96 protein-coding genes and 1 pseudogene (2 of these 97 cut by a window edge) are annotated in these 115,343 nt (G+C 40.0%); 82 read left to right on the forward strand and 15 right to left on the reverse strand.

The annotated features are described in order from the left end of the window. From megL to KHA88_RS12410, 16 genes and pseudogenes are all read left to right on the forward strand, one after another. Window positions 1-507 carry the 3' portion of a methionine gamma-lyase gene (megL, locus tag KHA88_RS12340; protein WP_213122092.1) on the forward strand. It extends 675 nt beyond the left edge of the window, so 507 of the gene's 1,182 nt are visible here — the last part of the coding sequence; its start codon lies beyond the left edge, outside the window; it ends in the stop codon at window positions 505-507. Between the two features lie 273 nt (window positions 508-780). Next, on the forward strand, window positions 781-930 hold the full coding sequence (locus tag KHA88_RS12345; protein WP_213122093.1) for a hypothetical protein: 150 nt from the start codon (window positions 781-783) through the stop codon (window positions 928-930). 35 nt (window positions 931-965) lie between these two features. Further along, a complete protein-coding gene (locus KHA88_RS12350; protein ID WP_213122094.1) occupies window positions 966-2,324 on the forward strand; it encodes an IS200/IS605 family accessory protein TnpB-related protein in 1,359 nt (452 codons plus the stop codon). Window positions 2,325-2,399: 75 nt separating this feature from the next. Further along, a pseudogene (locus tag KHA88_RS21455) lies at window positions 2,400-2,825 on the forward strand (ATP-binding protein). Next, window positions 2,826-3,155 carry a magnesium chelatase subunit ChlI family protein gene (locus tag KHA88_RS21460; protein ID WP_430413713.1) on the forward strand — a complete coding sequence of 110 codons (330 nt, stop codon included), beginning with the start codon at window positions 2,826-2,828 and terminating at the stop codon, window positions 3,153-3,155. It abuts the pseudogene before it with no gap. A 218-nt stretch (window positions 3,156-3,373) separates the two neighbouring features. Further along, window positions 3,374-4,471: a Gfo/Idh/MocA family protein gene (locus KHA88_RS12360; protein ID WP_213122095.1), complete on the forward strand. Its 1,098-nt coding sequence runs from the start codon at window positions 3,374-3,376 to the stop codon at window positions 4,469-4,471. Window positions 4,472-4,703: 232 nt separating this feature from the next. Continuing rightward, the gene (locus KHA88_RS12365; RefSeq protein WP_213122096.1) at window positions 4,704-5,846 is read left to right on the forward strand and encodes a GntR family transcriptional regulator; all 1,143 of its coding nucleotides are present in this window, start codon (window positions 4,704-4,706) and stop codon (window positions 5,844-5,846) included. A 183-nt stretch (window positions 5,847-6,029) separates the two neighbouring features. After that, the gene (locus tag KHA88_RS12370; RefSeq protein ID WP_213098310.1) at window positions 6,030-7,349 is read left to right on the forward strand and encodes an ABC transporter substrate-binding protein; all 1,320 of its coding nucleotides are present in this window, start codon (window positions 6,030-6,032) and stop codon (window positions 7,347-7,349) included. A gap of 54 nt (window positions 7,350-7,403) precedes the next feature. Next, entirely contained in the window at window positions 7,404-8,339 is a 936-nt protein-coding gene (locus KHA88_RS12375; RefSeq protein WP_346728977.1) for a carbohydrate ABC transporter permease, read from the forward strand. Window positions 8,340-8,354: 15 nt separating this feature from the next. Next, a complete protein-coding gene (locus tag KHA88_RS12380) occupies window positions 8,355-9,188 on the forward strand; it encodes a carbohydrate ABC transporter permease (RefSeq protein ID WP_213098309.1) in 834 nt (277 codons plus the stop codon). A 51-nt stretch (window positions 9,189-9,239) separates the two neighbouring features. Next, a complete protein-coding gene (locus KHA88_RS12385; RefSeq protein ID WP_213098308.1) occupies window positions 9,240-10,118 on the forward strand; it encodes a sugar phosphate isomerase/epimerase family protein in 879 nt (292 codons plus the stop codon). Window positions 10,119-10,171: 53 nt separating this feature from the next. Beyond that, window positions 10,172-11,257, forward strand: a complete 1,086-nt coding sequence (locus KHA88_RS12390) for a Gfo/Idh/MocA family protein (protein ID WP_213122097.1) — start codon at window positions 10,172-10,174, stop codon at window positions 11,255-11,257. A 365-nt stretch (window positions 11,258-11,622) separates the two neighbouring features. Beyond that, window positions 11,623-12,132 carry an AAA family ATPase gene (locus KHA88_RS12395; RefSeq protein ID WP_249308455.1) on the forward strand — a complete coding sequence of 170 codons (510 nt, stop codon included), beginning with the start codon at window positions 11,623-11,625 and terminating at the stop codon, window positions 12,130-12,132. Between the two features lie 67 nt (window positions 12,133-12,199). After that, the gene (locus tag KHA88_RS12400) at window positions 12,200-13,939 is read left to right on the forward strand and encodes a phospho-sugar mutase (RefSeq protein ID WP_213122098.1); all 1,740 of its coding nucleotides are present in this window, start codon (window positions 12,200-12,202) and stop codon (window positions 13,937-13,939) included. 106 nt (window positions 13,940-14,045) lie between these two features. Next, window positions 14,046-14,315 carry an excalibur calcium-binding domain-containing protein gene (locus tag KHA88_RS12405; protein ID WP_213107855.1) on the forward strand — a complete coding sequence of 90 codons (270 nt, stop codon included), beginning with the start codon at window positions 14,046-14,048 and terminating at the stop codon, window positions 14,313-14,315. Between the two features lie 160 nt (window positions 14,316-14,475). Next, window positions 14,476-15,678: a sn-glycerol-1-phosphate dehydrogenase gene (locus KHA88_RS12410; RefSeq protein WP_213122099.1), complete on the forward strand. Its 1,203-nt coding sequence runs from the start codon at window positions 14,476-14,478 to the stop codon at window positions 15,676-15,678. 45 nt (window positions 15,679-15,723) lie between these two features. Here KHA88_RS12410 and KHA88_RS12415 read toward each other — a convergent pair whose 3' ends face one another. Continuing rightward, a complete protein-coding gene (locus KHA88_RS12415) occupies window positions 15,724-16,836 on the reverse strand; it encodes a GntR family transcriptional regulator (RefSeq protein WP_213122100.1) in 1,113 nt (370 codons plus the stop codon). A gap of 177 nt (window positions 16,837-17,013) precedes the next feature. Here KHA88_RS12415 and KHA88_RS12420 point away from each other — a divergent pair, with 177 nt between their 5' ends. Continuing rightward, window positions 17,014-18,060 carry an aldose epimerase family protein gene (locus tag KHA88_RS12420; protein WP_213122310.1) on the forward strand — a complete coding sequence of 349 codons (1,047 nt, stop codon included), beginning with the start codon at window positions 17,014-17,016 and terminating at the stop codon, window positions 18,058-18,060. Window positions 18,061-18,253: 193 nt separating this feature from the next. On the opposite strand, the gene KHA88_RS12425 is transcribed toward KHA88_RS12420, so the two are convergent. Then, window positions 18,254-19,441 carry an ROK family protein gene (locus tag KHA88_RS12425; RefSeq protein ID WP_213122101.1) on the reverse strand — a complete coding sequence of 396 codons (1,188 nt, stop codon included), beginning with the start codon at window positions 19,439-19,441 and terminating at the stop codon, window positions 18,254-18,256. 397 nt (window positions 19,442-19,838) lie between these two features. Here KHA88_RS12425 and KHA88_RS12430 point away from each other — a divergent pair, with 397 nt between their 5' ends. From KHA88_RS12430 to KHA88_RS21465, 24 genes are all read left to right on the forward strand, one after another. Continuing rightward, the gene (locus tag KHA88_RS12430; protein ID WP_249313091.1) at window positions 19,839-21,146 is read left to right on the forward strand and encodes an ABC transporter substrate-binding protein; all 1,308 of its coding nucleotides are present in this window, start codon (window positions 19,839-19,841) and stop codon (window positions 21,144-21,146) included. Window positions 21,147-21,221: 75 nt separating this feature from the next. Next, a complete protein-coding gene (locus KHA88_RS12435; protein ID WP_213107858.1) occupies window positions 21,222-22,106 on the forward strand; it encodes a carbohydrate ABC transporter permease in 885 nt (294 codons plus the stop codon). Between the two features lie 14 nt (window positions 22,107-22,120). Then, window positions 22,121-22,996 (forward strand): carbohydrate ABC transporter permease, encoded by an 876-nt coding sequence (locus tag KHA88_RS12440; RefSeq protein ID WP_213098300.1) that lies wholly within the window; start codon window positions 22,121-22,123, stop codon window positions 22,994-22,996. A 36-nt stretch (window positions 22,997-23,032) separates the two neighbouring features. Continuing rightward, window positions 23,033-24,136 carry a Gfo/Idh/MocA family protein gene (locus KHA88_RS12445; protein ID WP_213122102.1) on the forward strand — a complete coding sequence of 368 codons (1,104 nt, stop codon included), beginning with the start codon at window positions 23,033-23,035 and terminating at the stop codon, window positions 24,134-24,136. 54 nt (window positions 24,137-24,190) lie between these two features. Further along, window positions 24,191-24,928 (forward strand): ThuA domain-containing protein, encoded by a 738-nt coding sequence (locus KHA88_RS12450; protein ID WP_213098298.1) that lies wholly within the window; start codon window positions 24,191-24,193, stop codon window positions 24,926-24,928. 405 nt (window positions 24,929-25,333) lie between these two features. Then, window positions 25,334-26,410, forward strand: coding sequence for a multiple monosaccharide ABC transporter substrate-binding protein (gene chvE, locus KHA88_RS12455; protein ID WP_213098297.1), 1,077 nt, complete (start codon window positions 25,334-25,336; stop codon window positions 26,408-26,410). Window positions 26,411-26,479: 69 nt separating this feature from the next. Continuing rightward, window positions 26,480-28,012 (forward strand): multiple monosaccharide ABC transporter ATP-binding protein, encoded by a 1,533-nt coding sequence (mmsA, locus tag KHA88_RS12460; protein ID WP_213122103.1) that lies wholly within the window; start codon window positions 26,480-26,482, stop codon window positions 28,010-28,012. Between the two features lie 2 nt (window positions 28,013-28,014). After that, window positions 28,015-29,178, forward strand: coding sequence for a multiple monosaccharide ABC transporter permease (mmsB, locus tag KHA88_RS12465; protein ID WP_213098295.1), 1,164 nt, complete (start codon window positions 28,015-28,017; stop codon window positions 29,176-29,178). Between the two features lie 105 nt (window positions 29,179-29,283). Then, the gene (locus tag KHA88_RS12470) at window positions 29,284-31,050 is read left to right on the forward strand and encodes a glycoside hydrolase family 2 protein (RefSeq protein WP_213122104.1); all 1,767 of its coding nucleotides are present in this window, start codon (window positions 29,284-29,286) and stop codon (window positions 31,048-31,050) included. A 290-nt stretch (window positions 31,051-31,340) separates the two neighbouring features. After that, window positions 31,341-33,050 (forward strand): ribulokinase, encoded by a 1,710-nt coding sequence (gene araB, locus KHA88_RS12475; protein ID WP_346729190.1) that lies wholly within the window; start codon window positions 31,341-31,343, stop codon window positions 33,048-33,050. Between the two features lie 27 nt (window positions 33,051-33,077). After that, window positions 33,078-33,773: an L-ribulose-5-phosphate 4-epimerase gene (gene araD / locus KHA88_RS12480; RefSeq protein ID WP_213098294.1), complete on the forward strand. Its 696-nt coding sequence runs from the start codon at window positions 33,078-33,080 to the stop codon at window positions 33,771-33,773. Window positions 33,774-33,829: 56 nt separating this feature from the next. Next, window positions 33,830-35,314, forward strand: a complete 1,485-nt coding sequence (araA, locus tag KHA88_RS12485; protein WP_213122106.1) for an L-arabinose isomerase — start codon at window positions 33,830-33,832, stop codon at window positions 35,312-35,314. A gap of 62 nt (window positions 35,315-35,376) precedes the next feature. After that, entirely contained in the window at window positions 35,377-36,864 is a 1,488-nt protein-coding gene (locus tag KHA88_RS12490) for an alpha-N-arabinofuranosidase (RefSeq protein ID WP_213122107.1), read from the forward strand. Window positions 36,865-36,877: 13 nt separating this feature from the next. Then, a complete protein-coding gene (locus KHA88_RS12495) occupies window positions 36,878-37,168 on the forward strand; it encodes a DUF6171 family protein (RefSeq protein ID WP_213122108.1) in 291 nt (96 codons plus the stop codon). A 22-nt stretch (window positions 37,169-37,190) separates the two neighbouring features. Then, window positions 37,191-38,696 carry an arabinosylfuranosidase ArfA gene (arfA, locus tag KHA88_RS12500; RefSeq protein ID WP_213122109.1) on the forward strand — a complete coding sequence of 502 codons (1,506 nt, stop codon included), beginning with the start codon at window positions 37,191-37,193 and terminating at the stop codon, window positions 38,694-38,696. Window positions 38,697-38,896: 200 nt separating this feature from the next. After that, entirely contained in the window at window positions 38,897-40,231 is a 1,335-nt protein-coding gene (locus KHA88_RS12505) for an ABC transporter substrate-binding protein (RefSeq protein ID WP_213122110.1), read from the forward strand. Between the two features lie 80 nt (window positions 40,232-40,311). Continuing rightward, on the forward strand, window positions 40,312-41,256 hold the full coding sequence (locus KHA88_RS12510) for a carbohydrate ABC transporter permease (RefSeq protein WP_213107866.1): 945 nt from the start codon (window positions 40,312-40,314) through the stop codon (window positions 41,254-41,256). An 8-nt stretch (window positions 41,257-41,264) separates the two neighbouring features. Beyond that, entirely contained in the window at window positions 41,265-42,101 is an 837-nt protein-coding gene (locus KHA88_RS12515; protein WP_430413714.1) for a carbohydrate ABC transporter permease, read from the forward strand. 21 nt (window positions 42,102-42,122) lie between these two features. Next, window positions 42,123-42,743 carry a YesL family protein gene (locus tag KHA88_RS12520; protein ID WP_213122112.1) on the forward strand — a complete coding sequence of 207 codons (621 nt, stop codon included), beginning with the start codon at window positions 42,123-42,125 and terminating at the stop codon, window positions 42,741-42,743. Window positions 42,744-42,786: 43 nt separating this feature from the next. After that, a complete protein-coding gene (locus KHA88_RS12525) occupies window positions 42,787-44,718 on the forward strand; it encodes a glycoside hydrolase family 127 protein (protein WP_213122113.1) in 1,932 nt (643 codons plus the stop codon). A 192-nt stretch (window positions 44,719-44,910) separates the two neighbouring features. Next, window positions 44,911-46,086, forward strand: coding sequence for an MFS transporter (locus KHA88_RS12530; protein WP_213122114.1), 1,176 nt, complete (start codon window positions 44,911-44,913; stop codon window positions 46,084-46,086). A gap of 39 nt (window positions 46,087-46,125) precedes the next feature. After that, window positions 46,126-47,634, forward strand: a complete 1,509-nt coding sequence (gene melA / locus KHA88_RS12535; RefSeq protein ID WP_213107869.1) for an alpha-glucosidase/alpha-galactosidase — start codon at window positions 46,126-46,128, stop codon at window positions 47,632-47,634. Between the two features lie 165 nt (window positions 47,635-47,799). Next, on the forward strand, window positions 47,800-48,780 hold the full coding sequence (locus KHA88_RS12540) for a glycoside hydrolase family 43 protein (protein ID WP_213098282.1): 981 nt from the start codon (window positions 47,800-47,802) through the stop codon (window positions 48,778-48,780). A gap of 221 nt (window positions 48,781-49,001) precedes the next feature. Continuing rightward, entirely contained in the window at window positions 49,002-49,238 is a 237-nt protein-coding gene (locus tag KHA88_RS21465) for a glycoside hydrolase N-terminal domain-containing protein (RefSeq protein ID WP_430413666.1), read from the forward strand. A 178-nt stretch (window positions 49,239-49,416) separates the two neighbouring features. Here the strand turns inward: KHA88_RS21465 and KHA88_RS12550 are convergent, their stop codons facing one another. Next, window positions 49,417-50,268 carry an AraC family transcriptional regulator gene (locus KHA88_RS12550; RefSeq protein ID WP_213098281.1) on the reverse strand — a complete coding sequence of 284 codons (852 nt, stop codon included), beginning with the start codon at window positions 50,266-50,268 and terminating at the stop codon, window positions 49,417-49,419. 153 nt (window positions 50,269-50,421) lie between these two features. Between KHA88_RS12550 and KHA88_RS12555 the strand changes: the two genes are divergently transcribed. The 16 genes from KHA88_RS12555 to KHA88_RS12630 all read left to right on the forward strand — a co-directional run bounded on the left by KHA88_RS12555 (window position 50,422) and on the right by KHA88_RS12630 (window position 73,945). Further along, entirely contained in the window at window positions 50,422-51,333 is a 912-nt protein-coding gene (locus KHA88_RS12555; RefSeq protein ID WP_213098280.1) for an aldo/keto reductase, read from the forward strand. Window positions 51,334-51,457: 124 nt separating this feature from the next. Further along, on the forward strand, window positions 51,458-52,477 hold the full coding sequence (locus tag KHA88_RS12560) for a zinc-binding alcohol dehydrogenase family protein (RefSeq protein ID WP_213122115.1): 1,020 nt from the start codon (window positions 51,458-51,460) through the stop codon (window positions 52,475-52,477). A 61-nt stretch (window positions 52,478-52,538) separates the two neighbouring features. Further along, on the forward strand, window positions 52,539-54,923 hold the full coding sequence (locus tag KHA88_RS12565) for a glycoside hydrolase family 95 protein (RefSeq protein WP_213122116.1): 2,385 nt from the start codon (window positions 52,539-52,541) through the stop codon (window positions 54,921-54,923). A gap of 193 nt (window positions 54,924-55,116) precedes the next feature. Then, window positions 55,117-57,426, forward strand: coding sequence for a helix-turn-helix domain-containing protein (locus KHA88_RS12570; protein ID WP_213122117.1), 2,310 nt, complete (start codon window positions 55,117-55,119; stop codon window positions 57,424-57,426). Between the two features lie 237 nt (window positions 57,427-57,663). Continuing rightward, window positions 57,664-58,629, forward strand: coding sequence for an ABC transporter permease (locus KHA88_RS12575; RefSeq protein ID WP_213098276.1), 966 nt, complete (start codon window positions 57,664-57,666; stop codon window positions 58,627-58,629). A gap of 33 nt (window positions 58,630-58,662) precedes the next feature. Further along, a complete protein-coding gene (locus KHA88_RS12580) occupies window positions 58,663-59,562 on the forward strand; it encodes a carbohydrate ABC transporter permease (RefSeq protein ID WP_213098275.1) in 900 nt (299 codons plus the stop codon). Window positions 59,563-59,653: 91 nt separating this feature from the next. Then, on the forward strand, window positions 59,654-61,288 hold the full coding sequence (locus KHA88_RS12585; RefSeq protein WP_213098274.1) for an ABC transporter substrate-binding protein: 1,635 nt from the start codon (window positions 59,654-59,656) through the stop codon (window positions 61,286-61,288). 65 nt (window positions 61,289-61,353) lie between these two features. Then, a complete protein-coding gene (locus KHA88_RS12590; RefSeq protein ID WP_213098906.1) occupies window positions 61,354-62,823 on the forward strand; it encodes an alpha-L-fucosidase in 1,470 nt (489 codons plus the stop codon). Window positions 62,824-63,050: 227 nt separating this feature from the next. Next, the gene (locus KHA88_RS12595; protein ID WP_213122118.1) at window positions 63,051-64,013 is read left to right on the forward strand and encodes an AAA family ATPase; all 963 of its coding nucleotides are present in this window, start codon (window positions 63,051-63,053) and stop codon (window positions 64,011-64,013) included. A 50-nt stretch (window positions 64,014-64,063) separates the two neighbouring features. Then, a complete protein-coding gene (locus tag KHA88_RS12600; RefSeq protein ID WP_213122119.1) occupies window positions 64,064-65,161 on the forward strand; it encodes a DUF58 domain-containing protein in 1,098 nt (365 codons plus the stop codon). Window positions 65,162-65,176: 15 nt separating this feature from the next. After that, a complete protein-coding gene (locus KHA88_RS12605) occupies window positions 65,177-66,490 on the forward strand; it encodes an MFS transporter (protein ID WP_213098271.1) in 1,314 nt (437 codons plus the stop codon). Window positions 66,491-66,789: 299 nt separating this feature from the next. Then, window positions 66,790-67,485 (forward strand): ABC transporter ATP-binding protein, encoded by a 696-nt coding sequence (locus KHA88_RS12610; protein WP_213098270.1) that lies wholly within the window; start codon window positions 66,790-66,792, stop codon window positions 67,483-67,485. Continuing rightward, window positions 67,454-68,497: an efflux RND transporter periplasmic adaptor subunit gene (locus KHA88_RS12615; RefSeq protein ID WP_213098269.1), complete on the forward strand. Its 1,044-nt coding sequence runs from the start codon at window positions 67,454-67,456 to the stop codon at window positions 68,495-68,497. Before KHA88_RS12610 ends, KHA88_RS12615 begins: the two co-directional genes overlap by 32 nt. A gap of 13 nt (window positions 68,498-68,510) precedes the next feature. Beyond that, complete coding sequence (locus tag KHA88_RS12620; protein WP_213122120.1) at window positions 68,511-71,390, forward strand: ABC transporter permease; 2,880 nt, start codon at window positions 68,511-68,513, stop codon at window positions 71,388-71,390. A 1-nt stretch (window position 71,391) separates the two neighbouring features. Beyond that, window positions 71,392-72,294: an ABC transporter ATP-binding protein gene (locus tag KHA88_RS12625; RefSeq protein WP_213098267.1), complete on the forward strand. Its 903-nt coding sequence runs from the start codon at window positions 71,392-71,394 to the stop codon at window positions 72,292-72,294. 1,036 nt (window positions 72,295-73,330) lie between these two features. Beyond that, window positions 73,331-73,945, forward strand: coding sequence for an SGNH/GDSL hydrolase family protein (locus KHA88_RS12630; RefSeq protein WP_213098266.1), 615 nt, complete (start codon window positions 73,331-73,333; stop codon window positions 73,943-73,945). Between the two features lie 28 nt (window positions 73,946-73,973). On the opposite strand, the gene KHA88_RS12635 is transcribed toward KHA88_RS12630, so the two are convergent. The 4 genes from KHA88_RS12635 to KHA88_RS12650 all read right to left on the reverse strand — a co-directional run bounded on the left by KHA88_RS12635 (window position 73,974) and on the right by KHA88_RS12650 (window position 78,211). Continuing rightward, the gene (locus KHA88_RS12635; protein WP_213122121.1) at window positions 73,974-74,909 is read right to left on the reverse strand and encodes an AraC family transcriptional regulator; all 936 of its coding nucleotides are present in this window, start codon (window positions 74,907-74,909) and stop codon (window positions 73,974-73,976) included. A gap of 153 nt (window positions 74,910-75,062) precedes the next feature. Continuing rightward, a complete protein-coding gene (locus tag KHA88_RS12640) occupies window positions 75,063-75,899 on the reverse strand; it encodes a carbohydrate ABC transporter permease (RefSeq protein ID WP_213107878.1) in 837 nt (278 codons plus the stop codon). Window positions 75,900-75,901: 2 nt separating this feature from the next. After that, complete coding sequence (locus KHA88_RS12645) at window positions 75,902-76,858, reverse strand: carbohydrate ABC transporter permease (protein WP_213122122.1); 957 nt, start codon at window positions 76,856-76,858, stop codon at window positions 75,902-75,904. A 24-nt stretch (window positions 76,859-76,882) separates the two neighbouring features. Continuing rightward, the gene (locus tag KHA88_RS12650; protein WP_213122123.1) at window positions 76,883-78,211 is read right to left on the reverse strand and encodes an ABC transporter substrate-binding protein; all 1,329 of its coding nucleotides are present in this window, start codon (window positions 78,209-78,211) and stop codon (window positions 76,883-76,885) included. A gap of 409 nt (window positions 78,212-78,620) precedes the next feature. Between KHA88_RS12650 and KHA88_RS12655 the strand changes: the two genes are divergently transcribed. The 3 genes from KHA88_RS12655 (at window position 78,621) to KHA88_RS12665 (ending at window position 81,580) form a co-directional block, all read left to right on the forward strand. Then, the gene (locus tag KHA88_RS12655) at window positions 78,621-79,784 is read left to right on the forward strand and encodes a YsnF/AvaK domain-containing protein (RefSeq protein ID WP_213122124.1); all 1,164 of its coding nucleotides are present in this window, start codon (window positions 78,621-78,623) and stop codon (window positions 79,782-79,784) included. 224 nt (window positions 79,785-80,008) lie between these two features. Next, the gene (locus tag KHA88_RS12660) at window positions 80,009-81,181 is read left to right on the forward strand and encodes an MFS transporter (RefSeq protein WP_213098260.1); all 1,173 of its coding nucleotides are present in this window, start codon (window positions 80,009-80,011) and stop codon (window positions 81,179-81,181) included. Between the two features lie 9 nt (window positions 81,182-81,190). Next, window positions 81,191-81,580: an SLAP domain-containing protein gene (locus tag KHA88_RS12665; protein WP_213122125.1), complete on the forward strand. Its 390-nt coding sequence runs from the start codon at window positions 81,191-81,193 to the stop codon at window positions 81,578-81,580. 737 nt (window positions 81,581-82,317) lie between these two features. Here KHA88_RS12665 and KHA88_RS12670 read toward each other — a convergent pair. Further along, complete coding sequence (locus KHA88_RS12670; RefSeq protein WP_213122126.1) at window positions 82,318-83,670, reverse strand: APC family permease; 1,353 nt, start codon at window positions 83,668-83,670, stop codon at window positions 82,318-82,320. A gap of 18 nt (window positions 83,671-83,688) precedes the next feature. Continuing rightward, window positions 83,689-84,597: an acetamidase/formamidase family protein gene (locus KHA88_RS12675; protein ID WP_213107884.1), complete on the reverse strand. Its 909-nt coding sequence runs from the start codon at window positions 84,595-84,597 to the stop codon at window positions 83,689-83,691. A 281-nt stretch (window positions 84,598-84,878) separates the two neighbouring features. Between KHA88_RS12675 and KHA88_RS12680 the strand changes: the two genes are divergently transcribed. Both KHA88_RS12680 and manA read left to right on the forward strand, forming a co-directional pair. Beyond that, window positions 84,879-85,280 (forward strand): VanZ family protein, encoded by a 402-nt coding sequence (locus KHA88_RS12680; protein ID WP_213107885.1) that lies wholly within the window; start codon window positions 84,879-84,881, stop codon window positions 85,278-85,280. Window positions 85,281-85,285: 5 nt separating this feature from the next. Continuing rightward, entirely contained in the window at window positions 85,286-86,233 is a 948-nt protein-coding gene (gene manA / locus KHA88_RS12685; RefSeq protein WP_213107886.1) for a mannose-6-phosphate isomerase, class I, read from the forward strand. Between the two features lie 96 nt (window positions 86,234-86,329). On the opposite strand, the gene KHA88_RS12690 is transcribed toward manA, so the two are convergent. Continuing rightward, a complete protein-coding gene (locus KHA88_RS12690) occupies window positions 86,330-87,511 on the reverse strand; it encodes a M14 family metallopeptidase (protein WP_213122127.1) in 1,182 nt (393 codons plus the stop codon). Between the two features lie 137 nt (window positions 87,512-87,648). Here KHA88_RS12690 and KHA88_RS12695 point away from each other — a divergent pair, with 137 nt between their 5' ends. Continuing rightward, window positions 87,649-87,945 carry a hypothetical protein gene (locus KHA88_RS12695; RefSeq protein ID WP_213122128.1) on the forward strand — a complete coding sequence of 99 codons (297 nt, stop codon included), beginning with the start codon at window positions 87,649-87,651 and terminating at the stop codon, window positions 87,943-87,945. A gap of 65 nt (window positions 87,946-88,010) precedes the next feature. Here KHA88_RS12695 and KHA88_RS12700 read toward each other — a convergent pair whose 3' ends face one another. Then, window positions 88,011-89,222, reverse strand: coding sequence for an ROK family transcriptional regulator (locus KHA88_RS12700; RefSeq protein WP_213122129.1), 1,212 nt, complete (start codon window positions 89,220-89,222; stop codon window positions 88,011-88,013). Window positions 89,223-89,366: 144 nt separating this feature from the next. On the opposite strand from KHA88_RS12700, the gene KHA88_RS12705 reads away from it, so the two are divergent. From KHA88_RS12705 to KHA88_RS12740, 8 genes are all read left to right on the forward strand, one after another. Continuing rightward, the gene (locus tag KHA88_RS12705; RefSeq protein WP_213122312.1) at window positions 89,367-90,530 is read left to right on the forward strand and encodes a galactokinase; all 1,164 of its coding nucleotides are present in this window, start codon (window positions 89,367-89,369) and stop codon (window positions 90,528-90,530) included. 87 nt (window positions 90,531-90,617) lie between these two features. Then, on the forward strand, window positions 90,618-91,607 hold the full coding sequence (galE, locus tag KHA88_RS12710; RefSeq protein WP_213122130.1) for a UDP-glucose 4-epimerase GalE: 990 nt from the start codon (window positions 90,618-90,620) through the stop codon (window positions 91,605-91,607). 14 nt (window positions 91,608-91,621) lie between these two features. After that, complete coding sequence (galT, locus tag KHA88_RS12715) at window positions 91,622-93,157, forward strand: UDP-glucose--hexose-1-phosphate uridylyltransferase (RefSeq protein ID WP_213122313.1); 1,536 nt, start codon at window positions 91,622-91,624, stop codon at window positions 93,155-93,157. Between the two features lie 160 nt (window positions 93,158-93,317). Beyond that, window positions 93,318-95,951, forward strand: coding sequence for an endo-beta-N-acetylglucosaminidase (locus KHA88_RS12720; protein ID WP_249313098.1), 2,634 nt, complete (start codon window positions 93,318-93,320; stop codon window positions 95,949-95,951). A 108-nt stretch (window positions 95,952-96,059) separates the two neighbouring features. Beyond that, the gene (locus KHA88_RS12725; protein ID WP_213122132.1) at window positions 96,060-96,938 is read left to right on the forward strand and encodes an ROK family protein; all 879 of its coding nucleotides are present in this window, start codon (window positions 96,060-96,062) and stop codon (window positions 96,936-96,938) included. A gap of 239 nt (window positions 96,939-97,177) precedes the next feature. Beyond that, on the forward strand, window positions 97,178-98,446 hold the full coding sequence (locus KHA88_RS12730; RefSeq protein ID WP_213122133.1) for an ABC transporter substrate-binding protein: 1,269 nt from the start codon (window positions 97,178-97,180) through the stop codon (window positions 98,444-98,446). Window positions 98,447-98,525: 79 nt separating this feature from the next. Next, window positions 98,526-99,473 (forward strand): carbohydrate ABC transporter permease, encoded by a 948-nt coding sequence (locus tag KHA88_RS12735; protein ID WP_213098245.1) that lies wholly within the window; start codon window positions 98,526-98,528, stop codon window positions 99,471-99,473. A 49-nt stretch (window positions 99,474-99,522) separates the two neighbouring features. Beyond that, entirely contained in the window at window positions 99,523-100,335 is an 813-nt protein-coding gene (locus KHA88_RS12740; RefSeq protein ID WP_213107895.1) for a carbohydrate ABC transporter permease, read from the forward strand. Window positions 100,336-100,373: 38 nt separating this feature from the next. Here KHA88_RS12740 and KHA88_RS12745 read toward each other — a convergent pair whose 3' ends face one another. Then, window positions 100,374-101,012: a YigZ family protein gene (locus KHA88_RS12745; RefSeq protein ID WP_213122134.1), complete on the reverse strand. Its 639-nt coding sequence runs from the start codon at window positions 101,010-101,012 to the stop codon at window positions 100,374-100,376. 323 nt (window positions 101,013-101,335) lie between these two features. On the opposite strand from KHA88_RS12745, the gene KHA88_RS12750 reads away from it, so the two are divergent. Further along, window positions 101,336-102,478, forward strand: coding sequence for a sensor histidine kinase (locus KHA88_RS12750; protein WP_213107897.1), 1,143 nt, complete (start codon window positions 101,336-101,338; stop codon window positions 102,476-102,478). A 40-nt stretch (window positions 102,479-102,518) separates the two neighbouring features. Beyond that, on the forward strand, window positions 102,519-103,199 hold the full coding sequence (locus KHA88_RS12755; protein WP_213098241.1) for a response regulator: 681 nt from the start codon (window positions 102,519-102,521) through the stop codon (window positions 103,197-103,199). Window positions 103,200-103,314: 115 nt separating this feature from the next. Here the strand turns inward: KHA88_RS12755 and KHA88_RS12760 are convergent. From KHA88_RS12760 to treP, 3 genes are all read right to left on the reverse strand, one after another. Next, a protein-coding gene (locus KHA88_RS12760; RefSeq protein ID WP_213121260.1) for an IS3 family transposase occupies window positions 103,315-104,669 on the reverse strand; the annotation gives its coding sequence in 2 pieces (ribosomal slippage) (window positions 103,315-104,216 and window positions 104,216-104,669; 1,356 coding nt in all). Between the two features lie 70 nt (window positions 104,670-104,739). Then, window positions 104,740-105,495, reverse strand: a complete 756-nt coding sequence (locus KHA88_RS12765; protein WP_213122135.1) for a basic secretory protein-like protein — start codon at window positions 105,493-105,495, stop codon at window positions 104,740-104,742. Between the two features lie 425 nt (window positions 105,496-105,920). Next, window positions 105,921-107,351 (reverse strand): PTS system trehalose-specific EIIBC component, encoded by a 1,431-nt coding sequence (gene treP / locus KHA88_RS12770; protein WP_213122136.1) that lies wholly within the window; start codon window positions 107,349-107,351, stop codon window positions 105,921-105,923. Window positions 107,352-107,630: 279 nt separating this feature from the next. Here treP and KHA88_RS12775 point away from each other — a divergent pair, with 279 nt between their 5' ends. From KHA88_RS12775 to KHA88_RS12815, 9 genes are all read left to right on the forward strand, one after another. Further along, complete coding sequence (locus tag KHA88_RS12775; RefSeq protein WP_213122137.1) at window positions 107,631-108,473, forward strand: DegV family protein; 843 nt, start codon at window positions 107,631-107,633, stop codon at window positions 108,471-108,473. Window positions 108,474-108,544: 71 nt separating this feature from the next. Continuing rightward, window positions 108,545-109,951 (forward strand): ATP-dependent helicase ComFA, encoded by a 1,407-nt coding sequence (locus tag KHA88_RS12780; RefSeq protein WP_213122138.1) that lies wholly within the window; start codon window positions 108,545-108,547, stop codon window positions 109,949-109,951. After that, window positions 109,948-110,658, forward strand: a complete 711-nt coding sequence (locus KHA88_RS12785; protein WP_213122139.1) for a ComFC family protein — start codon at window positions 109,948-109,950, stop codon at window positions 110,656-110,658. Before KHA88_RS12780 ends, KHA88_RS12785 begins: the two co-directional genes overlap by 4 nt. A 69-nt stretch (window positions 110,659-110,727) precedes the next feature. Continuing rightward, window positions 110,728-111,132 (forward strand): TIGR03826 family flagellar region protein, encoded by a 405-nt coding sequence (locus KHA88_RS12790; protein WP_213122140.1) that lies wholly within the window; start codon window positions 110,728-110,730, stop codon window positions 111,130-111,132. A gap of 112 nt (window positions 111,133-111,244) precedes the next feature. Beyond that, entirely contained in the window at window positions 111,245-111,502 is a 258-nt protein-coding gene (gene flgM, locus KHA88_RS12795; RefSeq protein WP_213098233.1) for a flagellar biosynthesis anti-sigma factor FlgM, read from the forward strand. A gap of 357 nt (window positions 111,503-111,859) precedes the next feature. After that, the gene (locus tag KHA88_RS12800) at window positions 111,860-114,535 is read left to right on the forward strand and encodes a hypothetical protein (RefSeq protein WP_213122141.1); all 2,676 of its coding nucleotides are present in this window, start codon (window positions 111,860-111,862) and stop codon (window positions 114,533-114,535) included. Continuing rightward, window positions 114,532-114,828, forward strand: a complete 297-nt coding sequence (locus tag KHA88_RS12805) for an EscU/YscU/HrcU family type III secretion system export apparatus switch protein (protein WP_213098231.1) — start codon at window positions 114,532-114,534, stop codon at window positions 114,826-114,828. Before KHA88_RS12800 ends, KHA88_RS12805 begins: the two co-directional genes overlap by 4 nt. A 48-nt stretch (window positions 114,829-114,876) precedes the next feature. Continuing rightward, a complete protein-coding gene (gene fliS / locus KHA88_RS12810) occupies window positions 114,877-115,305 on the forward strand; it encodes a flagellar export chaperone FliS (RefSeq protein ID WP_213122142.1) in 429 nt (142 codons plus the stop codon). Between the two features lie 15 nt (window positions 115,306-115,320). After that, a protein-coding gene (locus tag KHA88_RS12815; RefSeq protein WP_213107906.1) for a flagellin N-terminal helical domain-containing protein crosses the window boundary here: on the forward strand, window positions 115,321-115,343 show its 5' end (the start). Its footprint extends 796 nt past the window's final position; 23 of the gene's 819 nt are visible here — the first part of the coding sequence; its start codon is at window positions 115,321-115,323; its stop codon lies beyond the right edge, outside the window.

The raw sequence follows: 115,343 nt of genomic DNA on the forward strand, positions 1-115,343 counted from the left end.
AAGGAAGCACTTGCCGAATTGGCGATGACAACACTGAAAGATATCGGGGGAATTATCTCTCCATTTGATGCGTGGCTATTAATTCGCGGACTAAAGACACTTCCAATTAGACTGGATCGCCATTGCGACAATGCTGAAAAAATTGCAGAGAAATTGAAAGAACATCCTCGGGTGGGTAAAATTTATTACCCCGGCGACGAAGATTTTCCACAATACGACCTTGCGATGCGTCAAATGATGCGATCAGGCGGAATGATCAGTTTCGAAATTAATGGGACGAAAGCAGAAGCGCAAGCTTTTTTAAACAGATGCCGCTTGATTAAAATTGCTGTTAGTTTGGGAGATTCCGAGACACTCATCCAACACCCGGCAACAATGACCCATGCTATCGTGCCTGAAGAAGCCCGTCTGAAAATGGGCATCACAGACAATCTAGTCAGACTTTCCGTCGGCCTCGAAGCATGGGAAGACATCTGGGACGACTTAGAACAAGCACTCGCATACTAAAAACCTTATGGTCTGCATTCTCTAATCCTGAGAAACGCAGGCTTTTTTTGTCAAACTTCTCTTCGACACGTGCCTGTCACCGGCCGAATTTTGTCGAAAGTTATTTATTTAATTTTAGGAATTATTTGATTATCATAATTGGAATAGGTATAATAGTGTGGAACTGATGTTCTGTATATTCTTCTTTTTCCTCGTTTTTTCTTCTGAATTACGCATCCTAAGAATTATTTTCCTACTATATAGATATCAAGAAGAAAATGGGAGGTTGTTTTATTGACTGTGAAGGTTTCATCAGTTGGATTGAAAGGGTTGGAGGAGTACAAAATCCAAGTGGAAGTACAGTCTTTCAGTGGTCCGCATTCCATGGTCATTGTCGGTTTGCCGGATGCATCTGTAAAGGATTCTAGGGAACGTTTAGGGTAGCATAAATAAAATTGCTTTGGAAGGAGGGTTTGGTCATGAAAGTGGTAAAAGCGCTTAAATCCAAGATTACCAATCATAGTCGGATTTTCGATGCTACATTAGTCATTTACAATGAAGCATTATCATTTATGATCAATGTGATAGATAAAGAGTTTGGTCAGATCGAAGACATTTCAACGAAGACAATCGTCCCTGCCGTCGAGAGACTCATTCATACCACTAAATCCAACCCCCTTCCAAAATATCATGAATACAATAGGCGCTTTTACAAATTCCCATCCTATTTCCGACGGAGCGCAATCGCTTCTGCTTTTGGAAAAGTGAAAAGTTACCGTTCCAACTTTAGAAATTGGGAAGAGAAAAGGGACATGGCACTTACCGAAAAAAGGAGGTTTAGGAAAAAATCCCCAAAAATGCAGTTGGAGCACAAAGAGTTTCCTGTGTTTTATAAAGGGAATATGTTTAAAAAAGGATCTGATTCTTCAGCCCAAATTAAAGCATTTCACAAGAATGATTGGGTGTGGATATCAATCAAATTTAAAGAACAAGACCTTTATAAACGCAATGTGTGGGATTGGAAAGAGAGCAATCCTAAGTTGGTCAAAGTAGGTAAGAAATATTTCCTTCATTTCGGCTACGAAAGTGACGTCAGACTAAACAAAGTAAAAATAACAAAACAAAAAGTGTGTGCGGTCGATCTCGGTATCAATAATTCGGCGGTTTGTTCTGTCTTGGATGCAAAAGGCACTGTCTTGGCAAGAAAATTTATGAATCAGCCAAGGGAAAAAGACCGGTTGTATCGAATGACAAATAAACTCCGCAAAGTACAATCCATTTCAGGTTGGGTGTCTACTCCTAATTTTTGGAGACGTATCAATGGTATCCAAAAACATATCGTTCATCACACGTCTTCCGAAATTGTAAAATTCGCAAAAGAGAATGATTGCCACGTCATCGTGTTCGAATACCTAGATCATATGAAAATGCCAAAGGGATATTGGGGTGCAAAGAAACTCCGTTTTAAGCTCCATTACTGGCGGAAAAAAGGTATCCAGAACAAAGTGACGGAAATGGCCCATTATGTAGGTATGCGAATATCTAGAATTAATGCCCGTAATACGAGTGCTCTCGCATTCGACGGTTCTGGGAAGGTGGAAAGAAGTCCAAGAAAAGATCTTGCCGTATTTACAACGGGCAAAGCATATCATGCAGATTTATTAGCTTCCTATAATATCGGAGCCCGATATTTTATTCGAGGCATCCAAAAATCCATCTCTGAAAAGAAATGGTTGACCCTTCAGGCAAAAGTTCCTGATTTGTCAAAAAGAACAGGACAGACCTTGTCTTCATTAATTAGCCTTCGTTCAGCATTAGAGTCACCGAGTGTGGCTTAACCGCTGATTTTGTGCTGTATTTAAGATAAGGGAAGCACCTTCCAAATTTTTAATTTGGTGGGTGAGGTTCACGTTATGAGCTTATACCAATTAGCAGGAGAACAGCATTTCCTTGATCAAACACCTCCTTTTCGTAATCCTCATCATTCAGCTTCTTTCATTGCATTAATTGGAGGAGGTTCTCAACCGAAGCCAGGGGAAATATCGCTTGCCCATAAAGGGGTATTATTTTTAGATGAAATGGCGGAATTCTCTAAATAGACGCTTGAAATGTTAAGACAGCCGCTTGAAGACGGAAAAGTAACGATTAGCCGCGTTCATTCAAAAGTAACATAGCCCTCATGCTTTATTTTAATAGGTGCTATGAATCCTTGTCCTTGCGGGTATCTCGGCTCGGCCAACCATTATTGCACCTGTTCTAAAAAGCAAATTCAATATTATCGCAATCGAATTTCCGGTCCTGTTTATGATAGGGTTGATATCCTACTTTCTATGAAGTAAATCAGCTTAGACTTACCGGAAGGTCCCAGAGAAACTTCTGCAGAAATCCGGAAAAGGACAGCTCGGGCTCGGAATCGCCAATATTTAAGGTACCAAAAAGAAGTTAGTAACTGGAAAGTTTCTTTTGAGCAATTAATGGATGCAAGTCCGGTCAGTGAAAACCAACAAAAAATGCTAACTCGTGTTTCGGCTAATCAGCATTGGAGTAACCGAGTGCAAATAAAAATTCTCCGGCTTGCTAGGACGATTTCCGATTTAGCTGGTGATGATCATATACCGGACGAAGCAATATGGGAAGCAATGACATTGAAGCGTGTCAATCTTCAATAAAAATTCTTAACTGCAAGGGATCATTAAGGTGGGGCGCAAAAGAAGGTTGTGGATTCCTCATCTGTTCTCTTTTTTTCGGGCGGAATAATAAATATTTTTCGACAAAATTCGGGGAGTGACAGGCACCTCCCGAATTAACTTTTCACATAATTCAGTTGACTATTTGGATGAAAACGGTTAAATTTATATCGAAGTTGGATGAAAAAGGGGATGCTAAAATGTCAGAGACGTTAAGAGTTGCGATTGTTGGTTGTGGCGGTATTGCAAACGGTAAACATATGCCAAGTCTAGCAAAATTGAAACAAGTAGAAATGGTAGCATTTTGTGATATTGAAGTTGAAAAGGCTGAAAAAGCTGCTGCACAATATGGAACAGCAGAAGCGAGAGTATATGAAGATTACAAAGAACTATTAGAAGATGCTTCTATCGATGTAGTTCACGTTCTTACTCCAAACAGCTCACATGCTGAAATTTCAATCGCAGCATTAGAAGCGGACAAGCACGTAATGTGTGAAAAGCCAATGGCAAAAACATCTGAAGAAGCTCGCCAAATGGTTGAAGCAGCCAAACGTACAGGCAAAAAACTGACAATTGGCTATAACAATCGTTTCAGACCTGATAGCTTACACTTACATAAACTTGCTCAACGCGGTGATTTGGGTGAAGTTTATTTTGCAAAAGCACATGCCATTCGTCGTCGTGCAGTTCCAACTTGGGGAGTTTTCCTTGATGAGGAGAAGCAAGGTGGAGGCCCGCTAATCGATATCGGTACACATGCGCTAGATTTAACTTTATGGTTGATGGATAACTACAAACCTAAAGCAGTAATGGGATCAACTTATCATAAATTAGGACAGAAAAAGGATGCAGCGAATGCTTTCGGCCCTTGGGATCCGGAAAAATTCAAAGTTGAAGATTCGGCATTCGGCTTTATCACTATGGAAAACGGTGCTACGATTGTGCTTGAATCAAGCTGGGCACTGAATACATTGGAAGTGGATGAGGCAAAAGTATCACTGAGCGGAACTGAAGCTGGAGCTGATATGAAAGATGGCCTACGTATCAATGGTGAAGAATTTGGTAAGCTTTATACACAAAAAGTAGATTTAGGTGCTGGCGGAGTAGCTTTCTATGACGGCAATGCTGAAAGTGATGCTGACTTGGAAGCACGTCTATGGATCGAAAGTATCATTAATGATACAGAGCCGCTTGTAAAACCTGAGCAAGCATTTGTTGTTACACAAATCTTGGAAGCAATCTATGAATCTGCTAAAACAGGTAAAGCTGTATATTTAGAAGATAAAGTATTAGCATAAAACCCCAAACCTCCGATTCCTTTCGGAGGTTTTTGTGTGCCCGAAAATCATTCGACAAAATCCGAGGCGTGCCTGTCACTTGTCGAATGTTGATTCGACATATTTCGGGGCGTGACAGGCACGTCCCGAGGCACGCCCCGAAAAGGTGGGCTCCACACGCTCAATAAAAAAGGTTTGTAATTTTCTCAATAGTTGTTATAGTGAGTATAACAACTATTAAGGTGATGCTTATATGAATGTGCCATTGTATAAACAGATTTATGAGAGTGTGTTGGAGCAAATCAATCAAGGTGAGTTAAAGCAAGGGGGGAAAATTCCATCTGAAAAGGATCTTGCTGAGCAATTTAGTGTTAGTAGAATTACGTCAAAAAAAGCTTTGGATTTACTGGCTCAGGAAAATGTGATCAAACGAGTGCAGGGTAAAGGTTCATTTGTAAACGAATCTTATGAAGGCTTTGCGCATAGTATGGACCATATGGAGAATGAAGGCGAGGAAAAGCTGCCGCTCATTGGCTTAGTCATTTCTGGATTTACGGATGATTATGGAGCAGACTTAATCAAAGCGATTGAAGGACATGCAGCCCGGTATCAAGCACAGTTGCTGATCAAATTCACGTATGAGAAGAAAGAAAAAGAGAAGAGGGCGATAAAAGAGTTAGTGCAGGCCGGGGCAGATGGAATTATCATCCTTCCCATTCATGGGGAGCACTATAATCCGAAAATCCTCGAGTTAGTGCTAAATAATTTCCCTATTGTGCTCCTGGACCGTTATTTGCGCGGAATTCCAGCGAGTTATATATCGACTGATAATACTCGGGCGGCTAAAGAAGCAACGGAATATTTAATGTCACTCGGTCACCAGCATATTGCCTATATTACTCCATCCTATGATGGGACAACCGTTTTGGAAGATAGGATGAAAGGGTATCAACTTGCACACTCCCAACAATATATGCAATTGTATCCCCATAATTTTTTCGTAAATGCCACTGATCTTGCATATCAAATGAATCAAGGTGCCGGGGTAGATAAAGAGATTGAAGAGATGAAGCAATTTATTAGATTTAATCCCGAGGTAACGGCCTTTATTGTTTGTCAACACTCATTGGCGAAAATTCTTGCCTATGTCATTCAGTCAATGAAAAAGAGTGTTCCCGAAGACTATTCAATTATTTGTTTTGATTCACCGAGGACCTTCAATGGAAAACCAACTTTTACACATATTGCCCAAAGAGAAAAGGAAATGGGAGCAAAAGCGGTTAACCTTTTAATGGCCCAAATAAACGGTGCAAGTGAAGTCGTGACCGAGGTGCTCGATTTTGACCTCGTTGAGGGTTTATCTACGGCACCGCTAAGAAAAAGGGTGAAGAATTAACTGATTCTTCACCCCTTTTAAAAAAGCAATTGACATATTGATATAACATAATATATTATGTGAACTATATTGAAAATATAAACAGCTTAGAAAATTACATAAACTGAAAGCGTTTTACAGGGGGTGCGAGAGAGATTCATATTTTGCTAGAAAGATGTGCAATCAAAAAAAGGGGGTAGGAAAATGAATCGAAAAGTGAAAAGATTTGCCCAGTTATCGGTCATTTTGATTCTTACGTTTTCATTATTTCTGGCTGGATGCTCATCCAAGGAAAAGACTTCTGGCGGAAAGAATTCAGGTTCAGAAGGTGGACAAAAAGAATTTACATTATGGCACGGTAGTACAGGTATAGGATTAGAAGCATTGAAAGCTTTGGTGGAGAGCTTTGAAAAAGCACATCCGGATATTAAAGTAAAAATGGTTTATACAGAGGCTAATGAAGGGGCTGACCAAAAGCTTCTTACATCAATAGCCGGTGGTAACCCGCCTGATGTAGCAACATTTGATAGATTTAAAGTAGGTACGTACGCAGCCCAAGGGTCATTAACGGATTTAACGGAGATGGCTGAAGCAGATGGTATTACAGAAGATAGGTATTATCCATATGCATGGCAAGAAGCCAATTATGATGGGAAGTTATTTGCAATTCCATATTCGACGGATGCGCGATTACTTTACTATAATAAAGATCACTTTAAAGAAGTTGGATTAGATCCTGAAAATCCACCTAAAACGATCGCTGAATTAGAAGAAGCAGCTGAAAAGTTAACGATCAAGGAAGGAAAGCGCTTTAAAAGAATTGGTTTAATTCCATGGTATAGCCAAGGATGGCTTTATAGCTGGGGCTGGTCATTCGGTGGAGAATTCTACAACAAGGACACTGGGGAAATTACAGCAAACGATCCTAAGATTGTAGAAGCGTTACAGTGGATGACGGACTTTGGTAAAAAGTACAATGTTGAAGATATTTCCGGATTTGAAAGTGCCGCAGGAAGTGATGCTTTAGATCCATTTATCTCCGGACAGCTTAGTATGAAAGTTGATGGAAACTGGACAGTAACGGGCATTAACAAATATAAACCAGACTTAAACTTTGGTGTTACACCAATTCCAACACCAACGGGAACTGATTTCACTACATGGTCCGGCGGTCATGCATTAATCATTCCGAAGGGTGCTAAAAACGTAGAGACAGCATGGCAATTCTTGAAATACTTTGGTAGTCCAGAAGGTGCAATGGCTTACTATAGCAAGCTTGAAGGTGATTTCTCCGTTCAACCGGCTGTTAACGAAGAATTAGGTCGTAGCAACAATCCGATTCTAAAGCAGTTTGTTGATATCTTGCCAAACTCTAATCATAGACCAGTTATCACTGAAGGACAGCTATTGTGGAATGAATTAGCATCAGCTACTGAAAACTCAACTAGGGGTAAGGGTACACCTCAAGAAAACTTAGATAAAGTTACTGAAGCAGTGAACAAAGCGTTAAAAGAAAAGAAATAAATATAAGGGAGGGACTCGCTCTCTCCCTTTTATTCATGAAAGGAGTTGCGGAAATTGGCAAAGATTGAAAGTTCTACTCAAGTTGTCAGGCAAACCAGCAAGAAAAACTCATTTTTTGCAAAAGAAAATTGGACGGGTTGGCTATTTGCTTCTCCATGGATTATTGGCCTAATTATGTTCTTTGCCTTACCTTTATTTTCTTCCATTTACTTTAGTTTTACTACATATAGTATTTTACAGCCTGGTGAATTTATTGGGCTTCAAAACTATAAAGATCTGTTTCATGATGATTTATTTTGGAAGTCCATCTATAATACGATTTATTTTGCCGTCTTTTTTGTTCCATTAAGCATTATCTTTGGTGTTGCCTTAGCTATGATGCTCAATATGAAGGTGAAAGGCATGGCCGTCTATCGGACCATCTATTTCTTACCTACTCTTGTGCCTCATGTTGCAATGGCAGTCCTTTGGATGTGGTTGTTAAATCCAGGTTTTGGTTTGATTAACGGAACGTTGGACTTTTTCGGTATCCAAGGACCAAACTGGCTTGGTAGTGTAACTTGGTCTAAGCCATCACTTATCTTAATGTCACTTTGGGGAATTGGACAAGCCGTTATCATCTACCTTGCTGGGCTTGGAGATATACCGGAAGAATTTTACGAAGCTGCAGAAGTGGATGGTGCCAACTGGATACAAAGAACGTTCCATATCACATTACCACTACTTACACCCGTTATATTCTTTAACTTAGTCATGGGAACGATCGGGGCATTCCAACAATTTACCTTACCGTATACGATGACTAACGGCCAAGGTTCCCCTGCAGAATCTCTAACTTTCTACGTCATGTATTTATATGATAATGGATTTAAGTTTTTCAAAATGGGTTATGCTTCTGCAATGGCTTGGATTCTGTTCGTAATCATTATGGCTTTAACAGCAGTCATCTTTATGACATCAAAGCGTTGGGTTCATTATCAAGGGGAGTAGAAAGGAGTGTTTTGAATGCAACCAATTGTTAAAAAAAGAATTCAATTTACATTAGCTCATGTATGTCTCATTATTGCATCAATTTTCTTTATTATCCCATTTATTTGGTTGGTATCAACCTCTTTAAAAGAGATCACACAGATCTTTAAATTTCCTCCAGAATGGATACCTAATCCATTTCGCTGGCAGAATTACTTAGATGCAATGGAATATATTCCGTTTTTTACGTATTTAAATAACACAGTCATCATAACTCTTTTAAGTACATTGGGTGTGATTATTTCTTGTCCATTGGTTGCTTATAGTTTCGCAAAACTGAAATGGAAGGGACGTCATGTATTTTTCATCATTACCATTGCGGTTATGATGATTCCAGGTCAAGTAACGATGATTCCTTTATTCCTATTGTTTAATAAATTCGGTTGGGTAGGAACACCTCTGCCATTAATCGTACCCGCATTTTTTGGTGCACCTTTTTACATATTTTTATTGCGTCAATTCTTTATGGGGCTTCCTGATACATTAAGGGACTCTGCAAAAATTGATGGTGCATCAGAATTTAGAATTTATTTGCAAATCATGCTTCCATTAGCGAGACCCGCTATTTTAGCTGTCGGATTATTCCAATTTATGGGTAGCTGGACAGACTTCCTTGGTCCATTGCTTTACTTAACAGATGAAACTCAATACACCTTGTCGTTAGGTCTTCAGCAGTTCCAAAACCAGATGGGAACTGAGTGGGGCTTAATGATGGCTGTATCAACGATGATGACCTTGCCAATTATCATTATGTTCTTCTTTATGCAAAGAACATTTATTCAAGGGATTACGTTTAGTGGAATTAAATAATGTAGTAATGTGCTAGATTTTTATATAAAAAACTCGGAGGTTTTTCAAAATATGACTCATAAAATTGGAATGCGTATCCCACCAAAGCTGGGAGCTCTAGGAATGGAAAATCTGGCAGATTGGGCCAAAAGTGCCGGAATAGATGTCATTGATGTCCCATATTATAACGAAGAGGTCAAAGGAATATTGGAAGGTGCTGGCCTCGAAGTAGGATCCATTGATGGTGTAGGTGCTGTAGGTATGACCAACTTGCTGAGTGAGGATGAAGCTCAGCGCGGAGAGGCAGTTGATGCCCTGAAACAACAATTGAGCAGTATTTCCCAACTTGGAGGAAAAACAGTCTTTATCTGTCTTGCGCCAAAGGATGTAACTTTGTCCCGTGATAAGAGCTTTGGCATTTGGAAAGAAACGTTTCCGGACATTGTGAAGCATGCGGAAAAAGAAGGCGTTTACTTTGCACTGGAAGGTTGGCCAGGTCCGGCTCCACATTATCCAACGATTGGCTGTACGCCGGAAATGCTGCGTGCGATGTTTGAAGTCATTCCTTCCAATCATTTTGGTTTGAATTATGATCCGTCGCATCTTGTTCGTTTAGGGATTGATTATCTGCGCTTCTTAACGGAATTCGGTGAAAAAGTTAATTACTGCCACGGAAAAGATACGGAAATTTTAACGGATGATCTCTATGAAGTTGGGATTCTACCCGCTACATTCGGAACAAAGTATGGTTTTTCAGAAGGTTCATGGAGATATACAATTCCAGGTCACGGTGCAGTAGAATGGGAAAAAGTCGCTATACGTCTAGACGGAATCGGCTATCAAGGCCCAATCAGTATTGAACTTGAAGACCATCGCTATTGGGGAACGCTCGAAAAAGAACAACAAGGCATCATTAAAGCGAAAGAAAACCTAGAAAAAATCTTCAAATAAAATTCGACAAAATCCGGGTGGTGCCTGTCACCACCCGAATGGGGGAGGCAAATATGACAAGAACGATTAAGATTGGAATTATTGGGAGCGGTGGGATTGCCCAAGCTCATGCAAGGTCTTATCTGCAAATGCCGGATGTGGAGATTGCTGCAGTAGCGGATGTGGTGCCAGGTAGGGCAGAGCAATTTATTGAAAAGCTGGGATTGACTGGGGCGAAAGCTTTTAATAGTCATCTAGAGTTGTTGGATTTGGATTTAGACGGTGTAAGTGTTTGTACACCAAACGTTGCCCACCACCGGACAAGTGTGGATGCACTGAATGCCGGCAAACACGTTTTAGTCGAAAAGCCACTTGCAGTAACACTTGAACAAGGCGTAGAAATGGTACAAGCAGGAAAGAAAGCGGAGAAAATATTAACAGTCGGCTTCCAACCAAGATATGATCCGAATATGCAAGCTGTGAAAGACATTGTTCAATCAGGTCAATTAGGTAATGTTTATTATGTACAAACTGGCGGAGGCCGTAGAAGAGGAATGCCAGGTGGTACGTTTATTAATAAAGAACTTGCCGGAGCCGGAGCAATGGCCGATATTGGCTGCTATTCTCTTGATTTAGCTTTGAATGCACTCGGTTATCCGAAACCGCTTAGTGTATCGGCTTATACATCGAATCATTTTGGGACAAACCCTACATATCATCGTGAAGCAGAAAAATTCGAAGTGGAAGATTTCGGAGTTGCGCTCGTACGATTGGAAGGCGGAAAAGTCCTTAACTTTAAAATCTCATGGGCGATGCACATGGATTCCTTGGGACCAACACTCTTCCTTGGTACGGATGCTGGCTTAAAGTTGACTCCTGCTGGCAGCGGTCCATGGAGTGGTGTCTGGGACGGCGGTATTGGTTCCATCACGCTTTTCCATGATATTCAAGGTCACCATACGGAAAGCCCAATTGCTGTTCAAAAGCATGATCGAAACATCTTTTATGAAAAAGTTCGGGCATTTGTGGATGCCATTCAAGAAGGTGGGCCTGCGCCGATTCCGGGTGAGGAAATCCTCATCAACCAAGCCATCATTGATGGAATCCTGCGCTCTTCCGCACAAGGTCGAGAAGTGGACATCGTTATTCCGGAAGTATAAGGTGCCTGGCACTACCCGACTTTTGTCGAAAACCATAAGGAAATGATCCAGCCCCGCTGAGCTAAAAAGCTCCGCGGGGCTTTATTATTGAGGAAAGATAAATGATGAAAAATCGACATTTTTCGGGGCGTGACAGGCACGCCCCAAATCTACATTAATTGACAATTTTTCTATGAATTCTCCAAAGTTGTCGTATTTTCGTGTAGAACAATAGTTGAGGGAAGCCTGATATAACGGTATTATTATAAGCAGTTGCAGCTTTCATTTGAAGAGATAAAAATATGTTCCAACCGTTCAATTTTTTTGCCATGGTGGAAAGAATAAAGCTAAATTTGATGTAGGCAGTCCGGGGGTTGATAACTACAATGGGCGAACGCAATATTTTTATTATTTCCGGACCATGTGGTGTTGGAAAGTCGACCGTGGCCAAGGAAATTGCACGGCAAGTGCCAAAGAGTGCTCTCATTCATAGCGATGACTTTTTAAATATGTATGATGAAGCCTCTTCACCTCCATGGGAAGAACAGCTGGCAATCATGTGGAAAGGTACACTTGCCTTAACAAATACACTTCTTCAGCATGATTTTCATGTCGTCATCGATACCGTTGTTGAAGATGAACTTGATTGGTTTTGTAGGCATTTTGCCCAAATGGATGTGAAAATTAAATACGTAGTTTTGCGAGCAGATGAGGAAATATTGATTGAACGTATCAATAAACGTGGAGATACGTTTATGATCGATCGTTCATTATTTCTATTAAATCAACTCGAGAATGACACACCATTTAACAAACCTTATCTCTTGAATACTGTACATAAAAAACCAACAGATATTGCAAGTGACATCATTAACCTTTCAAAGTATGAGCTATGAAAATATTATTCGACAAAATTCGGGTGGTGACAGGCACCCCCCGAATGCGGAAAAGGGGTTTTAGGATATGTCTTGGAAGACGAAGATGGATCAGTGGCTTGGGTATGAATCTCTTGATCTTTCATTAAAGGAGCAGTTAGTTGCGATTCAAGAGAATGATAAGCTGCTCGAGGATAGTTTTTATAAGGAATTGGAATTTGGTACGGGTGGTATGCGCGGTGAGATTGGGCCGGGCACGAACCGGATGAATGTGTATACAGTAAGAAAAGCGGCTGAAGGGCTGGCAAGATACATAGTAGAACAAGGGAAAGAAACGATGGCTCGCGGCGTTGTCATTGCCTATGATTCTCGTCATATGTCTCCGGAATTCGCGCTCGAAGTAGCAAAAACAGTTGGGAAGCATGGGGTTCAGGCATATTTATTCGAAAGCTTGCGACCGACTCCAGTTCTTTCTTTTGCCGTTCGCTATTTGCATGCTTTTGCTGGCGTTGTGATTACGGCAAGCCATAATCCACCGGAATACAATGGTTTAAAAATGTACGGTGAAGATGGCGGGCAGCTTCCTCCAGGGCCAGCTGATGTCATTATCAGTTATGTTCAGGCGGCTGGAAGCGAGCTTGAGATTGAAGCTGGAAATGAAGATGAGCTTATTCGTGATGGCTTGCTTACATATATTGGCGAAAAGGTGGACCGCGCATACATTGAAGCAATGAAATCAATCCAATTGAATCATGAAGTAGCGGAGCAAGTTGGGAAGGACCTTAAAATTGTATTTACTCCGCTTCACGGAACAGCCAATCATCCTGTTCGCGACGGACTTCAAGCATTTGGATTTGAAAATGTGACGGTCGTAAAAGAGCAGGAGCTACCAGATCCAAATTTTTCAACAGTAAAATCACCCAATCCTGAAGAACATGCCGCATTTGAGCTTGCCATTCGCGATGGAAAAGAAATTGACGCCGATATTCTGATTGGAACCGATCCAGACGCTGATCGCCTTGGGGTTGCTGTGAAAAATCACGAAGGTGAGTATGTTGTTCTATCGGGAAATCAAACAGGTGCACTATTGCTGCATTATATTCTTGAACAGAAACAGAAAAACGGTACACTTCCTGAAAACGGGATTGCTATTAAAACAATCGTAACGTCGGAAATCGGTCGTACGATTGCAAATAGTTTTGGCATCGCTGCTCTCGATACACTGACAGGCTTTAAATTTATCGGTGAAAAAATCAAAGAGTATGAACAAACGGGTGAGCATACCTTTTTATTCGGTTATGAAGAGAGCTATGGCTATTTAATCGGCGATTTTGTGCGGGATAAAGATGCGGTCCAGACTGCCGTTTTTGCGGCAGAAGTGGCAGCTTATTATAAAACACAAGGGAAATCGCTCTACGACGGATTGCTCGAGCTCTTTGAAAAATACGGATATTATCAAGAATCATTGCAATCATTGACATTAAAAGGTAAAGATGGCGCGGAACAAATTGCGGGGATTTTAGAAGCATTCCGTGCGAATCCTCCAAAAGAAGTGGCGGGCATCAGCATTGCGACGTTGGAAGACTACGCAACGAGCGAGCACTTTGATATGCAATCCGGAGAAAAATCCGTGATTGATTTGCCAAAATCAAATGTATTAAAATTCATCTTGGCAGACGGATCATGGTTCTGCGTTCGACCTTCAGGTACGGAGCCAAAAGCTAAATTCTATTTCGCTGTAAAAGGTGAAACCATGGAGGATAGCTCGGCAAAAATAGCTAAACTTGAAAAAGAAGTCATGAAAATGGTTGATGAACTAGTAGGTTAATTAAAAAGGTCAGTTTCTTGATTGGAAACTGACCTTTTTTGTATTGTAAAAATTGGAAAATGGGCATATGATTATATTAAAAATGGAAAAGGAAAGGGGAAAATGTATGAAACGCATTTCTATTATTTTATTAGCTTTTGGATTAGTTCTTGGCTTTGCTACCTCTCAACCAACTGAAGCAGAAGCGAAAACGAAAATCGTCAAGTATAAAAACTGCACAGCCTTAAATAAAGATTATAAAGGTGGCGTCGCTAGTTCTGCTAAAGTGAAAAACAAAGGCGGAAAAACGAAATACAAGCCGTTTGTATCAAAGGCACTCTACGACGCTAATAAAAAATTGGATCGAGATAAAGATTCAATTGCATGTGAACGTTAAAAAATAGCACCTCAGGTAAATGAGGTGTTTTTTTTCTTAGAATTCAATCCTTCCATTTGACATGTACGTACACGAAAACTATATTGAATATACGGAAAAATTGCACAAAACAGAGAGGCGGATCATAAATGAGAAAATCCGAAGCTAGGAAATCCATCATATGAACGATAGATTAATAGAAATTGCCAATCTAGCATCTAAATGCCAATGCGGAAACAATCACAATTCAATTCCAATTGAGGAGATTGTCATCGAAAAAGGTGCGCTCGAACAATCGATAAATTTTTTACAGAAAAAAGGTTTTCAACATGCCGTGTTGGTTGTCGACGAGCATACGTTCAAAGCGGCTGGTGAAAAGCTTTCTAACTTACTTAAAAAAGCAGCAATCCACCACACGGTTTGCCTCGTTGACCCCGATGAAAATGGGGACGTTGCGGCTGATGAAAAGGTGATTGTGCAAGCCCTTCTCGGGATGCCGCGTGAAGCGGATGTCCTTCTCTCAGTTGGCGCGGGAACGCTTCATGATGTAACAAGATTTTGCAGCGAAAAAACGGAAAAGCCATTTATTTCAATTCCCACGGCTCCGTCTGTGGATGGTTTTACGTCGATGGGAGCACCGCTCATCATCAGAGGCTTCAAAAAAACATTCCAAACGCAGGCTCCAATTGCCGTTTTTGCTGATATTGATGTGTTGGTGAGTGCTCCTCCGGAAATGGTTGCGGCTGGTTTCGGGGATATGATTGCCAAATTCACTTCGCTTGCCGACTGGAAATTCGGGGCGCTCATGGCAGACGAACCGTATTGTGAGCTTGTGGAATCGATGACAAAGGAAGCTTTGGAAAAATGTATTGTGAATAAGGATAATATTGCCCGCCGAAATGAAACCGGAATTACGGCTTTAATTGAAGCTCTGATCGTCTCGGGGCTTGCCATGCTTGTGTTTGGCCAGTCTCACCCAGCGTCAGGAGGGGAGCATCACCTTTCACATTACTGGGAAATGGAATTTTTACGTGAAAGGCGTCCCCAAGTCCTTCACGGTGCAAAAGTTGGCGTTTCGACACCATTACTCGCTCAATTATATAAAGAAGAGATGCAGGCAATTTTATTAGACCCGTCCCAAGTAAAAGATGCTTTTATGAGAAAAAGAATTAAAGACAATCAACAGGAGATTAAGGCGATTTTGAACAAGATTCCTGAATCTGCCTATTTTGAAAAACTAATTGAAAAAACAGGTGGCGAATCAAGCACGACCGAGCTTGGGATCCATGATAGCCTCGTCACAGACAGTATGCTGGAAGCGCATAAACTACGAGACCGATTTACGATGCTAAGATTTTTGAATGAAGAATTGGAATATAATTAAAATAAAAGTCCAGGCGATTTCTAAATGCCTGGACTTGAATATTTTTTATTCCGTTATTGTTAAACCTTCCAACACTTTTGTAGAATTCCTAATCACTAGCTCAGGTTCATAAATAATCGATTCTTGCTTGGATGCCCCATTGTTTTCTACTGCGTCAACAATCCACTTCGCTGCATCCTCTCCCATTTTTGCTTTTGGATGAGTGACTGAAGTAATCTTCACTTCTGACACTTCGGCCAAATGTGAATCATCATAGCCAACAATAGAAATATCATCTGGAACCTTATAGCCATTTTCACGGAGAAAATTAATAGTGGTTAGAGCGACCTCATCGTTATAACAAATAATCCCTGATGGGACGGCTGGATTTTCTAAAATTTCTTTTAGCTTATCTGTCAGGCCATTATTTAAGTCTTCCGTCGTATATGAAATAATCGTATCGTTTAAAAAAGGAATATTGTTTTCCCTGAAAGCACGTATGAACCCCTTCATCCGAAGGACTCCTTGCATGTCGTCTGTTTTAAAGATACCAATGATTTTTTCATGTCCTTGGCTAAATAAATAGTCTGTAGCGATATATCCACCTTTTTCATCATCAAGCATGATGTAAGGAGGATTCAGTTGGGAGTAATATTGATTGATCATTAAATACGGAATATTTCTTCGTTCCAGTTCCAAATAGTAATGGATATTTGGATTATAGCCACTACTTTTTGTTGGCTCAATAATGAGACCATCGATATTCCGGCTGAGCATGGCTTCCAAGCATTGCTTTTCCTTATCCAAATCGTTATCCGTACAAGAGATGGTGAGCGAGTATCCATTTGCAGTCAAATAGGACTCCATTCCTCTAATAATCGATGGAAAAATATAGTCGGAAATATACGTTGTAATAATCCCAATATTTTTTCCCGCCATTTGTGGTGGCTTTGATGGTACATTTGGAGTTGAACAAAATGTACCTGCTCCCTGCTCTCTATAAAGCAATCCCTCATGGACAAGTTGCCCCACTGCTTGACGGATTGTATGCCTACTGACATTAAACATTTTTGTCAATTCGTTCTCAGAATAAATTTTTTCACCGGGCTTAACATCTCCGTTCGCAATCCATTCTTTTATTTTATCGATGACGATCATATACTTTGCCGGCTTACTCATAAGATCCCTGCTTTCAAGTTGTTCGTTTAAATATTAGTCGTTCGTACAATTTATTTTATTATACATGAAAACAACTCAAATTGTATGGTTTTAAGTGTAATTAAACGAATAAATCAAATTGACAGGGAAGAACGTGGATACTATGATGACAATATAGAGATGAGAGGCGGGATGAAGATGAAAGTAACAAAGAAATTATTTGGTCACTTGGAAAATGCACCTGTGCACGCGTTTACACTCGCAACCAAACAAGGCACAGAGGTGACATGTATCGATTATGGCTGCATCATTACAAAAATAATGACTCCTGACAAAGAAGGAAACTATGAAAATATCGTTCTTGGGTATGATCAGATTGAAGACTATGTAAATCATTCCCCGTATTTCGGCTGCGTAGTCGGGCGAGTTGCCGGCAGAATTGGTGGAGCAGCATTTGAATTAAATGAAAAAACGTATTCCGTAGCGAAAAATGAAAACGGTAACCATCTTCATGGTGGGCTAAAAGGTTTCGACAAGGTCATTTGGGACACTTCCATAAAGGAAACAGAAGACGAGGCAAGCGTGGAATTTTCATATATGAGTCCTGACGGTGAAGAAGGATATCCAGGAAATTTAACAATGAAAGTTACATACACACTGACAAATGATAATGAGTTTACGATTCATTATGAAGGAAAATCGGATGAAACTACATTATTAAATGCCACGAATCATTCTTATTTTAACTTAAGCGGAGATATTAAACGTGATGTCCTCGATCATACGCTCACATTAAAAAGCGACAAGTTCCTTGAGTTAAATGATGAACTTTTGCCTACAGGAGAATTGATCAATGTAGAAGGAACAACATTTGATTTTCGTGAAGGAAGAAAGATAAGAACTGGCGCTGAATCTAATGATCCGCAAAACCAACTCGCCGGCGGAGGATATGACCACCCATTTGTGTTGAATGCTAATCACAATCAGGAAATCGTCCTTGAGGATCAGGAGAGCGGACGGAAGATGACGATTGAAACGGATGAAGTGGCTGTCGTTGTTTATACTTCTAATCAGCTTTCAGGCGATGTCGAGATTTACGGAGCAAAGCCGCGCCCGCATCTTGCTGTTTGCCTTGAGACACAAGGGTTTCCAGATGCAGTGAATCATGAGGATTTTCCGTCGTGGGTGCTTGAGAAGGATGAGGCATTTTCTTCGGTGACGAAGTATCGGTTTGGTGTGATCTAAACTAGAAGGTAGTAAGGTGAACATAATCGTTATGTAATTGATAAAGATAAGTTATTTTATTCAAGATAATATTAGGGTAAGTTTATATTAAAAAATTTACCCTAATAAGTCTTGTATTAGGCTCTTAATCTCGCAACATTTATTTTTTACTAATAGCGCCTCCACCGTATATTTCCTGTTATACTCGATGGGATTAAATTACCGTTAGTTTTTTATTCGAAAAGAAATTGGAAATTGAAAAGTAGGAGGCACCAAGGGCACAGGAATAGTTTCCCAACTCAGAAAAATAAATTTGAGTGTTATTTTTATGATATGTGGACAGTCGCTCTTCTAACATATGCTCTATTGGGTTGGTGAGCCAATTTGCAAATTGAGCCATACGATTTCCAATAATAATCGTTTCCGGGTTAAAAGTATTAATAATATTCGTTAGTCCAATACCGATATATTCACCTATTGTATTTAAGATTTGTAGTACTTTTATATTTCCGTTCCGCGCCTCATTGATGATCGATTCGATATTTTTTCCATCCTCATCTGTTAACGCCTGATGTTTTTCAACTTCTGATAAAAGGACACTTTCAGAGGCGTATAATTCCCAGCATCCCCGATTGCCACATGAGCATTTTATCCCATTTGCTTCGATAGATAAATGCCCTATTTCTCCCGATATCCCCGAAGAACCAGTATAAAGTATATTATTAATTATAATACCCGCCCCAATCCCAATTCCTATACTAATATAAATGATATTGCCGATATTTTTGCCAGCACCATACAGTTGCTCTCCATAGGCCCCCGCGTTTGCTTCATTTTCAATTCTGGTCGGAATATTAAACGTATCTTCAATAATCTTTTTAACATTTATCTGTGTCCATTTAAGGTTTGGAGCAAAGAGGATATTGCCATTTTTATCTACAATTCCTGGTACCCCAATACCGATACCGACAATTCCATACGGACTATCGGGCGCCATATGTATTAAATTTTCTATGGTTGAAATGATGTTTTTAATGATATAGTCAAAATTTATTCCGTTTAGTGGTTTAGTAATTTCTTCAATAATATTTCCGCTTAGATCTGTTAATACGCCTAAAATATAATTTACACCTAAATCGATTCCGATAGAATAACCAGCGAGATTATTAAAATATATCATCACAGGTTTTCTACCGCCACTCGACTTTCCAACGCCAATTTCATAAACAAAATTGTCATTAATCAGTTCCAACGCTTGCGTCGATACTGTTGCTTTGTTTAACCCCGTAACTTTAGAAATCTGTGCACGAGACACAGGTCCTTTGTCTGCGATTAATTTTAAAATAATTGATTTATTCATTGTTTTTACTAGAGTCTGGTCACCAGTTTGCAAATTTTTCATATAATTCTCCTTAGAAACCAATTTTTTAAATATTATCATTAAATAGAAAATGTTCATAGTGACCGACTTTGTTTAATCATTTGTTGTAAGTTACCATTTTATTATATTTTTCACTTCGATTGTTATCCATCCTATCGGCTATTAATCCCATTTAACCAAGATATTAAATAGAATTTAAATTTTTAAAAATTCCATTTATTCATTGACAGCGCTTTCAAGTAAAAGTAAACTTAGTTTAATCGTTAAATTAAGATTTAGCAAATGTGCCATTCGCTAAAAAAAGAAAGTATGAAACAACTAAAGCTTGTGAAAGGTTGTGAGAATGATAAAGTTCTTCTAAACATTACTAGTGGATACACAGTTGCCAATTTCCAAAATATAAGGGGGAGAAATTAGGATGAAAAATAGAAAGCTTTTTCTTATGTTTATCATTAGTCTCATTGTTATTATTGGTTCCGCCTGCTCATCAGGAACAAGCGGCAGCGGTGGAAAAGCCAAAGGAGGTTCTGGCAAAGATTCTGGTAAAAAGGAAATTACTGTTTGGAGTTTTACTGACGAGGGTAAGTATGCGGTCGAAAAATATATGGAAAAAAATCCAGATGTGAAAGTGAATTTTCAATTTATCCCTGGTGATCAATATCAAACCAAATTACGCTCTGCATTGCAAACAGGAGTAAAACCTCCTGATGTGTTTGCACTAGAATACGGATTTGTACGGAAATTTATTGATCACCCTTCAATTGTTAATTTGTCAGAAGCTCCTTATGATGCCAATGAACTCATTGAGCAACAATATGAATATGTACAAGCGACAGAAAAAGATTCAGAGGGGTCAGTGAAAGCGCTTGGTTATCAAGGAACGCCTGGTGGCATTTATTATCGTCGTGATTTGGCGAAACAATATTTAGGAACAGACGACCCGGCGGAAGTGAGTGACTTAATTTCATCATGGGAGAAAATCTTTGAAATTGGTAAACGTGTATACGATGAAAGTGGTGGAAAAGTTCACGCATTATCTAACTGGAATGCAATCAATGCTGTGCAAGGTGGAAACGTAGAAACACCTTGGGTGGAAGATGGGAAATTAATCATTGATGAGGAAAGAATGAAAGTTTTAGATTTGGCTATGAAAGCAAAAGATACGAACTCTTTGGCTATGTTGGAAGATTGGAGTCCGGGAATGTTTGCAACAATGCAATCAGGTGAAGTTATGTTTTACCCGGGACCAACTTGGTATTTGCAACATGTTTTGAAAAGAAATGCACCGGAAACAAGTGGTCAATGGGGATTAGCACATGGCCCAGGTTCATTTAGTGGTGGTGGAACATTCTATTCTATTTATTCTAAGAGTGATAATAAAGAGCTTGCTTGGGATTTTCTTCAATTCTATACATTTGACCATGATTTCTTAACACAGCTTGCGAAAGAGCAAAGTTATTTTACAAGTAATCGGGAAGTTAACGAAGCACTCGAACATGAGTTGACGGATGAGTTCCTTGGCGGACAAAAGTACTTCGAGTTTTTCAATATCGAAGGTGAAAAGGTTAAAGCAATTATGCGTTCAGAGTTTGATGGGGATATTGGAACGATATTCGGTAACAATATGGAGTCTTTCGTTAAAGGCACCATAAAAACGAAAGAAGAATTTATTAAGAAATTTAAAGATGAAGTAAAACATGACTTCCCAGAAATAACAGTTGAGTAATCAATAGCCCGGTACTCAGCCGGGCTTTCCCTTTTCTATTTTTTGCTTTTTACATTTATTGGGAGGAGATATCGTATGTTTTCTAACGCAATTAAAAAAGATAATTACGGTTATTTGTTCATTGCACCATTTTTCATCATCTTTTTTATTTTTGGCTTTTATCCAATCCTCTACTCCTTATATTTAAGTTTTACGAATTGGAACGGACTGGATGCGCCGGCTTTTGTGGGATTCGAAAACTATTTGAGGGCATTCACAGACCCGGTCTTTTTTAAGTCACTATTTAATACTTTTTTTATTTGGATCATATCAGTTATCCCGCAACTAACTGTAAGCTTGGTGCTGGCAGTTATATTAACCGAAAGATATTTAAAAGGAAAAGACTTTTTCCGAGCTGTTTTCTTTTTTCCAAACATTGTAACAGCTGCTTCATTAGGATTGCTAGTTAGCTTAATGTTTGATTGGAAATCGGGAAGTGTTAATCAAATGCTGCTAAGTTTAGGAATACTTAATGATGCCATTGATTGGAAACATAATCCGCTATTTATGAGATTACTAGTTTCAGCAATCTTATTTTTCCAGTATTTTGGATATTCTATGCTCATTTATATTGCCGGTTTGCAAGGCATTTCCCATGAATATTCTGAAGCAGCACAAATAGATGGTGCCAGTAAAGTCCAAATATTTTTTAAAATCACCATCCCGCTTTTAAAGCCAATTATTTTATTCCAGGTGATTACATCATTAATCGGCGGTGTGCAAATTTTTGACCAGCCTTATATGTTAACTGAAGGATCTGGCGCGCCGAATGATTCAACACTTACAAGTGTTATGTATTTATACAGAACAGCCTTTGAACAAAATAAGTTCGGCTACGGTGCAACTTTAGCTTTTTGTTTATTTTTAGTCATTGGTATATTATCAATCATTTCTTTCGTCGTATCCTATCGTAAAAAGTAAAGGAGGCATGAATAATGGAGCTTTCCAATGTAAATGTTCAAACAAGAAAAAATACGAATACTACTAAAAAGAGAAAAAAGTGGGGTCTGTTTTTTCTTTATCTGCCACTAATCATCCTAGCATTATTTTGTTTTTTTCCTTTCTATTTAATGATTATCTATTCCACCCATACGAATGCCGAGTTAGCCGCTTCCTTTGTTTATTTACCTGGGGATGCCTTACTATCTAACTTTAAAAGTATGATAGAAAACGTCAATATTGGCAGAGGATTTTTAAATAGTATTATTATTTCTACCGGTTCGACGGTTTTAACCCTTTACTTTGGTGGATTAACAGCCTATGGTTTTTCGAAATATAAATTTCGTTTCAATAAACAACTATTTATCTTTATGCTTGCGACAATGATGGTACCTGGCCAATTAGCATTAATAGGTAGCTACAAATGGCTTGGTATGTTGAATTTATTAGATACACATGCAGCCATTATCTTGCCAGCTGCAGCTAATACATTTGCTGTTTTTTTCATTAAGCAATTTATTGATGGCAGTATACCGGACGAAATTATAGAATCTGCGCGGATTGATGGTGCGGGCGAATGGAAAATTTATAATCGAATCATAATGCCGATGATTGTCCCCGCTCTCGCAGCAATTGGTATCTTTACTTTCATTGGATCTTGGAATAACTTCATTAGTCCGCTCGTATTACTATTTTCAGAAGAAAAGTATCCTCTGCCAGTAGTGGTCGCGATGATTCAAGGTTATTACAGCACGGATTTCGGATTGCTTTATTTAGGTGTAGCTATTTCCGTATTACCAATTATCATTGTATTTTCCATATTTTCAAAAAAGATTATGGGAAGCGTTGCCATTGGTTCAGTAAAAGGTTAACTATAGCAAAATAATCATTATTGGGAGGAAAACAATATGAAGAGTGTCAAAGCGGGAATTATTGGTTGCGGCAATATAAGCAGCATTTATTGTCAAGCAGGTGAAAAATTTGAGATTCTTGACATCGTTGCATGTGCAGATTTAGACTACGATCGAGCAAAAGCGCGTGCTGAAGAATTTAATATTCCTAAAGCTTATACCGTGGATGAATTATTAGCAGATCCAGAAATTGAGGTTGTCATTAATTTAACTATCCCAAAAGCCCACGCAGAAATTTGTGTTAGGGCACTGGAAGCTGGAAAACACGTATATGTTGAAAAACCTTTAGCAATCTCGCTTGAAGATGGAAAAAGAATTCTTGATATTGCCAAAGATAAAAACCTCATGGTTGGCGGTGCACCAGACACATTTTTAGGTGGCGGCATCCAAACGTGTAGGAAGTTGATTGATGATGGGGAAATCGGAGAAGTTGTTGCGGCTACTGCGTTTATGATGTTCCCAGGTCACGAAATTTGGCATCCAGATCCCGAATTTTTCTATCAAGTGGGCGGTGGCCCAATGTTCGATATGGGCCCATACTACATAACCGCCTTAATCAATTTAATCGGGCCTATTCGCCGAGTAACCAGATCGGCAAGAATTACTTTTAAAGAAAGAACGATTACGAGCCAGCCTAAATACGGTCAAAAGATTACAGTAGAAGTTCCTACTCATATAGCTGGTGTACTTGATTTCGAAAATGGGGCGATTGGAACAATCATTACTAGTTTTGATGTGAAAGGTTCCAAACTCCCGAATATGGAAATCTACGGATCAACAGGTACAATTATGGTCCCAGATCCAAACACATTCGGTGGCCCTGTTTTAATAAGGAAGCATGGAAGCCAGGAATGGGAGGAAGTCCCATTGACACATGGCTATCAAGATAATAGCCGGGGTGTAGGCATTGCCGACATGGCATATGCCATCCGAAGTGGAAGAACTCATCGGGCTAACGGCGATTTGACGTTCCATGTTCTAGAGGTCATGCATGGAATCCACGAAGCTTCCGCTAGTGACACTCATTATCAGCTTTCTAGCTCATGTGAGCAACCAAAGCCATTACCAACAGGACTTGAGGAATACAGTCTAGATCTGTGAAAAAATGGTGATTATCAGAGGAACACCCATATGAAAAGGAGTGTATACATACGTATGAATAAAAAAGCATTGATTGTTTGGGGCGGCTGGGATGGTCATGAGCCGGAGCAGGTTGCAGAGATTTTTAATCGTATCCTTCTAGAGGAGAATTTTGACGTTGAGGTTTCAAATTCACTAGATTCATATGAAGATGTAGAAAAAATGAAAGCATTCGATTTAATTGTTCCACATTGGACGATGGGACAAATCAAAAATAACTATGCGATCAACATATCTGAAGCTGTCGTAAGTGGAGTAGGCTTAGCAGGTTGTCATGGTGGGATGTGTGATTCTTTCCGTAATAATGTTGACTGGCAATTTATGACGGGAGGTAATTGGGTTGCGCATCCTGGAAATGATGGAATTGAATATATGGTGAATATCATGCATTCTTCCAGTCCACTTTTAGAAGGGATGCCTGACTTTAAAGTTGTGAGTGAACAATATTACTTACATGTCGATCCGGCGGTCGAAGTGTTGGCCACCACTCGTTTCCCTATTTTTGATGGTCCGCATTCAACGAATAAAGCAGTAGATATGCCAGTTGTTTGGACGAAACGTTGGGGAGCAGGCCGCGTTTTTTATAATTCACTTGGCCATCATGCGGATATTGTTGCTATGCCGGAGGTTTCCGAGATTATGAGAAGAGGATTTCTGTGGGCGGCAGAAGGTAAAACACTTTATAAAGAATTAGGAGCAAATCTATCAACCGGAAATGTAAGAGCCTATACAGGTATGGGGGATAGTCAGTAAATTTTTAAAAATAAATAGGGCTTTCTTTGAGTTATTGTTATATTTAGGATTAAACCGTAGTAATGATATATTATTGCGGTTTTTTTTAATTGGGAAAATGTGTTTATCGGCCAATTTCCCCACAGTACGTACAACTAAAAACTTATTTATAGACAAATAGTGAAAATAAAATCAGGAAACCAATTGACACGTACGTACATGATGTTAATATTAAGAAAGAAGAGGTATTATTCTCTACACCAACAAAGTAAGTGTTTTGTGAAAGCGAATTCATTAGAGGAGATGCTGATGAATGAAGAGAGTGTTTAGATATTCATCGTGTCAATTGATTGAAAAGGGGGATAGAAGAGGGGGGTGTTTAAGCTTTATTTCGATAGTTTCATATGAATTCATGGAGGAGAAAATATGAGAAAAATCGCTTCAGTTTTAATGGTTGCCTTGATGTTATTTGTTTTAACCGCATGTGGTGGAAGTAAAACGGGTTCCAAGGGGGAAAACGGAAAAGTCGGTCTTTCTATGCCAACAAAATCTTCAGAGCGTTGGGTTCATGATGGGGAAAACATGGCAAAGGAATTTGAAGCTGCGGGCTATAAGGCTGATTTACAATATGCGGAAGATGTTGTAGAAAACCAAGTTTCACAGATTGAAAATATGATAACAAAAGGTGTAGATCTGCTTGTCATCGCACCGATTGACGGTGAGGCACTAACGAATGTATTAGAAATAGCAAATAAAGAAAAGATTCCAGTCATTGCTTATGACCGATTAATAAAAAAATCTGAACATGTCAGTTATTATGCAACCTTTGATAATTTCCAAGTTGGTGTTTTGCAAGGTTCATATATTGAAGAAAAGCTTGGCCTGAAAGATGCGGAAGGGCCATTCAACCTTGAACTTTTCGCTGGATCTCCTGATGATAATAACGCTTATTTCTTTTTCGATGGTGCCATGTCTATTTTACAACCGTATATTGATTCAGGAAAGTTAGTCGTTAAAAGTGGCCAGACAAAATTTGAACAAGCGGCCACACTTAGATGGGATGGGGCAACAGCGCAATCAAGAATGGACAACTTGTTAAGCGCTCATTATACAAGTGATAAAGTGGATGCAGTTCTCTCTCCATACGATGGTATCAGTATTGGTATACTTTCATCGCTCAAAGGTGTGGGATATGGATCGGGCAGTAACCCTATTCCAGTCGTTACTGGCCAGGATGCAGAACTTGCTTCGGTCAAATCAATTATCGCGGGTGAGCAGACTCAAACCGTATTTAAGGATACGAGAGAATTAGCTAAAAAAGCTGTGTCTATGGCTATTTCTGTCCTGAAAGATGAAGAGGCAGAGGTTAATGATACAGAAACTTATGATAATGGAAAGAAAGTAGTACCTTCATACTTATTAGAGCCTATTTCTGTTGATGTTGATAATTATAAGGAAATTTTAGTGGATGGTGGATATTACAAAGAGGATGAGCTGAAATAATAGAATACTAGGATTAGCGGCAGCTCACAGGCCGCCGCTAAATTCCTTAAATTGTGAGGTGTAACGTCCATGTCTGAAATTATTTTAGAAATGAAAAATATCACTAAGGAGTTTCCAGGAGTTAAGGCATTAGAAAATGTTAATTTTAAAGTTGAAAAAGGCGAAATTCACGCGCTATGTGGAGAAAATGGTGCTGGTAAGTCTACTTTAATGAAGGTTTTAAGTGGTGTTTATTCTAATGGCGAATACACTGGGGACATTATTTTTGAAAATAAAGTTTGCGAGTTCAAAACAATTAAAGATAGCGAAAATCTCGGTATCGTCATTATTCATCAGGAACTTGCCTTAATTCCTGAAATGACAATAGCTGAAAATATCTTTCTTGGCAACGAGCGGGCGAAAAAAGGAATTATCGACTGGCGTGAAACTGAAAGGAAGACAAGTGACTTACTAAATAAGGTGGGTTTAAAAGAATCCCCCAACACTAAAATAAAAAACATCGGAGTAGGGAAGCAGCAGCTTACGGAGATTGCGAAGGCTTTATCAAAAGATGTGAAATTATTGATTTTAGATGAACCTACAGCTGCCTTAAACGAGGGCGACAGCGAAAATCTTCTTCAATTACTTCTTGAATTAAAAAAACAGGGAATTTCTGCAATCATTATTTCCCATAAGTTAAATGAAGTTACAAAGGTTTCCGATTCTATCACGATTTTGCGGGATGGGAAAACGATTGAAACAATTGATGTTGTGAAAGAAAAAGTATCTGAAGAACGGATCATTAAAGGCATGGTTGGAAGAGATTTGGAAAACAGATACCCCGAACGAACACCCAAGATCGGAGACATCATCTTTCAAGTGAAGGACTGGAATGTGTATCATCCAACACAATCGGATTGGAAAATCATCGATAATATAAATATGAATATCCGAAAAGGTGAAATTGTTGGAATTGCAGGTTTAATGGGGGCAGGAAGAACTGAATTTGCGATGAGCGTTTTCGGACAATCATACGGAAAAAATATTAGTGGGAAAATTTATATTAATGGTAAGGAAGAAAAATTACATACGATTAATAGGGCCATTGAAATGGGAGTTGCTTACGTTACTGAAGATCGCAAAAACTATGGATTGGTTTTAATAGATGATATAAAGCGTAATATTACTTTATCAAACTTAAAAAAGATTTCCAAAAAATTTATCATTGATGAAGATGTGGAAGTCCGAGAAGCAGAAGAGTTTAGGCGGAAATTTAATATTAAAACTCCGAGTGTTGAACAAAAGACCGTGAATTTAAGTGGAGGTAATCAACAAAAGGTTGTTTTAAGTAAATGGATTTTTTCTGAACCCGAAATATTAATTTTGGATGAACCAACAAGGGGGATTGATGTTGGAGCCAAATATGAAATCTATACCATCATTAATGAATTGGCTCGTAACGGAAAAGGAGTTTTGATGATATCTTCAGAACTACCAGAGTTGTTAGGTATGTGCGATCGCATTTATACGATGAGTGAAGGAAGACTTACCGGAGAGCTAAATAAAGATGAAGCGACACAGGAAACAATTATGGCTTACATGACGAAAGGCCGGAGGGATTAAAGATGCAGACGATTAAAAACTTAGTAAAAGATAATATGCGGCAATACGGTATGTTCATCGCTTTGTTATTAATCATGCTATTATTTCAAATTTTAACAAGTGGTATCTTGTTAAAACCATTAAACTTAACCAACTTAATATTACAAAATAGTTATATATTAGTTCTGGCTATCGGAATGATTATCGTTATTATTACCGGTCATATTGATCTTTCAGTAGGTTCAATTGCCGCCTTTGTCGGAGCTGTATCGGCCATTATGATTGTGAATATGCATTTGCCGCCGTTTCTTGCCGTTATTTTATCCCTTATAATCGGGGCGCTAATCGGGGCATGGCAAGGTTTTTGGATTGCATATATGCGAATCCCTGCATTTATTGTTACGTTAGCAGGAATGTTACTATTCCGAGGGTTAACAATGGTTGTATTAAAAGGGCAATCGATCGCACCTTTTCCTACTTCATTTCAAAAAATTAGTTCTGGGTTCATTCCTGATATTTTTGGAACTGAATCGATTCATCTTACTACTATTATTATTGGAATCATTTTAAGTTTCCTTTTAACTTTCTTAGAGGTACGCAAAAGAAATCAGCAAACTAAAAATGGGCTAGAGGTAATAAATAATGGCCTATTCTTTGCAAAGCTTATAGCCATGGTAACTGTCATTCTTATTTTCTCCTACGTACTGGCATCTTATGAAGGAATACCAAATATATTAATTCTTTTACTAGCTCTCATCATTTTCTACACTTTTATTATGAAGAAAACAGTGATCGGTCGTCATATTTATGCAGTTGGTGGTAATGAAAAGGCGGCAACACTTTCTGGGGTGAAATCAAAACGTGTAACATTTTGGGTGTTTGTCAATATGGGCGTTTTGTCAGCATTATCGGGTCTAATATTTGCTGCACGATTAAATGCTGCGACACCTAAAGCAGGAAACTTGTTTGAGCTTGATGCAATCGCGGCTAGCTTTATCGGCGGTGCTTCCGCTTATGGAGGAATAGGAACAGTCCCAGGAGCCATTATCGGTGGTTTGGTTATGGGTGTTATGAACAATGGGATGTCATTATTAGGGCTTGGTATAGACTGGCAGCAAGCAATTAAAGGTCTTGTCCTTTTATTAGCTGTAGGATTCGATATTTATAACAAAAATAAATCTTCATAAAAGATCAGCTTTGAAATCATTGTAAACGCTTCAAATGAATAGGTATCGAGGAAGCTTAGTAATTTCATAGTATCCTATACAATTTAATTAAAAGGAGAGAGAGCGATGGAAAACATTCAATTAATTCCTAGGCCAGAATATCCGCGGCCGCAAATGGTAAGACCTGAATGGATGAATTTAAATGGAAATTGGGAGTTTGAGATTGATCATGGGAAAAGTGGGAAACAGAGAAATTGGTTCGATACAGGCTATCACTTTTCTGAAAATATCATTGTTCCATTTTGTCCGGAAAGTGAATTGTCGGGGATTGGCAATACCGATTTTATGGAGGCGGTATGGTATAAAAGGAATTTTTCGATACCTGAGAGGTGGAATAATAAAAGAGTCTTGATCCATTTTGGGGCTGTTGATTATGATACTGAAGTATGGGTCAATGGAAAGTCCGTTGGTAAGCACCGTGGCGGATATTCATCATTTTCCTTTGATATAACAGACTTTGTTTCTTCAGGGAATAATGTTGTAACTGTTTGCGCAGAGGACGATGTTAGATCCGGACTACAACCGAGAGGAAAACAGAGCGGGTTATATTATTCTCACGGCTGTGATTATACGAGGACAACCGGTATTTGGCAGACTGTCTGGTTAGAGTGTGTGCCGGAAACCTATATTTCAAACGTAAAATTTTATCCTGATCCTGACAATAGTTGTGTCCATATTGAAGCGGAATTAAAAGGGAATTATGATGATCAACTTTCAATAGAGGCTTTTGCAAAGTATCAAGGGAAGGACGTAGGGAGTAAACTAGCTGCTGTTTCTGGGCAAAAAGCTAGATTAACTGTAGAGCTTTCTGAAAGTCACTTATGGGAACCTGGCAATCCAGAGCTCTATGATTTGCAAATAAGTCTATTAAAAAATGAGAAAAAGCTTGATGTTATCGACAGTTATTTTGGACTGCGTCATATTAAATTGGATGGAATGGCCTTTAAAATAAATGATAAGTCTATTTTTCAAAGACTTGTTCTTGATCAAGGGTTTTATCCGGAAGGAATTTATACAGCTCCAACAGATGACGATCTTCGTAAAGATATTGAAATATCAATGGAGATGGGTTTTAACGGAGCGCGATTGCATGAAAAAGTTTTTGAACCTCGCTTTCTTTATTGGGCTGACAAGCTTGGTTATTTGGTATGGGGAGAACAGGCCAACTGGGGCCTTGATATTACAACAGCAACTGGATTGGAGCGCTTTTTGCCGGAATGGTTGGAAGTTGTGGAGCGAGACTTCAATCATCCTGCATTAATTGGTTGGTGTCCATTTAATGAAACATGGGATTTGGATGGAAGAAAACAAAATAACGAGGTATTAAGAATTGTTTATTCTGTAACAAAACAGGTAGATCCAACCCGCCCTGTCATTGATACAAGTGGTAATTTCCACGTTGAGACTGATATTTTCGATGTGCACGATTATGATCAAAACCCCGAAACCTTTGCTGCTAGATATGAGCCGATGAAAAATGGGGGAGAAGTTTTTACAACATTCCCAGATCGACAAAGGTATGAGGGTCAGCCGTATTTTGTCAGTGAATTTGGTGGGATATGGTGGAATCCCGATCAAAAAGATGAAAAAGGATGGGGATATGGGGACAGGCCTAAATCGGAGGAGGAGTTTTTAAGTCGATATGAAGGACTGGTCTCGACACTACTCGATAATCCTAACATGTTTGGATTTTGTTACACCCAGCTTTATGACATTGAGCAAGAAGTAAATGGACTGTATACGTACAACCGTAAACCGAAGTTCGATCCGGAAATTATTCGTAAAATTAACTCCCGAACGGCAGCAATAGAAAAGGCGCTTCAAAGAAGTTAAGGCCGAGTCAGGAGGTAGTCAACGTCAATTCGGTAAACAATCAAAATATAGGAAGTTGATAGTTATCCCGATTATCGAACGCCAGGAAGAACGAGATCCATTAGATTAATAGTTCAATGTATTAATTTTTTTGAAAGTTATCCATTGAAAAAAAGTTTATAAGTGATAAAATCAAATTAATGTTATGCGTACAAGTTAGTGGTTCTTATTATAAAGCCGTGATTGTACGTATGTAGTGTATAGCTTTGAAAGCGCTTAAAATGGTTCTTAATTTTATATTGAATAGGGTGATCAAATTGGCAAAATATTCAATTGGTGTAGACTACGGTACACTATCCGGACGTGCCGTACTTGTTGAGGTCGGCTCAGGAAAAGAAGTGGCGACAGCAGTAAAAGAATATACTCACGGTGTGATGGATGAGTTCTTACCAAATGGGACAACAAAGCTTGAAGACGATTGGGCATTGCAGCACCCTAATGATTATTTAGAAGTTTTGCAAACTACGATTCCAGCAATCTTAAAGGAATCTGGCGTGTCAGCTGATGACGTGATTGGCCTTGGAATTGATTTTACAGCTTGTACGGTCCTTCCCATTCAAGTAGATGGGACACCGCTGTGCATGACGGAAGAGTTTGCAGATCATCCTCATTCCTATGTGAAGCTATGGAAGCACCATGCAGCACAGGATGAAGCGAATCGCCTGAATGAAATCGCTGAACAACGCGGCGAAGAATTTCTCAAGCGCTACGGCGGCAAGATTTCTTCGGAATGGATGATTCCAAAGATATGGCAAATTTTAAATGAAGCCCCTGAGATTTATGAGGCGGCAGATAACATCGTAGAGGCAACTGACTGGGTGATTTCGCAGCTGACAGGCGAGATTAAGAGAAACAGTTGTACGGCAGGCTATAAAGCCATTTGGCACAAACAAGATGGCTACCCTGCGAAAGACTTTTTTAAGGCGCTTGATCCGCGACTTGAAAATGTCGTTGAAGAGAAACTATCAAACAAAATTTTCTCCATCGGTTCAAAAGCAGGAGAAATTACTGAAAAAGCAGCTAAGTTAACAGGCTTGAATCCGGGAACTGCAGTGGCGGTTGCTAATGTCGATGCACATGTTTCACTTCCGGCAGTTGGGATTACGGAACCTGGGAAATTGCTGATGATTATGGGAACATCCACATGTCATGTTTTGCTAGGTGAAGAGGAAAAGGTTGTACCAGGTATGTGTGGAGTTGTAGAAGACGGTGTTATTCCAGGATATATGGGTTATGAAGCGGGGCAATCCTGCGTGGGTGATCATTTTGAATGGTTTATCGAAAACTGTGTACCGGAAGGTTATTTTACAGAGGCAAAAGAAAGAGGCGTGAATATCCACGAGTTGTTGACTGAAAAGGCGAACAAGCTGCAAGTTGGTGAAAGCGGTCTCTTGGCACTTGACTGGTGGAATGGGAACAGGTCGACACTTGTCGATGCTGATTTGACGGGTGTGTTAATAGGTGCAACCTTGCTTACGAAGCCGGAAGAAATTTACCGAGCATTAATTGAAGCGACAGCATATGGAACAAGGATGATTGTTGAAGCATTCCGTGATAATGGCGTTCCTGTGGATGAAGTGTTTGCTTGCGGCGGTATCGCTGAAAAAAATACATTGATGATGCAAATCTATGCAGATGTTTTGAATACGGAAATTAAGATCTCAGCCTCGTCACAAACACCTGCTCTTGGGTCTGCGATGTTTGGCGCAGTTGCAGCTGGAACAGAGCGCGGGGGCTATGACAATATTACTGAAGCCGCAAAAGAAATGGGGCGTGTGAAAGAAGAGACATACCTCCCAGTTTCGGACAACGCAAAGGTATATGAACAACTATTTGCTGAATATGAAAAGCTTTACGATTATTTTGGCCGCGGCGAAAATAACGTCATGAAAACACTGAAAAACATCAAAAAAGCGCAAGGCTTAGCTACATTGGACGTCGAAGCAAAACCGGTTTTTTAACTACGTTAGCGGATAGGAGGAAAACGGATGCTTGAGATATTGAAACAGGAAGTATTGGAAGCAAACTTACAGCTTCCGAAACATAGTCTTGTCACTTTTACATGGGGAAATGTAAGCGGTATCGACCGTGAGCAGGGTCTCGTTGTCATTAAACCAAGTGGCGTAGCTTATGTGGAATTGAAATTGGAAGACCTAGTTGTAGTAGATTTGGATGGAAATGTGGTTGAAGGCGAGCTGCGTCCTTCATCTGATACGGCTACACATCTTGCGCTTTATAAAGCGTTCAGTGACATTGGTGGGATTGTTCATACGCATTCACCGTGGGCGACGAGTTGGGCGCAAGCTTACAGACCGATACCAGCGCTTGGGACAACACATGCCGACTATTATTACGGTGAGATTCCGATCACTCGGCCGTTGACACAGCGGGAAATTGAGTCAGCTTACGAACTTGAAACCGGCAATGTCATCATTGAAACTTTTCAAAAGCAAGATTTAGATCCGGTAGCAATGCCGGGCGTGCTCGTTGCAGGCCATGCCCCATTTTGCTGGGGAAAAAATGCGGAAGAAGCCGTTCATAATGCGGTCGTCTTGGAAGAAGTGGCAAAAATGGCATTCAACTCATTCCAGCTCAATCCACAAATCGGACCAATGGATCAGTTTCTACTAGACAAACACTACTTACGCAAGCATGGTCCAAGGGCGTATTATGGTCAGAAATAAATCGGGTGGTCACAGGCAGGCCCCGAAGATTGTCGAAAAAACAAGGAGGATTTTCTATGTTAAAAACAAAAGATTATGAATTTTGGTTTGTTACGGGCAGTCAATTGCTTTACGGGGAAGATGTTTTGCGCCAGGTGGAGGAGCATTCGAAAATTATGGCAGCAGGCATTGATAATGATGAGTCAGTGACTTATAAGGTAGTTTTTAAATCGGTTGTCAAAGAATCAGATGCGATCCGCAGATTGTTTTTGGAAGCGAATGCTGATGAAAACTGTGCCGGAATTATTACATGGATGCATACTTTTTCACCGGCAAAGATGTGGATTGCAGGCTTGAAGGCTTTAACAAAACCATTGCTCCACTTACATACTCAATTTAATCGCGATATCCCGTGGGACAGTATCGATATGGATTTCATGAACTTGAACCAGTCCGCACATGGAGACCGGGAATATGGTTTTATCGGCAGTAGAATGAATGTTACGCGTAAAGTGGTTGTTGGTCATTGGGAAAATGAGGAAGTGCTTGAGCGTATTGGTGGCTGGATGCGGACTGCCGTTGCTTTTAATGAAAGCCAAAACTTAAAAGTAGCACGCTTTGGCGACAATATGCGTCAAGTTGCGGTGACCGAAGGCGACAAGGTGGAAGCCCAAATCCAGCTTGGATGGACGGTTAATGGTTATGGCATCGGTGACCTTGTCCAACGGATGAATGACATTTCTGAGCAAGAAGTCAATCAGTTGATGGTGGAGTATGAAGAGAAATATGACATCGTCGAAGAAGGGCAAAGTGAAGGTGCTGTAAGAGATTCGATTCGTTACCAGGCAAGAATTGAGCTCGGTTTGAAAGCATTTTTGGAAGAAGGCGGATACACGGCGTTCACAACAACCTTCGAAGATTTGCACGGCATGCGCCAGCTTCCTGGTCTTGCTGTCCAGCGCTTAATGGAGCAAGGCTATGGCTTTGCAGGCGAAGGCGACTGGAAAACTGCGGCGCTCGTTCGATTAATGAAAATTATTGCGGACGGAAAGGACACTTCATTCATGGAAGATTATACGTACCACTTTGAGCCTGGCAATGAGCTTGTTCTAGGTTCACATATGTTGGAAGTGTGTCCTACCATTGCTGAGACAAAACCGAGAATTGAAGTTCATCCACTTGGAATTGGCGGCAAAGAAGATCCTGCACGGATCGTGTTTGATGGAGCGAGCGGTGCGGCGCTGAACGCATCCATTATCGACATTGGCCATCGTTTCCGATTGGTGATCAATGAAGTAGATGCAGTGAAAGTGGAAAAGGATATGCCGAAGCTTCCGGTTGCTCGCGTGCTCTGGAAATCGCAGCCGTCACTTGCCCAAGCTGCCGAAAACTGGATCATGGCTGGCGGCGCTCACCATTCATGCTTCTCATACAAAGTTACACCGGAACAGCTTAAAGACTTTGCTGAACTTGTCGGAATTGAATCCGTCTTAATCAACAACGACACAAACACACATGCATTCCAAAACGAACTGCGCTGGAACGAATTGCTATACCGATAATTCGACAAGTGACAGGCACGCCCCGAAGTTTGTCGAATGAAGAATAGAGAGGATTGAGTCTAATGAAAAACCATGTTGTCATTAATGCGGATATTGAAAAGGCTAAAATTAATAAGAATATTTATGGTCATTTTGCTGAGCATCTTGGGAGAGGGATTTACGAGGGAATTTGGGTCGGAGAGGATTCATCGATTCCAAATACCAATGGGATTCGTAATGATGTGCTTGCCGCGCTGAAAAACTTGAATATTCCCGTTTTACGCTGGCCAGGGGGCTGTTTTGCGGACGAATATCATTGGAAAGACGGTATTGGCCCACGTGAAAATCGGAAGAGGATGATTAACACCCATTGGGGTGGTGTTGTAGAGAACAACCATTTTGGGACGCATGAATTCATGATGCTTTGTGAAATGCTTGAGACAGAACCATATATTTGCGGCAATGTCGGGAGCGGCACCGTTCAAGAAATGTCTGAATGGGTTGAATATATGACGTTTGACGGCGAATCTCCTATGGCGAACTTGCGGAAAGAAAACGGCCGTGAAGAGCCTTGGAAATTGACCTATTTCGGCGTCGGTAATGAAAACTGGGGCTGCGGCGGGAATATGCGTCCTGAATATTATGCGGATTTATACCGCCGTTATCAAACGTATGTCCGCAATTACGGCGACAATCGAATTTACAAAATTGCCGGCGGGGCTAATGTCGATGACTACAATTGGACTGAAGTGCTGATGAAAAATGCCGCAAGAATGATGGATGGCCTAAGCCTTCACTATTACACAATCCCGGGCGAATTCTGGACAGGGAAAGGATCAGCAACAGATTTCCCTGAAAGCGAATGGTTCATCACATTAAAGAAAGCACTTCATATGGATACCCTGATTACGAAGCATAGCACGATTATGGACAAGTATGATCCCGAGAAAAGAATCGGCATGATCATTGACGAGTGGGGAACTTGGTTTGATCCGGAGCCGGGCACAAATCCAGGATTCCTTTATCAGCAAAATACGATCCGTGACGCGCTTGTTGCTGGACTTCATTTTAATGTTTTCCACGAGCATGCGGACCGTGTTCAAATGGCGAATATTGCGCAAACAATTAACGTATTGCAAGCGATGATTTTGACGGAAGGCGAAAAAATGATCTTAACGCCGACCTATCATGTGTTCGATATGTTTAAAGTGCATCACGATGCTACCTTGTTGGCAGTCGATGGCCAGTTTGGACAATATGAGCTTGATGGCGAGTCATTGCCGCAGACGAGTGTATCTGCTTCAAAGGATGCAAACGGAAATATTCATATCAGTCTTTGTAACCTTGATCATCAAAATGCGGCTGAAATGGAAGTAGATCTTCGCGGGATTAACCTCGAAGCAGCTAGTATTAGTGGAACGATTTTAACCGCAGGTGAAATGAATGCCCACAACACATTTGAACAGCCTGAAAATGTGAAGCCAGCTGAGTTCACAGAAGTAAAAGCAGATGGACAATCACTTTCTGTTACACTTCCGCCAATGTCAGTCGTTGTTTTAGCTGTTAAATGAGGGGCGAAGTTCGATGAATGGATTGTGTAAAGGATGTACTGGGAGTGTGATTGTTTCCGACGAAGTGCTGGAGGACATGCTGCTAGACGCAAAGCAGCGAGGCTTGAATCTCATTCAAGACCAAATTTATGAAGAGCGGCTACGCATTTGCAATAGCTGCCCTTCACTCCAATACGGAACAACCTGTATGCACAGTGGCAGTCTTGTACGCTACAGAGCGAAAATAGTTGAAAGCAACTGTCCATTTCCACATGGTGCGAAATGGTCGGGGGGTGACAGGCACGCCCCGAAGTATGTCGAATAATTAGCGAAAGGGATGAAGGTTAATGGGTAGTAAGAAGGCGAAGATGATTGTTGAGAAGGATTTTAAGGTTTCTGAGGTTGATAAGCGGATTTATGGGTCGTTTGTTGAACATTTGGGTAGGGCGGTTTATGGCGGGATTTATGAGCCTGGGCATCCGGAGGCTGATGAAAATGGATTTCGTAAAGATGTGATTGAGCTTGTGAAGGAGTTGAATGTTCCGCTCGTTCGTTATCCTGGCGGGAACTTTGTATCAGGCTACAACTGGGAGGATGGCGTCGGTCCAAAGGCAGATCGTCCACGCCGACTTGAACTTGCATGGAGAACAATCGAAACGAATGAACTTGGTACAAATGAATTCGTGGATTGGGCAAAGCTTGTTAATGCAGAAGTCAATATGGCTGTTAACTTGGGAACTAGAGGAATAGATGATGCCAGAAATTTGCTTGAATATTGTAACCATCCATCAGGTACATACTACAGCGATTTGCGCATTTCCCACGGCTATAAAGACCCTCATAAAATTAAAACGTGGTGTCTTGGAAATGAAATGGACGGTCCTTGGCAAATTGGCCATAAAACCGCACATGAATATGGAAGGTTGGCAAATGAAACAGCCAAGGTTATGAAGCTTGTTGATCCATCGATTGAGCTTGTGGCTTGCGGCAGTTCCAACCGTAGTATGCCGACGTTTGCTGACTGGGAAGCCACCGTTCTTGATCATACGTATGAAAACGTTGAGTTTATATCTCTTCATCAATACTACGGTAATCGTGCCAACGATGTAGCTAATTACCTTGCTCTTTCGCTTGAGATGGATGACTTTATCAAATCAGTCATTTCAATTGCAGATTATATCAAAGCAAAGAAACACAGCAAAAAAACCATCAACCTATCATTTGATGAGTGGAACGTTTGGTATCATTCCAATGATGCTGACCGTAAAATTGATCCATGGACTATTGCTCCTCCTCAACTTGAAGACATTTATAATTTCGAGGATGCGTTGCTTGTCGGCTCCATGCTTATCACGTTACTGAAACATGCTGATCGCGTAAAAATAGCTTGTATGGCTCAATTAGTAAATGTTATTGCTCCAATCATGACTGAAACCGGCGGTCCAGCTTGGAAACAAACAATTTTCTATCCTTATATGCATGCTTCTGTTTATGGGAGAGGCGTTGTGCTGAATCCAATCGTATCCAGCCCTAAGTATGACAGTAAAGATTTCACTGACGTGCCAGTGCTTGATACAACCGCTGTATATAATGAAGAAAAAGAAGAATTGACGATTTTCGCAGTCAACCGGGACTTGGAAGATAGCCTATTGCTAGAAAGCGATATTCGTAATTTCGAAGGTTACAAGGTTGTTGAGCATATCGTCCTTGAAAATAATGAATTGAAACAAGTAAATACGGCAAAAGAACAAGCAGTCGTGCCTCATTCTCGCGGAGATGCCACTAATGACAACGGGATTGTAACAGCGTCCCTTCCAAAACTTTCTTGGAATGTTATTCGTCTGAAAAAATAGAAATTCTGGGGTCAGAATCGCAAGTGACTGACCCCAATAATAGATATTCGCATTGAATACCCAGCGATAGTTTAGTAATTGTTTCAAATAATTATGAATAATAATTAGTGGTTGGATGATTTAAACAACTTTTGCACGTTTTTGTCTTAGCGCTGTCTTTTTGGTAATTAACTTTTTTTACAAAATTAGGGGGGAAAAGTATGAAAAAGAAAAGTATACTTGTATTATTTTTTGGACTACTGGCCATCGTGCTAGCAGCTTGTGGAGGCAAGGAGTCTAGTTCGGAAAAAGCAACAGACACAGTAGTTGTAGGAGACGATATTAAGGGTGCAACTGAATTGTCGTTTTGGACTTTTGCTGGATTGCATATGGAATTTTTTGAAGATGCTGCTGTCCGCTGGAATGAAACTAACCCTGATAGACCGATTAAATTGAAAGCGGAAACATATCCTTATGACCAAATGCATAATAACCTTCTGCTTGCTCTACAATCTGGAAAAGGGGCGCCTGACATCGTTGACATCGAAATAAGTCGTTTCCCTAACTACCTGCAAGGTGAACCTCAGTTATTACCTATGAATGAATTTGTTGATCCTGAAATCGATAATTTTGTTAGAGCGCGTTTAGATATTTATAGTAAAGATGGTCAATTTTACGGTATGCCAACTCATGTTGGGGCATCTGTCATGTACTATAACAAAGAAATTATGGATGAGGCTGGAGTAGATATCGATTCTATCAAAACATGGGAAGACTATGTGGAAGCTGGGAAACAAGTTGTAGCCAAGACGGGTAAAATGATGACTAATGTCCATACAGGAGATTACATGACTATGTGGGAGATGATTAGTCAACAAGGTTCAGATTGGTTTGATGAAAATGGAGAAGTAACAGTTGATAGTAAAGAGAATATTAAAACGCTCCAATTCCTTCACGACATGGTATATGTGAATAAAATTGCTGAACTAACTCCTGGCGGACAACCCCATGCTGAAGAATACTATGCATATATGAATGATGGTGAGGCTGCTTCTATTTCGATGCCATTATGGTATATGGGTAGATTCATAGAAAATATGCCAGACCTAAAAGGTAAGATCGTTGTTCGTCCGATGCCGGCTTGGGAAGCTGGTGGCTTCAGATCAGCTGGAATGGGAGGAACGGGAACCGTTGTTACAAACCAAACGAAACATCCTGAAATAGCAAAAGAATTTTTAGCTTTTGCGAAGTTGTCAAAAGAAGCTAATATTAAACTTTGGACAGTTTTAGGCTTCGATCCTCCACGTTGGGATGTATGGGAAAGCGATGAAGTTAAAGCAGATAATAAGTTTTATCAATTTTTCGGAAATGATATTTTCGATACTCTTCTTGATATAAAGGACGAGATCAATGCGGTCCACATTACACCACAGACACCAGAGGTTCAAAATGAAATTAATACAGTCGTATTTGACAGTGTTCTTAGACAGCAGTCACAAACAGCAGAAGAAGCACTGAAAGAAGCGGCAGATAAGATTAGGAGCAACAAACAGTAAGCAATTAAAAAATCTATGAATAGCAAATAATATCCTTCAGGGCGGGTCTTCCCCCGCCCTAAATAATAGGGGGGATCCTTATGTTACCATCGCCTAAAATGACAGCCGTTCAAGACATACATGTAAAAAGCCCTAATAAAATTTTGCGATTTTTAAACTCCAAAAAAGTAGTTCCCTATGTTTTTGTTTCACCCTTTGTTCTTTCTTTTTTTATCTTTACTTTTTATCCAACTATTAAAGCAATCATTATGAGCTTTCAAAGTATATTACCTGGCCAAGTAACTTTCATTGGGTTAAGAAATTATTCTAGAATTTTTAACCCAACTTTTTATAAAGCGTTATCGAATACGAGCATTTATGTTATTTTTACAGTTGTTATTTTAGTTATTGTTCCAATTATCTTGGCAGTACTGCTAGATTCAAAGTTTGTAAAATATAAAGTGTTATTTCGAGCTTCATTATTTATCCCTGCATTAACATCAACCATTGTTGCCGGGATGGTGTTTCGATTATTATTTGGTGAAACAGATAGTGCGGCGGCTAACCAAGTTTTACATTGGCTAAACTTAGAATCTGTAGAATGGAGATATAAAGCTTGGTCAGGAATGTTGTTAATGGTTTTGCTTTGTTGTTGGCGTTGGATGGGAGTAAATATATTATATTTTCTTGCCGCTTTACAAAATGTTCCTAGAGAATTATATGAATCTGCAGACATTGATGGCGCATCTAGATTTCAAAAGTTTCGCTTTGTCACATTACCATTCTTAAAACCCGTGACTATTTTTGTTTCCACGATTTCTGTGATCGGAGGCTTTCGGATGTTCGAGGAGAGCTTCGTATATTGGACAGGTGGATCGCCGGGAAATATTGGCTTAACGGTCGTCGGTTATTTATATCAACAAGGTATTCAACAAAATAATATGGGCTTTGGTGCTGCAATTGGTGTCATATTGATGTTGATTATCTTTGTGGTGAGCTTTATTCAACTAATTCTGACAGGAGCCTTTAAAAGAGGAGATGAATAAAAATGAAGATGAATAAACAAGATATGACACTACAATGGCTAGTAAATATTGGTTTTGTAATTGTTTCTTTAATAGCGCTTTTTCCAATCCTTAGTTTATTGCTCTCATCTTTTAGGCCCTCATCAGAGTTAATGCGGAATGGGATCAGTTTAACAGTAGACTTTAGTACATTAAACATTAATAACTATCAATATATTTTTACCGAGGCAGGTAATTATTGGACTTGGTACGGAAATAGTTTAATCCTTTCAGTCATTACAGTCGTTCTCTCGCTATTTTTCTCATCAATGGTTGGATATGCATTAGCTCTATATGACTTCAAAGGTAGAAACGTTTTATTCATGCTTGTTTTGTTTATTTTGATGGTGCCCTTTGAAATCTTAATGTTACCGTTGTATCAATTAATGATCAACGTGCAATTGATTAATACATATGCAGCCGTTTTGCTTCCTGCGATTGTTGCACCTATTGCTGTATTCTTCTTTAGGCAGTATGCATTGGGGCTACCGAAAGAATTAATGGATGCGGCAAGAATTGACGGATCAACTGAATATGGAATCTTTTTTAAAATCATGTTGCCATTGATGACCCCATCTTTAGCGGCAATGGCAATTTTACAAGGGCTCGGTAGTTGGAATAACTTCCTGTGGCCACTGATAGTGTTGCGATCGAATGACATGTTTACTTTACCAATTGGTTTGGCTACTTTATTAACTCCATACGGAAATAACTATGATGTATTAATAGCGGGATCTGTTATGACGATTGTTCCTATTATTTTACTGTTTATTTTCTTCCAACGTTATTTCGTGGAAGGACTTACAGTTGGGGGAGTTAAAGGATAAAAGCATAAAGGTGGCGGCAGCATGGATGGAAAACAAATTGTAACATCACTTGATCGAATTCTACATTGGATTATTAGACTAGGAGTACTAAGTGGATTGTGGTTTTTATTCTCTTTCCTCGGTGTGCTTGTGGCCGGCGTTTTTCCAGCAACTGTAGCTGCATTAGGGGTATCCAGGGAGTGGGTTAAGGGAAACCACGAGATTCATATATGGAAAACGTATAAAAAGATTTACAGGCAGGAATTTGTAGGCGCCAATATATTGGGATGGATCCTTTCTATCGGAGGGGCTTTACTCTATATAAACTATCGCGTGATGGCCAATACAGCTGATGAAATATTATTTATTATTCCATTCGCTTTCTATCTAATATTATTTTTCTATTCGATCATTGTTTTATGGTCTTTTCCGTTGCTTGCCCATTATCAAGCCCCATGGCATCAACATATTAAAAATGCATTCATTATTGGTATTTCAAAAATACATTATTCAATATTCATTGGAATGGTTATTTTTATCGTTTCTTATGTTTCCTTGGAGCTTCCGGCTTTTATTCCGTTTTTTTCCATCAGTATCGCCGCAACAGGCTGTATGTGGTTTTCCATGCAAGTTTTTAAGAAAGTGGATAATAGACATTCTTAGAAATTTAATATTAGGTTAAAAAAACACGATAGGAGATGAAAGGATGAGAACGACAAAGACTATGAATCAGCCGAAAATTAACGACAAATTTTGGCGCAGATATATGGATGTAGTTCGGAATGAGGTCATCCCTTACCAATGGGAAGCCCTAAATGATCGAATTGAGGGCGCCGCCCCGAGTCATGCCATTGAAAATTTCCGAATCGCTGCGGGAGAAGCGGAAGGTGAATACCACGGTTTTGTGTTTCAGGATAGTGATGTTGCAAAGTGGATTGAAGCTGTGGCTTACAGTTTAGCGACGGATCCAAATCCGGAATTGGAAAAAACAGCGGATGAATTGATTGCGTTAATTGGAAAGGCCCAGCAGGATGATGGCTATTTGAATACTTATTTTACAATTAAGGAACCTGAAGCACGTTGGACAAATTTGCGAGATCAGCATGAACTATATTGTGCAGGCCATATGATGGAAGCTGCCGTGGCTTATTATGAAGTAACTGGAAAACGTGAATTATTGGATATTATGTCGCGGTTTGCTGATTATATCGATACTGTTTTTGGAGAAGAAGCCGGAAAAATCCAAGGATATGACGGTCATCAGGAGATTGAACTGGCGCTTGTGAAATTATATGAAGCAACAGGAAATGAAAAGTATTTGAACCTCAGTAAGTTTTTTATTGAAGAGCGGGGTAGACAGCCACACTTTTTTGATCAAGAAAGTGAAGCAAGAGGGGACAAAGAGCCATTTTGGTATTATGGAAGCTATCGCTATAGCCAATCGCATCTTCCTGTCAGGGAGCAAAAGGAAGCGGCGGGCCACTCAGTAAGGGCTGTGTACATGTATTCGGCAATGGCAGATCTGGCGGCAAAAACAGGTGACGAATCACTTGTTGAAGCTTGTAAAACACTTTGGGAAAATGTGACGAACAAGCAAATGTATGTGACGGCTGGAATCGGTTCAAGTGAGTTTGGAGAGGCGTTCAGCTTTAACTATGATTTACCAAACAATACGTCCTATACGGAAACATGCGCTTCGATTGGATTGGTTTTCTGGGCTCAGCGAATGCTAAATCTCGATAAACACGCAAAATATGCTGATGTTATGGAGCGTGCTTTATATAATGGAACGATTAGCGGCATGGATCTAAATGGGAAAAAGTTTTTTTATGTGAATCCGTTGGAAGTTTGGCCAAAGGCATGCATTAGACATGATAAGCGCCATGTGAAACCTGAAAGGCAAAAGTGGTTTAGCTGTGCATGCTGTCCACCGAACTTAGCGAGGTTAATCGCGTCGATTGGAAGATATATTTATACCCAGCATGATGATGAACTATTTGTAAATCTTTATATGGGCAATAAAGCGGAATTTGCGCTGAATGGTCAAACAGTTAAGCTTGTGCAAAGAACAGAATATCCATGGGATGAAACGATTTCCCTAACAGTTAGCCCTGAGGGTGATTGTGAATTTACTTTAGCATTAAGAATCCCTGGTTGGTGCAGGAAAGCCTACTTAAAAGTTAACGGAGAATATGTGGATCTTGAAGACATCACTTCAAATGGATATGCATATGTGAAAAGGGTTTGGCAAGCAGGCGATCAAGTAGAACTCGTTTTAACCATGCCTGTTGAACGAATCAAGGCGCATCCTAATGTTAGAGAAAATGCCGGAAAAACAGCATTGCAAAGAGGGCCAGTTATTTATTGTATTGAAGAAGTGGATAATGGCGCCAATTTGCCCAATATTTTTCTACCTGAAAATGCAGTTTTTAGTGCACGCTTTGAACCAGAATTACTTGGCGGCGTTACGGTGGTAACAGCTGAAGCGGAGCGGTTGAACGATTCCGGGTGGGGAGAGTCCTTGTACAAGCCAATTGATATAAATCAATATCATTCTTTCAAGCTGACAGCTATTCCATATTATGCTTGGTGTAACCGGGAACCAGGGGAAATGCTTGTCTGGATAAATGAGAAATGAAGCTCGATTATTTTGTAAAACGATGTGACAGGCGGTTACACTTAATTGGTGGTTCTGCCTAATAATATTCCAGCTACCTCTCCTATAATCGGAAAATAGTATTTATTTCGACCATTGTATACTATAATTTATAGGAGAGATAGATCTTTGTGTTTTGGACTAGCTTTAAAATACCATGACAGGAGATTCACCATGAATAAGCTAAATAGAAAGCTGTTTACTTATGCCATAAATTTTACGATTTTGATTTTCGGCATGCAGATGACGATGATTGGTCCGCTCATTGAAAAAATGTCTCAGTCGTTTCAGTTATCTGTGGCCCAGATGGGGTCTTTTTTTACGGTTTCCGCTGCCGGGTTTACCGTAGCCATTATTTTTGGTGGCATTATTTCAGACCGAATTGGCAAAAAGCGGGTCGTCATTTGGTCTGGGTTTGGATTTGCAAGCGCCCTTCTTTTATTCTCGCTTTCACCGTCGCTACTTTTCTCTATTATTCTATTTTTTTTAGCGGGAGGTTTCGGTGGCGTCATTGAAGGCACGCTAAGTGCGATGGTCGCTGATATCAATCCTGGAAACGAGAGGCGCGCAGTTACATTTGCCCATGTTTTTTTTGGTGTCGGTGCCATCATTGGGCCGGCATTTGCAGGGTGGCTGGCTAATACTGATTTTCCGTGGCAATCAGCTTATATGGTAGCTTCTCTCCTTGCATTTGTCGCTGTAATTTGGGTGATTGGTTTCGAGTATCCTGCAGTGAAAGCAGAAGAAAAATTAGAAATGAAAGCGTTTAAGAGTATTTTAAGCAATCGAGGATTTCTGCTTCTCTGTACTGCAGTTGCCTTATACGTTGGGGTGGAGACGACAGTTTGGGGCTGGACTCCAAAATATTTAAGCTTGGATCTTGGGCTTAATGAAACATTCGCAGGAGTCATGGTTAGTTTGCTGTGGGCTGGAATCACCATCGGCCGGTTTATTTCCGCGATGTTGTCTGAGAAATTTTCCAACAAAGTGCTCGTCAGTGGACTTTGTCTCATCTCTATCTTGGGGCTTCTTGCCCAACTAAGTTCTGCATTACAGCCATTTGCACCCGTCACTTTTTTTCTGCTTGGAATTGGATTCTCGGGTATATGGCCTCTGATTGTGTCTGAGGCAGGAACGTTATTCAAATCGAAGTATACTGGAACCGCATTTGGTTTGGCGTTTGCAGCTGGAGGAATCGGTGGTATGACCGTTCCGTACATATTTGGATTTGTTGCAGAACATGTGCAAATGAGTATTTTGTTCGCCACTTTAACGATTCCGCTTATTTTTATTATGATCATTAGTTTTATCTTAGATAAAGCCGAAGAAGTCGAAGAATCTGCAGCGTAATAATGCCGGGAAATTTTTATAAAAAAGGAGACATGCCTCATGTCATTTAAAATCGCCTTTATAGGAGCGGGAAGTATTGGTTTTACGAGAGGATTATTACGAGATCTTCTTGCTGTACCGGAATTCAACAATATTGAAGTTGCCTTCACAGACATTAATGAGCGAAATCTCGATATGGTTACACAACTCTGTCAAAGGGACATTGATGAAAACGGCTTAAATATAAAAATACATTCGACGGTTGACCGCAGGGAAGCTTTTAAAGATGCAAAATACATTTTTTCTGTCGTGCGCATTGGCGGGCTTGAGGCGTTTCAGACGGATGTCGATATTCCGTTGAAATATGGAATCGATCAATGTGTTGGCGATACTTTATGCGCAGGCGGGATTATGTACGGACAGCGCGGCATTGTGGAAATGTTGAATATTTGCAAGGACATTAAAGAAGTGGCTGATCCCGATTGTTTATTGCTTAACTACGCAAATCCAATGGCGATGATTACGTGGGCATGCAATAAATATGGCGGGGTAAAAACAATTGGGCTTTGTCACGGTGTACAGGGCGGACATTGGCAAATTGCACAAGTACTTGGTTTGAAAAAAGAGGAAGTCGACATTATTTGTGCAGGGATTAATCATCAAACTTGGTATATTAGCGTCAAGCATAATGGTGAGGATCTCACTGGAAAATTGCTCGAAGCTTTTGAAAATCATCCTGAATACAGTAAAACTGAAAAAGTGCGTATCGATATGCTTAGACGATTTGGTTATTACAGTACAGAATCGAATGGTCATTTAAGTGAATATGTTCCGTGGTATAGAAAAAGGCCCGAAGAAATCAATGAATGGATTGATTTAGGATCATGGATTAACGGGGAAACAGGTGGTTACTTAAGGGTTTGTACGGAAGGCAGAAACTGGTTCGAAACGGATTTTCCGAATTGGCTAAAAGAAAAACCTCTTGAATATATTCAAGAGAATCGTAGTGAAGAACATGGCTCATATATAATAGAAGGACTTGAAACAGGACGGGTATATCGAGGGCATTTCAACGTGGTCAATAATGGTGTAATTTCAAATTTACCAGATGATGCTGTGATCGAAGCACCTGGATATGTAGATAGCAATGGGATTAACATGCCACAAGTTGGCGATTTACCGCTTGGGCCGGCTGCAGTATGCAACGTTAGTATTTCTGTACAAAGACTTGCTGTTGAGGCAGCTGTTAATGGGAACGACTTCTTATTACGTCAAGCGATGATGATGGACCCGCTTACTGGTGCTGTCTGTAATCCGAAAGAAATTTGGCAAATGACGGATGAACTGCTTGTCGCCCAGGAAAAATGGTTGCCTCAATACGGAGAAGCAATAGAAAAAGCGAAAGAAAGATTAGCTTTAGGAGATTTAATTCCGACTAAAGAAGATTATCAAGGTGCAGCGCGTCTGAAGGTAAAAACTGTTGAAGAAATGGCGGAAGATCGTGACGCGGCTAATAAAAATGCTGGAGAAGCGGATAAGGCGAAGGAACGTCCTTCTGCGTTAATTTAAAACGCAACAAAAGTAGTGAATACAACTTTAGTTTTTGTTTACACATTAAAAGGTGAGAGAAAGTGACAATAAGGCGTATTTTGACTGGTTCGAGTACGTAGGTCTAAATAAAGCTTGTATGATTGTAATGAAAGAATAAAGACTTACAATGGAGGAGAAAAAAAGATGAAAAGAATAGTAAAACCCAATCAGCCTTTAATCGAGCATATTTATACAGCTGACCCTTCTGCCCATGTGTTTGAAGGTAAAATTTATATTTACCCTTCCCATGATTTAGACCATGATGGACCTTCCAATGATAATGGCGATCAATATGCTATGGAGGATTACCATGTCCTGTCACTTGATGACTTTGATTCTCCTTGTGTGGACCACGGGGAAGTTCTCCATATAAAAGATGTTCCTTGGGCAAAGCAACAAATGTGGGCGCCGGATGCAGCTTTCAAAAACAATACATACTACTTATATTTTCCGGCGAAAGATCATGATGAAATTTTCCGAATTGGGGTGGCTACTAGTCCTAACCCAGCTGGACCTTTTACTCCGCAAGAAAATTACATACAAGGTAGTTTCAGTATGGATCCCGCTGTCCTAGTTGATGATAATAACAGAGCATATATGTATTTTGGCGGCCTTTGGGGTGGTCAATTGGAAAAGTGGCGGACAGGTAGCTTTGATCCTAACGGAAAAGGTCCTGCTCCTTCGGAACCTGCATTAGGTCCAATGTTTGCTGAAATGAACGATGACATGCTGTCTTTTAAAGGGAAGCCTCAAGAAATCTCCATTATCGATGAAGAAGGAAATCCTATTTTGGCTGGTGACGAGGAAAGAAGATTTTTTGAAGGTCCATGGGTTCATAAATACAACGGGTATTATTATCTTTCCTATTCCACAGGAACAACCCATCTTCTAGCTTATGCAATGAGTAAAAACCCACAAGGTCCGTTTGTTTATAAAGGTAAAATCTTAACCCCAGTTCTTGGTTGGACAACACACCATTCTATTGTGGAATTTAACGACAAATGGTATTTATTTTATCATGACGCCTCTTTATCCGGTGGTGTAAACCATAAGCGAAGTGTAAAGTACACGGAGTTAAAATATAATGGGGATGGAACCATACAAACGATTGAATACAGGCTTTAAATCGAGTAGGGGGGGAATTGCCCGGTAATTACCCCCAACCTCCCCGTCGAGGGATATGACTATCATGTACATTACCAGGTGTGACAATGGTTCCTATACCCGCTTTCAGGGTCCGTTGAGCTCTCTTTAATTTCATCCATTTCTTCTTTTTCGAACTTCTCAGGTGGGAAGGTTTAGTAAACATTCAATATACTTGTAATGAAGTAGAATATAATCGTGAGATATTTGCCAGCTACCCTAATGGAGTCATGGTCATTCGGGTAACTGCTTCCAAAAAACAATCTGTTTTATTTCATGTGTATTTTGATCGGGGGCAGACTAGAAATTTAGATGAGATGGAGGCAGTTAGCTCCGATTGTCTAGTGATGCGAGGGAAGACCGGAGGAGAAAACGGAATTAGCTTTAGAAGTTGGAACAGTGAATCCGGGATCTGGCGAGCTTACTGTATCACTGCCTAACGGAACATAAGTCAGCGTCGATGTGGAAAAGGATGGAAAATGGAAAGCGAAATTACCAAACAAATCATTAAACAAAGGTGATCTCGGAATAATAAATAATTTGTGAAAAGGCCCCTGTGTTCGGTGAATATTTTGCCGGACACGGGGGCTATCTATTTTCTTAATCAAGTTTAACACCTTATTTTTGTTTCCTATATTCCTTCGGTGTTAAGCCTGTAATTTTTTTAAAAGTCCTATAAAAATGGGGCATGCTTTTATAGCCAGATTGATTAGCAATTGCATGAATAGGCTCATTTGTAGCTAAAAGCATTTCTTTAGCTAAAATTAATCGTTTTGCTGTAATATAATCTGTTAAATTTAGACCGACAAGCTCTTTGAAGACACGGCTGAAATGAGCAGAAGATACAGCTGCAAAATGTGCAATAGTTAACAAATCCAGATTGTCCCCTATATGTTCGTCAATGTATAGGAGGCTTTTTTTTAGCCATTCAGGCTCATGATTAACAGTGTTTTCCTGTAGCTTTAAACAATGCCTGTTTAAATCAAGTAAAAGCATATGTAAGAGAAGAAGGAGGGCCTCAGAACTGTCAACGCCGCTGTGATTACACTCTGCTTCCATCTCTTCTAAAAACCTCTCAATTCGCATCTTCATGTTTTCGGGAATTGAAAAGCGGTATTCTTTTTCTTTCTTGCTTTCTTCTAAAATTCTAGCGAAAGCAAAGCTCCTCATAAAAGGTGATTGTATGAGAGTCGATGGGTGAAAAAATATTGCAGTAGAGGTAATCGGAATATCGGAATCAGGAACAGCTCGATGAATCGTATTAGCAGGTAGAATGAAAATATCGCCTTCATTTACATCGTAAAAATACTGATCAATGAAAAACGTACCTTTTCCACGATAAACATAGACGATTTCATGCCAATCATGAACGTGATCGGGGAGTTCATGGTCTGGTTGTTTGGTGTCCTTAAAAACAATATGTAACGGTAACGTATTGTTAGTATCAATTGATTTTGCTAAGGGTTTCATTAAAAGCCCTCCAAAATTTGAGATTATAATTCATCATATCATGAAAAGGTACTAATCTAGCAAAAATAACTATTTTTATAACAATATATAAGTGGTAAGATTATATGAAAGCGTATACATACATTTCGATAGAGGGAAGAAAGGAAGAAGTGCATGGATTATCGAATTTTAGGTTCAACAGGATTATCTGTTTCCACACTCAGCTATGGAGCCTCATCACTCGGATCAGTTTTTCGAGATATAAATGAGGAAGAAGGGATTAAGGCAGTCCATACTGCTATCGATATGGGTATTAATTTAATAGATGTTTCACCCTATTATGGCTTAACAAAAGCGGAAAATATACTTGGGAAAGCATTAGCGACAGTGGACCGAGATAAATATTATTTATGTACGAAAGCTGGTCGATACGGAGAACATGAATTTGATTTTTCGTATGATCGCATTATTAAAAGTGCAGAAGAAAGCATGAAGCGTCTTCAAGTTGAATACTTGGACATACTTCTTCTTCACGATATTGAATTCAGCAACCGGGCTCAAGTGCTTGAGGAAGGGATTCCCGCTTTGCAACATTTAAAAAAGCAAGGGAAAATTAGATACCTAGGCGTTTCGGGTCTTCCATTATCCATTTTTGAAGATACGTTAAATCATACTTCATTAGATGTGATTTTGTCGTATTGCCATTATACGCTTAATGACAACTCACTTGAAACAATCCTGCCATTATTAGCTGAAAAACAGACCGGTGTGATGAATGCTTCACCTCTAGGCATGGGCTTGCTTAGTCAAAAAGGAGCGCCACCTTGGCACCCTGCAAGCCAGAAAATAAAAGAGATTTGCCGTCAAGCAGTGATGTATTGCGAGTCGCAAGGGACGCCTGTCGAAAAACTAGCAGTTCAGTTCTCGACTGCTAATTCACTTATACCTACGACCTTAATCAGTACGGCGAATCCCGAAAATATTTCAAAAAATATTCGGTGGCTTGAAGAGCCACTTGATAGGGATTTATTAATAGAAGTACAGCGGATATTGGCTCCTATCCATAATGAATCTTGGAGTGATTAGATGAAGAAAGAATGAGTTTTTAGCTACACAAAGGTAGAAGATTAGTTGGAGAAAGTTTTTAGAAAAAGTTTATGGTAAATGTAAATCCCCACTCATAATGAATCACACGGAAGAAGGAGGAAAAATGAAAACAATTGTATGTCAAGAACCATATAAATGGGCCCTAATCGAAAGTGAAAAACCAACATGTCAACAAGGAGAAGCGCTTGTACGTGTCCAACGTATTGGTATTTGCGGGACAGATTTGCATGCTTTTTGCGGCAATCAACCATATTTTACTTATCCCCGCGTTCTTGGCCATGAACTGTCGGGAACGGTGGAAGAAATTAGATCTGAAGATACCACCATCAAAGTAGGTGATCAAGTTTCCATCATTCCTTATTTGGAGTGTGGACATTGTCCGGCATGCCGCTCCGGAAAAACAAATTGCTGCTCTTCATTAAAGGTGCTTGGTGTTCATCAAGATGGCGGCATGACTGAATTTATATCCGTACCTGCTGACCATTTAATAGAAGCGAATGATCTGACGCTTGATCAAGCGGCAATCATTGAACCTTTAAGCATAGGTGCCCATGCTGTCCGTAGGGCCAAATTACAAAAAGGTGAAAAAGTACTAGTCATAGGTGCGGGACCGATTGGTTTAGGTGTGATGGCATTTGCGAAATTGCAAGGAGCAACAGTGGCAGCGATGGATATGAATAAAGAGCGTCTTCATTATAGTAAAAACGAGATTGGCATTGATCACACAGTCCATGCTGGGGAAAATACAATCAATGAGCTGCGAGAGCTGTTTAACGGGGAACTTCCAGAGACAGTGTTTGATGCCACTGGCAATGTGCATTCAATGAATGCATCTTTTGCCTATCCCGAACAAGGTGGAAAGTTAATTTTTGTCGGACTTGTAAAAGATAACGTCATTTTTTCCGATCCTGAATTCCATAGAAAAGAACTAACACTGATGAGTAGCCGAAACTCAACAAAAGAGGACTTTTTACATGTCAAGCAGGCGCTTGAGAGCAGTAAAGTACATATGGACGGATTTTTGACTCACCATTGTCACTTTCAAGAAATGCCAATAGTATTCGAGGATTGGCTCACACCGGAATCAAATGTCATTAAAGCAATAGTGGAAATTTCAAATTAAGGTGCGTAGGAAGCAATAGGTAGAAAAACAATGTCATACCTAAATTAAGGAGATGTTAAAGATGAAATTAATGTATAAAAAACCGGCGGTCGCATGGACAGAAGCCTTACCTATCGGAAATGGCCGACTAGGGGCGATGGTTTTTGGTGGAATCGAAAAAGAACACCTACAGATTAACGAAGATACATTGTGGTCAGGATCTCCTAAAGAGAGTAATAATAAGGAAGCAAAAGCATTACTGCCAAAGCTTAGACAACTAATCAGCGATGAAAAGTATGAAGAAGCGGATCAGCTGTCAAAAAAAATGATGGGGCCGTACACTCAATCATTTATGCCTTTTGGCGATATATATTTTCGATTTCATCACGGAAATCTTGGAAGAAATTATGTTAGAGAATTAGACTTACAATCAGCCGTTTCACGCGTTTCTTACTGTGTTGGAAATGCAGCATACAAACGGGAATTCTTTAGTTCTTTCCCGGATCAAGCATTAGTTATGCGCTTTGAATGCAGTAAACCAGGATTGTTAAATTTCACAGCATCATTTTCAAGCAGCTTACAAGCAGAGGTTTTCAACGATGATACAGACCTTGTTTTAACAGGTTATGCACCAAAGCATGTCGAGCCAAGTTATGTGATGGCGGATGATCCTGTTGTTTTTGAAGAAGAAGGAGGTATGAATTTCGAAGGCCGTCTTTCAGTAAAACATGATGGTGGTAATGTTAAATGGAAAAATGGACAGCTGATTGTGGAAGGGGCTTCCAAAGCAACTCTTTTCTTTACTGCAGCTACAAGCTTTAATGGCTTCGATCTCTCACCAGTAAAAGATGGGCGTGACCCTTCTCATTACTCAAAAGAAGATATGAAAAAAGTAAAAGAAAAATCGTATGAGGAATTACTTCAAAACCATTTAAAGGATTATCAACATTTATTTGGCCGTACATCATTAACTCTCTTTTCAGAAGAGGACCATTCTTCGCTTCCTACAGATCAGCGTATTGAACAATTCGGTGCAAAGGACAAGCAACTCGTAGCTCTTCTATTCCAATACGGGAGATATTTATTAATCGCTAGTTCTAGGAAAGGGACACAACCAGCTAATTTACAAGGGATATGGAATGATCAAGTACGCCCACCGTGGAGCAGTAATTTTACATTAAATATCAATGCTGAAATGAATTATTGGCCGGCAGAAGTTTGCCATTTAGCTGAATGTCATCTTCCTTTACTTGAATTTATTGAAGACTTAGCTGTAAACGGTGCAAATACGGCAGAGACCAATTATGGAATGCGCGGATGGGTGGCTCACCATAATAGTGATATTTGGAGACAATCTTCCCCAGTTGGTAATTATGGTGACGGAGACCCCATTTGGGTGATGTGGCAAATGGGCGGCGCTTGGTTGGCACAGCACTTATGGGAACACTATGCATTTAATAGAGATAAAACATTTTTGCAAGAAAAAGCTTACCCGATTATGCGGGATGCGGCTTTATTTTGTCTTGATTGGCTTGTCAAGGACAAAAATGGTTACTATCAAACATCTCCTTCGTCATCTCCTGAACATAAATTTAAACTGCCTAATGGTAAGTTAGCGGCGATTAGTTCCTCAGCAACAATGGATTTGGCCATTATTTATGACCTTTTTACAAACTGTATAGATGCTATTGAGGAATTAAAGTTAATCGACGATATTAAAGTTGATTTGGAAACAGTACTCGATCATCTTCAACCATATCAAATTGGTAAATATGGGCAACTTCAAGAATGGATTCAAGATTGGGAAGATGAAGATGTTCACCACCGTCATGTTTCTCATTTATTCGGCGTTTATCCAGGAAGACAGCTTACAGAAAATCGACAAAGTGAATTTTGGGAAGCGGCAAAAGCATCGTTAAATCGTCGTGGCGATGGGGGAACGGGTTGGAGTCTCGCTTGGAAAATAAATTTATGGGCAAGATTAAGGGATGGTAATAGGGCACATCAATTTATTGAGAACAAGCTGCAGCTTGTAAGGGAAGATGATTATAACTATCACAAAGGTGGCGTTTATCCGAACTTATTCGGCGCACATCCCCCATTCCAGATTGATGGAAATTTTGGTTTTACGTCAGGAGTAGCTGAAATGCTGCTACAGTCTCACGAAGGCTTTATTCACCTACTGCCCGCTCTTCCGGAAGAATGGCTGGAAGGAAAAGTTACGGGGCTTCGTGCTCGAGGCGGCTTCACGATTGATATGGAGTGGGAACGTGGAGAATTGAAAACCGCTAGTGTGCGTGCGGATCACAGTGGACAGTGTCAAATGAAGGTTGGATCCGGAAAAGTCAAAGTTCAAAGTGAAGCATCCATTGTTGAAAATGATAAGGGTCTGCTCCTTTTCCAAACAGAGGCGGGAAAAAGCTTTACAATTTCGTTAGAATCAACTAGTTATGTTTCCCGAACTTAATCGTAGATAAGTTCGGTTTATAAAGCTTCTCTCATTCTTTTAAGAAAGGGAGAAGTTATTTCATTGAAAAATAGATCGTGGTTTTTGTGTATATAAACAAAGAATTAAACGCGTTGCGCGAAGACGGAATATTCCAACTATAACACTGCGTTGATAATTACTTTATGAATTATATCACGGAGGGCTCTAGAAAATGAAAATGCCAAAAATTGTCCGGCGCTTTATGTTTTCTTACTTGCTAGTTTTTGCTGTGCCTCTTATAACTGGAATCATTATTTATCAAGTTTCTTATAATATGGCGAAATCAAAATCGATTCAAACGAGTAAAATGGTACTTAATCAAAGTAAGGATATTTTAGATCGACGCATGATCGAGGTAGATCGTCTTACTAGGTTGCTTGCAACTAATGAAAATTTAAACAGATTGTTAAATAGTAGCGATACTGATCAGCATACAAGATTACTTGAGATGCGGAAATTATCACAAGATTTATCTGTTTTATCACAGTCGAATAACATGTTAAAAGATATATATATTTACTTAAAGGATCAAAACATCATTATTAGTCCTGGTTCAACATATTATCGAATTGAGCATTTTTACGAAAATAATAAATATGTTAATTTGGATTTCGAACAATGGACAAATATGTTAAAGAACGGAAACCGTACAGTATTGCCATTGCAAACAATTGGAAAGTCTTATGAGCAATTTGATGCTATCTCATCTATCTACCCTATTCCATATAATGCAATTCAGGAAGTAAAAGGTGTAGCTGTTGTGGTTATTAATGAAAATAACTTGTTAGAGTTATTCGATCGCATTACAGATGGGTATAGTGGATGGGCTTATATTGTGGATAGTAACGACAATCTGTTGGCGAAGACTGGGATTGATAGAATCTCAACTGAAACGATGAATATTATAAGAGCAAGTAAAAAGGGAGCAACAAATTTCTATGCAAATGATGACCTTGTGATTTCTACTCTATCCAATAGCGATGAATGGACCATTGTAGCTGGAATACCGAAAGACAAAATACTAGTAGAAGCGAATCGTATTAAAACAACGACAATAACTGTAGCTCTGCTAACCGTTTTAGTAGGTCTTTCCATTTGCTTTTTACTGTCATATAGAAATTCCGCACCAATTAATCGAATTTTAAAGTATTTAAAACAGGAAGAAAGTGAGACAAACTTATCATATAAAAATGAATTTGCTTTTTTAGAAGGCAATATATCTCAATTAGTCAATACTAATCGTTCATTGAGAGTAGAGATAGAAGAGCAAAAGCCGTTGCTTAAAAGTGCCGTTATTAATAGGCTTTTGCGCGGAGAATTCAGTATAGATGAAGAAATAGAAGAAGCTATGAAACAAGCAGAATTTTACTTCCCGGGAAATAATGTGACGGGAAACGTCACGATTCTTTCAATTTCCGGTTATGAAATTGTAGAAAAAGGGGAAGAAATGGTCGCAGGTCATGCACTGCGTATTATCATAAAGACATTTATGGCCGATAAAAAGATGCCCTTTTTGGTAACAGATATGAGCCACAATAAATTGGTACTCATTCATATATTTCCATATGAAAAAATGGATCAAATTTATTTTCATCATGAGCAATATTTGATCGAAATATTCAATCATGTTCAATTTACTTATAAGCTCCCCATTGCATTTGGAGTAGGTGATGTTTTTACAAAATATAAAGAAATAAGTCGTTCTTTTCGAGAAGCAGATGATGCATTGAACTATGCACACTTAATGGGCAACCATACGAAAATTATTCATTACCAAGACGTGGAATCGAAAAAAAGCTTTTTCTACTACCCATTGGATATCGAGATACGATTAATGAATGCACTAAAAGTGGGTTTGCATGAGGAAGTATGCCATTTGATGGATGAAGTATTCGATCGAAATCTAAAAGAAAAGGAACTTTCCACTGAAATGGTACTTTGCTTAATTCAAGAAATGAAAGCAACTTTCCTGAAGGAATTGCAAGCAAATACCTTTACCTATGATCATTTGAAAAATGAAATGAAACACTTATACGCTGCTAGATTGGAAGATGGTATAGAAAATATAAAAAAAAGATTTTCTGACCTTTCCGAAAAACACAGTGATTTGCTACAGAAGAGAAAAAAAGAGGTGGATGAACAATTAGTAAAAGAAGTAATGACGTTTATAGAGCTAAATTACAGCGACCCAAATATGGGAGTCACGATGATTTGTGATTATGTGAAAAGGTCGGAAAAATTCCTATCTCGCCTATTTAAAGAGAATACTGGTTTTTACGTTTCGGAGTTTTTGGAACGATACAGATTGGAAAATGCAGAGAAATTATTGAGTACAACTGAAAAAACAATTGATGAAATAGCTACTTTATCCGGGTACAACAGTGCCCATACATTCCGAAGGGCTTTTAAACGCATTTATGATCTCACTCCCAATCAATGTAGAAAATATACTAGCGATAAAATACCCGAAATAACATCATAATGTAAAATTAAAAGCTGAACTCAATTGAATATAGGACGATGGGAACAGTTTTTCATTCAAACTGTTTCTTTTTTATTAGGAAACAAGGAAATTTTGATTTTTCTTTTGCAATAGTTGCAAGGGAACGTAGATTTTGTAGATAATGGATGCCCTTGCTTGCATTGTACCTAGTTGAAATTACCATTTGCTTGTTAAGATTTAACTAGGAAAGCGTTTTCAGTGAGAAGGGGGAGTTCAATGGATACTGTTACGGTAGTAAAGCCAGTTGAAGAGGCTAAGAAAAAATCTCAAACCTTAATACAGAACAATTTGAAAAAAATGAAGCGACATTGGCAACTATATTTCCTTGTTTTACCACCAGTCTTATACTTTCTAATATTTAAGTATATTCCGATGGCAAACTCTGTTATTGCCTTTAAGGATTACAGTGTTGTGCAAGGAATATGGGGAAGTCCGTGGGCTGGATGGCGTCACTTTGAATTGTTTTTTAACAATCCGCAGTTTTGGACCCTAGTGAAAAATACATTCTTCTTGAGTGTATATGCTTTATTAGTAGGTTTTCCCATTCCGATAATTTTAGCACTCTGTTTAAATGAAGTGCGGAATGGAATATTTAAACGATCTGTACAAATGATTACGTATGCACCCTACTTTATTTCCACAGTAATTATCGTTTCTATGATTATGTTATTTTTCTCTCCACGCCTCGGAATCGCAACTCAATTTTTAGAACTTGTCGGTCTGGATGCCCAAAATATTCTCGGGTCCCCTAGTGCATTTCGACATATTTACGTGTGGTCAGATGTATGGCAGTCAGCCGGTTATTCCGCAATCATTTATTTAGCGGCCTTAGCGGGTGTAAGTCCGGAATTGTATGAAGCTGCAAAAGTGGACGGCGCCTCGCGTTTGCAAAGAATTATTTATATAGATATTCCGAGCATTTTGCCAGTTGCGGTTATCATATTAATTCTTGGTGTTGGAAATATCATGGCAATCGGCTTTGAAAAAGTGTATCTATTGCAAAATCCACTAAACTTGCCAACATCAGAAATAATTGCAACATACGTCTATAAAATTGGACTTTTAAATGCAAACTTCAGTTTTGCAACAGCTGTTGGACTCTTTAATTCTATCATTAATTTAATCTTACTTGTTGTCGTTAATAGTATCGCGAGAAAAGTTTCAAATAATAGCCTTTGGTAAAATCCTAAAAATTAGAAAGGAGAGAATGCAAATATGGCAGCAAAATCAATGAAAATTAAAGATTCATTCTCGGACCGGATATTTTTAACGATTGTTTACATTTTTCTAGGCATTTTGACGATCTCCGTACTTTATCCACTCATATATATTGTCAGTTCATCACTAAGTAGTCCAGCTGCTGTGTCATCTGGCCGCGTTTGGCTGTTACCAGTGGATTTTTCATTACAAGGATACAAAGTAGTATTTAAAAATCCACAAATTATTACAGGTTATACGAACTCGTTAATTTACACAACATTTGGAACAATTATTAGTGTCTCTCTTACGGTCCTAATTGCTTATCCGTTATCCAGAAAAAACTTTGTTGGAAGAAATATTTTAATGATTTTTATTGTATTCACAATGCTCTTTTACGGTGGGTTAATACCAACCTACTTAGTTGTGAAAGAGTTAGGAATGATTGATACCCGCTGGTCGATGATTATTCCTAATGCCATTGCTGTTTGGCAAGTCATTATTGCTCGTACATTCTTCCAATCAACGATTTCGGAAGAATTGGTTGAGGCAAGTGAAATGGATGGCTGCAGTGACTTTCGGTTTCTCTGGTCGGTTGTTATTCCTTTGTCTAAACCAATCATAGCTGTACTTATACTAATGTACGCTGTCGGTCAATGGAATGCTTACTTTGATGCATTGATTTATTTAAAATCGGAAGCATTGCATCCGCTACAAATTGTACTGAGAAATATCATTATTTTAAACACAAGCAGCGGGGGTTCGATAGAAGCTTCGGAAATGATTGCTCGTCAACAATTAGCTGATTTGATGAAATTCTCTCTCATTGTTGTTGCTAGTTTACCAGTGTTACTTATTTATCCATTCGTACAAAAACACTTTGTCAAAGGAATGATGATTGGATCAATAAAAGGTTGAAAAATTACCTTTTGAAAGGGGTGATATATTTACGAAAAATCTTTCATTAGGGCCGTTTTCACACGTCAAGAAAATTAAAAGGGGTGTTAGTATGAAGAAAAAGTCTTTCTTTGCGTTTATCTTTATCCTTATCAGTGTATTAATGATCACTGGTTGCAATAAAGAGGAAGCCTCTAAAAAGAAAAAAGGTTCGGAAAGTGATGGTCCTGTCAGGATTTCCGTATTTTCCCAACAAGATGCAAGCAGGAATTTAGAAACTAACTCTTTTACTAAATTTGTTGAAAAAGAATTTAATATAAAATTTGACTGGCAGGTAACGACATATGACGCAACAGTGGCAGCAGAAGCAAGAAATATTTCTCTTGCAAGCGGTGATTATCCTGATTTGTTTCTGCTCATTCCGTGGGTTGACCAGTTTTCTCAAACCGATTTACTTCGTTATGGTAAACAGGGAGTCGTACTTCCTTTAAATGATTTAATTAGGGATCATGCACCGAATATTCAAAGGCTCTTGGATGAACACATGTATTATAAAGCAATGTCAACTGCTCCAGATGGTAATATTTATGGTCTTCCACAATTGATTGAATGTTACCATTGCAGCTATCCCAATAAATATTGGATGAACACTGCTTGGTTAGAGAAATTAGGGTTGGAACAACCAAGAACGGTTGATGATTTAAGAGAAGTATTATTAGCTTTTAAAAATAAAGATCCAAATGGCAATGGAAAAGCAGACGAGGTACCATTGAGTGGTACGCCAGAGCGATTTCATGATATTCCATTACCTTATTTAATGAATGGTTTTATATATGATGATGCTATTTCACGTTTAATATTAGATAACGGAAAAGTTGATTTTGTAGCGAATAAAGAGGGCTGGAAAGAAGGCTTGAAATATATTCAGACCTTATATAAAGAAGGTTTAATTGATCCTGGATCGTTTACACAAAACGCCGAAGCTTTACAGAAGTTAGGTAATAATGCTGATGGCGAAATTTTAGGTTCAGGTACTGTCATGCATCCTGGAATATTTGTGTCTGAGCCTGAATACCAAAAGGATTATGATCCAGTAGCACCTCTGGAAGGACCAAACGGCTCTTTTGCTGTTTATAACTATCCTAGTTCTCCGGGTGGGACTTTTGTTTTAACAAATAAAGCGAGTGAGGAAGTACAAATTGCTGCAATAAAAATGCTGGATTATATGTTTACACCAGAAGGATCGACCCGTGCTCACTTCGGTGAGGAAGGCAAGAGTTGGAAAAGACCTGAAGAAGGCGACAAAGCCATTGAAGAAGGGGTAGAACCTTTTTTGAAAACAATACCAGGTGTTGAAGGCGAAGAACCACGTAATGATTCCTGGGGTGCTGCGGCACAATATTTTCATCCTAAAGAATACCGGGATTCATGGGTTCAAGTTGAGGATATTTATTCTAGTGAAGGTTATGAACGAAGACTTCAAGAAGCAACAAAACTATATGACGGCAAACAGCCGAAAGAAGTATTCCCACATTGGACTGTTTGGATAGAGCCTGAATTAGCCGATGAAGTTGCTATGATGGAAACAAACATTAAGGACTATATTGAACAAAATGCACTTCAATTTATTACTGGAGCAAAAGATATAGATAAAGAGTGGGACTCCTATGTCAAAGGGTATGACCAACTGAATTTACCTCGCTATCTCGAAATTATGCAAAAAGCCTATGATAATTTAGATTTATAAATAGGGAAGCAAGGTTCCTCGCACAGTTTTAAGTTGTATGATTGAATGATGAAAGGGTGACTGTGATGGTAATATTGAAAAATAAAACCGATTATTTGAGCTTAATAGATGAAATCAATTCTAATGGTAGATTCAAAGAGGATTGGGGCTCACTTAGTGAAGTACAAGTTCCCAAATGGTATAAGAATGCGAAATTCGGTATTTTCATCCATTGGGGAGTATATTCTGTTCCTGCATTTAAAAATGAATGGTATCCCAGAAATATGTACATTCAAGGATCTGAGGAATATAACCATCACCTTATGATGTACGGCGAACATAAAAATTTTGGCTATAAAGATTTTATACCGATGTTTAAAGCAGAAAATTTCAATGCAGACGAATGGGCGGGAATATTCCGGTCTTCGGGAGCCAAGTATATCATGCCTGTTGCAGAGCACCATGATGGATTTCAAATGTATAAAAGTGATATTTCTCAATTTAATGCTTATGAGATGGGGCCAAAGCGAGATGTTCTTGCTGAAATGAAAGAGGCTTTTGAAAAACAGAATCTCCATTTATGCGTTTCCTCTCATAGAGCAGAACACTGGTTTTTCATGTCGCATGGCAAAGAATTTGATTCAGATATTAAAGAGCCACTTGTAGTCGGAGACTTTTATTGGCCTTCCATGCCCGAACCCGAACATCAGGATTTAAATGGTTCTCCACCGAATCAGGAGTACCTAGAGGACTGGTTAGTGAGATGTTGTGAGCTTGTAGACAATTATCAGCCTAAAGTTTTTTATTTTGATTGGTGGATACAAAACGCTGCCTTCAAACCATATCTCAAAAAATTTGCAGCTTACTATTATAATAAAGCAGATGAATGGGGATACGATGTTGCCATCAATTATAAGCATGATGCCTTTATGCTAGGCTCTGCTGTACCTGATGTAGAGAGAGGTCAATTCGCCGATCTTAAACCTTATTTCTGGCAAACTGATACAGCAGTTGCTAGGAATTCATGGTCCTATACGCCCGACAATGATTATAAATCACCGGCTGAACTGATTAGGGATTTAGTTGACATTGTCAGCAAAAATGGAAACTTGCTACTTAATATTGGACCTAAAGCGGACGGGACAATCCCTGAAAAGGACAAGGAAATTCTGTTGGCCATTGGTGACTGGCTTAAAGTTAACGGAGAGGCAATCTATGATACGACCTACTGGCGTACTTACGGTGAAGGCCCGACTGAAGTAATAGAGGGACAATTTACTGATCATACGTCAAAAAAATTTACAAGTGAAGATATCCGCTTTACGATGAAGGGGAGCAGCCTTTATGCAACCGTACTTGCCTATCCAGAAGACGGAGAAGTTCGTATAAAATCGCTTAAAGAAAAATCCGCACACTTCCATGGAATCATCAAGGATATAAATATTCTAGGTTTTGATGAAAAACCAACTTGGACAAGAACAGAGGAAGCGTTAATTATTCGTACGAGTACGGTTAAAAGCTTAAATCCAATTGTCTTCAAAGTGGATATAGATTAGTAAGAAATTAGTTAATACTTTTAATCCATTAAGGTGCAGAATTTTTTTATAAACTAATACTAGAATAGCGGGAAAATAACGGCCAATTACTCTCTGTGAAGGCCGTTTTTCCATTTTATCTCTATAAAATTAATAAACATTCAAAAAATTAATATAAAAATAGTGTATAGTATAAGGAAACTGAAAATTCAGGCTGAATCGCCCTTAGAGAAAAGGAGACCTCACTAATGGATTTAACAAGAATCAAAGATCTAGCAGACAAGGTAAAAGAGAATATTCAACAAGTGATTGTCGGAAAAGAAGAAACGATTGATCATCTGCTCGTTGCACTCATTTCATCAGGGCACGTCCTTCTTGAGGATGTTCCCGGAACAGGAAAGACATTATTGGCGAAGTCGATGGCACAATCTTTATCTTGTTCTTGTAAGCGTATCCAGTTTACGCCTGATTTACTGCCATCTGACGTTACTGGGATTAACTTTTACAGTCAGAAAATCGGTGAATTCGAATTTCGGCCGGGGCCGATTTTTTCAAATATTGTGCTGGCAGACGAGATTAATCGTGCTACGCCAAGAACGCAATCGAGTTTACTAGAGTGCATGGAAGAGCAGCAAACAACGATTGATGGTGAGACACATACGTTGGAGAGACCATTTATGGTCATTGCGACACAGAATCCTCTAGAAAGCCAAGGGACGTTTCCACTCCCAGAAGCACAGTTGGATCGTTTCTTATTGAAAGTCAATTTAGGATACCCTTCAAAAGAGGAAGGGATTGCCATTTTAAAACGTTTTAAAGAAACAAATCCGCTTCATGAAATGCTGCCGGTTGCTGGCAGAGACGAGATTTTAGAAGCGCAACGGATTTATTCGCAAGTATATGTGAGTGATGACTTGTTGAACTATATGATGGAGATTATTGAAAAGACGAGAACACATGAACATATTGAATTAGGTGTCAGTCCACGCGGTAGCCAGGCTTTATTAAAAGCGGTTCAAGTATATGCGTTATTAAAAGGAAGGGATTATGTGCTTCCAGATGACGTGAAAGCAATGGCCAAGCCCGTACTCGGGCATCGCCTCATTTTAGCTCACACAATGCGGATGCGGGAAAATCAAGCGGACCTTCTACTTGACGAAATCATCAACCAAGTGTCCGTTCCGGCCGAAGAACTGCTATTCGACAAGTGACAGGCACCACCCGAATTTTGTCGAAATTTCTATGGAAGGGTGGAGTGTAGATGAATATTGCTTGGTTTATTTTTATTACTTTTGTGATTGCTGGTATCCAAGCGTACATATATGGTAAATGGGGATTGGCGCGTATTCAGTATACGCGGTCGTTTAATGAGAAGGCAGTTTTCGAAGGAGAAAGAATTGAAATGATTGATGAAATTTCGAATAGAAAGCTCCTTCCAGTTCCATGGCTTCGCCTTGAATCGAAAATCAGTGCGGACTTGCAATTTCAAAGACAATCAGACCTAGACAATGAAATTGATAGTGGCGATTTTCACCGGACATTATTTAGTTTAATGCCGTATCAAAAGGTAAAGCGAAGACAGCATTTGACATGTACAAAGAGAGGGTTTTATCAATTTCAAACAGTATCTCTTTCAACAGGGGATGTACTTGGTATCGGTGAAACATTTAAAAGCGTCCCATCACCTGCTGAAATTATCGTTTATCCACCGCTTTTGCCGATGAAAGATATTCCATTGCCTGCGCATAGTTGGCTTGGTGATATCATTGTACGGCGCTGGATTATTGAAGATCCATTTTTGACGTCAGGTGTTCGTGATTATTCATATGGGGATCCATTGAATTCCGTCAATTGGAAGGCGACAGCCCGTACGAATCGTTTGCAAGTAAGCAAAAGAGACTTTTCTGCCGATCATCACTTAATGATTTATATCAATTTCAACCAAAATGAAGATATTTGGCGGCCGATCATTGATGAACCATTATTGGAAAAGGCACTTTCCTATGCCGCTTCCATTGCTCAATATGCGATTGCAAATGGTATCAGCACCGGTTTTGGCTGTAATGCTTATTTCGATGAAATGAAAAAAGAACCGATTCGCATCGAACCAGAAAATAGTAAGCAGCAGCTTGCCCATTTATTTGAAACGATGGCAAAGGTGAAAATTGGCACGAGTACGTTCTTTGACTATTTCTTAAGAGATGATGTTGAGCGGAAAATGCAAGGAACAGATATCCTTTTAATTACCTCAATTGTGACGATAAAAATGAAGGAAATGATTAAGAAACTAGAGGCCGAAGGAAATTCAGTTGAAGTGCTTATGCTTGAATCGGAATTCGCGCATCAGAAAGCGAATTAGAAGGAGGGAATGAATATGTTAAAACTAAGAAGCGTCATGGCTGTACTCCTTCAAGGGTGCTTTGAATATCTCCTTCTTTTTCCGTTCATTATGATCATCGGAATCTTATTGGCAGGTTCACGAATGTGGCTTTGGCTTGCAAGTATATTAGTATTATTTTTCCTTGGCGTTTTGTTCAAAACTGTATTACCTAATCAGAAATGGTGGGTATATGCGGGATTTTCAGTGGTGGTCGGAGTTATAACCGGCCTTCTTTTCGACCAACATTTGTTTTCGTTGATAACACTAGCTTTCATTCATCCCATCTTTATTTATCGGGGAATGATGTATACAAGTCGTCCTTGGAATAGCCTTATTCCAATAACATTCATGTGGTTTGGCGGATTTGGCATCTATTTTGTTAGTTATTTTGTCTATCGTTTTGTTGAAAAGTTTAGTCCCTATTTAACGCTAATCTCAATATGTGGAGCTCTAACCGTTGTGATTATCTTATTTATTTCCAATAGTGAACACTTGAAAGCTTCGACACTGTCAAAACAGAAAAAGCCATTTATTAGTCGAACAATTAAAAAGCAAAATCGTGTGTATCTTGCCCTTACGATAGCGGTGATTGCGCTTATCACAAATGGGCAAATGATTAGAGATTTGCTATGGAGTGGTTTTAAAGGGTTTATTCAGTTGATATTAGGGATGTTTTCAGGAGGAGACGTTGGTCCGGAGGTAGATGAGATCCCGCCGCCAGCTTCAATGGATCTAGGACTTCCTGTAGATAAGAAAAAGTCGGCGTTTGCTGAATTCCTAGATTTAATTATGACTTATTTTGGTTATATCCTTTTTGTTCTAGTAGTCGTTGCAATCTTACTTCTATTAATTAGGAAAATTAGACTATGGGTTAAACAACTCGTTCGCGCACTCATTTCATTTTTACAGCAAATGGTTAGCCGTACATCAGAACGTGATGATTCATTCCAATATATTGATGAAAAAGAAAGTATTTTCGACTGGAAGGAATGGAAAAAGGAGCAGCAAGATAAAGCGAAAGGGTTTGTACAAAAAATATTTAAGCGGGAACCACGCTGGGAGTCATTATCCAATCAGCAAAAAGTAAGATTTGTTTACCGTACTTTTTTATCACGGCAGTTAAAAAACATGCACTATAAATCGGCATTAACTCCGCGGGAAACAGTAGATGAATTAAAATCGTCGATACATTCGGATGAAAGTCAATTGGAAAAATTACTCGATGCTTATGAACGAACGCGCTACGGGGAACAAGATGTCGAGGATCATAAAATTAAGGATATTTATTCACTAGTAAAAGAAAAGTAATTATATACATGAAAATATCAGATTGACGTATAGATGCAACAATTATATGATAAAAGTAGGAGTTTACTAACTTTACAGAAAATTTAGCTAGATTATAACTTAGTAATCCAGATTTATCTGGTGCTAAAGGCTTGAGTAATTGTAATAATTAAAGCGCTTGCAATTACACAAATGTATTTTACAACTAGCTGTGCAAAGCGAGGTGAGATTTTTAAAGAAAATAAAAGAACATCGAGAAGAAACATCACAAGAGGGCCTCTAGCCCGTTATTGTTTTTTATATAGGAAGGTGCTGTAATTATGAAACCAGTTGTCAAAGTTGAAAACGTTGACAAGGCGTTCGGAAGTGGCGATAAAAAGGTAGAGATACTGAACCAAATCAATTTCTCCATTGAGCCGTATCAGTTGGTTGCCCTTAGGGGAAGATCCGGTTCAGGAAAAACAACTTTATTAAATATGATTGGCGCGTTGGATCATCCAACGGCTGGAGAGATTTACATAGAAGGAACTCCGATTAGTAAATACAATGAAAAACAGCGTTCGGAGCTCAGGCGGACCAAAATGGGGTTTGTCTTTCAATCTTATGGCTTGGTGCCGCTCATGACAGTAGAAGAAAATATCGAGTTCGGGCTCAGGATTGCGGGCGTTCCGCGAGGGGAATGGGCTGCGAAAATTAAAGAATCGGTAGATATTGTTGGGTTATCAAAAAGGAGCAAGCACCGGCCATATGAATTATCAGGTGGAGAGCAGCAGCGGGTTGCGGTTGCAAGAGCAATAGCAAGTAAGCCGACATTGCTTTTAGCTGATGAGCCGACAGCTGAGTTAGACAGTAAAATGGCGTTTCATATTATTCAAGCATTCCAAGAGTTAGTTAAAAATCGAACGACTACGATTATTATGACTACGCATGATCCTAATATTCTCGAAATAATAGAACATGTTTATACATTGGAGGATCGGAAAATTGACTATAGGAAAAAAGAAATTTACGTCTAAAAAAATATCTATTTATTGTAGTTTTGGAATTATCGCCTCAGTTCTTATGGGAGGCTGTTCTTTTTTACCAAAAGAAGAACCGGTCCTTGCACCACCACTTGTAGAGCCTGCTCAATTGGATTATGAAACTGCAAAAGTGAAGACAGGGGAAATCATTAAAAGAGTGAAGGGTTCGGGCACTTTAGTGCCAACGAGTCATCATGATTTATATTATTCCAAGGATGGCGGACGCTTAAAAAAGGTTCATGCTAAAGAAGGAGAATTTGTTAAACAAGGGCAAACACTCGCCGAAGTTGAAACAGGAAATCTCGCTTTTGAAATTCAGCAGGCACAGATTGAATTGAAGAAAGCTGAAATAAGGCTTCAGCAAATGCGCGCATCAGGTGCGGACAGTTATTCGCTTGAGATTGGAAGATTGGACGTGCAAAGCTTACAAAATAACCTTTCTTATATGAATAATCAGCTTGCAGAATCAAAGATTACCTCACCTATTGATGGGATTGTTACATTTGTAACTGAAATACGGCAAGGCGAAATTGTACCTGCGTATGAATCTATTTTTCAAGTAGCCGAAACGAATCAACTGCAAATTCTCTATACTGCCATGAATGCCAATGACTTGGCGGATGTAAGTCTTGGTATGGACGCCGTCACTACATTAGGTGGAAAAGAAGTAAAAGGCAAAGTAGTGACTACGCCAAAAGATATTCCGGCTGATGTGTATGAGAAAAATCCAGACCTATATAGTAAATCCATTCTTGTTGAGGTCAAGAAGATGCCTAAAGACGTAAAGGTGGGAGATATGGCGAGCATAGAAGTCGTTACGGCTAAAAAGAAGAAGGCGCTCATCATTCCGAAAAATGGTTTACGTACCACCGTTGGCCGTAATTACGTTCAAGTAATGGTGGATAATACAAAACGAGAAGTTGATATTGAAGTTGGGATTATTTCCTCTACAGAAGTTGAAGTATTGAAAGGACTTAATGAGGGAGACGTCATCATTTTAAAGTAGGAGGGATAAGCCCGTGGCAATCTTAAGATTAATTTTTCGCAAAATGCTGAATAATCGCTGGCTGACTGGTAGCTTATTCCTTGGCTTGATCATTACCGTCTCACTCGTATCCAGTATTCCAACGTACACATCCAGCGTGATGCAAAAATTATTGACTAAAGAGTTGGAAGATCATCAAGTAAAAAAACATCAATACCCTGGTGAATTTTCTTTTTCAGATACATTTTCTAAATCCATTGTTAAAGAACCCGCAAAATCACTGGGAAAAGTGGAGGAAATTAAAGCTGATGTTGTGAAGAACGCTGGTATACCCGTATTAGCCACAGCTAATTTAATTGCCACCTCACCGCTAAAAACGATGTTTGAAGATGAAGGTAGACGTGGAACTTCACAAAACGCGGCCAAATTATTAATGATCACCGGAATTGAGGAAAATATTACGGTGACAGATGGTACATATCCGAGTGAAAAAGCTGTAGATGGAATTGTCGAAGCACTTGTATCGGAACAGGCACTAGTGAAAAGAAGTATGGTGCTTGGTAATACCTTTGTAGTTGGCGAGGGCGATCATCAATTTATTATTAAGCCAGTGGGAACCTTTCTGCCGAAAGCCGAAGATAAGCCATACTGGTCACTCATTCCTCAGTCTTTCAGCGATGATTTCATTGTGAATGAAAATTGGTTTAGAAATGAAGTAGTAAAAAACCATGAAGATATTTTGGGAATTGGAAGATTCAGTTCTGCCTTTGATTATCATAAAATAAGCGATTTGCATATACCGACTTTGCTTGGACTGGAAGAAAGCTTGAAAACTGAAATCAATAGTGTGAAAAAAACGACATTGCTTTTCAATTTTCCAATTAAAAATATTTTAAAGACGTACGAGAACAAAGGAAAACAAATGACGACCATGCTCTGGTCGCTCAATGTACCTGTTTTGATTATGCTTGCCATTTATTTATACATGATCTCACGCTTGATTATTGAACGCCAATTGAATGAAATTGCTGTTTTTACAAGCCGAGGGGCAAGTCAAATTCAAATATTAGCGATTTATTTTATCGAAGTATCGATATTAGGCGTGCTCGCTTTAATCATTGGGCCCTTCCTGGGATTACAGCTATGTAAAATTCTTGGAGCCTCCAATGGATTTTTGGAGTTTGTCCAAAGATCCGCACTACCTATTAAACTCTCTGCTAAACCTTATTTTTACGCATTATTAGCTGTCATTGCCTCGATTTGTATGATTATGGCACCAGTTTATAAAGCGTCAGGTCGAAGCATTGTCAGTCATAAACAGCAATCTGCGAGAAGTAATGGCAAAGTGCAGTGGTACACCGTTATTTTTGAATTCGCCTTGCTGGGCATTGCCATTTATGGTTTATATACTTTTAACCGAAGGCAAAAAGAATTAATGGCACTCGATGTCGATAATGCTGATTTAATGATTGATCCTATTCTCTTTTTCATGCCAGCCTTATTTATCATTGGCTTGGGCTTGGTTGCATTAAGGGTTTATCCGTTCATATTAATGGCCATTTACAAACTGGGTGAAAAATACTGGCCTGTTTCATTGTATAGCACCTTTTTACAAGTGAGCAGATCGGCGAAACAATATCAGTTTCTCATGCTATTTTTAGTTATGACAATAGGAATGGGTGTTTTTAGTGCCAGTGCGGCTAGAACAATTAATACGAATTTAGAAGAACAGCTCTTATATAAAAATGGGGCAGAGATGCAAATGCATTTAAGATGGGACAGCACTCGTGTTTCATCGGGTGACGCTCCACAAGGAGGTCCGCCAAGCAGCGGCGGAGCGGAGGCACCGGCTTCAGAATCTGGAGATGCTCCGGTAGAAGCAGCTGAACGCGTCGTTTATTCTGAGCCTCCATTTGATCCGATCGTGAACTTGAAACAAGTGGAAACTGCAGCAAAGGTGTTCAATAAGGAAGCAGTGACCATAACATCAAACGGGAAAAGCATCTACTATCCGCATTTGATGGCGATTGAACCGAAAACCTTTGGCGAAGTAGCATGGTTCAAAAATTCTCTGCTGCCACATCATTGGTTTGAGTATTTAAATTTACTCGCAAATGAGCCAAGTGCCGTGCTTCTTTCAAAGAGTGCTGCAAATTCATTGAAAGTGAAACAAGGCGATTACATTACGATGGAATGGACAGGTTCCGACTCAGGGGAATTTGTTGTATATGGAATCGTTGATTACTGGCCAACATTTAACCCCCTTGAAAAGAGTGAAAACAAGGCTGAAGGTGCTCTCATTGTCGCGAATTTACCTTACGTACAGAACATGCTGGGACTTGAGCCGTATGAAGTATGGCTAAAATTAAAACCTGATACTTCACGTGCAGACCTTTACGAAGATATTAAAAAGGCGAAAATTCCTGTTTTGGTCATGAATGATGTTCAGCCGCAAATTACGGATTTAAAAAATAGTGCGTTGCTCCTTGGAGTGAATGGAACAATGACGCTTGGCTTCTTAATTTCATTGTTGATCTCCTTTATCGGTTTCCTTTTATATTGGGTGTTGACAATCAAATCCCGTACACTGCAATACGGAATTTACCGGGCAATGGGGATTCCGATGCCGAAATTAATTGGTATTTTAGTTTCAGAGCAAGTATTGACGTCAGGATTTGCCTGTTTGCTTGGAATTATCATCGGCGGGGTGACAAGCCAATTATTTGTACCATTGTTTAAGGTATCGATGAATGTAAAAGAATTGATGCCGCCATTTACAGTTATTTCAGATGCCAGCGATGAGGCAAAAATTTATATATTCGCTGCACTCATGCTCATACTTGGATCGGCAATATTAATTGGCTTCTTGAGAAGTATTAAAATCCATCAAGCCATAAAATTGGGTGAAGACTAATATGATAAATTGCCAAAATTTAATGAAGATATATAAGATTGACGACGACCATGAAGTCATCGCCCTTCAAGGTCTTGATTTACAGGTGGAACAAGGCGAAATGATGGGGATTATCGGGAGCAGTGGAAGCGGGAAGTCCACACTATTGAATATGCTGGGCGGTTTGGACCGGCCAACAGCTGGAAAACTAATTGTTAATGGAAAAGACATGCTTCGATTATCCGATAAAGATCTCGTGAAATATAAGCTCGAAACAGTTGGGTTTGTCTGGCAAAACAACGCAAGAAACTTAATCCCTTACTTAACAGCTGTGGAAAATGTCGAACTCCCGATGCTGATCAAGGGCCGTCATAAACGTGAACGTGCGAAAGAATTGCTGGAAATGGTAGGAATGGGACACAGGTTAAACAGTAGATTAAATTCGCTATCGGGCGGTGAGCAGCAAAGGGTCGCGATTGCGATTTCACTGGCAAATAATCCAAGTTTAGTATTGGCGGATGAACCGACGGGAAGCGTGGATGTCAAAACAGCGGACATCATTTTGGATGTTCTCCGGAGTTTGAACCGCGAGCTCGGAGTAACCATCGTGATCGTTACCCATGATACTCAGCTGACAAGAAAAATGGACAGAGTTGTTGCTATTCGGGACGGGAAAACGTCCAGTGAAATTTTGCGCAGATCCTCCTATTTGCAACCAGTCTTCGATGAAAACGGGGATGAGAGTATTGAAGAAGATACACATGTAGAATTGGCTGTGCTTGATAGTGCCAGAAGGATTCAAGTACCGGAAGATTATTTAGAGGCCATCGGGATTCATGATACGAATAAAGTAGAAATGAAGCTTGAAGACGGCAGAATCATCATTGTTAATCCGAATGAAATTAAAGCGAAAGCCGTTCAATAACAATGAGCAGAGGGATGGCGCTATCGTCATTCCTCTTTCTGTCGGAGAGTGAGAATTATATAGACTCTCGGAATTTTGAGTCGTAAATCTGCCGAATTTCCAAAAGCCTACTGGGGATTGAGCTTTATTGAAGATTAGGTATTCCTTTTTTAAAAAAAGACACGCCAAAGAAGCGTCACCTATTTTGCAAACATATTTGCTTATCAAGATAGGGCTTGGTTGATTTCCGCTACAGTTGCTCGCTTTCCGCGGGGCGGGCGGTGAGCCTCCTCGGCGTAAACGCCTGTGGGGTCTCACCTGTCCCGCTGATCCCGCGACGGACAGGACGTCCTAGTGTCGGCGTTGGCCACAGGACGTGGCCGTCTTTAGCCGACCAGGAGTCTCGCACTTTCGCTACAATCAACCTTCAATAGATTTTGTTTTTCAAAGCAACAATCCCTTGGAAAAAGTCCATTAAAAAGATTAGTACGTTCAAGAGAAAATATGACTGATAAGGAACAACAGTTCATCCTTTTGATGAGCATACCAAGCGTCAATGTGTTGACACATCATGATGGCATAAGTGCGGATATACCACATTTTTGTAGACCGATGCCGTCCTGATTCCAAGTGGTAATCAACTTTTTCACACTTGTTTGAGCGCTCTACAGATGTCCGTCGATTATGGGGACGCATTCTCTCCTTTCTTTGGCTTTTTCTTTTTATTTTTCTTGCGTTTCGGATTGATATGGGGCTTGGTATTGTCGGACGGCTTGCCACGAGCAAAAGAATATCTCAGTTGATTGGAGTGGAAGGCGGCGACACCTGGGGGCTCACCGCACGCCCCCCGGAAAGCGTCCGCCTGGAACGGAAATCAACGGTGGCTATCCCTCACGTTGTATGTAGATTATTATCTCGTTCAATATAAAACGGTTAATTTTACTAATAAAAAATGAAATAACCCCTATTAAAAGAAATAAAAAAATAGTACAAGAAAATCTTGTACCATCTGACTCGGTGAATACCAAGAGTCTATTTACTTTAAGGAGGAATTGGAATGGAAAATAAAACGCGAGTATTATTTATTGGTGACAGCATTACGGACTGTGGAAGAAACGAAGATTCGGAAAGCCTAGGCTATGGATATGTCCGGATGATTCATGATTATTTTGTTACTTCTTTTCCGGAAAAGGATTTGGAAGTCATTAATAAAGGAATCGGGGGAAATCGTGTCACCGATTTACAAGCTAGATGGGATGAAGATGTTCTTGAACTAAATCCGGACTATGTATCTATTTCTATCGGTATTAACGATGTTTGGCGCCAGCTGGATAACCCTGACATCGAACAAGTTTATCCCGACCAATTTGAAGAAATATTAACAGGGCTGCTGAAAAAAACGAACGCGCAACTTATATTAATGGAACCAACTGTCATTGAAGAAGATGTTGAGTCAGAAGGGAATAAAAAGCTCATTCCCTATATAGAAATCGTCCGGGAGCTCGCCAAAAAGTATAACGCAATCCTAGTTCCTACACATGAAGATTTTATCTCCTATGTGAAAACCGGCAACCCATACAAACTAACAACAGATGGCGTCCACATGAACTCAGCCGGCAATACCCTCATGGCCAAATCCTGGCTAAAAGCATGCAAAAAAATCGGGTGGTGACAGGCACCACCCGATTTTTGTCGAATTTTCAGTTATTCAAGTATACGGTTCTATCTTCGTATTTGGTATGGTAGATGGGGTCTGGATTATAATACCGTTTCCGATAGTCACTGGGGGTCATTCCGACTTCTTGCTGAAAATATCGACTAAAGTGGGAGTTGTGTTTGAACCCCGATTCAAGTGCTATGTCTAAAACAAGTTTTTTTGGCTCGGTTTCCAGTAATATTTTGGCACGGTTAACACGACAACCCATAAGGTACTTCATCACCGTACCGCCAGTTACTTCTTTAAAAATATGCGACAAATAATATTTGCTGATACAGAGGTTTTTTGCAATATCATCCAGCGAAATATCTTCTTGATAATGTTGTTCTATCCATTTTGTAATCCGGTTTACATGAAGTTCTTTTTCGGTATCAGCATGGATATATTTTTTGTTTTCCGTTTGGCTGAGTTCATAAATTTGAAAGAGTAACTGAATGATTAAAGTTTGCATTTTTGCTTCAATTAAACGGTTGCTTTTTGTTAAGTCTTTATCGATCACTTTTACTATATTTTCTCTGGAATATAAATGTTCGATCTTTTCAATTAGAGTTTCAATCCGATTTAAAAGCGGCTTTTCAACATTCCGAAACAGGCAATTATTGAACTCTGAAAAAGGGTGAAGTAATTCCGGAAATTCTAGTGCTGAAATGCTCGCATTCATCACTTCAGGAGAAAAATGAACAACACTGCGCACATATGGTTCAGTAGGCATGGGATTTGCCCTATGTAATGTTAAGCCATTCAACAGGATAATATCGCCGGGGTGCATATGATAAACGGTATTATTAATTAAATAGTTGCAGCTTCCACTATGAAATAAGTAAATTTCAAATTCTTTATGCGAATGAAACTCGAAATGGCCCCATTCAGAAGATTTACAAGACTTCTTTTTATAATAAGCTAATGGACATGTTTTCACTTTTGTTACCTCCAGGATTTTTTTTCACCCCTATTGGTATCCAACAAGCGGAAGTATGTAGGGAGGGCAGCAGATCCACTGCCCTGAAAAGTCCGATTGGTTCTGTCCTTCATTCCATCAGTAGGGGATGAAGAAACCCTACTGATGAAAATTTCACTTAATCCCTGTAGTTGAAATTCCTTCCACCAAGTACTTTTGGAAAAATAAAAATATAATAAAAGTCGGTACTAAGGATAAGAAGGACATTGCAAATAGCGGTCCCCAAGCAGTTACGGAATTTGGATCAGAAAAAAGTCTTAAACCAAGTGAGACGGTAAATAAGTTGGGATCATTTAAGTAGATCAAAGGAGTCATAAAGTCATCCCATGTCCAATAGAATGCAAAGATTGCCACAGTTGCTAAAGCCGGTTTCGTCAAAGGAAGAATAATCCGCCAGAAAACGCCGAGTGTACTGCAGCCATCAATGACGGCGGCTTCATCCAACTCCCGTGGTATCCCTTTAATAAATTGAATCATTAAAAAGATAAAAAAGGGTGTGCCACCGATAAAAGCCGGAACAATCAATGGATAATATGTATTTACCCACCCAAGCTTATGAAACAAAATGTATTGAGGAATTAGTGTTACCTGACTTGGCAACAAAAGGGTTGCAATGAGACAAACAAATAATAATGATTTAAAACGAAATTTTAGCCTGGCAAAACCAAAAGAAACGAGTGATGACGAAAACAATGTACCTATCACAACCAAAGTTGTGACAAAGGCCGAATTTTGAAAAAATGTTGCAAAGGTGATATTTCCAAAGCCTTGCCAACCTAGCAAATAGTTTTTCCATTCTAAAACAGACGGAATTAATGAAGCTGAATTTTTAAATATTTCTGATTCCGGTTTTACCGAACTAACGATTGTCCATAAGATTGGATAGAACATCACTAAACCAAAACCGATCACAAAAAAGTGAAAGCAAAAACTTCGAAAATTGATTTTCATATTTATTTGCCTCCCTCAGATTCATAGTAAACCCAAGTGGATGATGACCGAAACACTAATGCCGTAAATGCAGCGACAATCAGTAATAATATCCAGGCCATGGCAGAGGCGTAGCCCATTTGAAAATGGGTAAAACCTTTTTCGTACAAATACACCGCATAAAATAAAGTGCGATCCAGCGGTCCTCCGGATGTAATAAGAAAGCTTTGTGTAAAGGTCATGAATCCGCTTACCATTTGCATAATCAAATTAAAGAAGATAACAGGTGTCAGCATCGGCATTGTAATTCTAAAAAACTGACTGACTCTATTTGCCCCATCTACTGCTGCTGCTTCATACAATTCGGAGGGAATTTGCTTTAAGCCAGCCAGAAAAATTAACATCGGAGAGCCAAACTGCCAGACAACTAGAATAATTAATGTTGATAAGGCAAAATCAGGATCGGCAATATAGTTCGTTCCTTCAATTCCAAAATAGCCAAGCACTCCATTAATTGCCCCATCTAAACCAAATAATTGTTTCCACATGACAGCTACTGCGACACTGCCGCCGATGATAGAAGGTACATAATAAACGGTACGGTAGATTCCTACGCCACGATAGTTTTTTGCAAAGAGTGTCGCGATAAATAAAGCGAATGCTAACTTTAAAGGCACTGAAATAAATACAAAGGTAAATGTAACTTTAAGGGCTGTCCAAAACCGCGCATCATTTGTAAACATATTCATATAGTTATCTAATCCGACCCAGGTTGGGGCGGACAATAGATCATAATTTGTAAATGATAGATATAAGGAAGCGATCATCGGACCGACAACAAATCCTAAGAAGCCAAGTAACCATGGAGATATAAAGGCATATGCGATCAATTCCTTCTTTAAATTCCTTTTCTTGGCTTCCACATCGGTTTTTTCGGATGTTACTTTTTTATAAGAAACAGAAGTTGTTTCCGTTCTCATCCATTAAGCACCTCCTCATCGTAGTTATTTATTTTTAGCTAAAATTGTAGTAGCCTCGGCACGGAATTTTTTGGCTGCTTCTTCAGGAGTAATTCTTCCATAATTAAGTTCTTCCGTAATGCGATCTATAAGTGCTGTTATCTCCCCCGCTCCGACAGGTTCTGGAGGATAAAGATCACTTGAATGCTTTTCAACGAGTTCGATATACTCAAACATTGCTTGTGCAGCGTGGCCTAATAATGGCTTTAAATGATCACGAACTTTCGATGAAATCGGAACGCCTCGTTCAGCCGCAAGAATTTCATTTGCTTCTAAATCATTTGTAACGAAATCAATCCATTTTGCTGCGGCTTCAGGTTGTTTTGCTTGTGTAGAAACCGAGAAAAATTGCCCTGGTTTTAAATATAATCCTTCCTCTCCACCTGGAAGGGTTGGAAATAAAGCTAATTTTAAATCACGCCCTGCGGATTCCTGTAAGGCGACGACTTGGTTACTATGAAACCAAATGGTTGGTGCTTTTTCTTGAACAATTAATTCGTCTTCCAAACCTTTAATTGTCGTTGTTATTTTTGGTGGGGCGGCTATACCATCTTCTAATAGATTATTCCAATAAGTGTAATAGTCTATTGCTAATTGATCATCGTCATAGCCAAGACCAGTGCCATCCTCATTGTAAAGTTGTTTTCCATGCTGTCTTAAATAATAGTTAAAGTATAATAAGCCGGTATATACACCGCCAATTCCATATTTATTGTCACCTAGGCCTTCTTTTAACTTTTTCGAGATATCGATATAATCTTCCCACGTATATCCTGGATCTAATGCAGATGGATCGACACCAGCTTCTTCAAACATGGCGGGATCATAGGCGATTGCTGGCGAATTGGTTCCGATATTAACAGCGACGAGTTTGTCGTTATAATAACCGCCATTAATATATGAGTCGCCGACATCATCGAGATTGATGACTCCAGAGTCAACATAAGGAGCTAAATCTAGCAATAGATCACGATCAACATATTCAACCATCCGTGCGTAATCCATTTGGATAACATCAGGAAGGTTTTTTCCCGCCGCAGCAGTAGCAAGTTTTTCCCAATAGCCATCCCAGCCTGTAAATTCGGCAGTCACCTTAATATCCGGGTTTTTTTCCTCGAATAACTTAATAGCAGCTTGGGTTTTATCGTGACGATCTTGTGAGCCCCACCATGCTATGCGCAAATTGATTTTTCCGTCCTTCGCTTCCGTATCGCTCCCCTGATTGGCCTTATTAGTATTGCAACCTGACATCAAACCGACTAGTAATAGAAGTATCATTGAAATGAATAAGAACTTTTGCTTTGGTATTTTCATTATTTTTTCTCCCCCTATAAATATCAGCTTCGTGAAATAGGACGTTCTTCTCATCCTTTTCTATTAATGGTAGCGCTTTCAACCTATTCGGAACTTATCCCCGTTTTTCTAATTCAGAAGCAATTTCAACAGCAAAGCCAGTTAATTTCACCAATCCTTCCATCCCCCCATTTTATAAAGTAACTATAATTATAGTAAACTTCTGAATTTTCCACATGATTACAATTGCGGTATTATCCGCTAAAAATTACCCCATATTGCTTTTACCACATCGGGGGGTGACAGGCACCACCCGAATTTTGTCGAATTATTTTACGTTTGTGTTAAATTTGGACTCTTCGGTTTTGCTGGCTTGTACTCGGGTATAAAAAGAGTAGTACGTCAGGAAAACTCAAGGAGGAATAAATTCATGGATAATAAGACATTTATCGGGACTTTCCACACGGAAGAAGAAGCCATTAACAAAATTCAAGAATTGAAATCCCAAGGGTACGACGGAAATGATATATATGCTATCGCTAAAGATGATGATGATATTTCGATGGTGCGAGGACGAACGGATGCGGAAGTTCAGTCCACAGGTGGAAACTGGATCGATCGGTTTATCTCATTTTTATCAGGAGAGGAACCAGTACGAGGAGCACTTCGTAATATGGGGCTTTCAGATGCTGATGCGGACCGTTATTACGGTGATATCGAAAGCGGAAAAATTTTGCTTTATGTTGATAAAGAATACGGTAACCTGTACGCCAGCGGTTCAAATATCGTGACGGAAGCTGATGAAAACTTGGGACCGGATCCTTTGAACAGGGAAACGAATTATGATCAATCCCAAATAGGCAGTAATGATTTTGAAAAGGCGTCTGATGAAGTTGCTGCTGGTAGTTATGGAGTAGATGAATTCCATCGTGATGTAGATGAAGAGAAAAAATTGAAGCTTCATGAGGAAAAATTGCATGTTGATAAAGAAAGGGTTCAGAGTGGAGAAGTCAGCGTTGAAAAACATGTCGTAGAGGAAGAGCAAAAAGTTGATATTCCGATCTCCCGCGAGGAAGTCTACGTAGAGCGTCGCCCAGTTAATGGTGCGGACCAATTGGACGAAACAGCTGCGACCTTTGACGAGGATGGAGAAAATATTCACATCCCGATTACGGAAGAGCGAATTGAAGTAACGAAAAAACCGGTCGTCAACGAAGAGATTGTTATCGGCAAACGTGAATACGAGGATACCGAAACAGTAAATGAAACGGTAAGACGTGAAGAAGCCGATATTGATCGATCAGGAGGCTCGGCAAAGGAAGACTCCCATTCGAATGCGTTCAAGGATCAACCAAGTGTTGGTAGTGGAAGCTTTTTAAAGGGAGAGGCTAATTCAGCTCGCTTTAGTAATAAAACAACACTCGGCGAAGAAAACGAGTCATACATGAATGAATCTGATTCGCTCCGCTCGCAATCAGACGATATAAGCCAGCAAGCTAAAATTGACGAGGAGCTGGAAGACTCCGAAGATGACATGCAAAAGCGGGATACTAATCCTTATATTGACCATGATAATCCAAGAAATCGGTTTTGATAAATAGAAGGGAAGAGGGCAGCGGTGGCTGCTCTCTTTTTAGTTAACACCGATTCAGTTCCGCCATTTAACTGTTGAAAAAGTTCATCCGGACCCTATCCAAATCTCAACAATTAATAGTATAGTATATTAGTAGCCAAAAGTTGGCCAGTCCTGTAGTTATAAAGGACTGGCTTGAATTATGTTCTAGATGAAAAAAATGAATTGTTAAAGGATGCTATTATATGTTAAAAAATTATCCAATCTTGAAGCTCAAGATGTTTCTGTTTTTTGGAAGTTCCATTAGTGCGCTTGTCGTTAGTTTCCTGCCCCTTTATTTTCAGGCCAAAGGTATTACAAATTCTCAAATCGGGCTATTTTTAGCACTCGGTACCTTTGTTGGTCTTTTTGCACAGCCAATTTGGGGGTATTTGAGCGATAAATTTAAGACTGTGAAGAAAATATTGATTGTCTGTATGTGTGGTATGGTCATTGGAATCGGCTGGCTTTTTCAGCTCGAATCTTTAATATGGATTTTTGTTGCCGGTTCGTTCTTTTACTTCTTTTTCACTTCACTGTTTCCACTGTCTGACAATCTGGCCAAACGGACAGGGGATGAGCATAATGTTTCATTTGGCTCAATTCGATCTTGGGGTTCTTTCGGTTTTTCTGTTATTTCACTTGGAAGCGGCTTCTTATTTTCAGCCATCGGTGTTAAGTATCTTGCGTTTCCGATGTTAGGGTTGGCGGTGATTTCTTTACTATTATCTTTTGGATTGCAGGACGCAAAATCAGGTACGAAAAAAGTGAATATAAAAGAAATTGGTCAGTTTTTTAAAAATCCGACATTATTAACCTTTTTTCTACTCGTATCCTTCATATCGATGACACATCGGGTTAATGATAGTTTTATTAGTTTATACTTATTTAGTATTGGTGGAAATGAGATGCTTGTGGGCTGGCTTTGGTTCTTAGGCGTCCTTAGTGAAGCTGTGTTATTCTTTTTTAGTGGTATTTGGTTCAATTCCAAACACCCAATCAAATATATTATCCTTGCCGGTTTTATTTACACAGTAAGATGGGTTATGATTGCCTTTATAAAAGATCCTGCTGTTCTTTTATCCATTCAAGTATTGCACGGCATTTGTTTTACAGTCCTCTTCATGGGCGCCATCGAATATTTATATAAAGCTGTTCCTCAAGAAATGCAGGCAACGGGCCATATGGTGTTTATGGGAGTTACATTCGGGATTACAGGTATTATTGGTTCATCAGTAGGCGGGATGATTTTTGATGTCTTTAGTGGGTCCGCACTTTATTTGACTATGGCTGTATCAGCTTTCATCGGTATGATTGGATTTATTTTCTTTTACTATAAGGAAAAGTCTAAGGAAGTGCCAAGACCAGTGGAAGGATGAGGTCCGAATATGGAAAAATATCGAATACATTATCACCCGATGTGGGAAAAAACATTATCAGAAAGCCAGAAATCAACGTACGAAGAACTTGTCGAAACAGTTAAGCCACAGGATAATGAATTAACCGTTAAAGTAGTGTATGGAACGTACAAACGAAACGGCGGCTTTGTGATTACAGTCTTTCTGAACAATGGCTTTAAACATGCACTAACAGTAGAGAAAGCGAGGGTTTCCGTTTCTGATGGAGACGGAAAAATAATTGCGAGTGACAATTTTGAACCGAATCTATATATTAATGCTCGCTCATTTCAACCATGGTCATTTGTTTTTTCTAAAGAAAGTATTTTGCAGAATAATGCGGAGCTGGATTCATTGCAAGTCACAATAAAAATAAAATAAAAAAGGTGCGAATCTCTCGCACCTTTTTTTTATATAGGATAAAGCAGGTTTTCCGAAGCTTACCGCTCGCTTTCCGCGGGGCGAGCGCCAAGCCGCTTCGTCGCTGCGCTCCTGCAGGGTCTCGGCTGTCTCGCAGATCCCGCAGGAGTCGAGCGGACGCTTCTCCAAATCAATAAAGTACTATATTTTACTAAATCACAGCTTCAACCATTTCATCTACCACGCGTGCGGAATGATTCCCTGGTATGAGTGCTTCAATATCAAAAATCACTTGAATTTAACGGTTGTTTTTAGGTTTGAAAGTAGTGGCTAATTGTCTTTTAGGGTTCGTTCATTAGTGATTATTTGATTGCTCAAAAAATCGTCCCTTTCTTAAATGGTGTGTGGTAACTTCATTTTACTAAATAGGACGATTTTTTTTTATTCTATTCTAAAAAATCCTAGTTCATAGCGCAACTTTCATATTTTGCACTCCGTTGATTGGAGCGGAAGGCGCGAAGACTCCTGCGGGAGTACGGGGCAGGGGAGACCCCGCAGGAGCGAAGCGACGAGGAGCGCTCCCCGGCACGCCCGCGGAAAGCGAAGCGCCTGGAGCGGAAATCAACAGACCCATTTAACTAGCCGAAAAATTAAAAATAAGAGGGGCTACCAAAGGTCAGTAATCTGACTTTTTGGGCAGCCTCCTTTTGTAGACAATCTGAAAGTTGCGAATCTCGAGTGGAGATCGCACCTTCTGCTTATTCGGATATTTTTATATCCTTCTTGAATTTTTTCAAATAAATAAAATAGAGTACACCGATGCCAAGCCAGATGAAGCCGAGTTGTTTCGCCATGGGATCTAAGTTGAACCAGACGAATCCAATAATAAGGAACCCGATGGCTGGCAGGACAAGATGGCTGAAATAATTTGTACTTTTCTGTTTTCTCATATAATAATTGATGACAGAAATATGCAAAATTAAAAAGGCAGAAAGTGCTCCAAAGTTGATAACTGATACGAGCTGGCCAATTTGAGCCGAGAAAAACATCGTTACAAAAAAGGAGATGGCAGCAACGACAAATGTTGCGATATGTGGTGTTTTAAACTTATGATGTACTTTTGACAAAACATGTGGAAGCTTCCGATCGCGCGCCATACTGAAGATAATCCGAGAAATAGCGGCCTGTGCCACCAATGCATCCGCAATTCCCCAAGCAACAACAGTAGCGATGATCGTCGTCCATTTTAACCATGGACCACCGGCAATTTCGGCGATTTGATAAAAAGCGGTATCGACATTTTCAAACGTTGTGTAGTCAGGCCAAATGAGGGCGGCAATCCATGTTTGAATAATAAACATGACACCCACTAGAAGTAGAGCCCCGATAATGGCATTTCCGATCGCTTTCTTTCCGCCTTTCGATTCTTCTGCAAGCGTGGAAACGGCGTCAAAACCAAGGAAGCTTAAGACGGCAATGGAAACAGCACCCATGACAGTGGCCATCGAGAAATTATTTTTGTCATATAAAGGCTTGAAAGTGAATTCTGCTCCGTTCGCATGCTGGGCAATAGCAATGATTCCAGCAACGATAAAAATAAGTAGCACAATCAGTTCGGCGATTAAAATAATCTTGTTTGTTTTAGCGGTAAATTCAATGCCAATGACGTTTATAACTGTGTTTATACCGATAAAAATAAGCAGCCAAACGATAATCGGCACTTGGGGAACAATATCTGCAAGTGCGGCGGCACTCACTAAATAGAGAAGAGCTGGAACAAAGATGTAGTCGAGCAGAATGAGCCAGCCTCCGAAAAAACCGGCTGTTTCGTTAATCCCGTGACTAGCATATGAATAAACTGACCCTGAATAAGGGATCGCTTCCGACATTCGCGCATAACTGAGCGCAGTGAAAATCATCCCAATCATTCCGATGATATAAGCGAGTGCGACCATTCCTTTTGCACCGGTCGCTACTTCACCGTATATGCCAAATGGAGCGATCGGCACCATGAAAATCAAACCATAAATCATTAAGTCCCAAAAAGTAAGCGCGCGTTTCAGTTCCTGTTTATAAACAGGGCCCGACCCGTTTGTCCTGACAACCTCCATCTAAACTCCCCCTATGATCTAATTGAAAATCTTTATGTCATATGCATCTAAAAACCATTGTGGTACAAAAAAGCGTGCGGTCAAAAGTGGATCAACAATTTGCGAAATTTGCGAATGACCGATTGCACTCATCAGCATTGTCATTTCCGCTAAGTCCATGTCTGTGTGGGGAAGTAATAAATCGATCATTTCTTCCACTGCGAGTTTTGCTGCTTCATCGAGTGTTTCTGCCGATACGAGGATGCTAAGACCATCTTTGTTTTTAACCAATGGATGGTTTATGCTTTGGCCTTTTTTCACTTCAAGCGTGATGTCCGCTTTACCAGCGACCTCGATACCGGAAACGCCAATTTCACCGTCGCCCATCGCTGCGTGCATATCGCCAAGCCCGAAGAGAGCGCCTTCATGGAAAACAGGGAAATAAATCGTTGCCCCTTCTGTAATCAGAACGGTATCCAAGTTGCCCCCATGATTTCCCGGTGTTCCACATGAAACCGCTTCATTTTTTGGAGCGACGCCAATGACACCAATCATTTTATTCAAAGGTATCCTGACTTTTTCGTTAAAAACAGCTTCCTCGTCTTCAATGGGAATCATTTTTACTGTAAAATCATCATCCATTCGATGCCCCATGACACCAAGGTTTTTGCCTGTCGCAATGACTCCTGAATCACTTATCTGGATTCCGTGAATGTTGACAGCAAGTACATCTCCAGGCTGAGCTGATTCGACAAAGATCGGACCTGTTGCTGGATTGATTCGATCCCAGTTAATCGTATCCATTGTCGTATCGCCGGATGTAATTTGTCCTTCGAAGCAATCATACGATTCAACCGTGAAACGGTCGCCGGATTTAACTGTTGCAACAGGCGTATTTTCATTGCTGAAGGCATAGATCGGCTTACCTAGCTCTACAATCTGACTCATATTCAATTTCCCCTTTCGATTATGTATAAATATTAATGTCCTAATATTATGACATCAGCAATATCCTACCATAGTCACGGGCAAATGTGAACGTTTTTCGACAAGATCGACGTGGGAATTTAGCAGTATGCACACTTGCTTGTAAAAATATATATGCGTTCATTTCAAAATAAGTAGTCCATTTGAAATGGAAGTCCTTAAGTAAATCGGTTGTAAAGCCATTTTCGAAATGAGTATAATAGTGTATATGTACGTAACTACATAAAAAAGGAAATCATTTAATGAAAGAGAGACACTTTTGGCTTGCTGCTGCCATTATTTGGTGTGCAGCTATTTTTATTGCAACAGCTTCTCCGTCTTCAACAGGAGGAAATACACAATTATTAATAGAAAAATTTTTACAGCTTTCTGCTGACCAAGCGGCATTACTGAACTTCATTTTTCGTAAATTTGTTCATTTAAGTGCCTTTGGTTTGCTAGCCATTTTATTCTACAATAGCTTCGAAAAGAGGAATTTCTTCATTGCGTGGATGATTACAACCCTTTACGCAGCAACGGATGAAATTCACCAAGTTTTTGTACCCAGCAGAACAGGTTCGGTTGTTGACGTAGGAATAGATTCACTAGGCGCACTCATTGCCTTATTACTTTTAAAGATTTACATAGCAAAAAAGAAAGGATGATCATTATGGTACAACCTTTGTTTTTACAGCCAGTTTTTCAAGAGAGAATTTGGGGAGGGACGGCGTTAAAAGATAAATTTGATTATGATATTCCCACTGATCATACGGGAGAGTGCTGGGCGATTTCCGCTCATCCAAATGGACCATCTATTGTTAAAAATGGTGAATTTGCTGGAAAAACATTGATCGAGCTTTGGGGAGCTCAGCCTGAATTATTTGGCGGCTATCATACGAAAGTCTTTCCACTGCTGACAAAAATTTTAGATGCCAATACAGATTTATCTGTTCAGGTCCATCCAAATGATGAATACGCCAATCTCCACGAAAACGGTGAATTAGGGAAAACGGAATGCTGGTATATCATTGATTGCGAGGAAGGCGCGGAGCTTATTTTCGGGCATACCGCTAATACAAAAGATGAATTTGTGCAAATGATTGAAAACAATGAATGGGAGAAATTACTGCGGAAAGTAAAAATTAAACCCGGCGATTTTTTCTACGTCCCAAGTGGTACCATTCATGCGCTTGGTAAAGGGACAGTTGTTCTCGAAACTCAGCAAAGCTCCGATACGACTTATCGACTTTATGATTATGGCCGGGTTGGGCAAGATGGAAAGCTAAGGGAGTTGCACCTCGATCAATCAATTGATGTATCAACGATTCCACACCGGGATGCAGGATTCTCCCCGGAAGTGAGTGAGATTCCGGGCGGTACAATCACGAAATACGTTGAGGCTGACTATTTTACTGTCTATAAATGGGAGATTGATGGACAAGCTGACTTTGAACAAAATAAACCATTTTTACTGGCAAGTGTCATCGAAGGCGAGGGCAAGTTAACGGTTGACCAGGAAACATATTCAATCAAAAGAGGCGACCATTTTATTTTACCGGCTGGGGCTGGAGATTTTCAAATTGAAGGAAATGTCAGGATGATTACTTCTCATGTATGAAAAAATGGGTCAGTCCCTTAAGGGGAATGACCCATTTTTAAAAATTATAGGTATATTTATCTATTTGGTCTCATCTTTTAATAGTACAATCATTCACTACATTAATGCTCTTACAAATATTCCGGAGACGTGTGTATAAATTTCGTCAAACTGAGTAATAGGAAGTGGATTATGGCCAAGCCCCAGTTCGATTGTGAATCCCGGTTTGCGGAAATCTTGAATGAACCAGTCTTTATAGCCGGCATAACTATCAACATAGCGGATTGCTTTATATCCGCTTATTGATGCAAAATCGTTTGCCAACACTTCAGATTCAGGAGGTTCAAGCCCTTCGTAGCCCCAATATATTTCTTTTCCTTGTGTATGCAAAGCGAGCAGCCGCTCATAATTTTCTTTAATGGCAATGTCTGCCATGGCTTTTGTTTCCGGCTCTGACAAAGGTTTATACCCGGGAAAATCGCGTGGGCCGGGTTCCTTTGGTTTCCGCTCCTTCTCGAATTCCCAGTTTGCCGGAAATTGTTTATTCAAATCAACCCCGCGAATATTCGCTTTCCAACCGGAAAAGTCTTCGCTGCCTTTATTCAATTTGATTAACTCATCTATTCTACCTGCCGGGGGTCCGTTGACGACCAAATTGACGCCATCCGGATTGACCATTGGAATCGCGGTTAGCTTCGATCGTAAATATGTCGTTAGAGCGGATACTCCTTTTATCGTTCGTTCGTTTGTTAATGCAAGCAGGTATTCATTTAAAAACTGCATGAGGATGGGAGTAGTAATCCATTCATTTGCATGGAAGGAAGCATTTATTTGCACCTTCCGGCTGCTTTTTCCGATTTCTACATTATAAAGCGGCTGATTAAGCACACTCTTTCCAACCTCACCCCTTCTCATAAATGGATAAATGGACCCAAGTTTATCAAGATCCGTTTTCATTTTTTGAAAATCATAGGCCTGTTTGCCATTAACGATGAGCTTCGTTACCCTTGAGGGTAGTCGTATTTTCTGTCCGACTTGCAGCTTACTAGGATTCAGATCTTGGTTTAATAATAATAAAACATCAATATTCAAATTACGCCTCTGCGCTAGTTTCCATATCGTATCACCCTTGCGAATGACATACGAATCCTCAGTAAAACCAGGGATTTGTACAGCCTGCCCATTTTGTAGGACATTCGGGTTAATATTTGGATTAGAATCAATGATTAGCACTAGCGGAATGAAAAATAACTGGCTATAGTGCCAAAGTGTGTCACCGGTTCGAACACGGACTTCCATTAGCATCCCCCCAAGAAAAACCGTTATCAATTTAGTTGTATGTGGGGAATAGAGAATGATGACTGAATGCATGAAACTGGTACTAGCCTAGTTTTTATCACGGTGTTATTATTGTTATTAAGAGAGGTGGTGAAAACATGAACATTGATGAAAAATTAGATTTAATCTTGAAGAAGCTGGACGAGCACGGAACAAAATTGGATGAGCATAGCCGTATTTTAGGTGCATTAATTCACGGCCAAGAAGAATTAAAAGCAAATCTCGAAGGTTTTAAATTGGAAACATATAAGCAATTCGGAGAAATAAAAGCAAAGCAAGACGCATTTGAAAAGAAACAAGACACGTTTGACGCCAAACTTGAACTACTTGAAAAGCGGACTTGGAAGACTGAAACCGACACCCACCGCCTCAAAAAAATCGCTGGTATTGAATAACTGCAAAACGCCTCTATTTCCCTCATTAAATTAAACAATCAAAACACAAGGGTCATTATCTCCGATTAATTCACCGGAGATGATGACCCTTCGAATATTTCCCCGAGTACGAGTGCCGCAGCCCCCATCGCCGTTCCATATACACCTTGCGATGAACAGATAATTTCTGTCGCTTTCGCTTGATCAGTTAACCCTCTCTTAGCAAGTGTTTCCTTGATCTGTTGCAAAATAAATTCGCTTGCGTCCGAGACACCGCCGCCAATAATAATTTTGGCCGGATTGAGCATATGAACCAAATTGGTTAAGCCAATTCCAATGTATTCTCCTGTTTTTTGTAAAATATCAATGGCAAACTTATCTCCAGCTAGGGCTGCTTCGTATACGCTATTTCCTTCGATTTTACTTAAATCGCCGTTCACCATTTCTCGCAATTGACTCTTTGAACCGTTCATAAGCAGGTCAACTGCTGTCTCTGCAATCGCAGGACCTGATACTAATGTTTGCCAACAGCCAATGTTGCCGCACGAACATAGCCGCCCCGACATATCTACGGTCATATGACCAATTTCACCGGCTAAATCATGTTCCCCGTGAAAAAGCTTGCCATTCAGGACGATGCCAGCCCCGACACCGTGGCCAATATTTACAGTGACCATATTCTCGCATTGTTGCTCCCGTTCATACCAATATTCACCGAAAGCCATTGCCCTAACATCATTATCTGCTTTTACAAGGACATTAAATTCGCTTTCCAATTCAGCTTTTAAAGGAATATCCCGTAAGTTTAAAATAGGTGCGAATAAACTCGTTCCACTTTCTACATCGACTGCACCGTGCATGCCAATACCGACTCCAATTACCTCTTTTCCACTATGAGAGCTAACGACTTTGGAAACCATTTCCTTCATTAATATAAGCAATTCTTCTTTTGTGATTGTGGAAGGGATAGGACAATCTTCTTTTATGATCGGGAAACCCGATAAATCTACAAGAACACCACGAATCGTTTTTGGTCCGACATCCAAGCCAACGACATGAAACCGTCCGCTATTAATGACAAGCATTGTCGGCTTTCGGCCACCAAGTGATTCGCCTTGTTCGCTCTCAATTACAAGCTCGGATTCGATTAATTCACTGACAAGGCTGCTCACGGTTGGTGGGGTCAGTTTTGTTTCCCTAGCTATTTTTGCACGGGAAATGGGTCCATCCGTCCGAATTTTATTTAAAATAATGGATCGATTTAAAGATTTCATCCATTGAAAGCTTCCTATTTTCATCCAATCACACATCCTTTTGAAAATGAAAAAACCGTTTGCAAAAACATTAAATATACTATACCATAATGAGTAAGTTAAATTAATTAAGTAAGTTATTTTATTCAATAATAACGAAAATGAAGAAGGTGACAAGCGTTGAAAGAGATAAATGAATTGAAAGAAAAATTTATTGAATTATTTGGTGAAGGTGGAGAAATCCGCACATTTTTTGCCCCTGGACGTGTCAATTTAATCGGAGAACATACGGATTATAACGGTGGTCACGTTTTTCCATGTGCGCTGGATGTCGGGACAACAGCGATAGCTCGAAAAAGAGACAATCAGCAGCTTCGTTTATATTCAGTCAATTTCCCTGAAGTTGGCGTGATTGAATCGAGTTTGGAAACCCTTAAATACCGGGAAGAAGACAACTGGGCGAATTATCCGAAAGGAGTCGCCGATGTTTTTCAAAAAGCCGGTCTCAAATTGGATGATGGATTTGATGTCCTTTTTTACGGGAACATTCCAAACGGCGCAGGCTTGTCGTCATCAGCATCGATTGAACTGGCAACTGCGGTGATGCTGAACGAATTATGTGGGTTAAATTTGGATATGGTTGAACTTGTAAAATTTGCACAAAAGGCTGAAAATGAGTTTATTGGCGTCAATTGCGGCATCATGGACCAATTTGCCAGCGGTATGGGTAAAGCAGGCCATGCAATTTTACTTGATTGTCAGACACTTCAATATAAATATAGTCCGCTTCAACTGGAAGACCATGTGTTGGTCATTGCGAATACGAATAAACGCCGGGGACTTGCCGATTCTAAATACAATGAGCGCCGCGAACAATGTGAGCGGGCATTGGCGCAGTTGCAATCTGAACTCAATATTGAATCGCTTGGAGATTTGACCGTTGAGGAGTTTGAAGCAAATCAGCATCTCATTCAAGATGAAATCGACCGCAAGCGGGCAAAACATGCTGTTTCAGAAAATCAGCGCACATTGGCTGCTGTTGAAAAGTTAAATGCAGGTGATATAGAAGCTTTCGGCCAATTGATGAATGATTCGCATGTATCCCTCAGGGACGATTATGAAGTTACCGGAAATGAACTTGATTCACTCGTACAAGCAGCTTGGGATGAAGGAGCCGTTGGTGCACGCATGACCGGCGCCGGCTTTGGCGGCTGTACTATTAACGTAGTGAACAAAACGGAACTTAACGAATTTATTAAAAACGTCGGCGAAAAATATGAAGCAGCAACAAAACTCAAAGCCGACTTCTACGTCGTCGGCATCGGAGACGGAGCACGAGAAATCGGGCGGTGACAGGCACCACCCGAAATATGTCGAAAACAAATCGGGGAGTGACAGGCACGCCCCGGAATTTGTCGAATAAATGGAGGAGGAGTTTGGATGGCGATTTTAGTTTGCGGCGGTGCTGGGTATATTGGCAGCCATGCGGTTGCGGAGTTGCTTGGACGCGGGGAAGAGGTTGTCGTTTTAGATAATATGCAAAAGGGGCATGTTGCAGCGCTATCGGAAGGTGCGGTCATTTATGATGGCGATCTTCGTGATGAACCATTGCTTGATCTTGTATTTACGGAAAATAATATTGAAGCTGTTATGCATTTTGCAGCCGATTCGCTTGTCGGTGAAAGCGTGCATGAGCCGCTCAAGTATTATGATAATAATGTTGGTGGAGCAATTGCACTACTCAAAGCGATGAATAAGCATGGTGTTAAAAACATTGTCTTTTCATCTACGGCAGCAACATACGGGGAACCGAAAGAAATTCCAATCCTTGAATCTGCAGAAACGAACCCGACGAATCCATATGGTGAAACGAAGCTTGCGGTTGAAAAAATGCTGAAATGGTGTGAACAAGCGTACGGAATCAAACACGTCGTTCTTCGTTATTTTAACGTTGCAGGTGCACATCCGAATGGCATTATTGGCGAAGATCATAATCCGGAAACGCATTTAATTCCGATTATTTTGGAAGCAGCCCTCGGTAAACGTGATGCAATATCCATCTTTGGCGACGATTATGACACACCGGACGGCACATGTATCCGCGATTATATTCATGTTATGGACTTGGTTGATGCTCATATTTTAGCGATAGAAAAATTACGAAAAACAAATAACAGCGGCACTTATAACTTGGGGAACGGCAACGGATTCAGTGTGAAGGAAGTCATTGAAGTAGCGCGGACGGTAACTGGAAAAGAAATTCCGGCAATTGTGGCTCCAAGACGTGAAGGCGACCCAGCGAGGCTTGTCGCTTCATCGGAAAAAGCGAAGAAGGAGTTAGGCTGGAAACCTCAATACGACTCATTAGAATCGATGGTTGAAAGTGCATGGACATGGTTCCAAAAGCACCCAGAAGGCTATGTTCAATGAAAGAGGTTGGAACGATGAATATATATGAAGCATTAGAACAGCTCATTCAATATGGCCTGGAAAAAAAACTGATCGAAACATGGGATGTTGACTACGTTCGGAACGACCTGCTCGCCACCCTAGACCTCGATGAATGGCAACAAACCGATTCGACAAATTTCGGGGCGTGCCTGTCACTCCCCGATATTTTGGGGACGATTTTGGATTGGGCAGCGGAGAATGGGCGGCTTGAGCATGATTCTGTGACGTATCGTGATTTGCTGGATACGGAGATTATGGGTGCATTTGTGGCAAGACCTTCGACGGTTATCCATCATTTTTATAGCATTTATAAATCAGAGGGGCCTGAAGCGGCAACTAATTATTTTTACAAACTTTCGAAGGATTCCCATTATATTAGGACGGACCGGGTTGCCAAAAATGAACATTGGTACTCTTCAACTCCGTATGGTGATCTCGAAATTACGATCAACTTATCAAAGCCTGAAAAAGATCCAGTTGCCATCGCGGCTGAAAAAAACAACGTAACGATTTCGTATCCGGATTGTTTGCTTTGTAAAGAAAACGTTGGCTATGCAGGAAGAGTGGATCATCCTGCCCGGCAAAATCACCGGATTATTCCTGTAGATTTGAACGGTAATCAATGGTTCCTGCAATTCTCTCCATATGTATACTATAACGAGCATGCGATTGTTTTTTCAGGGGAACACGAGCCAATGAAAATCTCGAAAGCGGGCTTTGAAAGACTGCTTGCTTTTGTTGAACAATTTCCTCATTATTTCGTTGGATCAAACGCAGATTTGCCGATAGTCGGCGGGTCAATATTAAGCCATGATCATTTCCAAGGCGGAAATCACGTTTTTCCAATGGCTAAAGCGGAAATAGAAGAGTCATTTGTTTTTGAGGGATATGAGGAAGTCGAAGCGGGTATTGTTAACTGGCCAATGTCAGTCATCCGTCTGCGCGGAAAGGACCGTGGGCAGGTAGCTGATCTTGCTGCTCTTGTCACGAACTCATGGAAATATTACAGTGATCCAGAGGTAGGCATTCATGCGTCAAGCGCTGCTGTTCCGCATAATACCGTCACACCGATTGTTCGCCGTTCCGGTGAAAATTTCGAGTTTGACCTGGTCCTCCGAAACAACCGGACAAATGAAGAGCATCCGCTTGGCATTTTTCACCCACATGATGAAGTACATCATATCAAAAAAGAAAATATTGGTTTAATTGAAGTAATGGGGCTGGCAGTTCTTCCAGGTCGATTAAAAGAAGAGCTACAGCTAGTCGCGGACTATTTATTGCAGCCTGATTATCAGGAACGCCTTATTGCCGATGACCGAACTAGTAAACACGCTGCATGGGCAACCGGCATTATTGATTCCTACCCGCAACTCAATGAGGAAAATATCCATGGCATCTTGCGTGATGAAGTGGGACGGATTTTTTCAATCGTGCTTGAACATGCGGGAGTATTTAAAAGAACGGAAGAGGGCCAAATGGCCTTTAGAAGATTTATCAAAAGTGCCATTTTACCTATAACAAAGATCTAGGCTAGTCTAATAGCCTATTTCGGGGTCAGCTCCTAGACTGGCCCTTTTTTTTATGTAATAATTTCTGAAGAGATCGAAAACTTTTATTTATAAAAAAATGACAGCGCTTACAGGGGGTGAGGGGAAATTTTTAAAAAAATATATAGATGGAGGTATGGATTTGAGAAAATTTCCATTTTGTTTAATCTTTCTTGTTATACTATTTTTTTCGCCTATTAAAAGTATGGCTGATCAGCCCGTTTCATCTTATTGGTTCCCTGAAGGGCTGATGGAGTGGACTCCTGAAAACGATCCGCATGCAAGTTTCAATAAGAGTACAGTTCCGTTGAAGAAAAGCGAATCTTTATATCAAGATAATAATCATGCTCAATCAGATGCAAAGCTTGCTGCTCTTTCCGCTTTAAATCCGCATACGAGCGGCGTTCCTTCCCAAGGTGGGAAAGAATTTTTTGCCAATACGTTCAGCTACTGGCAATACGTTGACTTAATGGTGTACTGGGCCGGATCGGCCGGGGAAGGCATCATTGTTCCCCCGAGCGCTGATGTCATTGATGCTGCACATAAAAATGGCGTACCCATTTTAGGAAATATCTTTTTCCCTCCGACAGTTTACGGCGGAAAATTTGCGTGGGTTGAACAAATGCTTGTCCAAAATGAAGATGGATCATTTCCAGCTGCAGACAAGCTCTTGGAAGTAGCTGAATACTACGGTTTTGACGGTTGGTTTATTAATCAGGAAACAGAAGGCGGCACTACTAAAACAGCTGAGAAAATGAATGATTTTCTTGATTATTTACAAGCAAATAAGCGAGAAGGTATGCATATTCAGTGGTATGATTCCATGATTGATAACGGAAGAATTTCTTGGCAAAATGCGTTAACAGACAGGAACCAAACGTTTTTCGAGAAATCCGATAGTATGTTCCTTAACTTTTGGTGGAATAGCCAGAAGAATTCTTCTGAAAAAGCAAAACAACTTGGAAGAAGCGAGTATGATTTGTATACCGGCATTGATGTAGAGGCGCGCGGTACAGAAACAAATATTCCTTGGGAAGGGATTTTTCCTGAAGGGCAAAAACCGTATACATCGCTGGGGATTTATCGTCCGGATTGGGCTTTTAAAACAGCTTTCTCCACCGAAGAGTTTTTTGAAAAAGAAAATCTGTTTTGGGTTGGGAAAAACGGAGATCCGCGTAAAACAGCTGATAATGGCCAATGGAAGGGAATGGCTCATTATTTTACGGCAAAAACAGTAATTAATGAACTCCCATTTACGACTAATTTTAATACAGGAAGTGGAAAAACATTCGCATTGGACGGTAAAACCGTTTCAAGCAACGAATGGAACAACCGTAGCCTTCAAGATATCCTGCCAACTTGGCGCTGGATCAGAGAAAGTAATGGAACTCCCTTAGAAATTGACTTTGACTGGGATCAACCTTTTTATGGCGGAAGTTCCTTAAAGATTTCCGGTGAAATTAGTAAAAGTAATGCGACTAATTTTAAGCTGTTTAAAACAAATTTGCCAATTGAAAAAGATACTGAAATCTCCATCACGTATAAAACAAAGGTTGATTCACCAACCATGAAAGTCGGAGTTAGTTTCCAAGATCATCCCGACAAATTCACGTTCTTTGACGTAAAGAAAAAGAGTCATGACAGGTGGACTTCAGATCAATTGAAGCTAAAAAAATACGAAGGAAAAACAATTGCGACAATTTCAATTTTGCTTGAAAACGATAAAAAAATAGAAGATTATGTGATGAATATAGGAGAATTGAAGATATATAATAAAGAAGCCGATAAAGAAAGCCCGGCGACTGTCAAACATCTTCAATCTTCAAAACAAGAATTTCAACAAGGTATTTATACGAATCTAGCATTAAATTGGAAGGATACACAAGAAAATGTTAGTCGCTACGACATTTATAGAATACTTCCTGATGGAAGCAAAGAATGGGTAGGAGCAACGCCGAATACGACCTATTATTTATCCAATCTGAAAAGAATTGGGAAAGAGAAAACAACAAAATTGGAAGTTGTCACTGTGAATGAACACAATCAGCGCAGTAAACCAATTTCGACTTCGTTTGAATGGCCAGCTTATCCAATACCGACAGCTGATTTTGATGTAAAGCAAACCGTAGCAGCACCGGGTGAGGAAATTCAGTTTTTCAATAAATCGTCAGAAGTGACTGAGGAATGGGAATGGTATTTTGAAGGTGGATCTCCGGAGACAAGCACGGAAGAAAACCCGATTGTGATGTATTCAGAAGAAGGGAAATATACCGTTCGTTTAACTGCCAAAAATAGTGAAGGTAAAGATACAGTAACGAAAGAAGCGCTCATTACAATTTCAAAAGATGCTAAAAATATAACAAATCTTGCATTAAATAAAATCGGAACCGTCAGCGGCCGATGTGCAGCAAGTGAAGGTGCAGAAAAAGCAACCGACGGAATTGTCACGAATAATAGTAAATGGTGCTCTCTCGATAAAAACGCTTGGCTTCAGCTTGACCTTAGGGAATCCAAGCATCTTACAAAGTTCGTATTAAAACATGCTGAAGCAGGTGGAGAGCCAGCAGCATTCAATACGAAAGCATTCTCGATTAAGGTTAGTCAGGACGGAGTCCATTGGTCAGACGCTGTCGCCGTTAATGACAATTCACTTGGGATATCCGAGCATTCAATCATGCCGATCGAAGCACGATACGTCCGGCTGGATATCATTCAGCCAACCCAAGGCGGAGATCAGGCGACAAGAATTTATGAATTTGAAGTGTATGGTTTTTAATTTGAGTCAGCTGCTTGGCAGCTGACTTTTTAGATATTTACATTATATTAATATACTCTTCAGAATCATGGTAAACTGAAAGTATATTAAATAAAAGAGGTGTTTCTAATGTTAGGAGCCATTGAAGCAGGGGGAACGAAGTTTGTATGCGCTGTTGGAACGGAAGATGGAAAAATCATTGAGCGAATCCAAATTGATACATTAACTCCGGAACAGACAATGCCGGAAGTCATCGGATTTTTTCAAAAATATGAAATCGATGCTCTAGGGATCGGATCATTTGGTCCAGTAGATATCGACAAAAATAGTGAGACATACGGGAATATTACATCTACACCTAAACAAGGCTGGGCCAACTTTCCATTCGTAAAAACGATGGAAGAGGCATTGAATGTCCCGATTGAATTCAATACGGATGTGAATGCCGCAGCATTGGGTGAGATGATGCATGGTGCAGCACAAGGCGTTGATAGCTGCTTATACATAACGGTTGGGACAGGCATTGGCGGAGGTGCTGTCGTTCAAGGGAAAATGTTGCAAGGACTTTCCCATCCGGAAATGGGTCATATTTTGGTGAGGAGGCATCCCGATGATTCTTTTATTGGTGCTTGCCCATACCACCAAGATTGTTTAGAAGGGATGGCTGCGGGCCCGGCGATTGAAAAGCGTTGGGGGAAAAAAGGCCATCAATTACAAGACAACGAGAAAGTTTGGGAAATCGAATCCTATTATCTTGCACAGGCGCTCATGCAATACATTGTCATCGTATCACCGAAAAAAATTATCATGGGTGGCGGCGTCATGAAGCAAGCGCAGCTATTCCCACTCGTTCATCAACAAGTGAAGGAACTGCTCAATGGCTATGTTCCACTACCACAAGTTACCGAAAGAATTGAGGACTATATTGTTGCACCTGGTCTTGGCGACGATGCAGGGATTACAGGTGCCTTGATGCTTGCAAAGCAAGCGCTTGAAGCAGCGAAATAAGCAATATTAATCTAGACAGCACCTACCTTAAATAGGAGAAAAGGTGCTGTTTTTTTTTGTTATTAAAGGTGATTTTGTCGAATTGTGTAAAGTGTCAGAAAACGGTTTGACAATTAATTCGATGTCCTCTATTATTCTAATTACCGAATTTACATAACATTCAAAATGCAAGCGCTTTAACAATTATGCTAGGAGTTAAATTTTTACCAATATCAATATTAAAAAAGGGGTGCACAAGAATGGGAAAGAAAAAAGTTTTTAGTATTTTAGCAACATTGATTTTAGTTTTTTCCATGATCGGCTGTAGTAAGTCCAGCTCTTCAGAGGGAGGAAAGGATAAAGACGGCAAGATCACGCTTACTTTATGGTATTGGAATCGCTCCATTGATGACGATTTAATCAAAAAGGTAAATGAACAATTCCCTGATATTAATATTAAAGCGCAAAAAATCGATGGTGGAGAGTATAAAACAAAATTACAAACAGCTTTAACAACTGGTACAGGAGCACCAGATATTGTCGGCTTGAACGACTGGGTGACAGAATTCCTTCCAAATCATGATAAGTTTGTGAATCTATTAGACTATGGCGCTGACAAAGTTAAAGACGATTATTTAGATTGGAAATGGAATTATGGCTTAACACCTGACGGGAAAAACTTAATCGCCTTGCCAATGGATACGGGGCCAACTGCTTTATTCTACCGCGAGGATCTATTCGCACAAGCTGGTTTACCGACAGATCCAGAAGAAGTATCTAAGGAACTTGCAACTTGGGATGATTATATTGCAGCAGGTGAAAAATTAGGGGCAGCTACAGATGCAAAAATGTTTGACACGCTAAATCGTGTATTCACACAATCCATCAGCCAAAGTGACCATGCTTATTTCGATGAGAACGACAATTTCATTGGAGATTCCGGGGCGATTAAGGAAGCTTGGGACAGGGCTGTAACGATACATGAAAAAGGTTTAAGCGCAGACCTTACAGATGAAACTGAGTGGAATGCTGGTATGAATAATGGACAAGTAGCTTCATTTATTGGTGCTGTCTGGGTGAAAAATATTTTGAAAGACGCAGCTCCTGATACTGCTGGGAAATGGCGTATTGCGAGAGCACCAGGCGGAGACGGAAATAACGGAGGATCATTTATCGGTATTTTGAAAAGCTCAAAATATCCAGAAGAAGCCTATAAAGTAATCGAATGGATGATGAATCCTGAAAATCAGCTTCAATCTTATGTAACGATGGATTTATTCCCTTCTACACCAAGCATTTTTGAGGATCCTAAAATGAGTTCTCCAGAAGAATTCTTTGGTAATGAAGAGACAACAAAAGTATTTAGTGAATCTGCTAAAAATGTAAAACCACGTTATTTTGGGGTGGATTTTTCAAGAGTTAACTCCATCTACTCAGATGCATTAACAGATTTAGCGAAACAAGGCGGAGATCCTAAAAAAGCTTGGGATGATGTTTTGAAAAATGTAGAAAAAGAGCTTTCACGATAATATTTTGTTGATCAGGCGAGGTTTTTCACCTCGCCTGATTATAAATTCCAGTCATAGTAGCTTTGCGAGGAGGTATTTCATGGATAGCGCGATTAAGACCGAACAACCAGCGAAGAAACCTATTGAGGCGTCTTCTAAAAGTAGTTTATGGAGGGAAATATACAAAAATAAAGCACTCTACCTTTTCATATCTCCCTTTTATATATTGTTTATTATATTTGGCTTATTTCCGATTATTTTCTCCCTTTATTTGTCCTTTCAAAAATGGGATGGCATTGGACAAATGGAGTTTGTTGGCCTAAAACAATTCAAGTATTTATTATCAGACAATTTATTTTGGCAGTCGGTAGGTAATACCTTTATTATTTGGTTTATATCGACGCTCCCGATGCTTTTTGGAGCCTTAATTATTGCCTTTTTATTAAATGCACCATTTGTAAAATATAAAGGCTTTTACAGATCGGCTTATTTTATTACAAACGTTACTTCGATCGTTGCAGTTACGATTATTTTTAAATCATTTTTCGGCAATCAATACGGCTTATTTAACTACATATTAACAACTATCGGAGCGGAGCCAGTAAAATGGCTGGATTCTAGCATACTAGTGAAAGTTGTTATCGCTTCCATGGTAGTCTGGAGATGGACAGGCTATAACGCCATTATTTATTTAGCTGGATTACAGGCGATCCCTAATGACTTATATGAAGCGGCAAAAATTGATGGAGCCAATACTGCCCAGCAATTTTTCCACATCACGATTCCTTTATTAAGACCTATTATTCTCTTTACAGTCTTGATGACGACGATTGGATCCATGCAATTGTTTACAGAACCGCAAGTTTTGCTTGGAAATTCCGGCGGTGTCGGAGGGGCTGGCTTAACGATTACTCTCTATATGTATAAACAAGGATTTATCGACAATCAATTTGGCTATGCGTCAGTCGTATCTTGGGCGTTATTCGTCATTATTGGGTTATTCTCCTTGTTGAACTGGAAAATCGTTACGAAAGCGGGAGCTAAATAGGATTAGAAAGGGAGGGATTTTTGTGAATGTGAATAAATCTCGTCTTCGAATGAAGACTATCATCTTGCATTTTTTACTATTGATTGGAGTTTCAATATCGGTTTTCCCTTTTTATTGGCTGGCCGTCATGTCAACAAATAAAACGAGCGATATATTGAGATTCCCGCCAAAGCTCATATTTGGATCTGAATTAGTAACGAATGTGACGAATGTAATGGAAAATGTTGACTTTTTTCAAGCATTCTTAAATACATTATTTGTTACAACAGTTTCTGTACTTTGTGTATTATTTTTCTGTTCATTAGCCGGATTTACATTTGCTAAATTTGAATTTCCGGGTAAAAAGTGGCTGTTTGGCCTTTTGCTTATTACCTTAATGATTCCGTCGCAGCTCTCATTTATACCTTCCTATATTATCATTTCAAAAATAGGTTGGGTCGGAACTTTTAAAGCATTGATTGTTCCGGGAGTAGCGAATGCGTTTGGAATATTTTGGGTTAGACAGTTCTCTCAAGAAGCCATAAATGACAGTTTACTAGACGCTGGAAGGCTAGATGGCTGTAACCATTTCCGCTTATATTGGAATATTGCCTTGCCAATCTTGCGTCCTGCCTTAGCTTTCCTTGGTATTTTCTCCTTTATTGGCGTTTGGAATGATTATTTATGGCCGTTAATCGTACTCAATGATCCGTCGAAATACACATTGCAAGTAACATTGTCGCAATTGAATGGTATTTATACTACTGATTACGGGATGGTTATGGCTGGTACACTTCTAGCAACATTGCCGTTGATTATTATGTTCCTATTTGTTAGCAGACAATTTATTTCCGGCATTGCAGCGGGGGCGGTAAAAGATTAAAAGAAAACCCTGAAAGTGAGCTTTCAGGGTTTTTACTATCAAACAGGGATATCAGTTTCCAAGTACAATGTTTCCCCTTGTGAAATTTCAGCTTGGCCATTCGTCATATCCGTCATCCAATCAGTGAAATTTTTAATCTGGCTTTCTTCAACATATGTTTCAATCTCTACTTGATCGGAATAGTGGATATCCTTCAGCTGATAAACGGATGACCGCAGTTCGTTTTCTAATTTACCAAGCCATGGGTAATCTGCTTTCACATGCATGATGGCCATAAGCTTTCTTTCAACTACACCTACAGCATTGATCCCTTCAGACGTTGATTTTCCGTAAGCACGAATGAGACCGCCAGCGCCAAGCTTAATACCGCCGAAATATCTTGTCACGACGACGACTGTATCCTTTAAGTCGCGCTTTTTCAGAACTTCGAGCATTGGGACACCAGCTGTTCCGCTTGGCTCGCCATCATCATTAGCTTTTTGGATCTGGTTGTGCTCGCCAATTAAATAGGCAGAACAATTATGGGTAGCATTCCAATGTTTCTTTTTAATCTCTTGAATGAATGCTTGGGCTTTTTCTTCCGATTCAGCCCTTTCGATGTGGGCTATAAATCGCGATTTTTGAATGATGATTTCGTGTTCGCCCGGTTCTTTTACAGTAAAATAGTGCGGAAGCAATGAATCGGCTCCTCTCCACGAAGTAAATGTAAGGAAATCTTAATGTTACACAAAATTATACATGATATAATAAGTAAATAGTATCATTAGGCTTTATAAAAAGCTGTAATGAAACTGTAATATAGCTCTACGGATATAGGTTTTTAACGGGTCTTTTTTCTAGGGTAATGGGTATAAAGTGCGATGTGATAACTATTTAAATAGTTTGTATTCGGTAGTTTAGAATCGTTTTCAGAGAATTGATGTTTTAAAATAGTTGAATTCTATTTAATCATGTAAAATAAATTTAAATCCTGTAAAGGGGGGTATCCCTCGAGGTAAACATGGCTTTAAGAAAACTTGATATTAAAGCACTAGATATGATTGTGGAGCAAATGATAGATACAGTAGATAAGAGTAAGGATGAAATTTTTAAAATAGGTGAGCAATGCAGGCAAGATCACGATTCTTTTGTAGCGGAGTTAAAAGAGATTAAAACGCAAGTGAAGCAAGTCATCACAGAAGGCGACAGTCTAGAGATTAAATCTAAACTTGCGAGGCGACGCCTCTCTGAAGTAAGCAGGAATTTCAGTGAGTTTTCGGAGGAACATGTCCGAAAAGTTTATGAAAATGCCCATGAGCTACATACAAAGCTGACGATTAATAATCAATTGGAAAAGCAACTTAGGGTACGCCGGGATGACTTGGAAAGGCGCCTTCTGGCTCTGCAGGAAACCATTGATCGTGCAGAAACACTCGTATCGCAAATTTCCATCGTCTCCAATTATTTAGTATGTGACATAAAAGAAATTGGGATTGCCCTTGAAGACGCGAAGATGAAACAAGATTTCGGCTTGCGTATTATTGAGGCGCAAGAAGAAGAAAGGAAGCGCCTATCCCGCGAGATTCATGATGGCCCTGCCCAGCTGATGGCTAATGTATTAATTCGGTCAGATCTAGCTGAGAAGGTGCACAGGGAAAAAGGACCCGAACAATCGCTGCTAGAAATCCGCAGTTTAAAGGAAATGATCCGGGCAGCTTTATATGAAGTACGTCGCATTATTTATGACCTGAGGCCAATGGCACTAGACGATCTTGGTCTCGTTCCTACACTTGAAAGGTATTTAGCCACAGTCGAAGAATATAATAAAGTCGTAAAAATTTATTTTCATGCTCTGGGCCAGGAAAAAAGATTAGCTTCCAAATATGAAGTGGCTCTTTTTCGGTTGATCCAGGAAGCTGTGCAAAATGCATTGAAGCATGCACAAGCTAGTGAAATAAAAGTCAAAATGGAAATACTAAAAGATTATGTAACAGTGATTGTGAAAGATGATGGTGTCGGATTTAATCCTGAGGAGAGAAAACAAGGATCCTTCGGGCTAATAGGTATGCAGGAACGGATCGTTATTTTAGAAGGTTCAATTTCTTTTGAATCTAAGCCAGGTTTAGGTACAGCAGTAAAGATTCAAATACCATTAATGGATTAATTAAAAAAATGTGATTTAGAGGCATGAGGGGGAATAAATTGTGACAACTAGGATTGTAATCATTGATGATCATCAATTGTTTCGTGAAGGTGTGAAACGTATTCTTGAATTTGAAAAAACATTCTCGGTTGTGGCAGAAGGTGAAGATGGATGTGCCGCTGTTCAACTGGTGGAGGAACATTCGCCGGATGTAGTGCTTCTTGATATCAATATGAAAACGACAAACGGTATCGAAGCGACACGTCAATTGATTGAGGCATATCCAGATACGAAAGCTATGATTCTATCGATTCACGATGACGAAGCATATGTGACACATGCTCTTAAAACAGGGGCAAGTGGTTATATGCTGAAGGAAATGGATTCGGATGAATTGATCGAAGCAGTGAAAATAGTTGCGGATGGTGGATCTTACATACACCCTAAAGTAACACATAAGTTGGTAAACGAATATCGCCGTCTCGCTAATCAGCATAACCAAGGCAGTGGTTACCAGCAGCCAGAACTGCATATCCCACTTCATTTATTGACAAGCAGGGAATGCGAAGTATTACAGCTTCTTGCAGACGGGAAAAGCAACCGTGGAATCGGCGAAGCACTCTTTATTAGTGAAAAAACCGTCAAAAACCACGTCAGCAACATCCTTCAAAAAATGAACGTCAACGACCGCACCCAAGCAGTAGTCACCGCAATCAAAAACGGCTGGGTAGAAGTCAGATAAAACAAAAGGACAGGTTCGAGAACGTATTAACATACGTTCGAACCTGTCCTTTTTTTCGACAAAATTCGGGACGTGCCTGTGAAGTGACCCCGAAAAGTTAGACACGGTTATTTCATCAGGCAGCTTGCTCAAAATGAGTTCGGTATTGTACCGGACTCATTTTTAATTTTGCCTTCATCCGTTTCGTATTATAGTATTCTATATATTTTTCTAATTCTTGTTGAAAATGTTCTACACTCTTAAATTCACCATAGTAAATGAATTCTGACTTTAGTATTCCGAAGAAGTTCTCCATCACAGAGTTGTCGTAACAGTTTCCTTTACGAGACATACTTTGTTTAATCCCTCTTGCTTGAAGCGCATGGCGATATTGTTTCATTTGATAGTGCCAGCCTTGATCTGAATGCATCAGTAGTGAGTTCTCTTCAGGTAGGCGTTCTAATGCCTTCTCTAACATTTCCGAAACCAATGAATACGTTGGTCGCGGGCCAATGGTATACGTAATAATCTCGCGATTAAATAAATCTAATACAGGCGATAAATACAGCTTTTCTCCAAATAATTTAAATTCCGTAATATCTGTTACCCATTTTTCGTTAGGGGCGTCCGCTGTAAATTGGCGGTCTAAATGATTAGGCGCAATTTTACCGACAGTGCCTTTATAAGATTTATATTTTTTCATACGTACAAGGCATTTCAAACCTAACTCTTTCATGATACGTTGAACCTTCTTATGATTTACTTTTTTTCCACGATTCGCTAGCTCATCACGAATACGACGGTAACCGTAACGACCTTCGTGTTCTTCATAAATCGCTTTGATTTCTACTTTTAAATCGGCATCTGGATCAGGCTGATTCATTCGTTTCACTAAGTCATAATACGTACTACGTGGAATGCCAGCGAGCTTTACAAGTGCTTTCACCGAATATTTATGCCTTAACTCAAAGACTATTTGCGCTTTGTCTTGTTTGGTGATTTTTCCTTGTTTTGAACTAAGGCATTCAACTTTTTTAAATACTCGTTTTCCATTTCAAGCTGTTTAATGCGCGCTTCTAAAGCTTCAACTGAACCTTCAGCTAATGCTTGTTTTGGTTGTTTATTTGACTCCTTATTCATGGATGGACGCCCCTTTTTCTTTGTCTGAAGGGCATCAATTCCTTGTTTTTCGAGTTGATTCTTCCAAACAAGAATACTAGAAGGTGCAGGAATATTAAATATAGCTGCTGTTTCGGTTAAGGATGCGCCATTTTCAGTCATAAAGTTTAGTACATCCAGTTTAAACTGTTGTGTATAACTTGTACATTGTTTATTAAAAGCTTCTACCCCATTATGTTCAAATTGCTTTGCCCATTTATAGATGTGTCTAAAATTTATCCCCAGAGATTTTCCGACTTCTCTGTAACTCTCATTCCCATTTAAATAACGAGCAACAGCTTGTAATTTTTCTTCCGCAGTAAATTTAGCCATAAAAATACACCCCAATTGTTAGAGTATGTGTCTAACAATTGGGGTGCAGTTCACTGTCACTTGTCGTTTTTTATTTTATTTTATATTTTACTTTTACTTCTGGATTTTCTTTGTATTCCTGCCATAGTTCTTCAATAGACTTTCCGGTTAATGTTTTAAAAGAATTTAAGTCGTACGTCATTTGTTGGAGCTGAGCATTTAATTGATCAACAATCGTCTTATTTTTATGCTGTTCCAGCCATAATAGAAAGCGAGCCGTAACTCGGTATCCACTGTCATATCGGTCAGTTTCTTTTACTTCCTCTGGCAACATCCACCTTCCGTCATGAGGACCGTAGGCATAGCGAATATAATCGGAAATACCTTCAACTAACCACCAGTTGGAATTATCATAGCGAGGATACGCCTGAACGATATGAGATAATTCATGGGTAAACAATGCAACATCATATGGGCGAGACACTATGTAGTCGACGCTTACAACAATCGTACCGTTACTTGCATAAGCCACGCCATCGTAGGTCGGGTCAAATTTTAAAGTCACTTTCGTTGGTGCAGCTTTACGATCAGCTGCATAGTCCTTCACTAGTTTTGGAAACATTTTAAAATAGAGCTCGACAAAGTCAGGAATAACGGCCTGCAAATCGGCGTTATTAGCATCGGATATGACTTCTAGTTCATACCCTCTTTTTTCAAAAAATTGGCTGTCACTTTGTTGTATCGTGGATGTTGCCGCACTATCTTCCGCAAATGCATGTTGCACTGCTGTGAAACTACTAAATGCCAAACTTGCACATATGAAACTAGCTGCAATTTTCTTTCTCATCTTCTCACTCCTCGTATTTTTTAAGGTGATAGAAATTGATTGCGCTTACAATTCTCTTATACTAAACACCTCTCTTCTATATAAAAGATAAGAGCTCATGGTGTTATTTAATCTGATAGTTTAATGGTATATGGACTGCCATTTATTGTAAATGGGCCAATGAGATTGCTTTTCTTCAAGTCTTTTATTCCTACTTTGTACTAGTAGTGGGGTAAGAAAGAAGGGAAAAGGAGAAAAAAATGAAAAAAAGGAGTGCATTTAATCAAAACATGCACCCCTTTTTTCGTATTCCTGAGAATAAAACACTATTGCTTTCTACTCACTAATCATCCACAAGCCTTAGAATACTTCGACAAACTTCGGGGCGTGCCTGTCACCTCCCGAATTCAATTCGACAAAACTCGGGGCGTGCCTGTCACTTGTCGTTACTTGTCGTTTGCGAGTCTTGTTTTGGAGAGGAGCATTGTGAGTGTAAATGGAACGATGAGCACGATGATCATTCCGAGTAGGAAGGCTAGACGGTATCCTTGTGTGATTGAGAGGATTCCCGGCAGTCCGCCTACACCGATTGAAAATGCCATAACATGATTCACGGAAAGCACTATTCCTGCGATGGCAGAACCAATTAACGCACTAAAGAATGGGTAACGATAGCGCAGGTTTACACCGAACATGGCTGGTTCTGTAATCCCCAAGAATGCTGATAGGGCAGAAGTTCCTGCCAAACCTCGCAGTTTTTCGTTTTCTTTCTTAGCTAGGAACATCATAGCAAGTGCAGCTGATCCTTGTGCAATATTGGATAACGCAACCATCGGCCATAGGAAGGTCCCACCAATTTTCGGGTCACCAATCAACTGAAGATCAACTGCTAGGAAAGTATGATGCATCCCCGTAATAACAAGCACTGCATACAGTCCGCCGTAAATAATTCCTCCAAGCCATGCAAAATGTGCGAATAGCCATACAACCGCATCAGTAATGCCATTTCCGATCCAGAAAGTAATCGGACCGATAACAATGAAAGCAGCGAGCCCAGTGACAAGCAACGCCACAGGTCCGACGACGAGTAATTTTACAGAATCATGGACACGTTTATTTAAAAACAGTTCGATTTTTGCAAGTAAAATGGAAGCAAATAAAATTGGTAATACTTGTCCTTGGTAACCAACTTTCTGTACATCTAATCCAAACAAGTTCCAATAAGGAATTTCTCCTTTTGCTTGCGCATCACCAAATGCCCAGGCATTCAAAAGGTCCGGATGGACAAGCATGAGGCCCAGCACAATTCCAAGCAACGGATTTCCGCCAAACCGTTTTACTGCAGACCAACCAATTAGTCCCGGTAAAAATACAAAGGCCGTATTGGCGATTAAGTTAATGATGCTCGCAACGTCTGCCCAATTCTTGTGAACATCGATTACGGATTGACCTTTGTAAAAAATATCTGAGCCCGTAAGGATATTGTTCAGACCCATCAATAGCCCGGCAGTTACAATCGCAGGCAAAATCGGAATAAAAATATCCGCAAGAACCTTAATTGCCCTTTGCAACGGGTTCATATTTTGCTCAGCAGCGCTTTTGACATCATCTTTCGTTGCTGATTGTATCCCCGTTTCTTCCGCGAAAATATTATAAACTTTATCGACAACCCCTTGGCCGATCACTACTTGAAATTGCCCATTGGTAGAAAAGGATCCTTTCACAATATCAATATTTTCAAGCTTTTCCTTATCCACCTTGCTTTCATCATTAAGCACCGTCCGCAGGCGTGTCACACAATGCGTCGCCGAGTGAATATTATCCTTCCCGCCGAGCGCTGCAATAATCTCCTGAACCGAAGTCTTATTGACTCCCATAACCAGTTCCCCTCTCTAAATAAAATGATAGCAATCTGGTAGATATATCCTTTTACACTTTCCCTTTAAAGATGAGCGAAAACCAGAAATATGAAGCGATTACATATCATTTGAAATATATATGTACAAATAGAGTTTAAATCTGTATATACAAGTTGTCAACATTATTCGACATAGTTCGGGTGGTGCCTGTCACCCCCCGAACTATGTACCCTTTTCAAAATGGTGCTTATTCGATAGAATGGAGGAAATCAATGAAAGTATAAAGGATGATTAATAATGAAGACGGCGGTCGTTACGGATAGCACCTCATACATACCGAAGCATATACGTGAAAACCTCGATATATATATGATTCCATTGAATGTAATCATTAATGGTGAACCATATAAGGAAGAAATAGATATTTCAGCTCCAGATTTCTACGAGGAAGTACGAAACGGAAGCGAACTCCCGACAACGTCACAGCCGCCTATCGGTGAATTTGAAGAGCTATACAGTCAGCTCGCAAAAGAATATGATGCCATCATAAGCATCCACCTTTCCAGTGGTATTAGCGGTACATACCAAGGGGCAGTTGCCGCCGCGGAAATGGCGGAAAACGTAAAAATTTATACATATGATTCTGAAATAAGCTGCATGCCACAAGGGTTTTATGTATTGGAAGCGGCGTGGATGGCCCAGCAGGGTAATGGTCCAGAGGAGATTCTTCCACGACTTGATGAATTAAAAGCTGCTATGAAAGCCTGTTTTATGGTCGATGACCTTTCTCATCTTCAACGTGGCGGAAGGCTTTCAAGTGCGCAAGCCATTATCGGCGGTCTCCTTAACATTAAACCGGTACTCCATTTTGAAAATAAAGTGATCGTTCCATTTGAAAAAATTCGTACCCGCAAAAAAGCATTAAAGCGAATCCAGGAAATGTTAGGCGAAGATGTCGACAAGGGTATGCGGTTGAAGGCTACAATTATCCACGCGAATCGAGTGCAGGAAGCAGCAGAATGGAAATCCGAGCTTGAAGCGCTCTATCCAACCGTTGAATTCAGCATCAGTTATTTCGGTCCTGTCATCGGCACCCATCTTGGTGAAGGGGCAATGGGACTGGGCTGGACGGTAAAATAATAGTAAGGGAAGGTGTTGGCTGTCGCCGGCACCTATTCAACCCTATCTGAAATCCAATGAGGTGATAATTTTTGAAAAATAAGACCACAAGCAATTTCTCCCCTGAACTCCAGAGCCACCTATCTGGCCGCTCCCTCCTAGCTACTGAAATCCCCTTTCCGGAAAAACTCATCAAGAAACACAGCGAACTTGAGCTTATTCAATCAACTCCCGGTATTGTCCGGCAGACGAAGTTATTGCGCTGCAATCGCTGTGCTAACACGACACAAAGATTATTCGCTAATTTCCCATGTGCCACTTGCGGAAACGAAGGCGGCTGCCATTATTGCCGAAAATGCATCATGATGGGGCGAGTATCGACATGTACTCCTCTTTACAGTTGGGCTGGGCCAAATCCGGAAGTGCCGGATAAAAGCGATTCTTTCCTTTCTTGGGAAGGCGAGCTTTCCCCTGGACAAATGACTGCCTCAAAAGCTGCTGTTAATGCGGTCAATGAAAACGCCGAGCTGCTCGTTTGGGCAGTATGCGGAGCAGGAAAAACAGAGGTGTTGTTTGAAGCGATTAATCAAGCTTTGCAAAAGAATCTAAGAGTTTGCATCGCCACTCCACGAACCGATGTCGTTCTCGAGCTCGCCCCGCGTTTTAAAAAAGTATTCCCAAGTATACAAGTAGCTGCACTTTACGGAGGCAGTGATGACCGCCATCAATATGCCCCGCTAACCATATCCACCACACATCAGCTCCTTCGCTTTGAAAAAGCCTTCGACGTCATGATCGTTGATGAAGTTGATGCCTTTCCCTTTACTTTCGATGACAGTCTGAAGTGGGCAGTAGAAAAATCCACAAAAATAAAGGCAACCCGCATCTTTTTAACCGCCACACCAAGCGCCAAATGGCAAGCTGAATGCAAATACGGGAAACGTCCACATGTGAAAATTCCTGCGCGCTATCATAGAAAGCCGCTTCCTGTACCTACTTTTAAATGGTGTGGAAATTGGCGGAAGCAGTTGGAAAAAGGCCGGATTCCTCACACCGTTAAGAACTGGACCATACAGCGAATCCAAACCGGAAAACAAACGCTCCTGTTTTTACCTCATATCGAACTAATGGAAAAAGCACTTCCACTCTTTCGCCAACTTCACCCTGATATTGAAACCGTTCATTCGGAAGATCCACTTCGCAAGGAAAAAGTAGAAAAAATGCGCCAAAGAGAAATTCCTCTTCTTCTTACGACAACGATTTTAGAAAGAGGCGTAACTTTTCCTAATATTGATGTCGCTGTCATCGGTGCTGAAGACGATATTTTCACCGAAGCGGCACTCGTCCAAATTGCCGGACGGGTCGGCAGAAGTGCAGATTTTCCCGGTGGAAATATTACTTTTTTTCATTACGGCCGAACGAAAGCGATGATACGAGCGCTCGTCCATATTTCGGAAATGAATAAACAAGCGAAAAAGAAAGGGCTGATTGATTCATGAATCACTGTCTCTACTGCGATACGTTTATCCAGAGCGAAATATCGTGGCAAAAGCTGTTTTATCCATCTGTAGAACCATTTTTTTGCAAAGCTTGCCTTGAAAGTCTTCAGCCAATAACCGGCGGTACTTGCGAAAAATGTTCCCGTCCTCTCGAGGGGCTTTCACCTGAATATATTAAAGGAAAGATGTGCACGGATTGCAGTCGCTGGGAACAGGATGCGAAGTGGAAAGGGATACTTGAAAAAAACATATCACTCTTCATTTATAATGACTTTTTAAAAGAATTATTGGCACGTTATAAATTCCGGGGTGATTACGAATTGGCAAAAGCATTTGCACCACAAATCGGTTCTGCATTAAAGTCAATTCATTATGATTTTCTTGTACCTATTCCACTTAGTAGAGAACGGCTGGAAGAACGAGGTTTTAACCAATCCACTGCCCTTGCCACCTCAGCAAAATTAACCACGTCTGACGACCTGCTCATTAGAATCCATTCTGAAAAACAATCGAAAAAAACTCGTCAAGAACGGCTCGCGCAGGACCAAATTTTTCAGATTAACTCTTCTTCCACATCTATAAAAGGAAAAACGATTCTCCTCATTGACGATATTTATACAACTGGTTCCACACTTCACCAAGCTGCAAAAACACTGAAAAATGCCGGTGCAGAATCGATCAAGTCTTTTACTTTGGCACGAGGCTAGCCTACAAATACACATCATTGAGCCGATATAAAATGTAAGATGATTATAGACGGCTGAGGAGGATATGAAATGGATTTATTGAACTGCCCGAATTGCGGGGATATTTATGTCAAACATGCGATTCGTGATATATGCGATAAATGTTACCGTGAGGAAGAAGCTGATTATGAAAAGGTATATCGGTTTTTGCGTGTCCGGGAAAATAGAGCAGCAACGATTGAAAGAGTAGCGGAGGTAACGGGTGTAAAAGAAGAATTGCTCTATAAATGGGTGCGGAGTGGGCGTTTGCACACTGCACAATTTCCGAATTTAGGTTATCCTTGCGATAAATGTGGAAAGATTATTCGGAAAGGAAAATTATGCGAAGGGTGCGTAACGGGAATGATCGGAGAACTCGAGACTTTCGAAATGGAACGGAATCGTCAAGAAGCGTTACATAAGGCCGTATATCTATCTCGGGATAAGAGAAAATAACTAGTCGAAATTTGGTAGAATTTCACTATAAATCAGCTCTAAACAATCAAAGTTGGAAACCGATATTAATAGTATAAGAATGAATTTGGACGGATTAAAAGGAGGAATGGCCATGAAAATCAATCCTTTTCGACCTGTGGATAATAATCCATATAAACGGCAAGTAAGTAAAACAGAACAGCCGCAAGCCCCAGGTAAAACGGATAAGGTAGAAATCTCCGCTGAAGCGAAAGAAATGCAGCAAACTCCGTCAATCGTGAAAGAGCGGGAAGCCCGAATTGCCGATTTGAAAAACCAGGTCCAAAGCGGAAACTATAAAATAGACCATAAAGCCGTAGCAAAAAGCATTGCCAAATTTTTTGAACTTTAATGTAAAAATTAAATGAAAGTAACATAACGAACGGATTCGGAGAAATGCTCAAGGATGAGCTACTATTTTCTACATCGCCAGTTTAGTAAAACAAATTGGCTTTCTCGTCTAGCTCCAGCGCCCAGCGACTAGCAAACTTCAGGATTCTTCCTACGATAAGTCAACATCGGTTCGCCTTACAGGCTTACCGTGTTTCCTTTATCTCGTCGGAATCCCTAAAAGTTTGTACGTCGCTAAACGGGCGCTTGCGCTTTTCTTATGAATCTGATGATTGAGGGAATCTGCCCCAGCATCTTAGTATGTGTCTGCCAAATTGGCAGATGGGGCCGGTTCCCTCTCTGTATGGAGTGAAAAAATATGCTGATCCAAAATGACTCAAAACTGACGGCCATTCCCCAATCAGAAAATCTTCAACCGATAAAGGAAGGTGGTACGTATACTGCCGTAGTCAAAGAAAAACTCCCGAATAACGAAGCCATAGTACAAGTAAAAGGACAGGAAGTTAGAGTGAAAATTGAAGGGGGCTCCCCTTTTCCTGAATCAGGAAAAATTAACATGCAGGTTACTGATATGAAGCAGGACCTACCTGTTGTAAAAGCAGTTCCAGTCCAAGTTGTGGAGCGGGGACAAGCTGCTCAACAGCAAGGTCTAGCGCTATCCAATAATGTTAAACAGGCCGTCGAAATTTTAAACCAAAAAAATATTCCCATTACAAAGGATATTTTGACTCATATAAAAAACTATGTGGAAAAAGGAACTGGTTCCCAAGAGCAAAAAATCGAAACAATTTCTCATATGGCAGCGAAAAAACTTGATTTTACACCTCAGCAACTGAAAGCAGTCCATGAAGCGCTGCATGGCCGTCCCCTAGGACAGGTACTTCAAGACTTGGCATCAGAGCTTGATCCCGTTTTTTTCGTAAAGAAAGAGGCTGGAATCCAAGAGCCATTACAAGCAAAAGTTGCTCAAGTGTTGTCCAAACTGGAGACAATGGTGAAGGATCCAGCAAAAATTGAAATGATTCAGCAATTAAGGCAGGCACTGCAGCAAGGTGACAGTCCCGCAAATATTACGAGAGTCATATCTTCTGCATTTACTTCTGAACTAAGGTCTACGCCTGCTTTGGCGAGGGAAGTTTTAGCTGTTTTAAAAGAAGTGGAAATGGTGCGTCCCACAGCAAACGAAACAATGAATAGAGCACCTCAACCCTCGGCTCCGCAATCAGTTACGCAACAAGATAGTGTGCAGCTGAGAATCAATCAAGTACTTACTAAGCTTGAGCAAACAATTACTGATCCGGTAAAAAAACAGGAGATCCAGCAATTGGCACGTTCATTGCAACAAGGGGCAAGGCCAGATGTCATTGCCAGATCTGTCATTTCTGAATTCTCGACAGAACTGAAGGCGGATTCCAGTTTGGCGGAGAATTTACGTTCTTTTATAAGTCAAGCACGGCCAAATTTCACAGGTAGCCAGACCGTGAATGCTGGTCCCGGCATCACGAATCAGCCATCGGTAAATTCGACGCAAATAGTGAATCAATTAAATCAGGATGAAACAGCGAATAAACCCGGAATGGCGGGAGGGCAGCCTCCAATTAAAATTCAAAATGAGAACCATTCCATCCAGTCAGATATAAAAGCAGCCGTCAAACAAGTGAAGACCGTTCCTGATCTTTCACGTGTTTTGCAATTTATTAAAGACAGCGGTGCTTTGGCGGAATTGCCAACTGAACAAAGAGCAATTCTCCATCAAGCAGTAGAAAAAGCGGAGCAGCTCCAAACAGCCGGCAGGGAACTAGCAGCACGCCAAGAACTTGCTTCAGCTTTCAGTAAACTGGAAGGGAAACAGCCAGAGACAGCTCCCAAAGAAGCCGAACAAGCATACCGGTTCAGCAATGAAGTTTTAGCAACCATTCCTGTGCAATCGAGGGATTTGGTCGTAACGACAATTACGAAAAAACTCTCCCAAGCTGCCATAGATTTTAAAGCAGTGAAAAGGGATATCACGAATACGCTGCATGCAACGGAAAACTTGTTGAAACAAGCACCAACGCAGGCGAGGCCTTCGCTTGAAGCAGCCATCAAACAGCTGGATAACGCAATATTGAAAAGCGACTTCATGCTCTATACCGATATGGGGACGGAGAAAAAATTATTGTTAGCAAGCACTCAGCTTCATGAATCGAGGAAATTACTTGGAAAAGGCGAGTTCGCCAAGGCAAGTGAAATCGTTCATCAAGTGAGAAATACGGTGGACAAATTAATTTTCCAACCGTCAGATGTACGTGTAAAACATTTCGTATCCAAAGAGTTGGCGCAGCTTGAACAGTTGCCGCTTCCGAAACAATTGTCCCACTCATTAGAAGAACCACTACAGTCAATGAGACAGGAGCCGACTGCTCGGAACGCCTTTGAATATGTTCGCAGCCTTGGATTGACGTACGATTCAGATATTGCCCATCGGCTTGTTGCTGGAGAAAATGTGAAGGCAGATGCGGATGCCTCTTTGAAAAATATGCTGATGAAGCTGATTCAATCAGAGGGGAATAGCTCCGCAGGTCAGAAAGCAGAACAAGCGTTGCAGCATATTACAGGCCAGCAGCTTTTAAGTAAAACAGATACGACAGGTTTACAGACGATGATGTTCTCATTGCCAATGATCCTCCGGGAACAGATGGAAAACGTAAAAGTCTTTTTGACATCGAAAAATAGCAGTGAGCGCATCGACTGGGAAAACTGCAGTCTATATTTCTTGCTCGAAACAAAACGGATGGGGGATGTAGGCATACAATTGACAGCCGTTGATCGAACATTATCCGTCACAATTAAAAATGACAGCCTTGGTTTTCAAGAGAAAATCGGCCCACTTGCTGAAGTAGCGAAAAGGCGGCTTGAAGACATCGGCTATAAAATTGGCGCCATTCAATTTACTGACTTGACTCCTGCTGCTGTGAGAGAAACCGCCGAGAAGCAGTCAGAAAAAGTAAACCAACCTGCCTTTACAGAAAGAGGGTATGATTTTAGCGTATGATACCGAATTACTATAACCAAAAAAACAGGCGAATCAAGAACGGTCCATCCGCCGCAGTTTTACGCTATGACGAAGCTGGAGGCGGAGCACCGCAAGTTGTCGCGCAAGGAACAGGGGCTGTAGCGGTAAAAATTATGGATCTTGCCCAACAGCACGGGGTGCAAATGCAAGAAGATGCAAACCTTGTCAGCCACTTGCTCGATATTGATCTTGGAAACAATGTACCGCCGCAGCTCTATTCGGTCATTGCAGAAATATTGATTTTGCTGGAAGAAATGGATAAAAACTATTAAAAACAAATGAAATATACCGATAAGAACTATGAATGGAGGCGAAAACGAATGGAATTTTTAACGAAAGAATTAATCTATCAGAAGACGCCCCAGCAAATAACTGGGCTCCTCTATGAAGTATGCATTGATTGTTTAACAGAAGCCATCCATTGCATCGAAAACAAAGAATATCCAGAAGCAAATAGTAAACTGCAAAAAGTGAATGATATTATCGAGCGTCTAGGGGCTGGATTGAATTACGAAGCCGGGATTATTGCGGACCAGCTGGATACGCTCTATAACTATATGGCAAACCAGGTGATTTTGGGCAATCTGAAAAAGGATGTGCCTATTTTACAGGAAGTTTTGAATATATGTGAACAGCTAGCAAGCGCATGGAATGAAGCAATGAACATGGGCGACACAAAAGGCCAGCGACTGCTTCATCAAAAAACGAATGCGTATGAAAAAAACGTCATGGTGCTTAGTCGCGACTAGAGAGGGGAAAAATCAATGAGAATTAATCATAATATCCA

It is taken from the genome of Lederbergia citrea (genome assembly GCF_018343525.1).
In the GTDB taxonomy this organism is placed as follows: Bacteria; Bacillota; Bacilli; order Bacillales; family Bacillaceae_C; genus Lederbergia; species Lederbergia citrea.

Excerpts from the sequence above, each read along its gene's own strand:
- chvE (WP_213098297.1), top strand. The coding sequence starts at position 25,334 with ATGAGAAAAATCGCTTCAGTTTTAATGGTTGCCTTGATGTTATTTGTT.
- KHA88_RS12590 (WP_213098906.1), top strand. The coding sequence starts at position 61,354 with ATGGTAATATTGAAAAATAAAACCGATTATTTGAGCTTAATAGATGAA.
- KHA88_RS12570 (WP_213122117.1), top strand. The coding sequence starts at position 55,117 with ATGAAAATGCCAAAAATTGTCCGGCGCTTTATGTTTTCTTACTTGCTA.
- KHA88_RS12575 (WP_213098276.1), top strand. The coding sequence starts at position 57,664 with ATGGATACTGTTACGGTAGTAAAGCCAGTTGAAGAGGCTAAGAAAAAA.
- KHA88_RS12405 (WP_213107855.1), top strand. The coding sequence starts at position 14,046 with ATGAAACGCATTTCTATTATTTTATTAGCTTTTGGATTAGTTCTTGGC.
- KHA88_RS12515 (WP_430413714.1), top strand. The coding sequence starts at position 41,265 with ATGAATAAACAAGATATGACACTACAATGGCTAGTAAATATTGGTTTT.
- KHA88_RS12450 (WP_213098298.1), top strand. The coding sequence starts at position 24,191 with ATGAATAAAAAAGCATTGATTGTTTGGGGCGGCTGGGATGGTCATGAG.
- araA (WP_213122106.1), top strand. The coding sequence starts at position 33,830 with ATGTTAAAAACAAAAGATTATGAATTTTGGTTTGTTACGGGCAGTCAA.
- KHA88_RS12420 (WP_213122310.1), top strand. The coding sequence starts at position 17,014 with ATGAAAGTAACAAAGAAATTATTTGGTCACTTGGAAAATGCACCTGTG.
- KHA88_RS12505 (WP_213122110.1), top strand. The coding sequence starts at position 38,897 with ATGAAAAAGAAAAGTATACTTGTATTATTTTTTGGACTACTGGCCATC.
- KHA88_RS12435 (WP_213107858.1), top strand. The coding sequence starts at position 21,222 with ATGTTTTCTAACGCAATTAAAAAAGATAATTACGGTTATTTGTTCATT.
- KHA88_RS12370 (WP_213098310.1), top strand. The coding sequence starts at position 6,030 with ATGAATCGAAAAGTGAAAAGATTTGCCCAGTTATCGGTCATTTTGATT.
- KHA88_RS12565 (WP_213122116.1), top strand. The coding sequence starts at position 52,539 with ATGAAATTAATGTATAAAAAACCGGCGGTCGCATGGACAGAAGCCTTA.
- KHA88_RS12560 (WP_213122115.1), top strand. The coding sequence starts at position 51,458 with ATGAAAACAATTGTATGTCAAGAACCATATAAATGGGCCCTAATCGAA.
- KHA88_RS12785 (WP_213122139.1), top strand. The coding sequence starts at position 109,948 with ATGAATCACTGTCTCTACTGCGATACGTTTATCCAGAGCGAAATATCG.
- KHA88_RS12510 (WP_213107866.1), top strand. The coding sequence starts at position 40,312 with ATGTTACCATCGCCTAAAATGACAGCCGTTCAAGACATACATGTAAAA.
- KHA88_RS12445 (WP_213122102.1), top strand. The coding sequence starts at position 23,033 with ATGAAGAGTGTCAAAGCGGGAATTATTGGTTGCGGCAATATAAGCAGC.
- KHA88_RS12690 (WP_213122127.1), bottom strand. The coding sequence starts at position 87,511 with ATGGAAGTCCGTGTTCGAACCGGTGACACACTTTGGCACTATAGCCAG.
- KHA88_RS12730 (WP_213122133.1), top strand. The coding sequence starts at position 97,178 with ATGGGAAAGAAAAAAGTTTTTAGTATTTTAGCAACATTGATTTTAGTT.
- KHA88_RS12750 (WP_213107897.1), top strand. The coding sequence starts at position 101,336 with ATGGCTTTAAGAAAACTTGATATTAAAGCACTAGATATGATTGTGGAG.
- KHA88_RS12395 (WP_249308455.1), top strand. The coding sequence starts at position 11,623 with ATGGGCGAACGCAATATTTTTATTATTTCCGGACCATGTGGTGTTGGA.
- galE (WP_213122130.1), top strand. The coding sequence starts at position 90,618 with ATGGCGATTTTAGTTTGCGGCGGTGCTGGGTATATTGGCAGCCATGCG.
- KHA88_RS12650 (WP_213122123.1), bottom strand. The coding sequence starts at position 78,211 with ATGAAAATACCAAAGCAAAAGTTCTTATTCATTTCAATGATACTTCTA.
- KHA88_RS12430 (WP_249313091.1), top strand. The coding sequence starts at position 19,839 with ATGAAAAATAGAAAGCTTTTTCTTATGTTTATCATTAGTCTCATTGTT.
- KHA88_RS12665 (WP_213122125.1), top strand. The coding sequence starts at position 81,191 with ATGGAAAAATATCGAATACATTATCACCCGATGTGGGAAAAAACATTA.
- KHA88_RS12415 (WP_213122100.1), bottom strand. The coding sequence starts at position 16,836 with ATGAGTAAGCCGGCAAAGTATATGATCGTCATCGATAAAATAAAAGAA.
- KHA88_RS12640 (WP_213107878.1), bottom strand. The coding sequence starts at position 75,899 with ATGAAAATCAATTTTCGAAGTTTTTGCTTTCACTTTTTTGTGATCGGT.
- KHA88_RS12655 (WP_213122124.1), top strand. The coding sequence starts at position 78,621 with ATGGATAATAAGACATTTATCGGGACTTTCCACACGGAAGAAGAAGCC.
- KHA88_RS12775 (WP_213122137.1), top strand. The coding sequence starts at position 107,631 with ATGAAGACGGCGGTCGTTACGGATAGCACCTCATACATACCGAAGCAT.
- KHA88_RS12400 (WP_213122098.1), top strand. The coding sequence starts at position 12,200 with ATGTCTTGGAAGACGAAGATGGATCAGTGGCTTGGGTATGAATCTCTT.
- KHA88_RS12390 (WP_213122097.1), top strand. The coding sequence starts at position 10,172 with ATGACAAGAACGATTAAGATTGGAATTATTGGGAGCGGTGGGATTGCC.
- KHA88_RS12580 (WP_213098275.1), top strand. The coding sequence starts at position 58,663 with ATGGCAGCAAAATCAATGAAAATTAAAGATTCATTCTCGGACCGGATA.
- KHA88_RS12765 (WP_213122135.1), bottom strand. The coding sequence starts at position 105,495 with ATGAGAAAGAAAATTGCAGCTAGTTTCATATGTGCAAGTTTGGCATTT.
- flgM (WP_213098233.1), top strand. The coding sequence starts at position 111,245 with ATGAAAATCAATCCTTTTCGACCTGTGGATAATAATCCATATAAACGG.
- KHA88_RS12470 (WP_213122104.1), top strand. The coding sequence starts at position 29,284 with ATGGAAAACATTCAATTAATTCCTAGGCCAGAATATCCGCGGCCGCAA.
- treP (WP_213122136.1), bottom strand. The coding sequence starts at position 107,351 with ATGGGAGTCAATAAGACTTCGGTTCAGGAGATTATTGCAGCGCTCGGC.
- KHA88_RS12365 (WP_213122096.1), top strand. The coding sequence starts at position 4,704 with ATGAATGTGCCATTGTATAAACAGATTTATGAGAGTGTGTTGGAGCAA.
- KHA88_RS12630 (WP_213098266.1), top strand. The coding sequence starts at position 73,331 with ATGGAAAATAAAACGCGAGTATTATTTATTGGTGACAGCATTACGGAC.
- KHA88_RS12805 (WP_213098231.1), top strand. The coding sequence starts at position 114,532 with ATGATACCGAATTACTATAACCAAAAAAACAGGCGAATCAAGAACGGT.
- KHA88_RS12520 (WP_213122112.1), top strand. The coding sequence starts at position 42,123 with ATGGATGGAAAACAAATTGTAACATCACTTGATCGAATTCTACATTGG.
- KHA88_RS12660 (WP_213098260.1), top strand. The coding sequence starts at position 80,009 with ATGTTAAAAAATTATCCAATCTTGAAGCTCAAGATGTTTCTGTTTTTT.
- melA (WP_213107869.1), top strand. The coding sequence starts at position 46,126 with ATGTCATTTAAAATCGCCTTTATAGGAGCGGGAAGTATTGGTTTTACG.
- KHA88_RS12410 (WP_213122099.1), top strand. The coding sequence starts at position 14,476 with ATGAACGATAGATTAATAGAAATTGCCAATCTAGCATCTAAATGCCAA.
- KHA88_RS12675 (WP_213107884.1), bottom strand. The coding sequence starts at position 84,597 with ATGAGTCAGATTGTAGAGCTAGGTAAGCCGATCTATGCCTTCAGCAAT.
- KHA88_RS12385 (WP_213098308.1), top strand. The coding sequence starts at position 9,240 with ATGACTCATAAAATTGGAATGCGTATCCCACCAAAGCTGGGAGCTCTA.
- KHA88_RS12425 (WP_213122101.1), bottom strand. The coding sequence starts at position 19,441 with ATGAAAAATTTGCAAACTGGTGACCAGACTCTAGTAAAAACAATGAAT.
- manA (WP_213107886.1), top strand. The coding sequence starts at position 85,286 with ATGGTACAACCTTTGTTTTTACAGCCAGTTTTTCAAGAGAGAATTTGG.
- KHA88_RS12735 (WP_213098245.1), top strand. The coding sequence starts at position 98,526 with ATGGATAGCGCGATTAAGACCGAACAACCAGCGAAGAAACCTATTGAG.
- KHA88_RS12490 (WP_213122107.1), top strand. The coding sequence starts at position 35,377 with ATGAAAAACCATGTTGTCATTAATGCGGATATTGAAAAGGCTAAAATT.
- KHA88_RS12625 (WP_213098267.1), top strand. The coding sequence starts at position 71,392 with ATGATAAATTGCCAAAATTTAATGAAGATATATAAGATTGACGACGAC.
- KHA88_RS12670 (WP_213122126.1), bottom strand. The coding sequence starts at position 83,670 with ATGGAGGTTGTCAGGACAAACGGGTCGGGCCCTGTTTATAAACAGGAA.
- KHA88_RS12610 (WP_213098270.1), top strand. The coding sequence starts at position 66,790 with ATGAAACCAGTTGTCAAAGTTGAAAACGTTGACAAGGCGTTCGGAAGT.
- KHA88_RS12800 (WP_213122141.1), top strand. The coding sequence starts at position 111,860 with ATGCTGATCCAAAATGACTCAAAACTGACGGCCATTCCCCAATCAGAA.
- KHA88_RS12645 (WP_213122122.1), bottom strand. The coding sequence starts at position 76,858 with ATGAGAACGGAAACAACTTCTGTTTCTTATAAAAAAGTAACATCCGAA.
- KHA88_RS12550 (WP_213098281.1), bottom strand. The coding sequence starts at position 50,268 with ATGAAACCCTTAGCAAAATCAATTGATACTAACAATACGTTACCGTTA.
- KHA88_RS12700 (WP_213122129.1), bottom strand. The coding sequence starts at position 89,222 with ATGAAAATAGGAAGCTTTCAATGGATGAAATCTTTAAATCGATCCATT.
- KHA88_RS12360 (WP_213122095.1), top strand. The coding sequence starts at position 3,374 with ATGTCAGAGACGTTAAGAGTTGCGATTGTTGGTTGTGGCGGTATTGCA.
- galT (WP_213122313.1), top strand. The coding sequence starts at position 91,622 with ATGAATATATATGAAGCATTAGAACAGCTCATTCAATATGGCCTGGAA.
- KHA88_RS12495 (WP_213122108.1), top strand. The coding sequence starts at position 36,878 with ATGAATGGATTGTGTAAAGGATGTACTGGGAGTGTGATTGTTTCCGAC.
- KHA88_RS12530 (WP_213122114.1), top strand. The coding sequence starts at position 44,911 with ATGAATAAGCTAAATAGAAAGCTGTTTACTTATGCCATAAATTTTACG.
- KHA88_RS12540 (WP_213098282.1), top strand. The coding sequence starts at position 47,800 with ATGAAAAGAATAGTAAAACCCAATCAGCCTTTAATCGAGCATATTTAT.
- KHA88_RS12555 (WP_213098280.1), top strand. The coding sequence starts at position 50,422 with ATGGATTATCGAATTTTAGGTTCAACAGGATTATCTGTTTCCACACTC.
- KHA88_RS12695 (WP_213122128.1), top strand. The coding sequence starts at position 87,649 with ATGAACATTGATGAAAAATTAGATTTAATCTTGAAGAAGCTGGACGAG.
- KHA88_RS12725 (WP_213122132.1), top strand. The coding sequence starts at position 96,060 with ATGTTAGGAGCCATTGAAGCAGGGGGAACGAAGTTTGTATGCGCTGTT.
- KHA88_RS12740 (WP_213107895.1), top strand. The coding sequence starts at position 99,523 with ATGAAGACTATCATCTTGCATTTTTTACTATTGATTGGAGTTTCAATA.
- KHA88_RS12585 (WP_213098274.1), top strand. The coding sequence starts at position 59,654 with ATGAAGAAAAAGTCTTTCTTTGCGTTTATCTTTATCCTTATCAGTGTA.
- mmsA (WP_213122103.1), top strand. The coding sequence starts at position 26,480 with ATGTCTGAAATTATTTTAGAAATGAAAAATATCACTAAGGAGTTTCCA.
- KHA88_RS12350 (WP_213122094.1), top strand. The coding sequence starts at position 966 with ATGAAAGTGGTAAAAGCGCTTAAATCCAAGATTACCAATCATAGTCGG.
- KHA88_RS12790 (WP_213122140.1), top strand. The coding sequence starts at position 110,728 with ATGGATTTATTGAACTGCCCGAATTGCGGGGATATTTATGTCAAACAT.
- araD (WP_213098294.1), top strand. The coding sequence starts at position 33,078 with ATGCTTGAGATATTGAAACAGGAAGTATTGGAAGCAAACTTACAGCTT.
- KHA88_RS12680 (WP_213107885.1), top strand. The coding sequence starts at position 84,879 with ATGAAAGAGAGACACTTTTGGCTTGCTGCTGCCATTATTTGGTGTGCA.
- fliS (WP_213122142.1), top strand. The coding sequence starts at position 114,877 with ATGGAATTTTTAACGAAAGAATTAATCTATCAGAAGACGCCCCAGCAA.
- KHA88_RS12600 (WP_213122119.1), top strand. The coding sequence starts at position 64,064 with ATGAATATTGCTTGGTTTATTTTTATTACTTTTGTGATTGCTGGTATC.
- KHA88_RS12605 (WP_213098271.1), top strand. The coding sequence starts at position 65,177 with ATGTTAAAACTAAGAAGCGTCATGGCTGTACTCCTTCAAGGGTGCTTT.
- mmsB (WP_213098295.1), top strand. The coding sequence starts at position 28,015 with ATGCAGACGATTAAAAACTTAGTAAAAGATAATATGCGGCAATACGGT.
- arfA (WP_213122109.1), top strand. The coding sequence starts at position 37,191 with ATGGGTAGTAAGAAGGCGAAGATGATTGTTGAGAAGGATTTTAAGGTT.
- KHA88_RS12595 (WP_213122118.1), top strand. The coding sequence starts at position 63,051 with ATGGATTTAACAAGAATCAAAGATCTAGCAGACAAGGTAAAAGAGAAT.
- KHA88_RS12525 (WP_213122113.1), top strand. The coding sequence starts at position 42,787 with ATGAGAACGACAAAGACTATGAATCAGCCGAAAATTAACGACAAATTT.
- KHA88_RS12440 (WP_213098300.1), top strand. The coding sequence starts at position 22,121 with ATGGAGCTTTCCAATGTAAATGTTCAAACAAGAAAAAATACGAATACT.
- KHA88_RS12380 (WP_213098309.1), top strand. The coding sequence starts at position 8,355 with ATGCAACCAATTGTTAAAAAAAGAATTCAATTTACATTAGCTCATGTA.